General features: G+C 67.1%; 101 protein-coding genes, 1 tRNA gene and 1 riboswitch (2 of these 103 only partly in view). Of the genes, 46 read left to right on the forward strand and 56 right to left on the reverse strand.

Annotated elements, in window-relative coordinates:
* The 5 genes from AC0J42_RS15145 to AC0J42_RS15165 all read right to left on the reverse strand — a co-directional run.
* On the reverse strand, positions 1-283 hold the 5' portion of the coding sequence (locus AC0J42_RS15145) for an ABC transporter ATP-binding protein (protein ID WP_473006792.1). 389 nt of this gene lie to the left of the window's left edge; 283 of the gene's 672 nt are visible here — the first part of the coding sequence; it begins with the start codon at positions 281-283; its stop codon lies off the left edge, out of view.
* A 309-nt stretch (positions 284-592) separates the two neighbouring features.
* Positions 593-1,006: a type II toxin-antitoxin system VapC family toxin gene (locus tag AC0J42_RS15150; protein ID WP_473006793.1), complete on the reverse strand. Its 414-nt coding sequence runs from the start codon at positions 1,004-1,006 to the stop codon at positions 593-595.
* The gene (gene vapB / locus AC0J42_RS15155; RefSeq protein WP_473002254.1) at positions 1,003-1,233 is read right to left on the reverse strand and encodes a type II toxin-antitoxin system VapB family antitoxin; all 231 of its coding nucleotides are present in this window, start codon (positions 1,231-1,233) and stop codon (positions 1,003-1,005) included. Before vapB ends, AC0J42_RS15150 begins: the two co-directional genes overlap by 4 nt.
* 115 nt (positions 1,234-1,348) lie before the next feature.
* On the reverse strand, positions 1,349-1,966 hold the full coding sequence (locus tag AC0J42_RS15160) for a trimeric intracellular cation channel family protein (RefSeq protein ID WP_473002255.1): 618 nt from the start codon (positions 1,964-1,966) through the stop codon (positions 1,349-1,351).
* Complete coding sequence (locus AC0J42_RS15165; RefSeq protein WP_473002256.1) at positions 1,956-2,996, reverse strand: hypothetical protein; 1,041 nt, start codon at positions 2,994-2,996, stop codon at positions 1,956-1,958. Before AC0J42_RS15165 ends, AC0J42_RS15160 begins: the two co-directional genes overlap by 11 nt.
* Before the next feature lie 148 nt (positions 2,997-3,144).
* Between AC0J42_RS15165 and AC0J42_RS15170 the strand changes: the two genes are divergently transcribed.
* From AC0J42_RS15170 to AC0J42_RS15190, 5 genes are all read left to right on the forward strand, one after another.
* On the forward strand, positions 3,145-3,738 hold the full coding sequence (locus AC0J42_RS15170) for a HAMP domain-containing protein (protein ID WP_473002257.1): 594 nt from the start codon (positions 3,145-3,147) through the stop codon (positions 3,736-3,738).
* A gap of 195 nt (positions 3,739-3,933) precedes the next feature.
* On the forward strand, positions 3,934-4,347 hold the full coding sequence (locus AC0J42_RS15175) for a DoxX family protein (RefSeq protein ID WP_473002258.1): 414 nt from the start codon (positions 3,934-3,936) through the stop codon (positions 4,345-4,347).
* A 103-nt stretch (positions 4,348-4,450) separates the two neighbouring features.
* The gene (locus tag AC0J42_RS15180; RefSeq protein WP_473002259.1) at positions 4,451-5,995 is read left to right on the forward strand and encodes an MFS transporter; all 1,545 of its coding nucleotides are present in this window, start codon (positions 4,451-4,453) and stop codon (positions 5,993-5,995) included.
* Between the two features lie 20 nt (positions 5,996-6,015).
* The gene (locus tag AC0J42_RS15185) at positions 6,016-7,071 is read left to right on the forward strand and encodes an HlyD family secretion protein (RefSeq protein WP_473002260.1); all 1,056 of its coding nucleotides are present in this window, start codon (positions 6,016-6,018) and stop codon (positions 7,069-7,071) included.
* On the forward strand, positions 7,068-8,483 hold the full coding sequence (locus AC0J42_RS15190; RefSeq protein WP_473002261.1) for an efflux transporter outer membrane subunit: 1,416 nt from the start codon (positions 7,068-7,070) through the stop codon (positions 8,481-8,483). The genes AC0J42_RS15185 and AC0J42_RS15190 overlap by 4 nt, the downstream gene beginning before the upstream one ends.
* Here AC0J42_RS15190 and AC0J42_RS15195 read toward each other — a convergent pair.
* The 5 genes from AC0J42_RS15195 to AC0J42_RS15215 form a co-directional block, all read right to left on the reverse strand.
* A complete protein-coding gene (locus tag AC0J42_RS15195) occupies positions 8,455-9,360 on the reverse strand; it encodes a LysR family transcriptional regulator (RefSeq protein WP_473002262.1) in 906 nt (301 codons plus the stop codon). The genes AC0J42_RS15190 and AC0J42_RS15195 overlap by 29 nt on opposite strands.
* A gap of 135 nt (positions 9,361-9,495) precedes the next feature.
* Positions 9,496-10,812 (reverse strand): OprD family porin, encoded by a 1,317-nt coding sequence (locus AC0J42_RS15200; protein WP_473002263.1) that lies wholly within the window; start codon positions 10,810-10,812, stop codon positions 9,496-9,498.
* Positions 10,813-11,074: 262 nt separating this feature from the next.
* The gene (locus tag AC0J42_RS15205; protein WP_473002264.1) at positions 11,075-12,034 is read right to left on the reverse strand and encodes an alpha/beta fold hydrolase; all 960 of its coding nucleotides are present in this window, start codon (positions 12,032-12,034) and stop codon (positions 11,075-11,077) included.
* Between the two features lie 60 nt (positions 12,035-12,094).
* Positions 12,095-13,012 (reverse strand): helix-turn-helix transcriptional regulator, encoded by a 918-nt coding sequence (locus AC0J42_RS15210; RefSeq protein ID WP_473002265.1) that lies wholly within the window; start codon positions 13,010-13,012, stop codon positions 12,095-12,097.
* Positions 13,013-13,070: 58 nt separating this feature from the next.
* A complete protein-coding gene (locus AC0J42_RS15215; protein ID WP_416424409.1) occupies positions 13,071-13,766 on the reverse strand; it encodes a fumarylacetoacetate hydrolase family protein in 696 nt (231 codons plus the stop codon).
* 140 nt (positions 13,767-13,906) lie between these two features.
* Between AC0J42_RS15215 and AC0J42_RS15220 the strand changes: the two genes are divergently transcribed.
* Positions 13,907-14,338 carry a hypothetical protein gene (locus tag AC0J42_RS15220; protein WP_473002266.1) on the forward strand — a complete coding sequence of 144 codons (432 nt, stop codon included), beginning with the start codon at positions 13,907-13,909 and terminating at the stop codon, positions 14,336-14,338.
* A 6-nt stretch (positions 14,339-14,344) separates the two neighbouring features.
* On the opposite strand, the gene AC0J42_RS15225 is transcribed toward AC0J42_RS15220, so the two are convergent.
* Positions 14,345-15,334: a DNA-binding protein gene (locus tag AC0J42_RS15225; RefSeq protein WP_473002267.1), complete on the reverse strand. Its 990-nt coding sequence runs from the start codon at positions 15,332-15,334 to the stop codon at positions 14,345-14,347.
* Between the two features lie 212 nt (positions 15,335-15,546).
* A riboswitch (cobalamin riboswitch) is annotated at positions 15,547-15,752 on the forward strand.
* Between the two features lie 108 nt (positions 15,753-15,860).
* On the opposite strand from AC0J42_RS15225, the gene AC0J42_RS15230 reads away from it, so the two are divergent.
* Entirely contained in the window at positions 15,861-17,969 is a 2,109-nt protein-coding gene (locus AC0J42_RS15230; protein ID WP_473002268.1) for a TonB-dependent receptor, read from the forward strand.
* Positions 17,970-18,108: 139 nt separating this feature from the next.
* Here the strand turns inward: AC0J42_RS15230 and AC0J42_RS15235 are convergent, their stop codons facing one another.
* A complete protein-coding gene (locus AC0J42_RS15235) occupies positions 18,109-19,035 on the reverse strand; it encodes a site-specific integrase (protein WP_473002269.1) in 927 nt (308 codons plus the stop codon).
* A gap of 228 nt (positions 19,036-19,263) precedes the next feature.
* On the opposite strand from AC0J42_RS15235, the gene AC0J42_RS15240 reads away from it, so the two are divergent.
* The 7 genes from AC0J42_RS15240 (at position 19,264) to AC0J42_RS15270 (ending at position 27,096) form a co-directional block, all read left to right on the forward strand.
* Positions 19,264-20,334, forward strand: a complete 1,071-nt coding sequence (locus tag AC0J42_RS15240) for an LLM class flavin-dependent oxidoreductase (RefSeq protein WP_416424414.1) — start codon at positions 19,264-19,266, stop codon at positions 20,332-20,334.
* A 26-nt stretch (positions 20,335-20,360) separates the two neighbouring features.
* Complete coding sequence (locus AC0J42_RS15245) at positions 20,361-20,969, forward strand: cysteine dioxygenase family protein (RefSeq protein WP_473002270.1); 609 nt, start codon at positions 20,361-20,363, stop codon at positions 20,967-20,969.
* Positions 20,966-22,549, forward strand: a complete 1,584-nt coding sequence (locus tag AC0J42_RS15250) for a rhodanese-related sulfurtransferase (protein WP_473002271.1) — start codon at positions 20,966-20,968, stop codon at positions 22,547-22,549. Before AC0J42_RS15245 ends, AC0J42_RS15250 begins: the two co-directional genes overlap by 4 nt.
* Before the next feature lie 119 nt (positions 22,550-22,668).
* On the forward strand, positions 22,669-23,625 hold the full coding sequence (locus AC0J42_RS15255; RefSeq protein ID WP_473002272.1) for an ABC transporter substrate-binding protein: 957 nt from the start codon (positions 22,669-22,671) through the stop codon (positions 23,623-23,625).
* Positions 23,626-23,645: 20 nt separating this feature from the next.
* Positions 23,646-24,998, forward strand: a complete 1,353-nt coding sequence (locus AC0J42_RS15260; RefSeq protein WP_473002273.1) for an LLM class flavin-dependent oxidoreductase — start codon at positions 23,646-23,648, stop codon at positions 24,996-24,998.
* Positions 24,995-26,140 carry an acyl-CoA dehydrogenase family protein gene (locus AC0J42_RS15265; RefSeq protein WP_473002274.1) on the forward strand — a complete coding sequence of 382 codons (1,146 nt, stop codon included), beginning with the start codon at positions 24,995-24,997 and terminating at the stop codon, positions 26,138-26,140. Before AC0J42_RS15260 ends, AC0J42_RS15265 begins: the two co-directional genes overlap by 4 nt.
* The gene (locus tag AC0J42_RS15270) at positions 26,137-27,096 is read left to right on the forward strand and encodes a D-isomer specific 2-hydroxyacid dehydrogenase family protein (protein WP_473002275.1); all 960 of its coding nucleotides are present in this window, start codon (positions 26,137-26,139) and stop codon (positions 27,094-27,096) included. Before AC0J42_RS15265 ends, AC0J42_RS15270 begins: the two co-directional genes overlap by 4 nt.
* Before the next feature lie 141 nt (positions 27,097-27,237).
* Here AC0J42_RS15270 and AC0J42_RS15275 read toward each other — a convergent pair.
* From AC0J42_RS15275 to selA, 3 genes are all read right to left on the reverse strand, one after another.
* Positions 27,238-27,333, reverse strand: a tRNA-Sec gene (locus tag AC0J42_RS15275).
* 10 nt (positions 27,334-27,343) lie between these two features.
* Positions 27,344-29,257 (reverse strand): selenocysteine-specific translation elongation factor, encoded by a 1,914-nt coding sequence (gene selB / locus AC0J42_RS15280; protein WP_473002276.1) that lies wholly within the window; start codon positions 29,255-29,257, stop codon positions 27,344-27,346.
* Positions 29,254-30,642 (reverse strand): L-seryl-tRNA(Sec) selenium transferase, encoded by a 1,389-nt coding sequence (gene selA / locus AC0J42_RS15285; protein ID WP_473002277.1) that lies wholly within the window; start codon positions 30,640-30,642, stop codon positions 29,254-29,256. Before selA ends, selB begins: the two co-directional genes overlap by 4 nt.
* A 164-nt stretch (positions 30,643-30,806) precedes the next feature.
* Here selA and AC0J42_RS15290 point away from each other — a divergent pair, with 164 nt between their 5' ends.
* Both AC0J42_RS15290 and AC0J42_RS15295 read left to right on the forward strand, forming a co-directional pair.
* Entirely contained in the window at positions 30,807-31,637 is an 831-nt protein-coding gene (locus AC0J42_RS15290; RefSeq protein ID WP_473002278.1) for a crotonase/enoyl-CoA hydratase family protein, read from the forward strand.
* Between the two features lie 21 nt (positions 31,638-31,658).
* Complete coding sequence (locus AC0J42_RS15295) at positions 31,659-32,474, forward strand: class I SAM-dependent methyltransferase (RefSeq protein ID WP_473002279.1); 816 nt, start codon at positions 31,659-31,661, stop codon at positions 32,472-32,474.
* Positions 32,475-32,684: 210 nt separating this feature from the next.
* Here the strand turns inward: AC0J42_RS15295 and fdhE are convergent, their stop codons facing one another.
* The 8 genes from fdhE to AC0J42_RS15335 form a co-directional block, all read right to left on the reverse strand.
* Positions 32,685-33,611: a formate dehydrogenase accessory protein FdhE gene (gene fdhE / locus AC0J42_RS15300; RefSeq protein ID WP_473002280.1), complete on the reverse strand. Its 927-nt coding sequence runs from the start codon at positions 33,609-33,611 to the stop codon at positions 32,685-32,687.
* A complete protein-coding gene (locus AC0J42_RS15305) occupies positions 33,608-34,261 on the reverse strand; it encodes a formate dehydrogenase subunit gamma (protein ID WP_473002281.1) in 654 nt (217 codons plus the stop codon). The genes fdhE and AC0J42_RS15305 overlap by 4 nt, the downstream gene beginning before the upstream one ends.
* Positions 34,258-35,193 carry a formate dehydrogenase subunit beta gene (gene fdxH / locus AC0J42_RS15310; protein WP_473002282.1) on the reverse strand — a complete coding sequence of 312 codons (936 nt, stop codon included), beginning with the start codon at positions 35,191-35,193 and terminating at the stop codon, positions 34,258-34,260. Before fdxH ends, AC0J42_RS15305 begins: the two co-directional genes overlap by 4 nt.
* The gene (gene fdnG / locus AC0J42_RS15315) at positions 35,194-38,259 is read right to left on the reverse strand and encodes a formate dehydrogenase-N subunit alpha (RefSeq protein WP_473002283.1); all 3,066 of its coding nucleotides are present in this window, start codon (positions 38,257-38,259) and stop codon (positions 35,194-35,196) included.
* A gap of 166 nt (positions 38,260-38,425) precedes the next feature.
* A complete protein-coding gene (locus tag AC0J42_RS15320) occupies positions 38,426-41,941 on the reverse strand; it encodes a hypothetical protein (protein WP_473002284.1) in 3,516 nt (1,171 codons plus the stop codon).
* A gap of 291 nt (positions 41,942-42,232) precedes the next feature.
* The gene (locus AC0J42_RS15325) at positions 42,233-42,709 is read right to left on the reverse strand and encodes a BRO-N domain-containing protein (protein ID WP_473002285.1); all 477 of its coding nucleotides are present in this window, start codon (positions 42,707-42,709) and stop codon (positions 42,233-42,235) included.
* A gap of 363 nt (positions 42,710-43,072) precedes the next feature.
* The gene (locus tag AC0J42_RS15330; RefSeq protein WP_473002286.1) at positions 43,073-43,798 is read right to left on the reverse strand and encodes an anti-sigma factor family protein; all 726 of its coding nucleotides are present in this window, start codon (positions 43,796-43,798) and stop codon (positions 43,073-43,075) included.
* Complete coding sequence (locus AC0J42_RS15335; RefSeq protein WP_473002287.1) at positions 43,795-44,286, reverse strand: sigma-70 family RNA polymerase sigma factor; 492 nt, start codon at positions 44,284-44,286, stop codon at positions 43,795-43,797. The genes AC0J42_RS15330 and AC0J42_RS15335 overlap by 4 nt, the downstream gene beginning before the upstream one ends.
* A 151-nt stretch (positions 44,287-44,437) precedes the next feature.
* Here AC0J42_RS15335 and AC0J42_RS15340 point away from each other — a divergent pair, with 151 nt between their 5' ends.
* The 3 genes from AC0J42_RS15340 to AC0J42_RS15350 all read left to right on the forward strand — a co-directional run bounded on the left by AC0J42_RS15340 (position 44,438) and on the right by AC0J42_RS15350 (position 46,109).
* A complete protein-coding gene (locus tag AC0J42_RS15340) occupies positions 44,438-45,421 on the forward strand; it encodes a metallophosphoesterase family protein (RefSeq protein WP_473002288.1) in 984 nt (327 codons plus the stop codon).
* Positions 45,418-45,726 carry a plastocyanin/azurin family copper-binding protein gene (locus tag AC0J42_RS15345; RefSeq protein ID WP_473002289.1) on the forward strand — a complete coding sequence of 103 codons (309 nt, stop codon included), beginning with the start codon at positions 45,418-45,420 and terminating at the stop codon, positions 45,724-45,726. Before AC0J42_RS15340 ends, AC0J42_RS15345 begins: the two co-directional genes overlap by 4 nt.
* Positions 45,727-45,830: 104 nt before the next feature.
* Positions 45,831-46,109, forward strand: coding sequence for a DUF2790 domain-containing protein (locus tag AC0J42_RS15350; RefSeq protein ID WP_416424434.1), 279 nt, complete (start codon positions 45,831-45,833; stop codon positions 46,107-46,109).
* On the opposite strand, the gene AC0J42_RS15355 is transcribed toward AC0J42_RS15350, so the two are convergent.
* Positions 46,110-47,390, reverse strand: a complete 1,281-nt coding sequence (locus AC0J42_RS15355) for a chloride channel protein (RefSeq protein ID WP_473002290.1) — start codon at positions 47,388-47,390, stop codon at positions 46,110-46,112.
* Positions 47,391-47,655: 265 nt separating this feature from the next.
* Here AC0J42_RS15355 and AC0J42_RS15360 point away from each other — a divergent pair, with 265 nt between their 5' ends.
* Positions 47,656-47,793: a hypothetical protein gene (locus tag AC0J42_RS15360; protein ID WP_416424436.1), complete on the forward strand. Its 138-nt coding sequence runs from the start codon at positions 47,656-47,658 to the stop codon at positions 47,791-47,793.
* Positions 47,794-47,796: 3 nt separating this feature from the next.
* Here AC0J42_RS15360 and AC0J42_RS15365 read toward each other — a convergent pair whose 3' ends face one another.
* Complete coding sequence (locus AC0J42_RS15365) at positions 47,797-48,708, reverse strand: LysR family transcriptional regulator (RefSeq protein ID WP_416424437.1); 912 nt, start codon at positions 48,706-48,708, stop codon at positions 47,797-47,799.
* Between the two features lie 176 nt (positions 48,709-48,884).
* Positions 48,885-49,856: a porphobilinogen synthase gene (gene hemB, locus AC0J42_RS15370; protein WP_416424438.1), complete on the reverse strand. Its 972-nt coding sequence runs from the start codon at positions 49,854-49,856 to the stop codon at positions 48,885-48,887.
* 142 nt (positions 49,857-49,998) lie between these two features.
* Here hemB and ddlA point away from each other — a divergent pair, with 142 nt between their 5' ends.
* Complete coding sequence (gene ddlA, locus AC0J42_RS15375; RefSeq protein WP_473002291.1) at positions 49,999-51,093, forward strand: D-alanine--D-alanine ligase; 1,095 nt, start codon at positions 49,999-50,001, stop codon at positions 51,091-51,093.
* A gap of 60 nt (positions 51,094-51,153) precedes the next feature.
* Here ddlA and AC0J42_RS15380 read toward each other — a convergent pair whose 3' ends face one another.
* Complete coding sequence (locus tag AC0J42_RS15380) at positions 51,154-51,426, reverse strand: hypothetical protein (protein WP_416424441.1); 273 nt, start codon at positions 51,424-51,426, stop codon at positions 51,154-51,156.
* A 278-nt stretch (positions 51,427-51,704) separates the two neighbouring features.
* Here AC0J42_RS15380 and AC0J42_RS15385 point away from each other — a divergent pair, with 278 nt between their 5' ends.
* Positions 51,705-53,564 carry an alkaline phosphatase family protein gene (locus AC0J42_RS15385; protein ID WP_473002292.1) on the forward strand — a complete coding sequence of 620 codons (1,860 nt, stop codon included), beginning with the start codon at positions 51,705-51,707 and terminating at the stop codon, positions 53,562-53,564.
* A 6-nt stretch (positions 53,565-53,570) separates the two neighbouring features.
* Here the strand turns inward: AC0J42_RS15385 and AC0J42_RS15390 are convergent, their stop codons facing one another.
* From AC0J42_RS15390 to AC0J42_RS15400, 3 genes are all read right to left on the reverse strand, one after another.
* Complete coding sequence (locus tag AC0J42_RS15390; RefSeq protein ID WP_473002293.1) at positions 53,571-54,446, reverse strand: NAD(P)-dependent oxidoreductase; 876 nt, start codon at positions 54,444-54,446, stop codon at positions 53,571-53,573.
* On the reverse strand, positions 54,443-55,744 hold the full coding sequence (locus tag AC0J42_RS15395) for a cation:dicarboxylate symporter family transporter (RefSeq protein WP_473002294.1): 1,302 nt from the start codon (positions 55,742-55,744) through the stop codon (positions 54,443-54,445). Before AC0J42_RS15395 ends, AC0J42_RS15390 begins: the two co-directional genes overlap by 4 nt.
* A 132-nt stretch (positions 55,745-55,876) precedes the next feature.
* Positions 55,877-57,361: an NCS1 family nucleobase:cation symporter-1 gene (locus tag AC0J42_RS15400; protein WP_473002295.1), complete on the reverse strand. Its 1,485-nt coding sequence runs from the start codon at positions 57,359-57,361 to the stop codon at positions 55,877-55,879.
* A 297-nt stretch (positions 57,362-57,658) separates the two neighbouring features.
* On the opposite strand from AC0J42_RS15400, the gene dkgB reads away from it, so the two are divergent.
* From dkgB to AC0J42_RS15430, 6 genes are all read left to right on the forward strand, one after another.
* Positions 57,659-58,462, forward strand: coding sequence for a 2,5-didehydrogluconate reductase DkgB (gene dkgB / locus AC0J42_RS15405; RefSeq protein ID WP_473002296.1), 804 nt, complete (start codon positions 57,659-57,661; stop codon positions 58,460-58,462).
* A gap of 331 nt (positions 58,463-58,793) precedes the next feature.
* Positions 58,794-60,233 (forward strand): MocR-like pyridoxine biosynthesis transcription factor PdxR, encoded by a 1,440-nt coding sequence (gene pdxR / locus AC0J42_RS15410; RefSeq protein ID WP_473002297.1) that lies wholly within the window; start codon positions 58,794-58,796, stop codon positions 60,231-60,233.
* Positions 60,234-60,313: 80 nt separating this feature from the next.
* Entirely contained in the window at positions 60,314-60,754 is a 441-nt protein-coding gene (locus tag AC0J42_RS15415) for a carboxymuconolactone decarboxylase family protein (protein WP_416424448.1), read from the forward strand.
* 103 nt (positions 60,755-60,857) lie between these two features.
* Entirely contained in the window at positions 60,858-62,039 is a 1,182-nt protein-coding gene (locus AC0J42_RS15420) for an acetyl-CoA C-acyltransferase family protein (RefSeq protein ID WP_416424449.1), read from the forward strand.
* Positions 62,040-62,054: 15 nt separating this feature from the next.
* Positions 62,055-62,906 (forward strand): 3-hydroxybutyryl-CoA dehydrogenase, encoded by an 852-nt coding sequence (locus tag AC0J42_RS15425; protein WP_473002298.1) that lies wholly within the window; start codon positions 62,055-62,057, stop codon positions 62,904-62,906.
* Between the two features lie 121 nt (positions 62,907-63,027).
* On the forward strand, positions 63,028-64,587 hold the full coding sequence (locus AC0J42_RS15430) for a sensor domain-containing diguanylate cyclase (protein WP_473002299.1): 1,560 nt from the start codon (positions 63,028-63,030) through the stop codon (positions 64,585-64,587).
* A gap of 3 nt (positions 64,588-64,590) precedes the next feature.
* Here the strand turns inward: AC0J42_RS15430 and AC0J42_RS15435 are convergent, their stop codons facing one another.
* From AC0J42_RS15435 to AC0J42_RS15490, 12 genes are all read right to left on the reverse strand, one after another.
* The gene (locus AC0J42_RS15435) at positions 64,591-65,298 is read right to left on the reverse strand and encodes a metallophosphoesterase (protein WP_416424452.1); all 708 of its coding nucleotides are present in this window, start codon (positions 65,296-65,298) and stop codon (positions 64,591-64,593) included.
* An 82-nt stretch (positions 65,299-65,380) separates the two neighbouring features.
* Positions 65,381-65,596: a TOBE domain-containing protein gene (locus AC0J42_RS15440; protein ID WP_008370939.1), complete on the reverse strand. Its 216-nt coding sequence runs from the start codon at positions 65,594-65,596 to the stop codon at positions 65,381-65,383.
* Between the two features lie 121 nt (positions 65,597-65,717).
* Entirely contained in the window at positions 65,718-67,520 is a 1,803-nt protein-coding gene (locus tag AC0J42_RS15445) for an ABC transporter ATP-binding protein (protein ID WP_473002300.1), read from the reverse strand.
* A gap of 189 nt (positions 67,521-67,709) precedes the next feature.
* Positions 67,710-68,882 (reverse strand): acyl-CoA dehydrogenase family protein, encoded by a 1,173-nt coding sequence (locus tag AC0J42_RS15450; protein WP_473002301.1) that lies wholly within the window; start codon positions 68,880-68,882, stop codon positions 67,710-67,712.
* A 17-nt stretch (positions 68,883-68,899) separates the two neighbouring features.
* Positions 68,900-70,567 carry a dipeptide ABC transporter ATP-binding protein gene (locus AC0J42_RS15455; RefSeq protein WP_473002302.1) on the reverse strand — a complete coding sequence of 556 codons (1,668 nt, stop codon included), beginning with the start codon at positions 70,565-70,567 and terminating at the stop codon, positions 68,900-68,902.
* Entirely contained in the window at positions 70,564-71,421 is an 858-nt protein-coding gene (locus AC0J42_RS15460; protein WP_473002303.1) for an ABC transporter permease, read from the reverse strand. The genes AC0J42_RS15455 and AC0J42_RS15460 overlap by 4 nt, the downstream gene beginning before the upstream one ends.
* Positions 71,418-72,401 carry an ABC transporter permease gene (locus AC0J42_RS15465; RefSeq protein ID WP_416424457.1) on the reverse strand — a complete coding sequence of 328 codons (984 nt, stop codon included), beginning with the start codon at positions 72,399-72,401 and terminating at the stop codon, positions 71,418-71,420. Before AC0J42_RS15465 ends, AC0J42_RS15460 begins: the two co-directional genes overlap by 4 nt.
* Positions 72,398-74,056, reverse strand: coding sequence for an ABC transporter substrate-binding protein (locus AC0J42_RS15470; protein WP_473002304.1), 1,659 nt, complete (start codon positions 74,054-74,056; stop codon positions 72,398-72,400). The genes AC0J42_RS15465 and AC0J42_RS15470 overlap by 4 nt, the downstream gene beginning before the upstream one ends.
* A 306-nt stretch (positions 74,057-74,362) precedes the next feature.
* Complete coding sequence (locus AC0J42_RS15475; protein ID WP_473002305.1) at positions 74,363-75,142, reverse strand: ABC transporter ATP-binding protein; 780 nt, start codon at positions 75,140-75,142, stop codon at positions 74,363-74,365.
* The gene (locus AC0J42_RS15480; RefSeq protein WP_473002306.1) at positions 75,136-76,134 is read right to left on the reverse strand and encodes an ABC transporter permease; all 999 of its coding nucleotides are present in this window, start codon (positions 76,132-76,134) and stop codon (positions 75,136-75,138) included. The genes AC0J42_RS15475 and AC0J42_RS15480 overlap by 7 nt, the downstream gene beginning before the upstream one ends.
* A complete protein-coding gene (locus AC0J42_RS15485) occupies positions 76,121-77,182 on the reverse strand; it encodes an ABC transporter substrate-binding protein (protein WP_473002307.1) in 1,062 nt (353 codons plus the stop codon). The genes AC0J42_RS15480 and AC0J42_RS15485 overlap by 14 nt, the downstream gene beginning before the upstream one ends.
* Positions 77,183-77,424: 242 nt before the next feature.
* Complete coding sequence (locus AC0J42_RS15490; protein WP_473002308.1) at positions 77,425-79,800, reverse strand: TonB-dependent receptor plug domain-containing protein; 2,376 nt, start codon at positions 79,798-79,800, stop codon at positions 77,425-77,427.
* 289 nt (positions 79,801-80,089) lie between these two features.
* Between AC0J42_RS15490 and AC0J42_RS15495 the strand changes: the two genes are divergently transcribed.
* From AC0J42_RS15495 to AC0J42_RS15510, 4 genes are read left to right on the forward strand one after another with little or no spacing between them, the layout of a single operon-like run.
* Complete coding sequence (locus AC0J42_RS15495; RefSeq protein ID WP_473002309.1) at positions 80,090-80,788, forward strand: HPP family protein; 699 nt, start codon at positions 80,090-80,092, stop codon at positions 80,786-80,788.
* On the forward strand, positions 80,785-81,189 hold the full coding sequence (locus AC0J42_RS15500) for a MarR family winged helix-turn-helix transcriptional regulator (protein WP_416424461.1): 405 nt from the start codon (positions 80,785-80,787) through the stop codon (positions 81,187-81,189). Before AC0J42_RS15495 ends, AC0J42_RS15500 begins: the two co-directional genes overlap by 4 nt.
* 4 nt (positions 81,190-81,193) lie before the next feature.
* A complete protein-coding gene (locus tag AC0J42_RS15505; protein ID WP_473002310.1) occupies positions 81,194-82,735 on the forward strand; it encodes a chloride channel protein in 1,542 nt (513 codons plus the stop codon).
* Between the two features lie 34 nt (positions 82,736-82,769).
* Complete coding sequence (locus AC0J42_RS15510; protein WP_416424463.1) at positions 82,770-83,093, forward strand: DUF6388 family protein; 324 nt, start codon at positions 82,770-82,772, stop codon at positions 83,091-83,093.
* A 130-nt stretch (positions 83,094-83,223) separates the two neighbouring features.
* On the opposite strand, the gene AC0J42_RS15515 is transcribed toward AC0J42_RS15510, so the two are convergent.
* Positions 83,224-84,654: an NAD-dependent succinate-semialdehyde dehydrogenase gene (locus tag AC0J42_RS15515; RefSeq protein ID WP_416424464.1), complete on the reverse strand. Its 1,431-nt coding sequence runs from the start codon at positions 84,652-84,654 to the stop codon at positions 83,224-83,226.
* Between the two features lie 140 nt (positions 84,655-84,794).
* Complete coding sequence (locus tag AC0J42_RS15520) at positions 84,795-85,721, reverse strand: Gfo/Idh/MocA family protein (RefSeq protein WP_473002311.1); 927 nt, start codon at positions 85,719-85,721, stop codon at positions 84,795-84,797.
* Positions 85,722-85,931: 210 nt separating this feature from the next.
* Between AC0J42_RS15520 and AC0J42_RS15525 the strand changes: the two genes are divergently transcribed.
* Complete coding sequence (locus tag AC0J42_RS15525) at positions 85,932-87,383, forward strand: SulP family inorganic anion transporter (RefSeq protein ID WP_473002312.1); 1,452 nt, start codon at positions 85,932-85,934, stop codon at positions 87,381-87,383.
* Between the two features lie 190 nt (positions 87,384-87,573).
* The gene (locus AC0J42_RS15530) at positions 87,574-88,638 is read left to right on the forward strand and encodes an SDR family oxidoreductase (protein WP_473002313.1); all 1,065 of its coding nucleotides are present in this window, start codon (positions 87,574-87,576) and stop codon (positions 88,636-88,638) included.
* A 76-nt stretch (positions 88,639-88,714) separates the two neighbouring features.
* Here the strand turns inward: AC0J42_RS15530 and AC0J42_RS15535 are convergent, their stop codons facing one another.
* A complete protein-coding gene (locus tag AC0J42_RS15535; protein ID WP_473002314.1) occupies positions 88,715-89,257 on the reverse strand; it encodes a DUF4174 domain-containing protein in 543 nt (180 codons plus the stop codon).
* Positions 89,258-89,580: 323 nt separating this feature from the next.
* On the opposite strand from AC0J42_RS15535, the gene AC0J42_RS15540 reads away from it, so the two are divergent.
* The 4 genes from AC0J42_RS15540 (at position 89,581) to AC0J42_RS15555 (ending at position 93,559) form a co-directional block, all read left to right on the forward strand.
* Positions 89,581-90,744 carry an alpha/beta hydrolase family protein gene (locus AC0J42_RS15540; protein WP_473002315.1) on the forward strand — a complete coding sequence of 388 codons (1,164 nt, stop codon included), beginning with the start codon at positions 89,581-89,583 and terminating at the stop codon, positions 90,742-90,744.
* A gap of 96 nt (positions 90,745-90,840) precedes the next feature.
* Positions 90,841-92,094 carry an MFS transporter gene (locus AC0J42_RS15545; RefSeq protein ID WP_416424470.1) on the forward strand — a complete coding sequence of 418 codons (1,254 nt, stop codon included), beginning with the start codon at positions 90,841-90,843 and terminating at the stop codon, positions 92,092-92,094.
* A 45-nt stretch (positions 92,095-92,139) separates the two neighbouring features.
* Positions 92,140-92,949, forward strand: a complete 810-nt coding sequence (locus AC0J42_RS15550) for an alpha/beta fold hydrolase (protein WP_473002316.1) — start codon at positions 92,140-92,142, stop codon at positions 92,947-92,949.
* A gap of 157 nt (positions 92,950-93,106) precedes the next feature.
* On the forward strand, positions 93,107-93,559 hold the full coding sequence (locus tag AC0J42_RS15555; protein ID WP_416424472.1) for a DUF2214 family protein: 453 nt from the start codon (positions 93,107-93,109) through the stop codon (positions 93,557-93,559).
* A gap of 1 nt (position 93,560) precedes the next feature.
* On the opposite strand, the gene aroA is transcribed toward AC0J42_RS15555, so the two are convergent.
* A complete protein-coding gene (gene aroA, locus AC0J42_RS15560; RefSeq protein WP_473002317.1) occupies positions 93,561-94,820 on the reverse strand; it encodes a 3-phosphoshikimate 1-carboxyvinyltransferase in 1,260 nt (419 codons plus the stop codon).
* Positions 94,821-94,976: 156 nt separating this feature from the next.
* Between aroA and AC0J42_RS15565 the strand changes: the two genes are divergently transcribed.
* From AC0J42_RS15565 to AC0J42_RS15585, 5 genes are all read left to right on the forward strand, one after another.
* Positions 94,977-95,960 carry an aldo/keto reductase gene (locus AC0J42_RS15565; RefSeq protein ID WP_473002318.1) on the forward strand — a complete coding sequence of 328 codons (984 nt, stop codon included), beginning with the start codon at positions 94,977-94,979 and terminating at the stop codon, positions 95,958-95,960.
* A gap of 115 nt (positions 95,961-96,075) precedes the next feature.
* Positions 96,076-97,233, forward strand: coding sequence for a lactonase family protein (locus AC0J42_RS15570; RefSeq protein ID WP_473002319.1), 1,158 nt, complete (start codon positions 96,076-96,078; stop codon positions 97,231-97,233).
* Positions 97,234-97,404: 171 nt separating this feature from the next.
* Positions 97,405-98,559 (forward strand): cysteine desulfurase family protein, encoded by a 1,155-nt coding sequence (locus tag AC0J42_RS15575; protein ID WP_416424476.1) that lies wholly within the window; start codon positions 97,405-97,407, stop codon positions 98,557-98,559.
* 24 nt (positions 98,560-98,583) lie between these two features.
* Positions 98,584-98,832 (forward strand): helix-turn-helix domain-containing protein, encoded by a 249-nt coding sequence (locus AC0J42_RS15580; RefSeq protein WP_473002320.1) that lies wholly within the window; start codon positions 98,584-98,586, stop codon positions 98,830-98,832.
* Positions 98,825-99,148, forward strand: coding sequence for a hypothetical protein (locus AC0J42_RS15585; protein ID WP_473002321.1), 324 nt, complete (start codon positions 98,825-98,827; stop codon positions 99,146-99,148). Before AC0J42_RS15580 ends, AC0J42_RS15585 begins: the two co-directional genes overlap by 8 nt.
* A 68-nt stretch (positions 99,149-99,216) precedes the next feature.
* Here the strand turns inward: AC0J42_RS15585 and AC0J42_RS15590 are convergent, their stop codons facing one another.
* The gene (locus AC0J42_RS15590) at positions 99,217-100,566 is read right to left on the reverse strand and encodes an MFS transporter (RefSeq protein ID WP_473002322.1); all 1,350 of its coding nucleotides are present in this window, start codon (positions 100,564-100,566) and stop codon (positions 99,217-99,219) included.
* A 312-nt stretch (positions 100,567-100,878) separates the two neighbouring features.
* On the opposite strand from AC0J42_RS15590, the gene AC0J42_RS15595 reads away from it, so the two are divergent.
* The gene (locus AC0J42_RS15595) at positions 100,879-102,582 is read left to right on the forward strand and encodes an amidase (RefSeq protein WP_473002323.1); all 1,704 of its coding nucleotides are present in this window, start codon (positions 100,879-100,881) and stop codon (positions 102,580-102,582) included.
* Positions 102,583-102,652: 70 nt separating this feature from the next.
* Here AC0J42_RS15595 and AC0J42_RS15600 read toward each other — a convergent pair whose 3' ends face one another.
* The gene (locus tag AC0J42_RS15600) at positions 102,653-103,708 is read right to left on the reverse strand and encodes a diguanylate cyclase (protein WP_473002324.1); all 1,056 of its coding nucleotides are present in this window, start codon (positions 103,706-103,708) and stop codon (positions 102,653-102,655) included.
* A 213-nt stretch (positions 103,709-103,921) separates the two neighbouring features.
* On the opposite strand from AC0J42_RS15600, the gene AC0J42_RS15605 reads away from it, so the two are divergent.
* Entirely contained in the window at positions 103,922-104,131 is a 210-nt protein-coding gene (locus AC0J42_RS15605) for a hypothetical protein (RefSeq protein ID WP_473002325.1), read from the forward strand.
* A 66-nt stretch (positions 104,132-104,197) separates the two neighbouring features.
* Positions 104,198-105,076, forward strand: coding sequence for an NAD(P)-dependent oxidoreductase (locus tag AC0J42_RS15610; RefSeq protein WP_473002326.1), 879 nt, complete (start codon positions 104,198-104,200; stop codon positions 105,074-105,076).
* Positions 105,077-105,158: 82 nt separating this feature from the next.
* Here AC0J42_RS15610 and AC0J42_RS15615 read toward each other — a convergent pair whose 3' ends face one another.
* The 8 genes in view from AC0J42_RS15615 to AC0J42_RS15650 are tightly spaced (at most 15 nt apart) and all read right to left on the reverse strand, a layout consistent with a single transcriptional unit that may run on beyond the window.
* Entirely contained in the window at positions 105,159-105,893 is a 735-nt protein-coding gene (locus tag AC0J42_RS15615; protein WP_473002327.1) for a glutathione S-transferase family protein, read from the reverse strand.
* A 9-nt stretch (positions 105,894-105,902) separates the two neighbouring features.
* Positions 105,903-106,685 carry a cyclase family protein gene (locus AC0J42_RS15620; RefSeq protein WP_473002328.1) on the reverse strand — a complete coding sequence of 261 codons (783 nt, stop codon included), beginning with the start codon at positions 106,683-106,685 and terminating at the stop codon, positions 105,903-105,905.
* Positions 106,675-107,664: an NAD-dependent epimerase/dehydratase family protein gene (locus AC0J42_RS15625; RefSeq protein WP_473006865.1), complete on the reverse strand. Its 990-nt coding sequence runs from the start codon at positions 107,662-107,664 to the stop codon at positions 106,675-106,677. Before AC0J42_RS15625 ends, AC0J42_RS15620 begins: the two co-directional genes overlap by 11 nt.
* A gap of 10 nt (positions 107,665-107,674) precedes the next feature.
* Positions 107,675-108,658 (reverse strand): fumarylacetoacetate hydrolase family protein, encoded by a 984-nt coding sequence (locus tag AC0J42_RS15630; protein WP_473002329.1) that lies wholly within the window; start codon positions 108,656-108,658, stop codon positions 107,675-107,677.
* Positions 108,655-109,218 (reverse strand): cupin domain-containing protein, encoded by a 564-nt coding sequence (locus AC0J42_RS15635; protein ID WP_473002330.1) that lies wholly within the window; start codon positions 109,216-109,218, stop codon positions 108,655-108,657. The genes AC0J42_RS15630 and AC0J42_RS15635 overlap by 4 nt, the downstream gene beginning before the upstream one ends.
* 15 nt (positions 109,219-109,233) lie before the next feature.
* A complete protein-coding gene (locus AC0J42_RS15640; RefSeq protein WP_473002331.1) occupies positions 109,234-110,004 on the reverse strand; it encodes an SDR family NAD(P)-dependent oxidoreductase in 771 nt (256 codons plus the stop codon).
* The gene (locus AC0J42_RS15645) at positions 110,001-111,185 is read right to left on the reverse strand and encodes an MFS transporter (protein ID WP_473002332.1); all 1,185 of its coding nucleotides are present in this window, start codon (positions 111,183-111,185) and stop codon (positions 110,001-110,003) included. Before AC0J42_RS15645 ends, AC0J42_RS15640 begins: the two co-directional genes overlap by 4 nt.
* Positions 111,175-112,820, reverse strand: partial view of an efflux RND transporter permease subunit gene (locus AC0J42_RS15650; protein WP_473002333.1) — the 3' portion only. The gene runs 820 nt beyond the window's last position; 1,646 of the gene's 2,466 nt are visible here — the last part of the coding sequence; its start codon lies off the right edge, out of view — the gene reads right to left on this strand; its stop codon occupies positions 111,175-111,177. The genes AC0J42_RS15645 and AC0J42_RS15650 overlap by 11 nt, the downstream gene beginning before the upstream one ends.

The following is a 112,820-nucleotide window of genomic DNA, read 5'->3' on the forward strand; positions in this document are numbered from 1 at the left end:
CCGGCTTCTGCGCGATGTAGCACACGTGGCTGCGGTAGGCGGTGATCTGCGTGGCCTTGATGGCCGCGCCCTGCCAGTGCACCTCGCCGCCCTGGGTGGCGTCCAGCAGCGCCAGGGTGCGCAGCAGCACGCTTTTGCCGGAGCCCGACGGCCCGGTTATCGCCACCCGGTCGCCGGCGGACAGGGTAAAGCGCAGCGGCTGCAACAGTGGCGTGCCGGTGCGTGCATCCAGGCGTGAGACGTCGACGGAGGTAATCAAGGAGATGGCAGGTGAAGTATTCAACCGAAGCGCTTCCGGGCAAGAGGTTGAACATGATGCACGAGCCGCGCAACAAACAGCAAGTGCGCAAACTTCAAACAAATAGACTTGCAACTAGCGACAACTATGCCAACTTGCACAAGCCCCGCAGCGCTTGGCCAACAGCCCAGCCACTGGGCCCTGCGACGCCACTTTCGGGGCAAATTCCCCACATAATGGCAAACAGCCCCAACTTAAATTAATTGTTAGAAAGTTGAAAAAGGCGTGCAAAATTCGCCTTGAACTTCGCTATAGCTTCAATCCGGAAAGTTGGCTTTGGGGATTCAGTGAGTGTTAATGAACCCAGTCCTCGTAGATCAGCCCCGGCACGCGCGCAAACTCGCGGGTATTGTTGGTCACAAGGGTGCACTGCTCCGCCAAGGCATGGCCGGCGATCGCCGTATCATTCTGGCCAATTGGGGTACCGGCCTCCGCGAGGTGCACCTTGATCTCGATGGTCCGATCAATAGCCGCTGCTCCCCACGGCAAAATGGCATCCAGCCGTCTGACGAATTCGTCCACCAGGGCTTTATGCCGGGGCGACGCCTTCTTGCCTATCTGGCCATAGCGCATTTCCGCATAGGTGATGGCGGAAATAACGATTCGATCGTTACGCGTGGCGGCTTCGGTGAGACGCTGGAGCACACAAGCAGGACGCTCACGCATGATGAACGAACAAATGCACGTGTCCAGCATGTAGGTCGTCATAAGGTGAACCTGCCATCATCGTCCATGACGTCGGGCCGCTCTTGCAGGAAGTCATCATCGGCATGGGGCAGTTCTGCAAATGACTGCCACGAAGGCCGCACCGGCCGCAGGGTAATGGTGTCGCCCTCACGGCTGATTTCCAGCTCTCCCACGCCGTCGAAGGCCATGTCATTGGGCAGGCGAATAGCCTGATTCTTGCCGTTCTTGAAAATGGACACTGTGCGCATGGAGGAGGCCTCGACCTATGTCAGACCTATGCAGTATGGCCGCAAACCAAGGCATATGCAATGCATAGGCTTTCCGCGTCAGCAGGCGCTGCGATTCTCAAGAAACACCTGCAAATCATTGCACCTTCCTGATCGCCGGCAGGTTCCAGCCATAGCGCAGCGACAGCATCCGCAGCGCCGTGCACAGGCCGATGCCCAGCCAGGCGCTGAGCTGCGGGTCCAGCCAGGTGAGTTCGCCGCACAGTTGCACCAGCGCGCACAGCAGCGCCGCCGAGGCGTAGATGTCCTTGCTGAGGATGACCGGCACGCGGCCCAGCAGCACGTCGCGCAGGATGCCGCCGCCGACGGCGCTGACCACGCCGAGCAGAATCGCCAGTTCGATGTCCGGCACCAGGGTGTAGGCCTTGTGCACGCCGAAGGCGGCGAAGAAACCCAGGCCGATGGCGTCGAAGAACAGCGTGGGCTGGGCCAGGCGCAGCAGTTGGGTCTGCAGGCAGCCGGCCAGGGCCACGGCCAGGCCCACCACGGCCAGGTACGCCAGGTTGGTGAGGCCGGCCGGTGGCAGCGCCCCCAGGCACAGGTCGCGGATCACCCCGCCGCCACAGGCGGTGACGAAGGCGATGACCACCACGCCGAACAGGTCCAGGCGCCGGTCGATGGCGGCCAGCGCGCCGCTCAGGGCGAAGACGAAGGTGCCCAGCAGATCGATGTACCAGAATGCTTCAAAGCCCATGCTCGTTCCTTGAATCGGCGATGGGCGCCATGGTGCCAGAAAACCCGCCGGCTGCCCCTGAGCGATTCTCAAGCCGTTGCGCAACGCTGCGCGCCGCGAGCTGCACTTCCAGGCCATCGGCCAGGCGGTAGACGCCGGCCATGACACCACCACTGGGGTCGTTGAGCACCTTGAACCAGGCCTGGTCGAAGGCTGCGCCGAGGTTCTTGCGCAACTGCGCCTCGGTGTCGGGCCGCTCGCCGGCATGGGCGATGGCGCGAATGCCGGCCATGCCCAGGGAGATCAGCGGCCCGGCGATCTTGCCGGCCACGGCGGCGGCAAAGCTGCCGGCGCCACGGGTGGTCATCTGGCCTTGCAACTTGGTGTTGGTGGCCTTGGCCACGTCGGCCAGTCCCTCGGGCGACGCTTCGGCGCCTGCGCGCAGGCGCTGCAACAGCGCCGCGTAGGCCGGGACCTTGGTGGTGGGCACCACGTGGGTGAGCTGCTGCAGGTTGGCGCCTTCGAGCACGCCGATGCCCTCCAGGTGCTGGGCGAACTGCTGGTTGGGCAGCTTGTACTGCTCGGCGATGGCCAGCACCTGGGTGGTCATCAGCTGCACATAGAAGTCGGTGGCCTGCACGGCGATGGCGTTGGGCTCGATCTCCACCGCCACCGGGGCCAGCACCCGGCGGTGGTACTGGTCCTGCAGGTAGGCTTCCAGGCGCTTGGCCGAGGCGTCCGGGTCGGTCTTGCTGCCGCTGAGGGTGTACCAGCTCACGCGCATGGACAGCCATTCCTGGGTCCAGTAGCTGTCGAACCAGGGAATGAATACCTCCTCGGTCTGCTCGTAGACGCGCTGGCGCCAGTGCTCCATGGAGCCGCGGGCGAACACCCGGGCCTGCTCGCGGGCGTCGCTGGAGCCGCGCAGGATTTGCGCGTCCACCTGCTGCCAGGTGGCCGGGCTGACCGGCGGCCCCTGCAACGCCAGGCGCCCGCCGGCGCAGGCGGTCAGCAGCAGGACAAGGGCAACGACCAGTGCACGCAGGGTCACCACCGCAGCTCCGTATCGGTTCGGGTACAAGGGGTTCTGTTCAGTATAGGGTGGCGCCGGGCCGAACAGGGTCGCCGTTACCATCGGGATACGTCGAAGCGGCCAGACAGTGTTATGGTTTTGAAAAAGTGCCTGCCTGGCCCCTGCAATGATCAAGTCCCGTACCTTGTTTGCCCGCCTGTTCACCGTCTCCCTCGGTGCGATCTTCCTTGCCCACGCCCTGACCTATATCTGGATCGTGCACTACCGCATCCCGCCCCCGCCGCGCCTGGGGGTCACGCCGCAGACCGAGACGCCGGCCCTGGCGCTGGCGGCCAGCTCCCACTACCTGCTGGTGTGGCCCAAGGCGATGCTGGCGTTCCAGGGCCTGGCGCTGGTGGGCATCGCCTGGTACATCAGCCGTTCCCTGACCCGCCCGCTCAAGCGCTTCAGCCAGGCCGCCGAGCGCCTGGGCGACGACCTCGACAGCCAGCCCCTGGCCGAAACCGGCAGCGTCGAGGCCCGCCACGTGGCGGGTTTGCTGAACCGCATGCAACAGGCCATCCGCGACAAGTTCGACGAGCGCCGGCGCATGCTCGGCGCCGTGTCCCACGACCTGCGCACACCGCTGTCGCGGCTCAAGCTGCGCTTGACCCTGGTGGACGACCCTAAGCTTGTGGCCGACATCACCCAGGACATCGACGCCATCGTGAAAGTGCTGGATGCCACCCAGCACTACCTCCACGACAAGCCCCCGTCCTGACACCGTCTCCGTAGCCGCTGCCGCAGGCTGCGCTGGCCCTTTTTCACGCTGCAGAACTTCAGCGCACGCGGGGCCCAGCGCAGCCTGGCGGCAGCGGCTACGCGAAATCCTTTGCACACCGTACCGTCACGGGCGCCGACGCCGCCTGGCGGCAGCTGCTACAGTTAGGGCAACACCTCTTGTGGGGAAAATGCCATGCGTTACAACCTCTTCGCGCGCCAACACAACGAAATCATCCTGACCGCCAGAATTCTGTTGATGATCCTGTTCCTGCTGACCGGCTGGGCCAAGCTCACCGGCTTTGCCGGCACGGTCAGCTACATGGCCTCGCTCGGCGCGCCCGTGCCGGAGGTGGCGGCGGCCATCGCGGTGCTCATGGAGTTCTTCGTCGGCATCCTGTTGGTGCTGGGCTTCTACACCCGCCCGCTGGCCGCGCTGATGGCGCTGTTCGTGCTGGGCACGGCGCTGCTCGGCCACCCGTTCTGGAACATGGAAGGCGCCGAACGCATGGCCAACCAGATCAACTTCTTCAAGAACATCGCCATCATCGGCGGCCTGTTGCTGCTGGTGGTCACCGGCCCTGGCCGCTACTCGGTGGACGGCCACTGACCAGCGTGCAAAAAACGCAGGTTGAAAGTGCCAAAACAGCAATATTGGTAATCGGAAGCGCTGCTTAGACTGCCCGCATCGTCACTGACTGCGGAGCCACCTCATGAGCGCCCTCCTCGCGCCCCTTCCCACCCTACTGCCCGAACCGGTGCGGCCAGCCGCCGCGCCAGGCCCGGCGGCCTTCGGCCTGCGCATCGCCACCGGGCTGGTGGGCGTGCTGCTGGCCGTGCTGGTGTCAGGCTTCAACGACGGCGTCACCAAGTTCGCCATGGCCGACATTCGCGGCGCCATGGGCATCGGCCTGGATGACGCCAGCTGGTTGCTGGCCAGCTACGCGGCGACATCGGTGGCCGCCATGGCCTTCGCACCCTGGTGCGCCGCCACCTTCACCTTGCGCCGCTTCACCCTGTGGGCCATGGGCGCCTTCGTGCTGCTGGGCCTGCTGTGCCCGCTGGCGCCCAACTACCCGAGCCTGTTGCTGCTGCGCGTGCTCCAGGGTTTTGCCGGCGGGGCGCTGCCGCCCATTCTGATGTCGGTAGCCCTGCGCTTCCTGCCGCCGGGCATCAAGCTCTACGGCCTGGGCGGCTACGCCCTGACCGCCACTTTCGGGCCCAGCTTCGGCCTGCCGTTGGCCGCCTGGGCGGTGGAGTACCTGGGCTGGCGCTGGGCATTCTGGCAGGTCATCCCCACCACCCTGCTGGCCATGGCCGCCGTGGCCTGGGGCCTGCCCCAGGACCCGCTGCGCCTGGAACGCCTGCGCCAACTGGACTGGCGCGGCCTGCTGCTGGGCCTGCCCGGGCTGATCCTGCTGGTGCTGGGCCTTGAACAGGGCGAGCGCCTGGCCTGGTTCGCCTCCAGCCTGATCCGCGCCCTGGTGGGCGGTGGCCTGGGCCTGCTGGTGCTGTTCTTCATCAATGAATGGTTCCACCCGCTGCCGTTCTTCAAGGTACAGATGCTGCGCCTGCGCAACCTCAGCCACGCGCTGGTCACCCTGGGCGGCGTGCTGTTCGTGCTGCTGGCGGTGATCATCATCCCGGCCAGCTACCTGGCCGGCGTGCAGGGCTACCGGCCGCTGCAGACCGCGCCGGTGCTGCTGTGGGTGGCGCTGCCGCAACTGGTCTCGCTGCCGCTGGTGGTGGCCTTGCTCAACAACCGCGTGGTGGATTGCCGCTGGGTGCTGGCCGCCGGCCTGGGGCTGATGGCGCTGGTGTGTTTGCTCGGCTCGCAGCTCACGGTGGCCTGGCACCGCGGCGACTTCTATCCCTTGCAGATGATCCAGATCATCGCCCAGCCCATGGCGGTGATCCCGCTGCTGATGCTGGCCACCGGCGGCCTGCAACCGGCGGATGGGCCGTTCGCCTCGGCCTGGTTCAACACGGTCAAGGGCTTCGCCGCGGTGGCCGCCGGCAGCACGCTGGAAACCCTGAGTCTGCACAGCCTGCACCTGCACTCGACGATGCTGGTGGACCGCCTGGGCAACCTGTGGCCGGGCGCCACCGGCAGCGAGCTGGCCGCGCGCCTGCACCGCCAGGCCGAAGTGCTCACCGCCGCCGACCTGTACCGGGCCATGGGCCTGCTGGCGCTGTTGCTGATTGTGCTGATTCCGATCCTGCCGACGCGTGTCTACCCGCCACGCGCCGCTTCCTGAACCTTGTGTGGACATTGCCCATGACTGAAATAACCTCCCGAAAAAGCCTGGCCGCCCTGCTGGCCAGTGGCACCCTGCTGGCCGCCGGCGCCGGCTACCTGCTGTGCGCCCAAGGCCCGGTGCAGCGCACCGATGACGCCTTCGTGCAGGCCGACCTGATGCTGGTGGCGCCCAAGGTGGCTGGCATCGTCGACCGCGTCCTGGTGGACGACAACCAGGCCGTCAGCGCCGGCCAGCCGCTGGTGCACATCGACGACCGCGACTACCGCAACGCCCTGCAAGCAGCGCAGGCAGCCCTGACCGCCGCCCAGGCCCGCGCCGAGGACGCCCGAGCAACGCTGCTGCGCCAGCAGGCCATGGTTGACCAGGCGCGCGCGGTGCTCGACGCCGACAGCGCCCAGGTAGCCTTTGCCGAGCACGAACAGCAGCGCTACCAGGCCCTGGCCGGCCAGGGCGCGGGCACCGTGCAGCGCTTCCAGCAGGCCCAGGCGCGCCTGCGCAGCGTGCGCGCCGTGGCTGCCGAACACCGCGCGGCGGTGGCCGCCGTGCTCAAGCAGACCGACGTGCTGCAGGCCCAGCAGGCCACGGCCCAGGCCCTGGTGCGACAAGCGCAAAGCCAGGTCGAGCGCGCGCAACTGGACCTCAGCTACACCGACCTGCGCGCCCCCCAGGCCGGCGAAGTGGGCCGGCGCAGCGTGCGCGTGGGCAGCTACGTCAAGCCAGGCGACCCGCTGCTGGCCGTGGTGCCGCGCAGCCAGGCCTATGTAGTGGCCAACTTCCAGGAAAACCAGCTCACCGAGGTGGTGCCCGGCCAGCGCGCCGACATTGCCGTGGACACCTTCCCCGGCCACGCCCTGCACGGCCACGTCGACAGTATCGCCCCGGCTACGGGCGTGACCTTTGCCGCCATTGCCCCGGACAACGCCACCGGCAACTTCACCAAGGTGGTGCAGCGCATCCCGGTGAAAATCGTCCTCGATGCCGACCAGCCGCTGGCCCAGCGCCTGCGGGTGGGCATGTCAGTGGAGGCACGCATCGACACCGGCGACACCCAGGCCAAGGTAGGTGCCCGATGAGCCGCCGCTCGCTTGCCCTGCTGGTACTGGTGACAGTGCTGCAAGGCTGCACCCAGGGCCCGGACTTCAAGCGCCCGGCGGCGGATTTGCCGCAACACTGGCGCGCCGCTGGCGGTGAAGTCGACCTGCACTGGTGGGACAGCTTCAACGACCCGCAACTGTCAGCGCTGATCGCCCAGGCCCGGGCCGGCAACCTGGACCTCGCCATCGCCGCCAGCCACGTCCGCCAGAGCCAGGCCCTGCGCGCCACGGTGGCGGCCGGGCGCCTGCCCAGCGTCGATGCCAGCGCCAGTTACCAGCGGGCGCGCAACAGCCAGGATGGCCTGATGGACATTTCCGGCTACGACGGCACGCGCGCCTACAGCGTCTGGAACGCAGGCCTTGCCATCAGCTGGGAGGCCGACCTTTGGGGCCGCGTGCGCCGCAGCGTCGAGGCTGCCGACGCCAGCGTGCAGGCGGTGCAGGAACAGCAGCACGGCGTGCAACTGGCGATCGTGGCCCTGACCGCGCGCGACTACATTGAATTGCGCGGCAGCCAGAGCGCCCTGCAGGTCACCCGCGACAACCTTGCCATTGCTCGCCACAGCCTGGCACTGACCCAGGCCCAACGCGCCCAAGGCGTGGCCACCGACCTGCAGGTGGCCCAGGCCCAGGCCCTGAGCGCGGCCATCGAGGCGCGCTTGCCGGCCCTGGAACAACGCGAAAGCGTGCTGATCAACGCCCTGAGCCTGTTGATCGGCCAGGCCCCGGACACCCTCAAGGCGCAACTCGGTGCACCGGCGCCCGTGCCCCACGGCCCGGCCCAGGTGCCGGCCGGGCTGCCCAGCGAACTGGCCGAGCGGCGCCCGGACATCCGCGAGGCCGAGGCGCAGTTGCACGCCGCCACCGCCGCCATCGGCGTGGCCCAGGCCGACTTTTACCCGCGCATTACCCTGGGCGCCGACGTCGGCCTGCAGGCCATGCAGCTGGCGAACCTGGGCAACTGGGCCTCGCGCAGTTTTGCTGCAGGCCCGGGGGTGAGCCTGCCGGTGTTCGAGGGCGGCCGGTTGCAAGGGGCGCTGCGCCTGAGCGAAGGTCGCCAGCAGGAAGCGGCCATCGTATACCGCAAGACCGTGCTCGGCGCCTGGCATGAGGTGGCCGACGCGCTGTCCGCCTACCAGGCCGAACAACGCCGCCAGGCAAGCCTTGGGCAAGCCGTGGCCGCCAGCCAGCGTGCCCTGCGCAGCGCCCAGCTGCAGTACGCCCAGGGCAGTGTCGATTTCCTCAACGTGTTGACCGTGCAGGCCACGCTGCTGGACAACCAGGCAGCCCAGGTGGCCAGCAGCGCCCAAGTGTCATTGGCGCTGGTGGACCTGTACCGCAGCCTGGGCGGTGGCTGGCAGGCTACGGCGCCGGCTCGGCCAGGTGCTTGAGCGCGCGCCGCAGCCAGCGGTGCGCGGGGTCGTTGTCCAGGCGCGGGTGCCAGGCCTGGACAATCTCCACGCTGGGCAGCGCCACCGGCAGCGCGAAGGCTTGCAACGGCAGGCCCAGGCGTTCCAGTGTAGGTAGCATGTTCACCGGCATGATCGGCAACAGCAGGTCGGATTCGGCCACCGCGAACAGCGCGCTGTGGAAGGTGGGCGTGATGTACGCCACCCGCCGGCTCAGGCCGTGGGCTTGCAACGCGTCGTCCAGCGGCCCGCGCGCCAGGCCGCGGCGCGACACGGTGACGTGGTCGTGGGCGACGAAGCTGTGCAGGTCCAGCCGCTGCTGGAAGATCGGGTGGCCGCGCCGGGCCAGGCCGACAAACTCGGTGTCGAACAGGCGCTGTACCTTGATGTCGGGGCCGAACGCGCGCCGCGAGCCGATCATCAGGTCGATGCTGCCCTGGTTGAGCGGGTCGTGGTCCAGGTCGCTTTCCGGCACGAAGCGCAGCACGCAGCGTGGGCATTGTTCGCGCAGCAACTCGCGCAAGGCGCTGCCGTAGGCGCCGATGTACACGTCGTTGGCACGCAGGCTGAAGGTGCGCTCCAGGGTAGCCAGGTCCAGGCCCTGGCTCTGCTGGAACACCCCGCGGGCCAGTTCCACCGCGCCGCGCACCTGCTGCTGCAGGGCCAGGGCCTTGGGCGTGGGCACCAGGCCGCGCTGGGAGCGGACGAAAATCGGGTCGTCGAAGGCCTCGCGAATCCTTCCAAGGATGCGGCTGGTGGCGGGTGCGCTGAGGTTCAGGCGCCGCGCGGCGCCGGCTACCGAGCCTTCTTCGAGCAGGATATCGAGCGCGTACAACAGGTTCAGGTCAGGATTTTTCATGGCCCGAAGCATAAGAGCAGCAGTGGCCTCCCGGCAATCCGTGGCTGCAACGGTCCTGTGGGAGCTGGCTTGCCAGCGAGCTGTTGAGGCCAGCAAAACTCGCTGGCAAGCCAGCTCCCACAAAAGCAATCGCTGCTACAGCAGTGCGAAGCGGTAGCTGACGATCAGGCGGTTTTCATCCTGGCTGCGCTGGCCGGCAACTTCGGTGCGGAACGCGGCGTTCAGCCAGCTGAAGCCCAGGCCCTTGAACCGGCCCTGGTTCACCACGTAATTCAGCGCAACGTCGCGCTCCCACTCACCGCCGGTGCTGGCCGCCTGCACGTGGTCGCCGTTGAGGTAGACCACCGAGGCGCTCAACCCCGACAGGCCCAGGCCGGCGAAGTCGTAGCTGTACTGGGCCAGCCAGGTGCGCTCGCCGGCGTGCTGGAAGCGGCCAATCTGGCGGCTGGTGATCAGGTACGGGGCGTTGCCGTCGCCCTGGTTGATGAACGGGAAGTCGCTGCTGCCGTTGACGCGCTGGTACCCCGCCGCCAGCGACTGGCTGCCCAGGGTGTAGGTGAACAGCGCGCTCCAGGTGCGGTTGTCGACCTCGCCGTTGCTGCCCACCGCGCCACTGGATTTATAGCCGGCCACCCGCCCCGCCGCGCTGGCGTTCTCGCCCTGGCTGCTGCTGATGAAGCCGCGCAGGTCGGTCTGCAAGGTGCCGCGCGGCAGCTTGGTGCTGTGGGTCAGGCCCACGAAATGCTGGTCGTAGAAGTCGTCGAGGTTGGCGAAGTAGTACTGCGCGGTGGTGTGCGGGTCCAGCCGGTAGTCGGCGCCAGCGTAGTAGAAGGCGTTGCTGCGCTGGCCGGTAAGGCTGTTGGCGCCGGCGATCGACAGCGACGCCTGGTTGCTGGAGTTGCGGCCCTTCACCGAGGTGATCTTGCCGCCAATGAGGGTCAGGTTGTCGAACTCGCGGCTGGTTACCTGGGTGCCCTGGAACGTCTGCGGCAGCAGGCGCCCGTCGTTGATGCCGATCACCGGCAGGTGCGGCTGCAGGGTGCCATGGCGAATCTCAGTCTTCGAGAAGCGTAGCTTGGCGGTCAGGCCCAGGCTGGCGAAGTCGTTCACCGCGCGGCCGTCGCCCTCACTGGGGAAGACAATGCCGCCGCCGCTGCTGCCGCTGTTGTAGGCCTGGCCCTTGCCCGAGTCCAGGCGCAGGCCGAGCATGCCCAGGGCATCGAGGCCCAAGCCCAGCGGGCCGTTGGTGAAGCCCGAGGTGTAATTGAGGATGAAGCCCTGGCCCCACTCCTGCTGCTTGGACGGGGTGGCTGTGCCGCTGCGGTTGTCGTTGTTGATGAAGAAGTTGCGCAGGGTCAGGTCGGCTTTGCTGTCATCGAGGAAACCATCGGCCCACAGGGGCTGGCTGAACAAAGCGGCGCTGAGGGCCAGGGGGAAGGCTTGACGGTACATCGGACGTCCTTGGTGGGGTCAGGGACGGCGGAGTGTAGGAATGTACGTTTTGGTTCAAAAATACGGAGTTGGCCTATGGATATGCCGGGCGGGGTCATAAGTGCCTAGGGAAAAGGCATATGCTGGTGCTGCGTGGCTTTGGGTAAAGCTTTATGGATCAATAGGTTGGAAGGTTAAATTAATCTTCATTGTGGGAGCTGGCTTGCCAGCGAGCTGTTGAGGCTCAAAAGCTCGCTGGCAAGCCAGCTCCCACCTGTGCACGTCACACGGGAAAATGGCTTGCCAGAAAGCGCAGCAAATGCCCGTTGACGATGTCGGGTTGTTCGCTCTGTATCCAGTGCCCGCAGGCCTTGACGATGTGCTGCTCCAGGCGTGGCACGCGCTTGGGCATGCGCAGCAGCGTGTGCGCCTCCAGCACGCCCACCGGGTCCAGGTCGCCCAGCAGGAACAGCGCCGGCTGCTCGACGCAGGCCTCGGCCAGGGGTTCGGTGCGCTGCCAGTTGCGTTCGAAATTGCGGTACCAGTTCAGCGCGCCATGGAAGCCACGGCCGGCGAAGGTTTGCACGTACACCTCGAACGCCTCGGCGCTGCACCAGGGCGGCAGCCGGTCGGGCTGGTTGATGCCGTCGAACAGCGTGGCGCTGGCGGGCTTGTGCTTGAGGATCAGGTCGCCGTTGGCGCCGCCCTGCATGAACATGCGCAGGGTGTGGGCGATGTCGGCGTCCAGCTCGGCCTCGGCCACCCCCGGGTTCTGGAAATACAGGATGTAGTTGAAACGGTCCTTGAAGTGCGCGCGTATCAGCTCTATCGCCGGCTGCTTTGGCCGCCCGGCGTAGGGCACCGACAGGGCCACCACCGCCTGCACCCGCTCAGGTTCCAGCAGCGCCAGGTGCCAGGCCACCGGCGCGCCCCAGTCATGGCCCACCACGCACACCTGGCGCTGGCCCAGCAGGTCCATGGCGCCCTGGATGTCGGCGCACAGGGTCAGCAGGTCGTAGGCCTCCACTGCCTGGGGCGCGGAGCTGGCGCCGTAGCCGCGCATCTCCGGCATCCACACCTGGTAACCTGCGGCCACCAGCGGCGCGATCTGCGCCCGCCACGAGTACCAGCACTCGGGGAAACCGTGCAGCAGCCACACCGGCCGGCCGTGTTCGGGCCCGGCGACGTGCACGCTCAGGGTGATGCCGTTGACCGCCAGGTTGCGTTGTTGTGTGGCCTTCATCGTCCATGCTCGTCTGAACCTTTCACCTACCCTAGCAAAGCCCGGCCACAACGCTAACCATCATTGATGGGCGCTATGCTCGCGCTGCTGCCGGCGGAATTGCCCGGGCGGCAGGCCCTGGGTCTGGCGGAAGCGCCGCGAGAAGTACGCTTCGTCGCTGAAACCGCAGCGCTGGGCCACGTGGCTGATGGGCTCGTCGCTGTTGAGCAGATGGGTGCGCGCCAGGCGCATGCGCCGCTCCAGCACCAGTTCGCTAAAGGTGCTGCCGGTGTCCTTGCGCAGCAGGTGGGTCAGGTAGTTGGGCGACAGGAACGCCGCGGCGGCCGCGTCCTTCAAGGTCAGCTCCGGGTTGGCGATGTGCTCGCGAATATAGGCCGTCACCCGCGCCAGCGCGTCGCGGCGGCCACGCCGTGCGGCCTTGTCGCTGGCCAGTTGCTGCAGCGCCGGGGCGAAGCGCTGGCTGACCAGGCCAATCAGCTGCAACAGCCCGGCCCGCAGCAAGGTGGTGGTGCCGAAGTCACGGGTGCGGTCCAGCTCGCGCAGGCGCAGCAGCAAGGCTTCGACCTCGGCAAAGGCGCCGTCGTCGAGAATGAAGTCCAGGTGTTCCTGGCACTGGAACGGCGCCAGCTCGGGGGCCTGGCCCAGGGGCACGTCCTCCAGGTCCAGCGGGTCGCAGGCCAGGTGCGGCAGCAGGAAACCCTGGGCGAAGTTGATGAGCATGAAGTTGCCGTGCTCGGGGTGCGGGATCAGGTGCAGGCGGTGCGGCAGGATAAAGCTCAGGGCGTTGCGCGGGAACGGCCGCACCGCGCCGCCGATGTGCTGCACGGTGTCGCCGCCCAGGTTGACCTGGATCTGGAAGTATTCGTGGCGGTGCGGCGAGGTCAGCGCCTCGCGCTCCTGCTTGTCGCGGATGTAGAAATCTTCGCGGTTGCTGCGCTGCTGCATGCCATAGGTGGGCACGCGGGACAGGGACGACATGGCAGCAACCTCGAAAGCCGGAAAGACGCCGCCAGTCTAAAGCGCGGCGCGGCGGCTGTCAGCGCTGGCCGATGCGCAATTGGAACTGGGCGACACCGTCGATGCCGGCGCTGACCTGGTCGCCGGGCTGCAAGGCGCCGACGCCGGCCGGGGTGCCGGTGAAGATCAGGTCGCCGGGCTGCAGCGCCACCGATTGCGACAGGTAGGCGATCACGTCAGGCACCGCCCAGATCTGGTCCGCCAGGTCACCGCGCTGGCGCTCCTCGCCGTTCACCGTGAGCCAGATGGCGCCGCTGGCCGGGTGGCCCAGGGTGCTGGCCGGGATCAGCGCGGTGCACGGCGCCGATTCGTCGAAGCCCTTGGCCCAGTCCCACGGCCGGCCCTGCTTCTTGGCCTGGGCCTGCAGGTCGCGGCGGGTCAGGTCCAGGCCCACGCCGTAGCCCCACACATGCGCCAGGGCCTGCTCGGGGGCGATGTCGACGCCGCCCTCGGCGATGGCCACCACCAGTTCCACCTCATGGTGCAGGTCGGCGGTCAGCGGCGGGTAGGCGATCACGCCCTCGGCCGGCACCACGGCGTCGGCGGGCTTGCAGAAGAAGAACGGTGGCTCGCGGTCCGGGTCATGGCCCATTTCCCGCGCGTGCTCGGAATAGTTGCGGCCCACGCAGAACACCCGGCGCACGGGGAAACGGCGGCTGTCGCCGGCAATGGCGACGCTGGCGGCGGGCGGTGGGGCAATCACGTACTCGGTCATGGAGGGGCTCCTGATGGCAAAGGCAGGCCTGCAGTGTGCCCGCCGGCAGCGGTGCCTGGCTTGGACAGCGCCGCGCGGATTATGGACAGCGCAACGCAATGGCGCATACTTTCCCTGTAGCGTCACCACAAGGAGTACCCATGAGCGATCACGACGACAACGTCATTCCCCTGCGCCGCACCAAGGTGTTCGAGGACGACGGCAGCGAACCGGCACTGCTCGACGAGGTCATGCGCCGGCTGATGGTGCAGACCTTCGCCGGCACCGACATCGACTGCGCCGCCATCCACACCCAGGGCCAGTACCGCCAGGCCCTGGCGTACATGATCCAGGGCATCCTCAACGGCCCCAACCCGGGCGACAACCTGCTGGCCTTTGCCCTCAAAACCATTCACATGTCCGGCGAGGAATTCGCCAAGCTCGACGGCTACGGCCCCAAGCTGTGTGCCCAGGCCCTGCTGGACATGGGCAACGGTGTGCCCGGCTCGGTGGAGAAAATGCAGCGGGTGCGGCGCATCCTGCGCAGCGGCCTGCACCCGGTGGGCCCGGACGATACCCCGGCCGAGCCCTGAGCGGCGTTACTCGGCGCTGGCCGCGGCGCGGTCGGCGCGCCACTGCGCCAAGGTGGCGTTGGCCTGCTGCAGCTGTTGCTCCAGGCGCGCCTCGCGCAGCACCTGGGCCTTGCTGGCCTTGGCCTGGGCCGCCTGCTCCTGGCGCAGCACCTCGATCTGCTGGGCCTGCGCCTCGCGCGCGCCCAACGCCTGGGCCAATTGCGTGGCCAGGGCCGTGGCCTCGGCGGCCTTGTCGGCCAGGGCCTGGGTGGCGGTGTCCTGATCCTTGCGCGCCTGGCGTGCCTCCACCAGCATGCGTTCGTTGTCGCGGTTCAGGCGCATCAACTCGTCCTGCTTGACGATCAGGCTCTGCTGCAACTGCCGCACTTCCACCTGCACCTGCTGCACCTGGCTTTCGTGGCGGCGCTGGTCCTGGTCGCGCTGCTCCTTCACCGCCTGGCGGTAGTGCTCCAGGGCGTCGCGGGCGTGCTGGTGCTTGTCTTCCAGCGAGCGGATGTGTTCGTCCTTTTCCTGCACGCGCAGTTGCAGGTCGCTGCATTCCTGGCCCAACCGCGCGTTGCGGGTGTGCTCGGCCTGCAACGAGCTGCGGCAAGTGGCCAGCTGTTCCGACTCACTGGCCAGGGCCTCGGCCTGGATCTCGAACTTTTGCAGCAACGCGGCGTGGGCCTTGGCGGCTTCGGCCAGGTCGGCTTCGAGCACGGCTTTCTGCAGGTCGAAACGCGCCTGGGCCTGCTGCACGTACTCGTCGCCCTCCTCCTTCAGGCGCAAGGCCAGGCGGCCTACCAGCTCGCCCAGCTCCTGGGTCAGGTGCTCGCGGGGGGCCTGGCGGCGCTGGTCGGTTTCTTCCAGCTCCTTGAGGTAGCGGTGGATGGTGGTCTTCGAACCGGTGTTGCCCAACGCCACGCGCACGGCGTCGATGGTGGGGTTCTCGCCCCGGGAAAGCAGCGCCTCACGCGCCTTTTGCACCACTGCCTTGTTGATCCCACCCCGTGCCATGCCTGCTCCTTTGAAGTGTACTGCGGTATGTATTCTGTAATGGCGCGCAATATACCCCATTGGCGCGACGCTGCGTAGCCGCTGCCGCAGGCTGCGCTGGCCTTTTCATGCACTGGAGATATTCAGGGTTTATGCCGGCCAGCGCAGCCTTCGGCAGCGGCTACAGGATTGTATCGAGGCGCAGACATTGACCTGGATCCACATCAGTGGTCGAATGCGCGCCAGTTTCAGGTGCCCTCAGCCGCCGTGCTCAGGGTGAAACGGGAAGCCGGTGCGTCACTTTGGTGATCAGTCCGGCGCTGCCCCCGCAACGGTAAGCGAGCGAACGCGTCAACAGGCCACTGTGCACACCGCATGGGAAGGCGACGCGTTCATGACCCTCGCAAGCCCGGAGACCGGCCTGCAAACGCTTCAATTGGCAACCCGCGGTGGGCGGGCGCAGGCCGGTTTCCGTGGGCGTTTGCGCCCGCGATTTGCCATGCGTGTCCCTCCGGGTTCATCTTTTCCTGACTGTAGTTGGAACAGCATGTCCCGCACTTCCCTGCTTCACCGCCTGGCCCCGTGCCTGGCCTTGTCCTTGCCCGTGTACGCCGCCGATGAGCTGGCACTGCCGGCCACCACCATCAGCGAACACGCCGACACCGCGTTGGCCACCCCCGGCACCGCAGGCTCACGCCTGAACCTGACGCCGCTGCAGACCCCGGCCAGTATCAGCAGCCTCGACGAAGGCGCCATCGACCAGCGCAACAACCTCACGGTGCAGGAAGCCGTCACCCGCGCGCCTGGCATCACCAGCATCGCCGCGCCGGGCAACGGCAACACGGCGCTGTCGGCGCGCGGCTTCAGCGGCCACGAGTCGGTGATGACCCTGTTCGACGGCGCGCGCCTGTACACCGGCGCCGGCACCCAGACCTTCCCGGTGGACCCGTGGATGGTGGAGCGCATCGACGTGATCCGCGGCCCGGCCTCGGTGCTGTACGGCGAAGGCGCCACCGGCGCGGTGATCAACGTGATCCCCAAGAAGCCCTTCGAGGGCGCCATCAGCAACCACCTGCGCGTGGGCTACGGCAGCGACGACCGCCAGCAGACCGCGTTCGACAGCGGCGGCTCGCTGGGCGAGCGCCTCAGCTACCGACTGACCCTGGACCAGCAAAGCAGCAACGGCTGGGTAGACCGTGGCCAGTCCTCAAGCCTGGCCTTCAGCGGCGCCCTGCGCTGGCAGGCCAGCGACGACCTCAGCTTTACCTTGGCCCATGAGCAGGGCGACAGCCGACCCATGAACTACCTGGGCACGCCGCTGATCGACGGCCACTACCACGACAGCCTGCGCGGCAAGAACTACAACGTGCGCAACGCCGTGCAGCACTACGACGACCAATGGACCCGGCTGACCAGCGCCTGGACCCTGAGCGACGCTATCAGCGCCAGCAACGAGCTGTACTACATCAAGAGCCGCCGCCACTGGCGCAACGCCGAAAGCTACAACTGGGACAGCAGCCAGGGGCAATTGCTGCGTGGCAGCTACCTGGAAATCAAGCATCACGAAGAACAGTTGGGCGACCGCCAGACCTTCACCTTCGACCACAGCCTGTTCGGCCTTGCCAGCAAGACCGTGGTGGGCGCCGAGTACAACCGCATCCGCTTCGGCCTGGCCAACAACTCGCCCTACACCGATGTCGGTGGTGACTACGTCGACCCCTGGGCGCCGGCGCCGGGCTGGTTCCACAGCCAGTCGCCGTTCCAGGCGCTGAGCCAGAGCACCACCCAGACCTTCGCGCTGTTCGCCGAGAACCGCCTGCAGCTGTCGGAACGCTGGGCGCTGGTGACCGGCGTGCGCCGCGACCAGAACCACATCCAGCGTGACGACGCGCGCACCGGCACCCGCAGCGACGTCAATCTGGACGGCGGCAACTGGCGCGCCGGGCTGGTGTTCGCGGTCACCGACCAGTTGTCGCTGTACGGCCAGTACAGCACCAGCCAGGACGGCGTCAGCGACCTGGTCACCCTCAACCCCACCCAACAGCAGATGGACCTGGCCCGGGCGAAACAGACCGAGCTGGGCCTCAAGCAGCAGTTCTGGGACGGCCGCGGTGCCTGGACCTTGGCGGCGTACAACATCGTCAAGCGCAAGCTGTTGACCACCGACCCCATCACCCGCGACACCCTGCAGGTGGGCCAGCAGTCCTCGAACGGCCTGGAAGCCAGCCTGGAACTGGCGTTGGCCGACCATTGGCAGCTGTCGGCGAACGCCGCGGTGGTGCGCGCCCGTTACGATGACTTCGATGAAGCGGTGAATGGCCAGGTGCTGTCGCGCGACGGCAACCGACCCACCGATGTGCCACGGCGCACCGCCAACCTGTGGCTGAGCAAGGCCCTCACCGAGCGCATCGACGCCGGGGCCGGCCTGCGCTACGTGGATGGGCGCTACGCCAACACCGCCAACAGCGCGCAGGTGCCGGGGTATACGGTGGTGGATGCCAACCTTGGGTGGCAGGTGCTGCCGGACGTGCGCCTGGGGTTGCAGGTCAACAACCTGCTGGACCGGCGTTATGCGGTGTCGCAGCAGAACGACGGCGCGCAGTGGCAGATGGGGCAGCCGCGATCGTTGTTCGTGACGGCGGATTATCGGTTTTGACGGTGGCGGGGAGGCGGGACGCGGCCTCGTAGCAACAACCGTCCTTGTGGGAGCTGGCTTGCCAGCGAGTTTTTATGGCCCCAACAGCTCGCTGGCAAGCCAGCTCCCACAGGCTACGTCCCGATGCCACGTCGATCCTTCAACTACCCGCCGGCGGCAGGCGGAAATCGGCGCGCGCGTCGACGTAGCGCAACGCCGACTTGCTGTCCTTCCAGCCCACGTAACTCATCAGCGACTTCTGGTCCCAGCCGCTCTGGCTGGCCCAGTTGGCGAAGCCGCGGCGCAGGGAGTGGCTGCTGTAGGCCTCGCCGTCCAGCCCGGCGCCCATCAGCGCCTCGCGCAGCAGGTGCATCACACTGTAAGGGTGCAAGGCGCGGTCGCCCAGCCGGCCCCAGCGGTCGATGCCGCGAAACACCGGGCCGTGGGCAATGCCGGCGGTTTCCAGCCAGTCGCAGTAGGCGTCCACCGGGCACAGGCGTTCCAGGGCCGGCACGCTGTAGGTAATGCCACGGTTGTCGCGGTCGCCCTTGCTCCACGGCAGGAACAGCTGCAGCCCCTCGCCGCGCCGTGCGTGGATGAATTGCACGTCCAGCCGGCACAGCTCTTCGCTGCGGAACGCGCGCCAGAAGCCCACCAGGATCAACGCCTTGTCGCGCCGGCAGCGCAGCAGGCGCTTGGCGTCGGTGGCGGCCAGCGCGTCCTTGATCTGCCCGTCCAGCCAACGCACGCAGCGCTCAAGGCCCAGCAGTTGCAAGGGCTCGGCCTGCTTTTCCTGCTGCGGGTGCAGGGTGCGGATGCCCTTCATCACCTGCTTCACCTGGGGGCTCTTGGTCGGGTCGGGGAAGCCCTGGCTGCTGTGCCACTGGGCCAGGGCGGCCAGGCGCAGGCGCAAGGTGTTGAGCGACAGCTTGCCGGCGAAGGCGGCCAGGTAACGGGCGATGGCGTCACTGGTGGCGGGCAGGAAGCCGCCCCAGGTCACCTCGAAATGCTCGATGGCCGACTGGTAGCTGCGCCGGGTGTTCTCGCGGGTGCCGGCGGCGATGTAGCGGTCTACCTCGGAAACCATGGGGTGCCTGTGAGCAAAGCGGGCCTGCAGTATACCGTAGCCGCCATGGCGGACGTGAATATGCAACTATGTAATATCTAAAAAGCTTTAGATTCCTTAAATTAATAATTACCTTAGAACAAAATCGAATTTCACAGCGCCACATCCTACCTTTATGTTCTTCATCAACGACCGACCCCACGCCAGGCGGAGGCCCTTGATAACGCTCCATTCATAAGGGAAGCACCCATGAGCATCGAGTTCATCGGCTACATTGGCGGTCACCACAGCTCCGAAATCCACCCGGCCAGCGGCCCGGTCCTGCAGGCCGACTACATCGAGACAGTCGCCCGCGCCCACGAGGAAGCCGGCTTCGACCGCGCCCTGGTGGCGTTCCACTCCAACAGCCCCGACAGCACACTGATTGCCAGCCACGCCGCCAGCGTGACCAAAAAGCTGCAATTTCTCATTGCCCACCGCCCCGGCTTCGCCGCCCCTACCCTCGCCGCCCGCCAGTTCGCCACCCTCGACGTGCTCAACGGTGGCCGCACCGCCGTGCACATCATCACCGGCGGTGACGACAAGGAGCTGCGCGCCGACGGCAGCTTCATCGGCAAGGACGAGCGCTACGCGCGCACCGACGAATACCTGACCGTGCTGCGCCAGGAATGGAGCGCCGATCAACCGTTCGACTTCAAGGGTGACTACTATGAATTCGAAGGCGCGCATTCGGCGGTGAAAACCGCGCAGCCGATCCCGCTGTACTTCGGTGGCTCTTCCAAAGCCGCCATCGAAGTGGCCGGCAAGCACGCCGACGTCTACGCCCTGTGGGGCGAAACTTACGAACAGGTGAAGGAAGTGGTGACCCAGGTGCGTGCCGAAGCCGCCAAGCACGGCCGCACCGTGCGCTTCAGCCTGTCGCTGCGGCCCATCCTGGCCGACACCGAAGAGAAGGCCTGGGCCCGCGCCGAGAGCATCCTGGCCAAGGCCACCGCCCTGGCCGAGCAGCGCGGCTTCGTGCGCCGCGAGCCGCCCAACGAAGGCTCGCGCCGCCTGCTGGCCGCCGCCGCCAAGGGCTCGCGCCTGGACAAGCGCCTGTGGACCGGCATCGCCGGCCTGCTGGGCGCCCAGGGTAACTCGACCTCGCTGGTGGGCACCCCGGAACAGGTGGCCGAAGCCCTGCTGGACTACTACGACCTGGGCATCACCACCTTCCTGATCCGTGGCTTCGACCCGCTGGAAGACGCCATCGACTACGGCAAGAAGCTGATCCCGCTGACCCGCCAGCTGGTGGCCCAACGTCAGGCCCGCGTTGCCTGAAAAACCGCCTGAAACAAGGAGTGAAGATGTCCCAGGTTCGTCACCCCGAACGCCTGCGCGCCTTTATCGGCGCCCTGGCCGAGCTGCTCGACAGCGACCCGCGCGAAGGCGACAAGCTGCACCGCGGCGGCCAACTGCTGCAGCAACTGGTGAGCTTCGACGACTGGCTGCCCGAGGAATACGCGCAGCCATCGCCGGAACGCTACCAACAGTTCCTGCTGCACGCCGATTCGCGCCAGCGCTTCTCGGTGGTCAGCTTCGTCTGGGGCCCGGGCCAGCGCACGCCGATTCATGACCACCGCGTATGGGGCCTGATCGGCATGCTGCGCGGCGCCGAAGACTCGCAGAACTACCGGCGCACCGACAGCGGCGCGCTGGTGCCCGACGGCGCGCCTATCCGCCTGCAGCCCGGCGACGTCGAGCCGCTGTCGCCGCGCAGTGGCGACATCCACCAGGTCAGCAACGCGTTTGCCGACCAGGTGTCCATCAGCATTCACGTGTACGGCGCCAACATCGGCGCCGTGCACCGGGCGGTGTACCAGCCCGACGGCACTGAAAAGCTGTTCATCTCCGGCTATTCGAACACCACGCTACCCAACATCTGGGACCTTTCCAAAGAGAACCACAGCCTATGAGCCACCCCCTGACTCGTTCCTTCGCCGACATTCGCCACGCCCTGCTGCAACGCCAGGAAGTGGCGCTGGTGGACGTGCGTGAAGAGGCGCCGTTTGCCCAGGCGCACCCGCTGTTCGCGGCCAATATCCCGCTGTCGAAACTGGAGGTGGAGGTCTACCCGCGCATTCCCCGGCTGGACACCGCCATCACCGTCTACGACGACGGCGAAGGCCTGGCGCAACGGGCCGTGGAACGCCTGGCGCAGCTGGGCTACAGCGACGTGGCGCTGCTGGAAGGCGGCCTGCAGGGCTGGCGCGACGCCGGCGGCGAGCTGTTCATCGACGTCAACGTGCCCAGCAAGGCCTTTGGCGAGCTGGTGGAGCACCAGCGCCACACGCCGTCGCTGGCCGCCGAAGAGGTCAAGGCACTGCTCGACCGCCAGGCCGACGTGGTGGTGCTGGACGCCCGGCGCTTCGACGAATACCAGACCATGAGCATTCCCACCGGCATCAGCGTGCCAGGCGCCGAACTGGTGCTGCGTGCCCGTGAACTGGCGCCGGACCCGGCCACCCGCATCATCGTCAACTGCGCCGGCCGCACGCGCAGCATCATCGGCACCCAGTCGCTGGTCAACGCCGGCCTGCCCAACCCGATCTCGGCCCTGCGCAACGGCACCATCGGCTGGCTGCTGGCCGGGCAAACCCTGGACCACGGCCAGGCGCGCCAGTTCGCCGCCACCAGCGAAGCCACCCGCCAGCTGGCCAGCGCCGACGCCCGCCGCGTGGCCGACCAGGCCGGGGTCAAGCGCGCCTCGCTCAAAGCCTGGCAGCAATGGCAGGCCGAGGCCGGCCGCACCCACTACCTGTTCGACGTGCGCACGCCCCAGGAATTCGAGGCCGGGCACCTGCCTGGCGCCCGCTCTACCCCCGGCGGCCAGCTGGTGCAGGAAACCGACCACTACGCCAGCGTGCGCGGTGCGCGCCTGGTGCTGGTGGACGACGACGGCGTGCGCGCCAACATGAGCGCCTCGTGGCTGGCCCAGCTGGGCTGGGACGTGCACGTGCTGGACGGCGTCGAGGCCAGCGCCTTCACCGAACGCGGTGCCTGGAAGCCGGCCATCCCGGCGGTGCCTTCCTATGAGGTGATCAGCCCGGACACCCTGGCCGACTGGCTGACCCAGGGCGACACCCAGCTGCTGGACTTCACCACCAGCGCCAACCATGTGAAGCAGCACATCCCCGGCGCCTGGTGGGCCCTGCGTGCAGATCTCGCCAACGTGCTGAAGAAGCTCCCGGCCGCCGAGCGCTACGTGCTCACCTGCGGCAGCAGCCTGCTGGCACGTTTTGCCGTCAGCCAGGTGCAGGCGCTGACCGGCAAGCCGGTGTTCGTGCTGCGCGACGGCACCGCCAGCTGGCTGGCGGCGGGCCTGCCCACCGAGAGCGGCGACAGCCACCTGGCCTCGCCGCGCATCGACCGCTACCGCCGCCCATACGAAGGCACCGACGCCCCGCGCGAAGCCATGCAGGCGTACCTGGACTGGGAGTTCGGCCTGGTCGAGCAACTGGCCCGCGACGGCACCCACGGCTTCCACGTGATCTGAAAACCCCTGCAAATAAATGTGGGAGCTGGCTTGCCAGCGAGCTTTTCGGCCTCAACAGCTCGCTGGCAAGCCAGCTCCCACACTGGCGGCCGCTGCTACACGCCCTATGGAGCACCTACATGCCCTTGCCTCGCCTGCTGTCCACCGCCCTGCTATGCCTGGCCGCCACCCTGGCCCACGGCGCCGACCTGCAACCGCTGAAGGTCGCCAACCAGAAGTCCACCATCAAGGCGCTGCTGCAAGTGTCCGGTGAGCTTGAACACGTCCCCTACACCATCGACTTTTCCGAATTCCCGGCCGCCGCCCCCTTGGGCGAGGCGCTGAACGCCGGCGCCGTTGACGTCGGCGCCCTGGGCGATGCGCCCTATGTGTTCGCCCTGGGCGCCGGCGCGCCGCTGAAAGTGGTGAGCATCACCCACATGAACGGCCGCTACACCACCGCCCTGCTGGTGCCCAAGGACTCGCCCATCCAGCAGGTGGGCGACCTCAAGGGCAAGCGCATCGTCACCACCAAGGGCTCCATCGGCCACCTGCTGGTGATCAAGGCCTTGCACGAAGCGGGGCTTAAAACCAGCGACGTGACCTTCGCCTTCCTGCTGCCCAGCGAATCGCGGGTGGTGCTGGAAAACGGCAGCGTCGACGCCTGGTCCACCTGGGAGCCGTACACCACCGTGGCCACCGCCAGCGGCCAGGAGCGGGTGCTGGTCAGCGGCGCCACGCTGCTCACCAACCACCTGTACCTGGCGGCCACCAGCCAGGCCATCGCCGACAAGCGCGTGCAGCTGCAGGACTTCGTCGCCCGCGTCGACCGTGCCTGGCAGTGGGCCAACGGCCACCCGCGTGAATACGCCGCCGCCATGGCCAAGGTCACCGGCCTGCCGCTGGAGATCCAGCTGGCCGCCGCGCAGAACACCCACATGGAACGCGTGCCCATCGACGCCCAGGTCATCAAGGGCCTGCAGCAGACCGCCGACCTCTACCGCAGCGAAGGCATTCTCACCAAAGCGGTTGACGTGTCCCACGGCTTCGACCCCAGTTTCAACGCCAGCACCCCCCTCGCCGCCAGCGCCCAGTGATTGATCAAAGGAGTATGACCATGACCCAGCAACGCCAACTCAAACTCGGAGCCATGATCCACGGCGTCGGCCACGGCTGGGGCGAATGGCGCCACCCCAAGGCGCTGCCCAACGCCAGCACCAGCCTGGCCTTCTACAAGCAGCAGGCGCAGCTGGCGGAAGGGGCCAAGTTCGACTTCGCCTTTATCGCTGACAGCCTGCACATTCACGAAAAGTCCAGCCCGCATTACCTCAACCGCTTCGAGCCGTTGACCATTCTTTCGGCGCTGGCGGCCACCACCGAGCACATCGGCCTGGTGGCCACCGTCACCGTCAGCTACACCGAACCGTTCCAGGTGGCGCGCCAGTTCGCCTCCCTGGACCTGCTCAGCGGCGGCCGCGCCGGCTGGAACGTGGTGACCTCGTGGCTGAGCGGCACCGCCGACAACTTCGGCAAGCCCGAGCACCCGGCCCACGCAACCCGCTACCGCATCGCTCGCGAGCACGTGGACGTGGTCAAGGGCCTGTGGGACAGCTGGGAAGACGACGCCTTCACCTACGACAAGCAGACCGGCCAGTTCTTCGACCCGGCCAAGTTGCACACCCTGGGCCACAAGGGCGAGTTCTTCGCGGTCAAGGGCCCGCTGAACATCGCCCGCTCGCCCCAGGGCCAGCCGCCGATCTTCCAGGCTGGCACCTCGGAAGACGGCCGCCACTTCGCCGCCGGCAACGCCGACGCGATCTTCGTCCACGGCGAGAATTTCGAACAGGCCAGCGCCTACTACCAGGACCTCAAGCGCCGCGCTGCCGAGGCCGGCCGCGACCCGCACAAACTGGCCATCCTGCCTGGCATCCGTCCCATCGTCGGCCGTGACGAGGCCGAGGTGGAAAGCCGCTACCAGCAGGCCGTGGACCTGGTCAGCATCGAGGACGCCATCGTCGCCCTCGGCCGGCCGTTCAACGACCATGACTTCAGCCAATACCCGCTGGACGCGCCCTTCCCCGACGTCGGCCACCTGGGCGCCAACAGCCACAAAGGCAGCAGCGAGCGCATCATCGAACTGGCGCGCGAGAACGACTGGACGCTGCGCGAGGTGGCGCTGTATTTCTCGCGGCCCAAGCGTGACTTCGTCGGCACGCCTGCGCAGGTCGCCGACCACATCGAGCACTGGTTCAAGGCGGGCGCCGCCGATGGTTTCATCATCAACTCGGTGCTGCCGGACGGCCTGCAGTACTTCACCGAACTGGTGGTGCCGGTGCTGGTGCAGCGCGGCCTGTTCCGCAGCGCCTACACCGGCAGCACCCTGCGCGAGCACCTGGGCCTGGCCGTGCCAGCCAACCGCAACGCCGCGCCGGCCGCCGCCAGGGCGCCTGCCGAGGAAGAACTGGCATGAGCGAATTCAGCTACCGCACCCTGCTGCCGACGCTGACCGCGCAACTGGCCGCCAGCGCCGAGCTGCACGACCGCACCGGGCAGTTCCCGGCAGCCAACTTCGCCCTGCTGCACCGCCACGGCCTGCTGGGCTACACCGTGCCCACGGCCTACGGCGGTGGCGGCGCCACCCTGGCCCAGGCGCGCGAGGTGATCGCCGCCGTGGCCCGGGGCGAGCCGTCCACGGCGCTGATCCTGGTGATGCAGTACCTGCAGCACGCGCGGCTGCCGTTCAGCAGCTGGCCCGAGGCGCTGCGCCAACGGGTCAGCGAGGACGCGGTGCGCAACGGCGCGTTGATCAACGCCCTGCGCGTGGAGCCCGACCTGGGCACCCCGGCGCGCGGCGGCCTGCCGGCGACCATCGCCCGGCGCACGCCGGAAGGCTGGCGCCTGAGCGGCACCAAGATCTATTCCACCGGCAGCCACGGCCTGAGCTGGTACAGCGTGTGGGCGCGCAGCGACGACGCCGACCCGCTGGTGGGCGCCTGGCTGGTGCACCGCGACACCCCGGGCATCGCCATCGTCGACACCTGGGACCACCTGGGCATGCGCGCCACCTGCAGCCATGAGATCAGCTTCGATGACGTGCTGGTGCCGCTGGACCACGCCGTCAGCGTCAGCCCGGCCAGCGCCCCGGCGGCTGAACTGGACGCCCAGGGCCTGCTGTGGATGGCGGTGCTGTTGTCTGCCGTGTACGACGGCGTGGCGCAGTCGGCCCGCGACTGGCTGGTGCAGTGGCTCACCGAGCGCACGCCGTCCAACCTCGGCGCGCCGCTGTCGAGCCTGCCGCGCTTCCAGGAGACCGTCGGCCAGATCGACACCCTGCTGTTCAACAACCGCAGCCTGCTGGACGCCGCCGCCCAGGGCCTGACCGCGCCGCAGCACGCGGCGCAGATCAAGTACCTGGTCACCGACAACGCCATCCGCGCGGTGGAGCTGGCCATCCAGGCCTCGGGCAACCCCGGCCTGTCGCGCCACAACCCGCTGCAACGGCATTACCGCGACGTGCTCTGCAGCCGCGTGCATACGCCGCAGAACGACGCCATTTTCACCGGCGTCGGCAAGGCCGCCTTCGCCGCGTTAAGCACAGGAGTCACGCCATGAGCGACCTGGTCATCGCCAGCCAGCTGGACGCGCCGTTCAACCAGGCCCTGCGTGCGCGCCTGGCCACCACCCACCCCGGCGTGAAGGTGATAGAGGTGCCGGTGGGCGTGCCCAGCGACCTGCCGCCCGAGGCGCGCATTCTCATGGGCCGGCCCATCAACGTGCGCGGCTACCAGGCCCCGGACACCCCGCCGCCGGGCTGGCCCTACGGCCTGCGCTGGATTCAGCTGGCGTCCTCGGGCATCGATTTCTACCCGGCGTGGCTGTTCGACGGCCTGCCGGTGACCACCGCGCGCGGCAGTGCCAGCGACCCGATTGCCGAGTTCGCCTTGGCGGCGATCTTCGCCTGCAACAAGCACCTGCCCGACATTTGGGTGAACAACGCCGACTGGCAGTTCACCGCCCTGACGCCGGTGAAGGGCCAGACCTTGGGTATTCTTGGTTTCGGCTCCATTGGCACGGCGCTGGCGCACAAGGCCCAGGCCCTGGGCCTGCGGGTGGTTGCCCTGCGCCAGAGCGACGCGCCGCTGGGCGTGGCTGGCGTGGAGACGGCGCGTGACATTCACCACCTGTTCGCCGAATCAGATCATTTGGTCGTGGCCGCGCCGCTGACGCCGGACACCCGCCACCTGATCAACGCCGAAGTGCTGGCCAGCGCCAAGCCGGGGTTGCACCTGATCAACATCGCCCGTGGCGGATTGCTGGACCAGGACGCGCTGCTGCACGCCCTGGACCATGGGCCGCTGGGCTTCGCCACCCTGGACGTCACCGAGCCCGAACCGCTGCCCGACGGCCACCGCCTGTACAGCCACCCCAAGGTGCGCCTGTCGCCGCACACCTCGGCCATCTCCACCCGCGGCGCCGAGGCGATTGCCGATATCCTGCTGGATAACCTCGACCGTTTCCTCACCGAACAGCCCCTGCACAACCTGGCTGACCGCGTACGCGGGTATTGACCAACACCGCGTTGCCTGCGGACGCGGCCTGCGGCCGCTGCTACGAGAAGCCCCGTAGCAGCGGCCAAAGGCCGCGTCCAAGCCCCACCCAAATCCCCCGTAGCAGCTGCCGAAGTCTGCGTCCCAGGGCCCACACGAAAATGGCGGAAGGCAGCCGGAGTCGAACCTGCCCGGGAACGGCTGCCGTCCCCAACCGGGTTTGAAGCCCGGCCGCGCCACCGGGCGCGATTGCCTTCCTGTAAAGGGTTCAGCCGTCCTGCGCCAAGGGGTTTTCCAGGCGCAGGCGGCGGTGTTCGCCCAGCCTGCGGGTCAGGCCGATGCGGTCGAAGAATTCCAGCACCTGGATGCTGCGCTTGCGGCCCAGGCCCACCCGGTCACGAAACGCGGTGACCTGGATATCCGGCCCCAGCCCGTGCAGTTGCCTCAGCATAGCCGCCATTTGCCGCAACGTAGCGTCGGGGTAAAACAGATCCTTGACCACCTGGTGCACCTGCCCAAGCCTCGCCAGCTTGCGCAGCAGCAGGCGCACGCTAGCGTCGTCGTGACCGCTGGCGCTGGCCAGCTCGCGCACCCAGGGCGGGTCCAGGCCGCCCGCCTCCAGCAACGGCTGCAGGTGCTGCCACAAGGCATCGTCCCCAGCGTTCAATTGCGGCTGGTGGCCGGGCAGGTGCAGCCACGGCCCGCTGGCCAGCAGCGCCCCTTCACCCAGCAATTCCTCCAGCAGGCTGATGTACGCCGGGCGCTCCACCGGCAAGGCGGCGAAGCGCCGTAGCCGGTCACGGTCGGGGCCCATCTGGTCGGCTTCCAGCTCATGAAAGCGCTCGAGGTGTGCCAGCAGCGCCACCTTCAGCGACTGCCAGCGCTGTTCGTTGAACAGCAACGGCCCCTGCCGCGTGGCCACCACCCGCACGCCGGGCGGCAGCCGCCAGGTCTCGCGCGGGCGGTTGAACTGGCGTTCCAGGCGCTGCGGGTCGAGGCCGCTGCCATTGTGGGCCAGCAGCATCGGCAAGGCGCCTTCAAGGCTGGTGGCGCTGGCCAGCACCTGCAACTGCGCCAGCCTTGCCGGGCTGCGGCGCTGGCGTGACGGCGCGAACGGGTCCAGCACGCGGCCGCCGCCCAGGGTGCGCTGGGCGCTCTGGTCGCGCAGCACCAGGCGGTCGCCGCGCACCGCCTGCATGGGTGCATTCACCAGCAGCTGCGCGAGCATGCTGGCGCCGGGGGCCAGGCTGCTGCCCTCCAGCAGTGCCACCCGCGCGGTGACGTCCTGGGTGCCCAGGTGCACATGCACCGGGCTGAAATGCTCGAAGGGCCTGGCTTCGCTGGCCAGCAGTTGCAGTTCGATGTCGATGCGCTGGCTGGGCGCGAACAACCATTCGGGCACCAGCCAGTCGCCGCGGTGGATGTGCGCCAGGGCTAGGCGCTCGCCGGCAAGGTTCAGTGCCACCCGTTGCCCGGCCAGGGCCTGGCTGGCGGCCTGGTTCTGGGCGTGCAGGCCGCGCACTTTCACCGGGCGGCCTTCGGCCCCCAGCAGCAGCGCGTCGCCCACTTGCACCTGGCCGGCGATGGCCGTGCCGGTCACCACGATGCCGGCGCCCGGCACCGTGAACGCGCGGTCGATGGCCAGGCGAAAGCCGCCGCTGTCGCGGGCCTGGCGCATTTCGCGCTGCATCATCACCAGGGTCTTGAGCAGCGTGTCGATGCCGGCGCCGGTGACGCTGGACACGGGAATGCGCCGCGCCGCCGCGTAGGGCCCGTCGGCCAGCAGCCGGTCGACCTGGGCCTGCACTTCGCGCACGCGCTCCGGCGGCACCCGGTCGCACTTGGTGATGGCCACCAGCGCCTGGGGAATGCCCAGCAGCTGGACGATGGCCAGGTGTTCCAGGGTCTGCGGCATGATGCCGTCGTCGGCGGCCACCACCAGCAGCACCAGGTCGATGCCCTGGGCGCCGGCGAGCATGTTGTGGACGAAGCGCTCGTGGCCGGGCACGTCGATGAAGCCGGTCAGCGGGGCGTCACGTTCCAGCGCCGCGTACTGGTAGCCCAGGTCGATGGTGATGCCGCGCTCGCGCTCCTCGCGGCGGCGGTCGCCGGCCTGCCCGGTGAGCGCCGCCAGCAGCGCGGTCTTGCCGTGGTCGATGTGGCCGGCGGTGCCAATGATCACGGTGCGGCCCACCCGGGCAACTGCGCCAGGAACGCCGGTTCATCGTCCAACTGGCGCACGTCCAGCCACAAGGCGTCGTCGTCCAGGCGCCCCAGCACCGGAATCGGCAGGCCGCGCAGGCGCGCCTCCAGGCCAAGCAACTGGCGCCCGCGCAGGCGCTTGGACACCTGCGGGCGCAGGCACAGCGCCGCGCCGGGCAAGCGCGCCACCGGCTGGCTGCCGCTGCCGATCATGCCCAGCGCCGGTTCGGCGGCCACCGTCCAGCCCTCCCCCAGCACCTGCGCCACGGCAGGGCGCAGGCGCTCGGCCTGGGCCTGCAGTTGCTGCGGTGGGCGGGTCAGCAGGCACAGGCTGGGCAGGCGTTCGGCCAGGCGGTCGGGGTCGCGGTACAGGCCCAGCACCGCTTCCAGCGCCGCCAGGGTCAGCTTGTCGACCCGCAGCGCGCGCTTGAGCGGGTTCTTCTTGATCTTCGCGATCAGGTCCTTGCGGCCCACGATCAGCCCCGCCTGCGGGCCGCCCAGCAGCTTGTCGCCGCTGAAGGTGACAATGTCGGCGCCGTCGGCCAGGGCCTGGCGCACCGTGGGCTCGGCGGGCAGGCCCCAGCGCGTCAGGTCCAGCAGGCTGCCGCTCCCCAAGTCCTCCAGTAGCGGCAGGCCGTGCTGGTGGGCCAGCTGCGCCAGCTCGGCGGTGGGCACCTGGGCGGTAAAGCCCTGGATGCTGTAGTTGCTGCTGTGCACGCGCATCACCAGGCCGCTGCGCGGGTTGATGGCGGCCTCATAGTCGCGGGCGTGGGTGCGGTTGGTGGTGCCCACCTCGTGCAGCTTCACCCCGGCGCGGGCCATGATGTCGGGGATGCGGAAGGCGCCGCCAATCTCGATCAGCTCGCCGCGCGAGATAATCCCTTCCTTGCGCGCGCCCAGGCTGTTGAGGGCCAGCAGCACGGCGGCGGCGTTGTTGTTGACCACCGTCACGGCCTCGGCGCCGGTCAGTTCGCGAATCAGGCCCTCGATCAGGTCGTCACGGTCGCCACGCTTGCCGGTGGCCAGGTCGAATTCCAGGTTCAACGGGTAGCGGGCCGCGGCCAGCACCGCCTCGACCGCCACCTCGGGCAACAGCGCCCGCCCCAGGTTGGTGTGCAGCACCGTGCCGGTGAGGTTGAACACCCGGCGCACGCGGCTCTGGTGCTGCACGTGCAGCCGCTCGCTGACGCGGCCCAGCAGCACCTCGGCTGACAGCTCCGCGCTGTGCGAAGCCTCGCCCTGGCGCAGGTCATCGAGCAGCCCACGCAACGCTTCAAGGGTGGCCGGGCGGCCATAGCGGTTGAGCAAAGGCAGGCAGGCAGCGTGGCGCAACAGGCTGTCGACCGAGGGCAGGCGCGGGGGCATCAGGGGGCTCCGGTGTGAATACCCCCACAGCGTAGCCGCTGAACCTCGAACGCGCGTAGCAGCGGACAGGTCGATACTGGCCTGTGGCCTCCTGTCAAACCTACCAGTATCGCGCCCGGCGCCGTTTCTCTACGGTATGGCGAACCCCACACCGAGGGCGCGCCATGCAATATCTTACCCACTACGACGGAGCACGACGTTTGCTGTGGGGGTATTTTGCCCCGCTGGCGGTGCCCAGTTTCACGCCCCAGCTGCTGGACGATGTGCAGGCGCACGAGCAATCGCTGGACACCGCCGAAGGCCCGCTTCGTACCAGTGCCTTTCAGCCCGTGAATTACTATGCCTGGGCCTCGCGAACACCAGGCTACTTCAGCCTGGGTGGCGACCTGGCACATTTCGTCGACTGCATCGAACGGCGCGACCACGGCGTTTTGCTGGCCTACGCGACGCAGTGCGTGGGTATCCTGCACCGGCGGATAATGCACTATCAGGCTTCGCCGCTGATTACCCTGGCACTGGTGCAAGGCCCGGCGCTGGGCGGTGGGCTGGAAGCGGCGCTGGCCAATGATGTGCTGATAGCCGAGGAGCACGCCACCTTCGGCTTTCCGGAAATCCTGTTCAACCTGTTCCCCGGCATGGGCGGCTACAGCCTGCTGCGCCGGCGCATCGGCATGCGTGCCACCGAGGCGATGATGGGTGGCGGCGCCACCTACTCGGCCCAGGCGTGCCTGGCCATGGGGGTTGTCGACCGGGTGGTGCCCACCGGCACGGGCGTGGCCGCGCTACACGCCTTCGTCGACGAAACCCAGGCACGCCACAACGGCCTTGCGGCGATGCCTGCGGCGCGAGAGGTGGCCATGCCCATCAGCCATGAGGAATTGCTGACCATCACCGCCCAGTGGGTGGACGCCGCGTTGCGTCTGTCGCCAGCGAACCTGGTGCACATGAAGCATCTGGTGCAACGGCAACGCACGCGCCTGGCGCCCCAGCCCTGAAACATCGGAGGAGGCATCATCATGGTGGACTATGTATTTGGCCATTCGCCCCAAGAGCTGGAGCGCCTGATGTTTCAGGCCCAAGTGCTGGAACCCTTCACTACGCGCCTGATCGAGCAGATGGGCATCGAGCCCGGCATGCGCGTCCTGGACCTGGGCTGCGGCGCGGGCGACGTGACCCTGCTGGTCAGCGAACGGGTGGGGCGTGGGGGCGCGGTCATGGGCATTGATCGCAGCGCCGAGGCCGTGGCACTGGCCCGCCACCGTGCCAGGCTGGCGGGGTTGACGCAGGCGAGCTTTGTCGTCGACGAAATCGACACATTCACCAGCCGCCAGCCTTTTGATGCAGTGATTGGCCGTTACGTGATGGTGCACCAGGCGAACCCCGTGGCGTTCCTGCGCAAGGCGGCGGGGTTTCTATGGCCGGGGGGCGTGATGGGTTTGCATGAACTGCTGATCATGGAACCGATCGTTGAATCCCACCCCGGCGTTGCACTGTGGGACCAGCTGGGCCGGTGGTTCGTCACGGCCTTGCGCGCGGGGGCGCCAAATTGCGAGGTGGCGGGGCGAATGATCGAGTGTTTTGCCCAAGCCGGGTTGCCGCAACCGGGGCTGCTCTGCGAAAGGCCGGTGGGCGGTGGAGCGCAGTCACCCTTTTATCGTTGGGCAGCGGAGGCCATTCATGGCGTGTTGCCGCACTTGGTGCGCCTGGGGGTGACGTGCGAAGCAGAGGCCGATGTGGCGAGCCTGGAGCACCGCTTGCGCACGGCCTGCGTGCAGGCCCACGCGCAATTGCTGGGCCCCACGCAAATCTGCGCCTGGACCCAGGTGCCGTAGCAGCGGCCGCAGGCTGCGTCCGAAAGCGCCGCGAAATCCTTGAAACACCGGGGGGGGCAGACGCAGCCTTCGGCAGCTGCTACGCGAAATTCTGCGTACACCGCACCTGTAGCAGCGGCCGCAGGCCGCGTCCGAACGCGCCGCGTATTCCTTTAAACACCGGGGGGGGGCCGGACGCAGCCTTCGGCAGCTGCTACGGGAAATGCTGCGTCAGGCCGCGCCGGGGGACAGCAGCAGGTTCGGCGCCTGGCGCTGGTAGCCTTCTTCGTCCAGGCGCAGGTCCAGCGGCAGGCTGGCAAGGTCCGCCGACAACGCTTCGGCGTCGGCGTCGTGCTCCAAGTACAGCAGCTTGAGGTAGCTGCCGCAATGGGGGCAGGTTTCGGCGCGCAGCGGTGCCGTGCCCGGAGCGTGGCGGTCGGTGGCAAGGCTGGTGTATTGCAGGCCCTGGCTTTTCTCGCAGTAGATGCACTTGACCCGCACCGCGTGCCATTCGCAGGCGCACAGCGAGCACACCAGATAGCGCAGGCCGTTGTACGCGCCGCGGTGGCGGATGACCCCGGCCATGGCCGGCGAGCCGCAGGCCGGGCACTGGTTCAGGTGCGGGCCGGGCGTGAGCGCCATGCCCGGCATGTCCAGCAGCCAGTGGGTCCACGCTGCCTGCAGGGCCGCGCCGAGGAACGGCGCCACGGCAGCAGGCACCGCGCTGTATTGCCCGCTCAGCAGGCCCAGGGCCCAGACCTTGCGCTGGTCGGCGCTGGCCCCTTCCAATTGCAGCAACGCCTGCTGCACCGCCGGTTGCGCCGGCGGCGAATAACGCAGCAGCAAGGCGTCCAGCCACGGCTGCCAGGCCCCTTCGCGCACCAGGCTGTCGAACACCAGCGGCGGCAGGCCGTGCTGGTGGCACATCTGCAGGCGCTCGGGCGCAGGCGTCGGCGCTGCCGGAGGGTGGTCGAGCAGGCTCTGCTGCACCTGGCACAAGTCACCCGCCAGGTTCAGGTACTCGCCCAGCGCGTGCCCGGCCGCCAGGCTGTGCAAGCGCGCGGCGCGGTGGCTGAACAGCCCCGCCGGCGGCAGGCTGAACAACGGCGGCGTGCTGCTGGAGGCGGCGATGTGTTGCGGTTCGAGAATCCTGCTCAAGGTTTGCTCCTGGGGGGATGATCGGTGACCTTGTCGCCGGTCACCTCGCGGTACCACAACGCGTGGTGCTTGCGCGCCCACGCCCGGCTGACCCAGCCATGCAGCATGGCGTCCACCGAACCCTTGATCCAGATACCGGCGTAGATGTGTACGATGATGCTGGTCACCAGCACGAAGGCGGCCGCGGCATGGGCCAGCACCGCCAGGCGAAGGGTGGTGATGCCGAACCACTGGCTGAAATACACCCGCCAGATCACCACGCCACTCAACAGTAGCACCAGCATGCAGGCCAGCAAGGTCCAGAACAGCAGCTTCTGCCCGGGGTTGTACTTGCCGATGGGCGGTACGCCCTCCTCCTCGTTGAGCATCACCCGGTCGATGCGCTTGAGCCACAGCTTGTCGTTGTGAATGAAAAAGTTGGCGCGCCAGAAGCGAATCACCAGGCCCATGAACAGCACGAACATGGCCACGCCCATGAACGGGTGCAGGATGCGCGTCCACGGCCCGCCGCCGAACAGGTTGCTGAGCCAGAACAGCGCCGGGTGGAACAGCGCCAGGCCCGACAGCCCGGCCATGAAGAACAGGATCGCCACCAGCCAATGGTTGGTGCGCTGGTTGGCGGTGTAGCGCAGGATCTGCTTGGGCATCATGGCCGGTCCTCCCCGCGGGGGTCGTAGGTGTGCACCGCCGGGTCGACCTGGTGCACGGCCGGGTCGGCATGCGGTTCTTCATCCTCTTCGGTCAGCTGTGGGCCCACGCGCACGTAGTGGAAGAACCCGGCCAGCACCGCAGCCCCCATGGCCAGCAGCGCCAAGGGCTTGGTCACGCCCTTCCACAGCCCCACCAGCGGGCTGATGGTGGGCTGGTTGGGCAGGCCGGCGTACAGCGCGGGCTGGTCGGCGTGGTGCAGCACGTACATCACGTGGGTGCCACCAACGCCGTCCGGGTCGTAGAGACCGGCCTGGTCAAAGCCGCGGCTTTTCAGGTCGACGATGCGCTCGGCGGCGTGCTCCTTCATGTCCGCCTTGGTGCCGAAGACGATGGCGCCCGTGGGGCAGGTCTTCACGCAGGCCGGCTCAAGGCCCACCGACACCCGGTCCGAGCACAGCGTGCACTTGTAGGCCTTGTGGTCCTTCTGCGAGATGCGCGGGATGTTGAACGGGCAGCCGGTGATGCAATAGCCGCAGCCGATGCAGTGGTCCTGGTTGAAATCGACGATGCCGTTGGCGTGCTTGATGATGGCCCCGGGGCTGGGGCAGGCCTTCAGGCAGCCGGGGTCGGCGCAGTGCATGCAGCCGTCCTTGCGGATCAGCCACTCGAGGTTACCGCTGGCAGTGTTTTCGTGTTCGGTGAAGCGCATCACCGTCCAGCTTTCCGCCGTCAGGTCCATGGGGTTGTCGTAGGTGCCGTGGTTGTGCCCCACCTCGTCGCGCAGCTCGTTCCACTCCGAGCACGCCACCTGGCAGGCCTTGCAGCCGATGCACTTGGTGGTGTCGATGAGCTTGGCCACCTCCTCCAACTGGCGCACCGACGAAGGCGGCGTGGTGGTGGCCGACTGCGCGAGAATGTCTTGAATGGCCATCTAGATTTTCTCCACGTTGACCAGGAACGACTTGGATTCCGGGGTCTGCGAATTGCCATCGCCCAGGAACGGCACCAGGGTGTTGGTGAGGAAGCCGTGGCGCGTCACCCCGGTGAAGCCCCAGTGCAGCGGGATGCCGATGTGGTGCACCACCTGGCCGTTCACCTGCAGCGGCCGGATGCGCTTGGTCACCACCGCCACCGCCTCGATGAAGCCGCGCTTGCAACTGACGCGCACGCGGTCGCCGGCCGCAATGCCCTTCTCGCCCGCCAGCACCTCGCCGATCTCAACGAACTGCTCGGGCTGGGCAATGGCGTTGAGGCGGCAGTGCTTGCTCCAGAAGTGGAAGTGCTCGGTGAGCCGGTAGCTGGTGGCCGCATACGGGAAGTCCTTGGCCTGGCCCAGCGAGTCCCACACCGAGTCGAAGATGCGCGCCGCCGGGTTGCTGACCACCTGCTTGTTGCCCGGGTGCAGCGGGTTGATGCCGATGGGCGTCTCGAACGGCTCGTAGTGCTCGGGGAATGGCCCCTCGTTCATCTTGTCCACGGCGAAGAAACGCGCTACGCCCTCGGGGTTCATGATGAACGGGTTCATGCCCGCTTCCGGCGGCACGTCGGCCTTGTAGTCGGGCACGTCGGTGCCGCCCCAGCTCTTGCCGTTCCACCACACCAGGCGTTTTTTCTCATCCCAGGGCTTGCCCGCAGGGTCGGCCGAGGCGCGGTTGTACAGGATGCGCCGGTTCATCGGCCAGGCCCAGGCCCAGCCCAGGTGCTGCTTCATGCCGTAGGGGTCGCTGTTGTCGCGCCGGGCCATCTGGTTGCCCTGCTCGGTCCAGCTGCCGCAGAAAATCCAGCAGCCCGAGGCGGTGCTGCCGTCGTCCTTGAGCTGGGCGAAACCGGCCAGCTGGCTGCCGCCCTTGACGGCCGCGCCGGTGGCGTCGGTGAAGTCCACCACGGCCGCACCGTTGAGCTCCTTGGCAAGCTCTTCGGGCGACGGCTCGTCGGGGACCTTGTACGGCCACGACAGCTTCAGCAGCGGCTCGGCATACGCGCCGCCCTTGGCCTGGTACATCGCCTTCAAACGCATGTACAGCGCGCTCATGATCGACACGTCGGTGCGCACCTCGCCCGGCCCGTCGGCGCCTTTCCAGTGCCATTGCAGCCAGCGGCTGCTGTTGACCAGCGAGCCGTCTTCCTCGGCAAAACAGGTGGTGGGCAGGCGGATGACCTCGGTCTGGATGGCGCCGGTGTCGACATCGTTGAACGGCCCCACCTTCTCCCAGAACTGCGAGGTCTCGGTGGCCAGTGGGTCCATCACCACCAGCCATTTCAGCTTGGCCAGGGCCTTCATCACCCGGTTCTTGTCGGGCAGCGCGGCGATGGGGTTGAAGCCCTGGCAGATGTAGCCGTTGACCTTGCCCTGGCCCATCAGGTCGAACATTTTCAGGATGTCGTAGTTGGGAATGTCCAGCTTCGGCAGCCAGTCGTAGCCCCAGTGGTTGTCGGCCGTGGCGTTGGCGCCGTACCAGGACTTCATCAGGCTGACGTGGAACTTGCTGTAGTTCTGCCAGTAGGACAACTGCCCCGGCCGCAGCGGCTTCTGGGTGCGCTTGGTGATGAAGGCGTCGTAGTCCTGCTCGGCGTCCAGCCCCAGGGTGAGGTAGCCCGGCAGGGAGTTGGACAGCAGCCCCAGGTCGGTCAGCCCCTGGATGTTGGAGTGCCCGCGCAACGCATTGACGCCGCCGCCGGGCATGCCGACATTGCCCAGCAACAGCTGGACCATGGCCGCGCTGCGGATGATCTGCGAGCCGATGGAGTGCTGGGTCCAGCCCAGGGCGTAGAGGATGGTCATGGTCTTGCCGGGCACCGCGCAGGTGGCGATTTCGTCCCAGACCTTGCGCATGGCGTCCATGGGCATGCCGCAGGTCTGGCTGGCCAGCTCCAGGGTGTAGCGGCTGTAGTGCTGCTTCATCAGCTGGTACACGCAGCGCGGGTCCTGCAGCGTCGGGTCGACCTTGGCGAAGCCGTCGTCACCCAGCTCGTAGCCCCAGGTGGACTTGTCGGTGTAGGTGCGCTTGGCCGCGTCGTAGCCGGTGAACAGCCCATCTTCGAAGCCGAAGCCGGCCTTGACGATAAACGACACGTCGGTGTAATTGCGCACGTATTCGTGCTGGATCTTGTCCTCGGTGAGCAGGAAATTGATCAGCCCGCCCATGAAGGCGATGTCGCTGCCGGTGCGAATCGGCGCGTAGTAGTCGGCCACCGAAGCCGTGCGGGTAAAGCGTGGGTCCACCACGATCAGCCGCGCCTGGTTGTGCGCCTTGGCTTCGGTCACCCATTTGAAGCCGCACGGGTGCGCCTCGGCCGCGTTGCCGCCCATCACCAGAATCAAGTTGGCGTTGCCTATGTCGGTCCATGTGTTGGTCATGGCACCGCGGCCGTACGTCGGGGCAAGACTTGCCACCGTCGGGCCGTGTCAGACACGCGCCTGGTTATCGAACCCCAGCATGCCCAGGCTGCGCACCACCTTGTGCGTCAGGTAGCCTGCTTCATTTGAGGCCGCCGAGGCGGCGAGGAAACCCGTGGTAACCCAGCGGTTCACCGTCTGGCCCTTGTCGTTCTTCTCGACGAAATTGGCGTCGCGGTCGGCCTTCATCAGCGCCGCCACGCGGTCCAGCGCCTCGTCCCAGCTCACCCGCGTCCACTCGTTGCTGCCTGGCTTGCGCACCTGCGGGTATTGCAGGCGGTCGGGGCTATGAATGAAGTCCAGCAGGCCGGCGCCTTTGGGGCACAACGTGCCGCGGTTCACCGGGTGGTCGGCGTCGCCTTCGATGTGAATGATGTTCTGCGCAACGTTCTTCGCCGCGTCGCCCTGGCTGTACATGATCAGCCCGCAGCCCACCGAGCAGTACGGGCAGGTGTTGCGGGTTTCTTTGGTGTGGGCCAGCTTGAAATGACGGATCTGCTCGGCAAACGCCGGCGCCGGCGCCATGCCCAGCGCGCCGATGCTGGCGCCGGCCAGGCCAATGCCGGCGACCTTGAAGAACTGACGACGGTTGAGGTCCATCGTGCAACTCCTGGTTTTGAGGGTGTCAGGGTTAACGATAGACCCGGAAGTAGCGGACGGCCACATGTCGCGTAGCAGCTGCCGCCAGGCGGCGTCCTTGGTCCGTGCAACGCTTGAGGACCATGACGCGGCCGGCGGCCGCTGCTACAGATGCCTCCCTATTTGGTCAGGCGTCGGGGTTAGCGTGCCCTCCCAACGGAACCAGATCGGCGGTTAGCAAGTCGCTCTGGGTAAACTGTGACGGGAGCAGAAAGAAAATTGTATAAAGAGTTGAAGCGGGAGCATCTCCAAATGACATGCCTTGCCCTTGCCTCATTATTGCCCCCGTCGAGCTTGACAGTTTTACCCCGGCCCACTCAGTTACCGTAAAGTAATGGACATAAACCCGATTGAAATCCTGCTGAGCCTCAGTACTGTATACCGGAATACCGCCCGCTTCATGCATCCGGCGTATTGCATCATCAGCCGATTGAGGGCGAGTGGTTCCCCACATCCCCCAAGTATTCGAAACAGCTACGGAATAGTTTAAAGAATTATTCTGAGCGTCTGTCACACTGATAGTCGCCACGCCATTTCTGTTCCCGATCACTTTGCCATCTTGGGAGACCGGTGCCACTAAACTGTTACTAGAAACATAGCGGTAGGGAGGCACACCGCCGCTGGCTACTCGGACCGCCGTATTACCGATGGAGTCCAAACCCGTTCTTTGCTTGCCACCCCCAAGGTCTTTGATCGAGAAACCATTGAGCGACAGCGGACTAGTATCCAACGCAAGCGGCGCAAAAGTGGTGAACGACCAGGAGGCTGACACCAATCCGGCTCCATACAGGCCTTTTGCGGTCAACGCGTGGCTTCCTGGAAGCACGTTCGCCAACGAGAATTGCCACGCCCCGTCATAGCTGACATTCGCAACCCCCACTGCCCCCCCGTTATCGAAGACCTGGACTTGCTGATTGGGCGCAGCCATGCCCTTGAGCGTGAATTGAGTGTCATTGGAAGTACTGCCTGCGGGAACCAGCGTGTTGCGTGAGTCACGTACCTCCTGAATAGAGGGCACCACGTCAACGAGCGTACGCACGGTATAACGGTGTATCGGGAAGGTCACAGCCTCACTGGCGTTGCCAGTAAAGGCTACCTTCATCTCCAAGGTAAGGTCGCTGCCGTCCTTGAGCCCCTGCAAGCTAGTCAGCGCCATTAGACGCGATACACCCGCCTCGCTCCCCACAGGCTCATTGCTGGCCAGTTCAATCACTGTGCTGCTGCCATTCGCCAACGTCCCCCGCGCCGCCAACCAATACCGCTGCGCCGTATCAATAAACGGCCAGGCGGCGACCGTGGCCGTGGCATCTGCCGACAGGCTTGATACATCCAGTTCGTCTGTGCCCCCTGCTTCCGTAATTGAGGGGCGCGGCAACGCGCTTTGCGCAATCGCCGACACAGGCAAACTCAACCGTTCCCATCTGCCAATCTCAATCCCTCCACGCCGTACCACATAGGCAATGCCAACCGTCTTGCCAATGCTCGCCGCCAGCAGTTCACGTGGAATAACGGCGCGCGCCTGGCCATTGCTCAATCCGGCAGGCACCGCCTGCTCCTGAGCGCCAGGTACCGTCCACCCCACCGTCAGCGAGTCAGTGGACCGCAAGCGCGTATCGGTCACCTCTACCGTGGCGGTATTTTCCTGATTAGCCGCACCCGGCCTGATCGGGTTCAGCGTGGTGACAACACTGCCTGTCGCATCCACCACCGTTAGTGCCGGCCAAGGCTGGTCAATTTGGTTTTTCACCGTGTACTGCTTCACCGGGAACGTGACCGCCGCCCCCTCCAACGTGGCACCGTCAAACGCCACCTTTAAGGTCACCGTGATCCTGGCATTGTCCGCCAAGCCCGCCAACTGTGCTTTCGCGACCGTTACGCTCAATCCGTTTTGAGCCTCTGCTGCCGTCACCTGGTGCCCTTCAAGCAACTGCAGGCTCAAGTCTGGGCCCGTCAGGGTAAGCCATGCCCGCTGCCCCGCCGCGATAAACGGCCAGCGTCCAACGGTAACGTGCGCATCACCTACCAGGTTGGGGATGTCCAACTCGTCATTGCTGTTGGCTTCGGTAATCCGCGGCACCGGCAACGCCCCTTGCGCAATCGCCGACACCATCAACGTCATCGGCACGGAAGTACCAATCGCCTCCCCGCCGTCATCACCAAACACCACATACTCCACCACCACCTGCTTGCCCACTGCCGCCGCAATTAACTCGAGTGGCACCGGCGCCTCCACCTGGCCATCGGTGGTTACCGTCACCCAGGGCACATACGAGGCCTGTGCACCCGCCACCGTCCACAAGCCGGCCAGCACATTGCCCGCCTTGAGGCGCGCATCGGTCACCGTCAGCGTGGCGGTGTTTTCCTCGTTACTGGTATTTGGCTTGATCGGGTTCAGCGTGGTCACCGACGCCCCCGTCGCATCGCGCACCAGCGGCGCCGGCCACGGCTCGCCAACCGCCTGGCCGATGACGTCAATGCGCAGGTACCTGGACGGCTTGGCCGGCGCGGTCCCTCCCGCGTCCTGCAGCAGGTACGAAACATCCACATGCCCCCCGCCAATGGCCGCCGCCTTGGCGTTGGGCACGGTGAACAGCAACAATCCCGGCACGCTCCCTACCGTCAAGGTCTGTTCGAATGCCTCCGGCTGGCCCGTCGAGGTTTGCCCATCCCAGCGAACCTTTACCTGGTCGCCCTGCACAAAGACTGGCGGGTAGGGAAACACGTGCACGTGCACGTCATTGGTGCCCAACTGGTCCAGCCGCAACACGCCATCGGGGGCTTCCTGTACCTCTGGCGCTGGCAGTGCATTCGGGTTGGCGTGCACGAATACCAGCGTAATCATCGACCACGGTTGGCCCACGCTGTCCTCCGAGACGTTGTTGACCTGGTCGTACACCCGGTAAAAAACCATTAAATCCCGGCCATCGCCTCCCAGCGAGATGACCGCGGCGGTGATGTCGATGTCGATGTTGGTTCCCACCTCGTTTGGGAGCACTGTGCGAGGCGGCAGCGCAACACCGTTCCAGCGCAAATCGATGATGTCGTAGCTGGCCATGTAGGGGTATGGCCTGATGGTCACCTTGAAGCCCGCCTGGGCGTCCGCCTCGCTGACGCCGTTGGCAATGATGTGCGGCGGCAACACGGGGGCCGGGAGGTTCTGGTGTTGCGGGTCTGGGCTGGGGTCGAGGCCGCCGGGGCGGGTCAGCTTGATGCGATAAAAGTGCGGCACCGAGGTTTCCACTGTGCCCCCGACACGGGTCACGGTGTAGTGGATGGAGACGGTCTGGTCGGTACCCGGCGTGAACGCACCGTAGGGAATGTACAAGTTGACCGCGACATTGGGAATGGCCACGGGGTAAATGTGCACCAGGACGTTGTCGAAAAACACCCTGATTTCATCATTGGAGCTCATGATGACGTAGGGATCGACCACTACGTGCAAGCCGCTGATCGAGTTGACCAGGCCCAAGCCGATGCCGCCCAGGGTGGGGCTGATGTCGACCGAGGCGGGAATCCGCAAGTCGGGCACTACCCGGAGGCTATTGGCAGCGGCAGGCAGGGCCGTGCCGACCACGCTTGGTTGGCCAGGGGTTATGGGGTGGATCAAGGGCCGGTTTTTTTGTAGCCGGAGGTTGAGGGGCATGATCTGAGGCTCCGCGAATGGTTGGAGCGATGATTGGGCGCTTTTGGTGGGTGGCGCACAACTGTAAGAACTGACAGGTGCGGCTGAAACCCCGCCCGTAGCAGCTGCCGAAGGCTGCGTCAGCGGTGTATCAGGTGGAACGCGTAGCCCCGGACGCGGCCTGCGGCCGCTGCTACGAGCTAACGGGTGCAACTGGAAAGCCGATTCCGTAGCAGCTGCCGCAGGCTGCGTCAGCGGTGTGACAGGTGGAACGCGTGGCCCCGGACGCGGCCGGCGGCCGCTGCTACGGGATCACCCCCACACCCGCCACCACTGCCCTTTCGCCGGCCGGCTGCGGGGCAATACGGCTGGCATGTCCTTCAGGCGCACCCACGGCTCATCCTGCCAATACAACACCTTCACCTCGCCGCCCTGGGCGTGCATCGCGCCCATGGCCGGTGCGGTGCCGGCGCCTGACTGGCGCAGCGCGGGCACCACCTGCTGGGTCAGCCACTGCCGCAGCGCGCGGTTTTCCGGCATGTGGCTGTGCAGGATCAGCGCCAGTGCGCCGGTTTCGCTCACCAGCAGGTGCTTGGCCCACTGGCCGTCCGCCTTGACCCAGGCTTCCTGGTACTGGTCGTCGTCGAGGCTGCGGGTGCGGCGCTCGATGAAGTGCACGCCCATCAACCGGCCCAGGTCGTGCAGGCACAGCCAGGCCTGGCCTTCGATCATCAGGGCGCGCAAGGGGATTTTGTGGCGGAAGAAGGTGGTGGCGACGAAGGCGTCCATGGCGAAAGCTCCTTGCGGGTGAAGGGCTGCCACGGTTGTCGGGATTAGGGTGGCAGCTGCGTGCAGGTTGACGAACCGGAGGGAACCGGCAGGCCCGAAGGCCTCCCACACGCAACCGCCATAACACTTATCTCAGGCGCCAGGGCCTGAAACAAGCGATATGGTGCTGCGGTTTTCCCTCCAGGTCGTCAAACCTGGTCTTCGAAGGTTCGAAGATGGTGCGCAGGGTAAGGGTGCACCGGGCAAGGTGGCAATCAAAGGAGTGTTAAGGGTTATGTCGAGCCCCGTAGCAGCTGCCGAAGGCTGCGTCAGCGGTGTATCAGTTGACTACGCGTTGGGCCCGGACGCCGCCTGCGGCAGCTGCTACGGGGAGAGCAGTTGCGCCAGGTGCTGCAGTTCGGCAGGTTCAACGTCGGAGACGGCGATGAATTGCATGTGGTTTTGCCGCCAGGTCACCAGGTTGAAGCCACGGCTGCTGAGGGCCTGGCGCGCGTTGTCGGGCTGCGCGCTGGGCATCACGAACAGGTTGATGGTGTGCTGCCCGTGACCATAGGTGAGCGCGGCCGCCGTCTGGTGCTGCAGGTAGTCCAGCCGGCCGCCCAGCAGCGGGAAGCCTTGCGCGGCGAAGTCGGTGACCGGCGGCGCGAAGTCCAGCTTGCCGGTGAACCAGGGCTTGACGGTGTGGCGGTCGGAGGACACCACGTCGTTGAGGTGCTGGCCCATCAGCGACCGCACGTGGCTGGAGACGGCTTCGTCGACAAGGTCGGGCGCGGTGCTGGGCGTGTGGATGTACAGCACCAGTGCCAGGGCCAGCATGGCCGCCGAGGCCAGCGGCGCGAACCACTGCCGCCAGGGTTTGGCGCTGACCGGGGCTTCCATATCGCGCAGCAGCACCCTCAGGTCAGCCGGCACGGCAAAGCGTGGCGCGGTGGTTTGCACGCTGGCCACCCAGCGTGTCAGTTCGGCCATTTGCCGCGCGCAGTCAGGGCATTGCGCCAAGTGCGCCTGCACGCTGTCGCGCTCCAACGGCGCCAGTTCGTCGTCCACGTAGGCATTCAATAACCCCTGGCACGCCCTGTGGTCGATCATGGCTGCAGCCCCTGCAAGTGCACGCGCAACGCTGCCCGCGCGCGGGCCAGGCGCGACATCACGGTGCCGATGGGCACGCCCGTCACCTGGGCGATGTCCTTGTACGGCAGGCCTTCCAGGTCTTTCAACACGATGACCTCCCGGTACCCAGGCGGCAGCGCCTGCAGGGCTTGTTGCAACAAGTGGGCGTGCTCGGCCTGCATGGCCATGCCCTCGGGGTTCAGCGCCACGTCGTCACTGATGTCGTCGTCCATGGCCACCCACGGCGTGTGCGCGGCCAGGCGCAGCCAGCTCATGCTCTCGTTGCGCACGATGCTCAGGAACCAGGCGCGCGGGTTTGCGCCGTCGAAGCTGTCCAGGTACTTGAAGGCGCGGTAGGCGCTTTCCTGCACCACGTCGTGGGCGGCTGCGTCGCTGGCGGTCAGCCAGCGTGCCAGGTTGTAGGCCGCTGGCAGGTGCGGGGCGAACAAGGCTTCGAAGCGCTTCATGGCGGCTTTTGACCTGACCTGTGTGAAGTAACCGCCAAGGGCACGGTTTTATTCCCGCAAAAATAAAAAAAATGTGCGGAATAAAGCCCACCCCTGCCCCGTTTAGATGACTGTCAGCCACCCCGGCTGCAGCCTGCGACGGAGCCTTGCCATGACCACCCGACACCCTACCCGACCCCCCCGCACCGACAGCTTAGCCGCCTACGCCCCCTCGCGCCGCGAGTTGCTCAAATGCTCGGCCTGGGCCGGCGCGGGCGTGGTGTGGGCGCTGAGCGGCGGCATCCCCCGTGCCTTTGCCCTCGACAGCAGCGGCCAGCCTACTAACCCCAAGGCGCTGGCTACGGGCTTTCAGTTCGTGCAACTGAGCGACTCGCACATCGGCTTCAACAAGGAGGCCAATCCCGAGCCGCTGAAAACCCTGCAACTAGCCATCGACAAGGTCATCGCCCTGCCCGTGCGCCCGGCGTTGATTCTGCACACCGGCGACATTACCCACCTGTCGCGGCCGGACGAGTTCGATCTGGCCGACCAGGCTTTCAAGGCCCTGCCCGCCACGGTGCACTACGTGCCCGGCGAGCATGACACCCTGGACGAAGGCGGCGGCAAGTTGTACCTGCAGCGCTACGGCAAAGGCACCCAGGGCAACGGCTGGTACAGCTTCGACGACCACGGCGTGCACTTCATCGCGCTGGTGAACGTGTTCAACTTCCAGGCCGGCCACGAGGCCACCCTGGGCAGCGACCAACTGGCCTGGCTGGCCGACGACCTGCGCGCCGTGAGCAAGAGCACGCCGGTGGTGGTGTACACGCACATCCCGCTGTGGACCATCTACCAGCCCTGGGGCTGGGGCACCGAGGACGGCGCCCAGGCCATCGCCCTGCTGCGCGACTACGGTTCGGTGACCGTGCTCAACGGCCACATCCATCAGGTGATCCAGAAGGTGGAAGGCAACATCACCTTCCACACCGCGCGCGGCACCGCCTACCCGCAACCGGCGCCGGGCGCGGCGCCCAACCCCGGGCCCATGACCGTGGCCGCCGACCAGTTGCGCAACTACCTGGGCCTGACCGAGGTGCGCGCCACCCAGGGCGACCACCCGCTGGCGTTGCTCGACGCCACCCTGGTGACGTCATGAAACCCTGGCTGTTGTTGGCGCTGCTGCTGGCCGGCAGCGCCCAGGCCGCCGAGGTGCGCATCGACATCAAGGGCTTCATGTTCGACCCGCAGCCGCTGCAGATAGCCACCGGCACCACGGTGACCTGGGTCAACCACGACCCCATCCCGCACACGGTGGCAGAGAGTGAGCATCTGTTCAGGTCGGGGGCGCTGGATACCGATGACACCTTTTCCTGGACCTTTACCACGGCGGGTACGTTCCAGTATTTCTGCACGGTGCACCCGCAGATGGTGGGGACGATTCATGTGGTGCCCAGTACGTAGGCGTCGACATCACTTTCACTGATGCCCGATATCGACACCCTCCATTTCAACCCCGGCATGGCGCCTTCGTAGAATGGCGCCATACCCGAATGGAGGGCCTTGATATGAAATACCTGATCGCACTCGCGCTGTCCGTACTGGCCGCGTTCAGCTCCTTCACCCACGCCGCTGAAGCGGCGCCGGTGCAGGCCGCCGTGCAAACCCAGGCCAGCGCTGGCTATGACTACTCCCAGGACCTGGACATTGCCAAGGTGGTGCGCATGAACACCGCGCCCGGCAACCAGTGTGGCCCGGTGCAAGGCCACATGACCTATATCGACAGCAAGGGCGTGCAGCACGAGCTGAACTACACCCGCCTGGGCGACAGCTGCGACAAGGGCTGATCAGCGCGCCACCAGCCGTGCACACAAGCGGCTGACGCACACCGAGCCCACCACCGCCAGGATGATCGGCACCAGGAAGTCGTGCTCGATACGGGTGAATTCCACCACCAGCACGATGGCCGTGAGCGGCATGCTCATGGATGACGATAGAAACGCCGCCGCACCAACAATGGCGAACGCACCCAGCGGCACGCCGGGCCACAGCAGGTTCCAGCCGCCGCCCAGTATCACGGCCAGCAAGGCACCGCAGGCCAGCGCCGGGGTCAGCAGGCCGCCTTCGGCACCGGCACGCAGGCTGCTGCTGGTGACCACTAGTTTGGCCAGCAGCAAGATCGCCGCCAGGCCAATCGTGAGTTGGTCGTCGAAGCCCAGCTGCGCCGGGCCCTTGCCGTTGCCCAGCACCTGCGGCAGGTAGATGGCCAGGCAGCCGATGAGGGTGAAGTTGATCAGCGACAGCAGCGGCAATTGCCAGCCCCGCGCGGCGCGCCCGCGGGCGGTGCCGGTCAAGCGCGTGAAACCGTAGGCCGCCAGGCCGAACAACGGCCCGCACAGTACGGCCCAGGTGATCAAGCCAGGGCTGACGACGAACGCCGGCACCGTGTACTGCGCCTCCGCACCCAGCCCCAACCAGGCCACCGACGCGCCGATGGCCGAGGTGGCCAGGGCGATGGTTGCCTCCCGCCAGGCGAATTTTGCCAACAATACCTCCAGCACAAAAACCGCCCCGCCCAGGGGCACGTTGTACACCGCCGCCAGGCCCGCGCCGGCGCCGCAGGCGATCATCAGCCGGCGGGTGTCACCGTCCAGGCCGCTCCAGCGCGAAAGGCGGTCGGCGATCAGCGAGCCCAGCTCGCGGGGCGCCACTTCGCGGCCCAGGGGCGAGCCCAGGGCCACGGTGACGATCTGCAGCAGCACGTGCACCAGGGTGGCCTTGCCGGGCATGCGCGCCTCGGCGTTGCTGACCGCTTGCTTGATGCTGACCAGGGGTTTGCCAAAGCGGTACAGCAGGTACCAGCCCAGCCCTGCGACCAGGCCGCACAGCGCCAGGGCAGCCACGCGGCGTTCAGGCGCAGCGGCAGTTACGCCGAACAGGAAGCTTTCATGGCCCACCAGGTGGTCCTGGCTGTAGCCGTAGGCCAGGTGCTGGATGCCGTGCAGCAGCAACGCCAGCAGCATGCCGCCCAGGCCGGCGCCAACGCCGGTGAGCAGTACCACGAAGATCAGGGCGACGGTGGCGCGCACCGGGGAACGGGTGGCCAGGGGTGTTTCAGGCAACGACATGCAGGGCTCCAGCCGTGTAGGGATAGCGTTGATGGTAGCGGGCGCGGTGGTGGGCGCCTATGGCTGGGGCGGTTATTGGGAGCTGGGCGGTATGGGTTGTCCTTTGTTCGGCGTCAGGGCTTGGACGCAGCCTGCGGCAGCTGCTACGGGAACGGAGGGCGATTGTTACCTGATTTGGAAAACAGACTTACGACCTGCGACCTAGCGTCGCACCCTAGCCGTTGGTAGAGTAGCGCCGGATTGAAAGAACCTGTAAGGAACGCCCATGCTTCGTCTCGTCGCCTACGCACTGCTGCTGTTGATTTCGTGCGGCATTGCCGTCGATCATCGCCGCGAGTACCGCCGTGGTCAGGCCCGTCGCCGGGCGCTGGTGGCTTCGCAGCACACCCGCGCCCAAGACTGACGCCTACTGCAACGACGCCTGCCCACCCGGCAATACCGCCCGCAGATGGCTGATCAGCACTTTGATCTTGGCATCCAGGTAGCGCCGGTTGGTGTACACCGCATAGACGTTCAGGCACTGCAACCGATACTGCGGCAACACCCGCACCAGGCTGCCATTGTCGATGCCCTTCTGGGCCGAGAACACCGGCAGCGAGCCTATCCCCATCCCTGATTCGATTGCCTCGATCATGGCATCGCCCATGTTCACCTGGAACGCCGACGGCCCCAGGGTGATGCGCTGTACGTCCTCGTCCCCATGAAACTCCCACTGGTTGCTGGCACTGCTGGGGTTCACCAGCCGCAGGCACTCGTGGCGCTGCAACGCCTGGGGCGTGGCCGGCGCGCCATGGCGGGCGATGTAGTCGGGTGAGGCGCACAGCACGCTGTAGGATTGGCCGATGCGCTGGCTGACGTAGCCCGAGTCGGGCAGTTGCGGGGCCAGCACGATGGCGACGTCGATGCCCTCCTCGATCAGGTCCGGCATGCGGTTGGCCATGGTCAGCTCGAAGCTGACGTCGGGGTATTGCTGGCGGTAGTCGGCAATGGCCGGCACCACGTAGTGGCGGCCCACGCCCATCATCGAATGCACCCGCAGGCGGCCGCTGGGGCGCAGCTGGGTGTCACCGGCTTCCACTTCGGCTTCGTCGACGTGGGCGATGATCTGTTCGCAGCGGGCCAGGTAGCGCTGGCCCACTTCGGTGAGGGCGACGTGGCGGGTGCTGCGGTTCAGCAGCCGGGCGCGCAGGTGCGTCTCCAGCGCGGCGACGCTGCGCGAGACGGTGGCCACGGCCACGTTCAGTTGTTTGGCGGCATGGCTGAAACTGCCAGCCTCGGCGACGCAGACGAAGGTGCGCATGTTTTGCAGAGTGTCCATCGAATGCCTCTTGGATGGTGAAGCTGCAATTGTCACACACAGATGCGGAATGATTATTCCGCAGGATGAAAAGGCTATTCGCCCGGAACGCAAAAGCGTGGGAGCTGGCTTGCCAGCGAGCTTTCAAGGGCTGAAAAGCTCGCTGGCAAGCCAGCTCCCACAGGGACCTCAACGGATCAGATGCCGTCGCGGGCGATATCCATGGCGAAGTAGGTGAAGATCAGGTCGGCACCGGCGCGCTTGATGGCGCCCAGGCTTTCACGCACCACGCGGGCTTCGTCGATGGCACCGGCCTGGGCACCGAACTTGATCATCGCGTATTCGCCACTCACCTGGTAGGCGGTTAGCGGCAGGCGCGAGGCTTCGCGGATGTCGCGGATGATGTCCAGGTACGCACCGGCCGGCTTGACCATGATGGCGTCAGCGCCTTCCTGCTCGTCCATCAGCGACTCGCGCACGGCTTCGCGGCGGTTCATCGGGTTCATCTGGTAGGCCTTGCGGTCACCCTTGAGCGCCGAGCCGCCGGCTTCGCGGAACGGGCCGTACAGCGCCGAGGCGAACTTGGTGGAATAGGCCATGATCGAGGTGTCGATGAAGCCAGCCTCGTCCAGGGCGCTGCGGATGGCCTGCACCTGCCCGTCCATGGCCGCCGACGGCGAGATGAAGTCGGCACCGGCGCGGGCGGCGGCCACGGCCTGCTTGCCCAGGTTGCGCAAGGTGGCGTCGTTGTCCACGCCGTGGTCGCACAGCACGCCGCAGTGGCCGTGGGAGGTGTACTCGCAGAAGCAGGTGTCGGCCATCACGATCATTTCCGGCACGGCGTCCTTGCAGATGCGCGCCATGCGCGACACCAGGCCGTTTTCCTGCCAGGTGTCGCTGCCGTCGGCATCCAGCTTGTGCGACACGCCGAAGGTCATCACCGACTTGATGCCGGCGCGGGCGTAGCGCTCGATCTCGCCGGCCAGCTTCGATTCGGGAATACGCATCACGCCCGGCATGCTGGTGATGGGCACGAAGTCATCGATCTCTTCCTCGACGAAAATCGGCAGCACCAGGTCGTCCAGGCTGAACTCGGTTTCCTGGAACAGCGAACGGAGGTTCTCGGAACGCCGCAGGCGCCGTGGACGAGCGATAGGGAACTGGGACATCGGAAATCCTGTGTTGAAGATGACAATTCAGTGCGTCAGATTATGCCTGTCCGGCGTTGAGGACAAATCGGCTTTGACAATGCATTCTTGCAGCTATTGTAACAGTGCCTGCCACGGCCTCGCATTCATCAAGGGAACCATCATGGCCAAGCTGCGCGTAGGGGTAATTTTCGGGGGCCGTTCGGCCGAACATGAAGTGTCGCTGCAGTCGGCGCGCAACATCGTCGAGGCGCTGGACCGCGAGCGCTTCGAGCCAGTGCTGATCGGCATCGACAAGGACGGCCAGTGGCACCTCAACGATGCCTCCAACTACCTGCTGAACCAGGAAGACCCGGCGCTGATCGCCCTCAACCGCTCCAACCGCGAGTTGGCCCTGGTGCCCGGCAAGGCCCAGCACCAGCTGGTGGAAACCGGTGCCTCGGCCTTGGCGCACATCGACGTGATCTTCCCGGTGGTGCACGGCACCCAGGGCGAGGACGGCTGCCTGCAGGGGCTGCTGCGCATGGCCGACCTGCCCTTCGTGGGCTCGGACGTGCTGGGCTCGGCGGTGTGCATGGACAAGGACGTCAGCAAGCGCCTGCTGCGCGACGCGGGCCTGGCCATTACCCCCTTCATCAGCCTCAACCGCGCCACCGCCCGCCGCCGCGACTTTGCCCAGGTGCAGGCCGAGCTGGGCCTGCCGCTGTTCGTCAAGCCGGCAAACCTGGGCTCGTCGGTGGGCGTGAGCAAGGTCGAGGACGAGGCCGGTTACTGGCAGGCCGTGGAACTGGCCCTGGCTTTCGATGAGAAAGTGCTGGTGGAAGCCGCGGTCAAGGGCCGCGAAATCGAATGCGCCGTGCTGGGCAACGACGAGCCGCTGGCCAGCGGCTGCGGCGAGATCGTGGTCAAGGGCGGCTTCTATTCCTACGACAGCAAATACATCGACGGCGATGCCGCCCAGGTGCTGGTGCCGGCGGACATTCCCGCAGCGGCCAGCGAGCGCATCCGCGCGCTGGCGGTGGAAGCGTTCCAGGTGCTGGGCTGCAGCGGCCTGGCGCGGGTGGACGTGTTCCTGACCGACAGCGGCGAGGTGATCATCAACGAGCTCAACACCCTGCCCGGCTTCACCCGCATCAGCATGTACCCGCAGCTGTGGCTGGCGGCGGGCATGACCTATACCGAGCTGGTGAGCCGGTTGATTGAATTGGCGTTGGAGCGGCATGGGCAGCGCAGCCAGCTGCGCACCCACTGCCGTTGACGCGGCCTGGCGGCCACTGCTACAGGCCCGTAGCAGCTGCCGCAGGCGGCGTCCGTGGGCTTACAACACCTGCTGGTCAGTAATCATCGACTGCACAATAAAGTCTTTCTGCGCAGGCGTCAGGGTGTCCCAGATGTGAGTTTTGCCGTACAGCCCCAAGCCGCCAATGATGTACAGCACCAGGGCGCAGATGATGGCGATGGAGGTAGCAGTCCAGCGGCCTTCGTCGTGCTCTTCGTGGGCGCCCTGCAGTTCGGCGCGCGGGCTGACGGAGGTGCCGCTGAACAGGCGGCGGAACGTTTGCAACAGGAAAAGCAGGACCAGGCGCAGCATGGGTTTTCAGTCTCTCTAAAAGGTACAGGGGTGCGCAGTCCGTGCGCGGCTGTGAATCAAAAAGCGGAAACGAAAAAGCCCGTCGCATGGACGGGCTTTTTTATAAGAAGGAAGGAGGCGTGCTCCTGCGGCTCTGTTGGCCGAATGCTGGCGATTTTACATGTACTATTTGGTTAATTCCACATCTGCCTGCCAGTGCACGACAGACGGTCAGTCATCGTACAACCAAGCCTGAACCCCCGTGATCTATGCTGGTTGTTCCACCCGGAGCAGCCGTCATGACGACCCAAGTCTACCTGATCAACAACCTCGATTCGGCGCTGGCCACGACCACAGTGGTCAGCCCCGCGCTCAGCGCTGCCGACTGGGGCGTGAACAACACCCAGCTGCCACCCCTGCTGCACCAGCCGGTGTGGTGGATGAACCGCGACGAAGGGATCACCGACGGCCACACCTGGCTCTTCACCAGCACCCTGACCCTGGGCAGCGTAGCGGTGCAACTGCAGGCGCAATTGACCGGCACCTTTGCCGGCAGCACGATCCTGATCCGCATCGGCGCTGGCGGGAACAGCACCCCATGGTCCGGCGACGCCAACGTCAGCCTCGACTTCGTAGGCCAGGACAACCGCCACTACAGCATCACCGGCACCTACCAGGGCCAGGGCCTGGGCTACGACAACGTGCAATTCTCCATCGGCCAGCGGGCGCTGGCGCAAATCGACCACGTGATCGTGATGATGATGGAAAACCGCTCGTTCGATAACGTGCTGGGCTACCTCTACAGCCCCACACACCCGCCTGCGCTTAACATTCCACCGGCGGCCAACGCCGATTTCCGCGGGCTGGCCTACAGCCCCGCCAGCAATACCGCGCCGGGTGTCAACGGCGGCCAGCCGCTGGCGGCGAGCTGCGGTGCCAGCGGCTGGACGGTGCCCACGCCCGACCCGGGCGAGGAGTTCGACCACGTCAGCGCCCAGGTCGCGAACAACATGGGCGGGTTCCTCAAGGATTACGCCAGCCTGCCCAGCACACCCACCGATACCGGCCAGATCATGCAAAGCTATAGCCCTGCGCAGTTGCCGGTGTTGTCGAAGCTGGCCAGGGCGTTCGCGGTCAGTGACGCCTGGCACGCCTCGGTGCCCAGCCAGACCTGGCCCAACCGCAGTTTCCTGCTGACCGGCTCTTCGTTCGGCCAGGTCAACAATGACCATTGGCCGTGGAAGCTGACCACGGTGTTCGACGTGCTGGGCAGCCAGAATATCGACTGGAAGGTCTATAACGCCGGCACCCTGCCCTCCCTGGTCAAGACGTTGTTCGCCGAGAACTACTTCGACAACACGCACAACTTCGGCAAGCTGGACGAGTTCCAGCACGCCGTGAGCCAAGGCACGTTGCCGCCGCTGACCTTCCTGGAACCCAGCTTCGGCCTCTCGGAAAACCTGGGGCATGACCGCAGCTACCACCCGCCCTACGACGTGCGCCCGGCCGAACTGCTGCTGGCCCAGGTCTACGAGATGATCGCCAGCAGCCCCAAGGTGGATCGCACCTTGTTCGTGCTGCTGTTCGACGAACATGGCGGGACGTTCGACCACGTGCAACCACCTTGCGGTGCGCAGCCGCCACTGCCCTATGCCACGGCGCCAACCGGTGGCCAGCCGTTCGCCTTCGACCGCTTCGGCGTGCGCGTGCCGGCCATCGTGATGTCTTCCTATACGCCCGAAGGCGCCGTGTTCCGCAGCGCCACGGGAGTGCCTTTCGACCACACCTCGGTGCTGGCCACGGTGCGCGACTGGCTGGGCCTGCAAGCCGCGTTCAAGCAACAGCTGCCCAGCCCGCGCATTGCCGCCGCGCCGACCCTGGCGCCGGTGTTGCCGCTCACCCAGCCCAGGCCCTGGCCCTCGCTGAAGGCAGAAATCGCTCAGTTGCAAGCGGCCGTGGCCGGCCTGGCAGCGCAGCCGATGCCTGACGCCACGCCGCTGCACGACCAGCAGCGCGCGGTGCTGATGATGGCCAACATCGAGGCCAGCGGCCGTGCGCCACGGCCCCAGGACTGGCAGGCGGCCAAGGCCCAATTGCGCACCCTGGGGGATGCCCGGCGCCTGCACCCGGCCTTGGCGCCGTTCCTGCCCAAGCAGTGAGCTGCGTCAGTCGATCAGCGCATCCACCAAGCGCGTCCAATCAAACGGCACCGTATCGGCGTAGGTCATGCCCTGCGCTGCCATGCGCTCCACCAACCCACGCTGGGTAGCGACAATGGCCAAACTCATGTTCGGTGCCACGCCCACGTCGGCCGCGGTCTTGGCCACCTCTTCCATCTCCTCGGCACGCCGGCGGCCATGCTCGGCCACGCGGCTGATCAGGTAATGCGGCAGCTCGGCGTCCCAGCCCATGCTGGGGAAGCTTTTGTGCAGCGACGCCAGCACCGCGCCCTCGGCGCCATATTGCCGGGCGGTGGACAGGCACTCGGTGGTCAGCGCCTCCAGGCCCTTGATCATCACGCTGCGGCACATCTTGATGGCGGAGGCCACGCCGACGTCTTCGGCGACCACGCGCACATTGAAATCCAACGGCGCCAACCAGCCGGCCACTTCCTCGGCGCGCTCGCCGCCGAGCAGGATCGGCGTCTGCAGCCGTTGCGGTGGCACCGGCGCCATCACGGCGGCGTCAATGTAGCTGCCGCCGGCAGCCGTGATGGCCGCGCAGGCGCTGCGCTTGGTGTTGGGCGCCACCGAGTTGATGTCCATGAACACCTGCCCCGGCGCGATCAGCGTGGCCACCTGCTCGGCCACGCCCAGGGCGGAGCCGGCGGTGACGGCGCTGATGATCAGGTCGGCACCGGCAATGGCCTCGGCGGCCGTATTACACAGGGCCACGCCACTGGCCGTGGCCTTGGCGCGCAGGGCCTCGCCCAGGCGGTCACAGGCGCGAACGGCCAGGCCCTGGGCCGCCAGGTCGTGGCCAAGAATACCGCCGGCTTCACCGAAACCGATCAGGGCAATGCGAAGGCTGTGGTCTGTCATTTTGAGCTCTCTGGCAAGGTGGCAACGGGCGCCGTGGCGGCGCGTTCAGGGGCAGCGAGGTAGGCGTCGAAGCGCTGGCGGTCGAAGAGTTTTTCCCAGCGGCAGATCACGAACACCGCCACGCTGTTGCCGATGACGTTGGTGGTGGAGGTGGCGATGGCCAGCATCCGGTCGATGCCGAACAGCAAGCCCACGGCGCCCATGGGCAGCACGCGCACGGTCTGCAGGGTGGCGGCCAGCTTGATCACCGCGCCGCCCGCCGAGCCGGCGCCGCCCTTGGAGGTCAGCAGCATCACCGCCAGCAGGCTGAGCTGCTGGCCCCAGGACAACGAGGTGTCGGTGGCCTGGGCCAGGAAGCCCAGGCCGCAAGCCATGTACAGGCAGGCGCCGTCAATGTTGAAGCTGTAGCCGGCGGGCAGCACGAAGCCCACCACTGCCTCGTCGCAGCCGGCCTGCTTGAGCTTGTCCACCAGGCGCGGGAACGCCGCTTCGCTGGAGGCGGTGCCCATGGCGATGATCGCTTCTTCCTTGATCACCCGCAGAATCTTCAGCAGCGAGAACCCCGCCAGTGCCGCGACACTGCCCAAAATCAGGAAGATGAATATCAGCACGCTGGCGTAGTAGGTCAGCACGTAGCGCAGCAGGTACAGCAGGGTCGAATGCCCATAGCTGCCCACGGCCGCCGCCATGGCGCCGAACGCGCCCAAGGGCGACAGGCGCATGATGTAGCCCAGCAGCTTGAAGATCACCACCTGCCCTTCATTGAGCAGGCGCAGGCCCACCCAGTCGGGCTTGGCGCATTGGGCCAGGGCCACGCCCACCAGCACCGAGACGAACAGCACCGGCAGAATCTCGCCATCGACGAAGGCCGCGCCCAGGGTGCGCGGGATGATCGACAGCATGAAGTGGCTGAGGCTGAAACTGTCGGCCGCCAGGGCGGCGGTCTGCCCGGCCGCCTCGCCGGTCAGGGTGTCGGCCATGTGCAGGTGCAGGCCGTCACCGGGCCGCACCAGCGACACCACCACGAAGCCGGTGAGCATGGCCAGGGTGCTGACCACTTCGAAATACACCAGGGTCTTGATGCCAATACGGCCCAGGCGGCGAAAGTCGCCAATGTGGGCGATGCCGTGGACCACGGTGAAGAAGATGATCGGCCCCAGCAGCATCTTCAACAAGGCGATGAACGCCGTGCCCAGGGGCTTCATCTGCACGGCGGTGTCAGGTGCCAGCAGCCCCAGGGCGATGGCCAGGGCCATGGCAATGAGCACCTGGACATATAGCTTGCCAAGCCATTTCATGGGTGTACCTCGTTGTTGTTTTTATGTCTCCCGAGGTTTGCATGGATGGATTTTGTTGGGGAAATGCGTTCGTTTGAGGGGGGCATGCGTTTTGTTTATGCCATTTGACTCCTGGCCGTCTCTGTCGGGAGTTTACGGGGTCGCCACTACCACGGCGGACGGCTCACGAATTTTGCACAAGCCGTAATACAACACGCCACCCAACGCCGAACCGGTGAACCAGCCATAGTCATAAAACCAGCTGAACGCCGAGCTTCCCAGCGACAGCAGTGTCAATACCGCAGGCACCCCGAACGCCACGAACCCGCGCCAATGCCACGCCGGATATACGCCATCCTTGTACAGCCCGGCCAGGTCCAGTTGCTGTTTGCGGATCAGGAAATAGTCCACCACCATGATCCCGGCAATCGGCCCCAGCAGGCTCGAATAGCCCAACAGCCAGTTCGAGAACACTTTCTCAAGGCTGACGTCCGAGACAATCCAGCCAAGTTTCTTCAGCAACTCATGCCCCATCAGCAATAGCCCCACCACGCCGGTCAGCAACACCGCGCGGGTACGGCCGATTAGCTTGGGCGCCAGGTTCTGGAAATCATTGGTGGGCGAGACGATGTTGGCCGCCGTGTTGGTAGACAACGTGGCAACGATGATCAGCGCCATGGCCACCGCCACCCAGGCGGGACTCTTGATATGACCAATCAGGGTGACCGGGTCGGACACCATCTCGCCCACCAGCGACACCGAGGCGGCGGTCATGACCACGCCCAGGGAGGCGAACAGGAACATGGTCAGCGGTAACCCGAGGATCTGGCCGACAACTTGCGCCTTCTGGCTCTTGGCGTAGCGGCTGAAGTCGGGAATATTCAGTGACAGCGTTGCCCAGAAGCCGACCATGGCGGTGAGCCCGGCGCAGAAATAGCTGACAACGCTGGCGCCCTCCGGCCGCTTGGGCGGCTGTGCCAATAGCTCGGTGAGGGATATGTTCGGCAAGGCCCACACCAGCAGGCCGACGCCCACCAACACCAATAGCGGCGCCGACAGGGTCTCCAACCACTTGATGGACTCGGCGCCGCGGATGACCACCCACAGGTTGAGGCACCAGAACAGCAGGAAGCCGATCACCTCGCCAGTGCCGCCCAGGGCCTTCCAGCCTTCGAACACCGAGCCCAGGAACAGGTGAATGGCCAGGCCGCCGAACAGCGTCTGGATGCCGAACCAGCCGCAGGCCACCAGGGCGCGGATCAGGCACGGCACGTTGGAACCCATGACCCCGAACGAGGCGCGCAGCAACACCGGGAAGGGAATGCCATATTTAGTGCCGGCGAAGGCATTGAGGGTCAGGGGCACCAGCACAATGATGTTGGCCAACAGTATGGCAAGCAGCGCCTCCCCTACCGTCAGGCCGAAATAGGCGGTGAGCACCCCGCCAAGGGTATAGGTCGGCACGCAGATGGACATGCCAACCCACAACGCGGTGATGTGCCATTGGTTCCAGGTACGCTCATGAACCTTGGTGGGTGCGATATCGGCGTTGTAGCGGGGGCTGTCCAGCACGTCGGTGCCGGCGTGCAGCTCAAACAGGCCGTCACGCTCGGTGACGGTGGATTGGGTGGGGTGCATGGCCGCGTCCTTGAAAGGTTGTTGTGACGCCATGGGCTATCAATTACCGTGCCGTGCACAGGCACCCTGTCCCACACCCGCTGCAAGCTCCTGATGCCACTGGCATTATTTTCAGAGGTTGGACATGGCACGGTTGCTGTCCGATCGGTCAGGACTCGTATTGGTGCGCCGTCACCGGCGTGCGCACGTATTCGTGACCGCTACGCAAATATCAAATGCCGCAGCCACTCTGTTTCCCTGCCGGGATGGATTCGATACTGGGCGCCTACCCTCTATCACTGTCACAGGAAACGTCCCATGAGCATCCCCGCCTTCGGCCTCGGCACCTTCCGCCTCAAGGACCAGGTTGTCATCGACGTGGTGCGCACCGCGCTGGAACTGGGCTACCGCACCGTCGACACCGCGCAGATCTACGGCAACGAGGCCGAGATCGGCCAGGCCATCGCCGACAGCCAGGTGCCCCGCGACGAGCTGTTCATCACCACCAAGATCTGGGTCGACAACTTCGCCGCCGACAAACTGATTCCCAGCCTGCGCGAGAGCCTGGCCAAGTTGCGCACCGACCATGTGGACCTGACCCTGATCCACTGGCCATCGCCGAAAAACGCCGTGGCCGTGAGCGAGTTCATGACCGCCCTGGCCGAAGCCAAGGCGCTCGGGCTGACCCGCGAGATCGGCGTGTCGAACTTCACCATCGACCTGATGCAACAAGCCATCGCGGTGGTCGGTGCCGGCGAGATCGCCACCAACCAGATCGAGTTGCACCCCTACCTGCAGAACCGCAAGGTTGCCGAGTTCGCCCGCAGCCAGGGCATCCAGGTTACCTCGTACATGACCCTGGCCTACGGTAAGGTCATCAATGACCCGGTAATCGCCGCCATCGCCGCACGCCACCAGGCCACCACCGCCCAGGTCACCCTGGCGTGGGCCATGCAGCTGGGTTACGCGGTGATCCCCTCTTCCACCCGCCGCGACAACCTGGCCAGCAACCTGGCCGCCGTGGACCTGCGCCTGAGCGACGCCGACATGGCCGAGATCGCCGCCCTGGACCGCGGCGAACGCCTGACCAGCCCCGCCAGCGTCGCCCCCCACTGGGATTGAGCCGCTAACGCCCGTAGCAGCGGCCAAAGGCCGCGTCCCGGAGCAACGCACAACCGCCGCCGGACGCAGCCTTCGGCAGCTGCTACGCGAATCTGTAGCCGCTGCCGCAGGCTGCGCAGGCCTTCACCCTCGCTGGAGACCTTCAGTGAACTCAGGGGCCAGCGCAGCCTGGCGGCAGCGGCTACGCGAAGTCCTGCGCACATCGCACCGGTAGCAGCGGCGGGGCGGCCATCCGCCAAAGGCCGCGGCCTGGAGCAACGCAGGACCGCCGCCGGACGCAGCCTGCGGCAGCTGCTACGATGGCGGGATCATCCGCTACCTGCCTGCCCCCATGGAACTGCACATCACCTTCCCCACCCGCAAGGATTTGGGCGAGCAACTCTACCGCCAGCTGTACGACGCCATCGACAGCGGCCTGCTGGCCGCCGGCACGCAGCTGCCGCCCACGCGCCTGCTGGCGACGCAACTGGGCGTGTCGCGCAAGACCGTAGCCGACGCCTATTCACGCCTGACCTACGACAACCTGCTCAGCGGCCGCGTGGGCAGCGGCACCTTCGTCAACGCCCGGCCCATCACCCAGCCAGAAGTACAGCCAGCCTCGCCGCTGGCCAGCGCCGCCGTGCTGGCGCTGTGGCGGGACATGCCCATGCCACTCAGCCACGCCGCCGCCCAGGGCCGCGCCCGCTATGAGTTCATCGGCGGCGCGTCGCTGAAAACCCACTTCCCCTTCGACCAGTGGCGGCGCTGCACCCTCTACGCCCTGCGTCAGTTCAACCGCTCCCGCGCCCTGCACGGCGACCCCCAGGGCCTGCCGGAACTGCGCGAGGCCGTGGCCCGCCACATCGGTTTTGCCCGCGGGGTGCGCGCCAGCGTCGACAGCGTGCTGATCACCAACGGCGCGCAGCAGGCCCTGGATTTGATCGCCCGGGTGCTGATCGAGCCCGGTTGCAAGGTGGCCATGGAAGACCCCGGCTACCCCTTCGCCCGCCAGCTGTTCGCCGCCCAGCGCGCCGAGGTGGTGGACGTGCCGGTGGATGATGAAGGCCTGTGCGTAGAGCTGATCCCCGAGGGCACCCGGCTGATCTACGTCACCCCCTCGCACCAGTTCCCGCTGGGCATGCCCATGAGCCTGGCCCGCCGCCAGGCGCTGCTGGCCCGCGCCGCGCAGCTGGGGGCGATCATCATCGAGGACGACTACGACAGCGAGTTCCGCTACGAAGGGCCACCGACGGATTCCCTGCAGAGCCTCGACCCGTACGGCCTGGTGGCCTACATCGGCACCTTCTCCAAGACCCTGCTGCCCGAGCTGCGCCTGGGCTACGCGGTGCTGCCAGCGGCCATCTTGCAAGCGGTGAAAGTGGCCAAGCAGTTGACCGACTGGCACACCCCCACCCTCAGCCAGTGGGCCTTGGCCAAGTTCATCAGCGAGGGCGAACTGCTCAAGCACGTGCGCCGCTGCTTCGAGGTGTACAGCGCCCGCCGCGAACGCATTCTGCAGCGCCTGGCCGGTGACCTGGCGCCCTGGCTGGCCGCCGTGCCCGCCACCGCTGGCTACCACCTGACTGCCCTGAGCCAGTCGGACGCCGACCTGGGCGTGCTGATCAAGGTGGCGCGCCAGGCCGAGGTAGGCCTGTACCCGATCACCCCGTTCTACAGCCGGCAAACGCCGGTGCCAGGCCTGTTGCTGGGCTTTGGCGCCATCGACCTGCTGGACATCGACCCGGCCCTGGACCGGGTGCGCGACATCTTCCAGCAATTGGCCCCCCGGTAAAGCGCCGCATTGGCTATTCGGCGCGATTGGCCCCGGCGTTAAGGTTGCTCCCACACGACACCTACCCCGGAGACACTGAAATGAACAAGCGCATCGAATGGGCCAAAGCCGCACCCGACGCCTACAAGGCCATGGTTGGCCTGGAAATGGCCCTGGCCAAGTCCGGCCTGGAGAACTCGCTGCTGGAATTGGTGCGCCTGCGCGCCTCGCAGCTCAACGGCTGCGCCTACTGCGTGAACATGCACGCCAACGATGCGCGCAAGGCCGGCGAAACCGAAGCCCGCTTGCAGACCCTGACCGTGTGGGAAGAAACGCCGTTCTTTACCCCGCGCGAGCGTGCGGCGCTGGCGTGGGTGGAAAGCCTGACGCAGTTGTCCATTCATCACGCGCCACAGCATCAATATGAGGCGTTGCTTGAACACTTCGACGAAGCGGAAGTCGCTAACCTGACCCTGGCGATTGCCACGATCAACGCCTGGAACCGCTTCGGCGTGGGCTTCGCCATGGTGCCCCAGGCCTGACTCGCGGTTCGCCCCGGGACCGTTGAGTTCCCGCAAGAGACAAATCCCCCCGGGGCGCTCTAGACTGGGCAAAAAACAACACGCCCAGTCAGGAGCCCTCCCCATGTCCACCCCGGAAATCTTCGTGGTCAGCGCCGCGCGCTCGGCCATCGGCAGTTTTGGCGGTTCGCTCAAGGATGTACCGCCCACCCAGCTGGCCACCGACCTGGCCCGTGCCGCCCTTGAGCGGGCCAAACTAGCCCCCGAGCACATCGGCCACGTGGTGTTCGGCACGGTGATCCCCACCGAGCCGCGCGACGCCTACGTGTCGCGGGTGGCGGCGGTCAACGCCGGCATTCCTCAAGAAACTCCTGCATTCAACGTCAACCGCCTGTGCGGTTCAGGCCTGCAGGCCATCGTTTCGGCGGCGCAGAGCCTGCTGCTGGGCGACGCCGGCGCGGTGTTGGCCGGCGGCGTCGAGTCCATGAGCCGTGGCCCGTACTTCCTGCAGCAGACCCGCTGGGGGGCGCGCATGGGCGATATCCAGGCGCTGGACTACATGCTGGGCGTGCTGCACGACCCGTTCGCTGGCATTCACATGGGCATCACCGCGGAGAACATTGCCGAAAAGTACGGCATTACCCGGCAGATGCAGGACGAGCTGGCGCTGGTCAGCCAGCAGCGCGCCGCCCGCGCCATTGCCGAGGGGCGGTTTGCCTCGCAGATCGTGCCTATCGAGATTGCCACGCGCAAAGGCCCGGTGACCTTCGCCGAGGATGAGAACGTGCGCGCCGTGGACGCCGAGCAGTTGGCGAAGATGAAGCCGGCGTTCAAGAAGGACGGCACGGTGACCCCGGGCAACGCCTCCAGCCTCAACGACGGCGCCGCCGCCCTGGTGCTGGCCACCGCCGAGACCGTGCGCGCCCACAACCTTGTGCCACTGGCGCGGCTGGTGGGTTACGGCCACGCCGGCGTGGAGCCGGCGCTGATGGGCCTGGGGCCAATTCCGGCCACCCGCCAGGTGCTGCTCAAGGCCGGCCTGCGGGTGCAGGATCTGGACGTGATCGAGTCCAACGAAGCCTTCGCCGCCCAGGCCTGCGCCGTGGCCCGCGAGCTGGACTTCGACCCGGCCAAGGTCAACCCCAACGGCTCGGGCATCTCCCTGGGCCACCCGGTGGGCGCCACCGGCGCGATCATCGCCACCAAGGCCATCCACGAACTGCACCGCATCCAGGGCCGCTACGGCCTGGCGACCATGTGCATCGGTGGCGGCCAGGGTATCGCCGTATTGTTCGAACGCGTTTAATTGAAGGAACATGACATGACCGTGCAACACATCGCCGTCATCGGCGCCGGCACCATGGGCAACGGCATCGCCCAGGTGTGCGCCCTCTCCGGCTACAGCGTCACCCTGCTGGACATCAGCGACGCCGCCCTGGAAAAGGGCCTGGCCACCCTGGGCAAGAACCTGCAACGCCAGGTCAGCAAGCAGACGCTGACCCAGGCGCAGGCCGACCAGGCCCTGGTGCGCATCACCACCAGCACCGACTATGCGCGGCTGGCCGAGGCCCAGCTGGTGATCGAGGCGGCCACCGAGAACCTCGGGCTGAAGGTGAAGATTCTCAAGCAGATCGCCGAGCAGGTCAGCGAGCAGTGCATCATCGCCACCAACACCTCGTCGCTGTCGGTGACCCAACTGGCGGCCAGCGTCAACGCGCCGGACCGCTTCATCGGCCTGCACTTCTTCAACCCGGTGCCGATGATGGCCCTGGTTGAGGTGATCCGTGGCCTGCAGACCAGCGACGCCACCCATGCGCTGGCCCTGGACGTGAGCGGGCGCCTGGGCAAGACCGCTATCAGCGCCGGCAACCGTCCAGGCTTTGTGGTCAACCGCATCCTGGTGCCGATGATCAACGAGGCCATCCTGGTGCTCAGCGAAGGCCTGGCCAGCGCCGAGGACATCGACACCGGCATGCGTCTGGGCTGCAACCAGCCCATCGGTCCGCTGGCCCTGGCCGACCTGATCGGCCTGGACACCTTGCTGGCGATCATGGACGCGTTCCTGGAAGGCTTCGGCGACAGCAAATACCGCGCAGCCCCCCTGCTGCGCGAAATGGTCGCTGCCGGCTACCTGGGCCGCAAGGCCGGCCGCGGTTTCCACCACTACCCGTAACACTGCACCCCGTAGCAGCGGCCACCAGGCCGCGTCCGCAGGCTCCGCATATTCCCAGGGATACCGCGCCTCGTGGCCGCTGCTACACTGGGCAGACGCCCATTCGCTCATATGGCCGCCGATGCTGGACAATCTGCAGCAGCGCATCATCCTCAAGGCTCGGCCCTCGGCCCAGCGCCTGGCCATCGGCTTCATGGCGCTGGTGCTGCTGTCGTTGCTGGGCCTGGACACCTGGCAAAGCTGGACCGCCCGCACACAGGCGCTGCGGGTGGCGCAGACCCACACCGCCAACCTCGCCCGTTCGCTGGCCCAGCACGCCGAAAGCACCGTGCAGGAAGCCGACACGGTGCTGGCCGACCTCACCGAACGGGTCCAGGCCGACGGCACCGGCCCGGCGCAACTGGCCCGGCTGCACCGGCTGATGCAGGCGCGCACCCACGAACTCACCCAACTGCACGGCCTGTTCATCTACGACAAGGACGGCCGCTGGCTGGTGACCTCCAACGACGTTGACCCAGCTGGGGTCAACAACGCCGACCGCGAATACTTCCAGTTCCACCGCTTCAACCGCGGCAACGCCGTGCACATCGGCCCGGTGATTCGCAGCCGCACCAACAACCAGCTGATCATCCCCGTGTCACGGCGCATCGAAGGCCCGGACGGCGCCTTTGCCGGCGTGGCCCTGGCGACCCTGGACCTGGAGTTCTTCAACCGCTTCTACCAGTCGTTCGACCTCGACCGCCAGGGCGTGATCGTGCTGGCCCTGGGCAACGGCACAGTGCTGGCCCGGCGGCCCTTCGACGAGCACGTGATCGGCACCAGCCTGGCCAAGGGCCGGGTGTTCAGCGAGCTGCTGCCCAACCAGCCCTCGGGCAGCAGCATGATGCCGTCGCTGATCGACGGCGTGTCGCGGCTGTTCAGCTACAAGTCCCTGGACAAATACCCGCTGGTGGTGGAAGCCGCCCAGTCCAAGGACGCCATCTACGCCACCTGGCACGCCAACCTGCTGCGCTCGGCGGCGTTCATCCTGGTGGTGGGCGCGGCGCTGTCGGTGTTCGGCGTGGCGTTGATTCGCCAGCTGCGCCACGGCCAGCGCACCGAAGCGCAACTGCGCAACGCCCACGCTGCGCTGGAGATCCTGGCCATGCAGGACGCCCTCACGGGCCTGGCCAACCGCCGCCAGCTGGACGCCGCCCTGCCCCACGAGATCGGCCGCGCCCGGCGCAACGGCAAGCCGCTGGGGCTGATCATGCTCGACGTTGACCACTTCAAGCGCTTCAACGACCTGTACGGCCACCCCGCCGGCGACCAGTGCCTGCGCGCCGTGGGCCGCGCGGTGCTGGACTGCGTGGGCCGCAGCAGCGACCTGGTGGTGCGCTACGGCGGCGAGGAACTGCTGGTGGTGTTGCCGGAAAGCGACTGGGCCGGCACCTGGTTGGTGGCCAACAACATCCTTGAACGGGTGCGTGAACTGACCATCCACCATGCCGGCAACGACGGTGGCCTGGTGACCCTGAGCGCCGGCGTGCACGTGTGGGTGCCCGAGGGCGAGGACACCCAGCCGCACCTGCTGATCCAGGCGGCCGACCAGGCCCTGTACCAGGCCAAGCACCACGGCCGCAACCGCCTCTACCCACCGCAACCCCAGCGCCAGGTGCAGCCGGAGCCGCAGCAGGTCTGACGCTTAGCGCGCCACGGGGGCAGGCACGTTCAAAGGCTCCAGGGCACCCAGCTCCATCAAGGTGAAATAGCCTTCGCTCCAGCCTGCCGTGTCGATGTGCCAGACGTTGCCCAGGCGCCGCGGCCGGCGCAACGGCGTGTGGCCGACAATCACCGCGCGCACGTCACGAATGCCGCTGCCGTCGCCGCGCTTGATGCGCGCGCGCGACCACTGGCAACCCTCGTCGGTGTAGGTTTCGCCGGGCCAGCGGTGCTGGAGGAAGTCGCGCAACTGGCGCCAGGTGGGAAACGGGCAATCGGCGTGCACCAGGCCCACCAGGCCGCGGCTGGTCTCCACTTCCAGGGCCACCGGCAGCTGGCTGAAGCGCTGGGCGTAGAGCTGCTGTTTTTCCGCGCTGGCGTCAATGAACCAGGCGCCGCCGCTGGCGCGGTACATGCGCTCGTCGACGCTGATATTGGCCTGGTGCTGGATGGCAAGGGCCTCGTGGTTGCCCTGCACGGCAAAGAACCAGGGGCGGTCCAGCCACTCCAGGCACGCTTCGCTTTGCGGGCCGCGGTCCACCAGGTCGCCGACGCTGAACAGGCGGTCGGTGGCCGGGTCGAAGCCCACGCGGTCGAGGGTGGCTTGCAGGCGGCCGAAGTGGCCATGGATATCGCCCACGGCAAAGTCGCGACCACTGGGGTTGCGCGCGTAATGGGCGAATTTGTTCATGGCCAGCCTCCTTGTGCCTCGCTGCACCACGATCTTCGTCTCGTGGCGCCGCGCGGTCAATGGATAGCTGCCCTGTACAGGCTCAGAGCTTGGCGATGGACACTTCGGTGGACTTCACGAACGCGATCACTTCGCTGCCCACTTTCAGTTCCAGCTCATGGATGGAGCGCGTGGTGATCACCGAGGTAACGATGCCCGAAGCGGTCTGCACGTCGATTTCCGACACCACCGGGCCTTCGATGATTTCCTTGATCACGCCTTTGAACTGGTTGCGTACGTTGATGGCTTTGATGGTCATGGCACGATTCCCTTGTGATGAAAGCTGCGGCCCAGTGCCGCGATGGGTTTACTGTGCCCCAGCCCGGTTAAAATCAAAAGGAATTGATTGTGCTTTTGATATTCCTGTAAGAAATATGCATTCACGAGGTCAATTCCTCCACCGCCTGGGCCTGGCGGCTCCACAACCGGTAGTAGTGCCCGCGTTGGGCCAACAGCTGCTCATGGCTGCCATCCTCCACCAGCCGCCCGTGGTCCAGCACCAGAATGCGGTCCAGGTGCGCCACCGTCGACAGCCGGTGGGCCACCACCAGTACGGTCTTGTCGTCCATGATCTCGTCGAGCTTGTCCTGGATGAAGCGCTCGGTGATGGAGTCCAGGCTCGAGGTGGCCTCGTCCATCACCAGGATCGGCGCGTCCTTGAGGATCACCCGGGCGATGGCGATGCGCTGCCGCTGCCCGCCCGACAGCTTCACCCCGCGCTCGCCCACCAGCGACTCGTAGCCGTGCTCCATCTCGCCGATGAAGCCCTGGGCGCCGGCGCGGTGGATGGCGGCGTCCAGCTCCTCGTGGCTGGCGTCCAGCCGGCCGTAATGGATATTTTCACGGATGGTGCGGTGGAACAGCCCCGGCTCCTGGGGAATCAGGCCGATCTGGCCGTGCAGGGAATGCTGGGTGACCTGGCGCACGTCCTGGCCATCGATCAGCACCGCGCCGCCCTGCACGTCGTACAGGCGCAACAGCAGGCTCAGCAGGGTCGACTTGCCCGAGCCCGACGAGCCCACCAGGCCCACGCGCTGGCCCGCCGGAATGCTCAGGTTGAAGCCCTGGAAAATCGCCTGCCCGGGGCGGTAGCCGAAGGTCACGTCGCGAAACTCGATGTTGCCGCGCTTCACTTGCAGCAGCCCGGCAGTGGCCTGGTCGGTGACCTCGTGGGGGCGCACCAGGGTGCGTACGCCGTTGGCGATGTTGCCGGCGGCCTCGAAGAAATCCAGCAGCCGCCGCGCCAGGTTGCCCACGTCGTTGACGATCAGTAACGACAAGCTGGTGGCCATGACAAAACCGGCCAGGTCCAGGCGCTGGGCGCGCCACAGGTACAGGGCCAGCAGCACCATGCCCAGCTTCAGCGCCACGCCCAGCCCCGACAGCAGCCAGCGGATTTTCTCCATGTAGATGAACGCCCGGTAGGCGGCCTTCATCTCGCGGTTCAGGTAGCCGTTGAGGTAGTCGTATTCATAGGCGTGGCGGGCGAACAGGCGGATGTTGGTGAGGTTGCTGACCGCGTCCACCACCTTGCCGTTGCTCAGGCTGCGCGCCGAGGAAAACTGCTGCGCCAGCGGTTGGCTGCGGCGCGCCAACCAGTAGCTGATACCAGTGAACAGCAGCGCCCACACCAGCATGAACTGGCCCAGCGCCGGGGCGGCCAGGTACAGCAACAGCACCGAGACGCTGAGGGTGACCACCACCGGAATCAGGTCGAACAGGACGATGGCGATGGTCATGTTCACCCCCATCGACACCTCCGACACCTTGTGCGCCAGGGCCCCGGCGAACTCGCTGCTGACGAAGCGGTGGGAGTGCTGCTGCAGGTAGGCGAACAGCGTCTGGGTAACCGCGCGGCGCTGGATGGGCACCACGTGGATGTGGCAGCCGTTGCCGATGCGCAGCATGAGCATTTCCAGCACCAGCAGGCCGGCGAACAGCAGCAGCGGCGTTTGCAGAACGTCGAAGGCCTGGCGGATGTCGGCCAGGTGGCTGATCAGCCCGGTCAGGCGCCCCAGGCCCCAGGGGACCAGGATCGTGCACACGGCTGCGCCAATCTGCAGCAGCAGGATGGCCAGGTACCAGCCCTTGAAACGGCGCAGGAACAACAGGACGAAGCCCAACGGGGTGCCCGGAAGGTGGTCGACCTTCCATGTTTCGGGCGTTGCAGTGCTCTGGGACATGGGATAGCGCTTCCTTGGCAAGTCATCCGCAGGATACGGTGGCGGGCATGACAATCATGAAATGTGCCAGAGTTGGTACAAACGTCCACCAAGCGGACCGCGTCGTCTGCATCGCGACTAAAGTCGGCTCCTACGCTACCCGTGGTAGGAGCCGACTTTAGTCGCGATACAGGCGACGCGGTTTGGGTTTTAGAACAACCCGGAGGTTGGCGGGGGCGTGCCTTTCAGCGCCCAGGCGCCGACCGCCGCGGCTTTCCAGTCGCGCGGGTTGTGGTTGGCCACGGTGCGGGCGTTGCGCCAGTGCCGGTCGAGGTTGTGCTGGCGGCTGGTGGTGGAGGCGCCGCCCACGTCGAACAGGCGCTCGGCGGCCTTCAGCGCGCTGTCGGCGGTGATGAACTGCGCCTGGGCCACGTCCACCGCGGCCTGTTCCACCAGCGCCGGCGCCTGGCCGGCGGCCCAGGCGCGGTCGATGCTGTCGGCGGCGCGCAGCACCACGGCTTCGGCGGCGTAGGCACGAGCGGCGATCTCGCCCACGCTCAGCTCTACATAAGGGTCGTCCACCGAGCGCGTGGCGCTGCTGTGCTTGATGGGCCGCGCATGGTGCTGGGCAAAGCGCACCGCGTCGTTGAAGGCGTTGCGGGCGATGCCGGCCTGCACGGTGGCGAGGAACAGCTGCAGGAACGGCGTGACGATGGTGCGCGTGCCCTCTTCCACCGTGCGCGTGCGCAACTCGTCCGGGTACACGATCACGTCGTCCAGGCGCGTGGTGCCGCTGGCGGTGAGGCGCTGGCCCATGGCGTCGAAGTCGTCCAGCAGCACCAGGCCCTGGCGGTCGCGGGGCAGCACGAAGGAGCGCGGCAGGTCGTCCTCGTCCAGCGCCACCACGCTGATCCAGTCGGCGTACAGCGAGCCGGTGCTGTAGTACTTGCTGCCGTTGACCCGGTAGTGGTCGCCCTGGCGCACGATGCGCGCGCTGATGGCGCCGTTGGCGCCGCCCACCTCCCAACCGGCGTTGCCCAGCACGGCGCCGTCCAGGTAGCGGGCGAACCAACGCTGGCGCTCGGCGTCGGCGTCCTCGGCGCTGCTGGCCAGCAGGCCTTCGACAAAGGCCAGGCCCGGGCGCAGGGCCTGGGCGGTGTTGGAGTCGACGCTGGCCACCGCCAGCAGCACTTCGATGGTGTCGCGCACGCTGGCGCCGGGGCCACCAGCGGCCTGCGGGATGCGCAAGGTATAGAGGCCCGCCTCGGCCAGCTGGCGCACGGCGTCGTAGGGCAACTGGCGGTCACGCTCGCGGGCGGCGGCGCCGGCCTCGATGGCGGGCAGCAAGGCGTTGATGCGGTCTTTCAGGGCCTGAACGGTCATGGGTACTCCTGGGCAGTTCAAATGGCAATCTTCCATAGCCGCGACTCGTCGAAGAGCCACAGCGGGTTTTCGTCTTCCTGGGGCGGTGCCACCCATTCCACGCCAGCGCCGGGCAGGCGCGGCACGGCGGCCAGCAGCCGGCGGGTGTAGTCATGGCGCGGCTGGTCGAACACCTGCGCCACCGGGCCGCTTTCCACCACCTGGCCGTGGCGCATCACCAGTACCTGGTCGCTGACCTGGCGGATCACCCCCAGGTCGTGGGAGATGAACAGGTAGGCCACGCCCAGCTCGGCCTGCAGGTCAGCCAGCAAATCCAGGACCTGGGCCTGCACCGACACGTCCAGCGCCGACACCGGCTCGTCGCAGACAATCACCTTGGGGTTGCTGGCGATGGCCCGGGCAATCGCCACGCGCTGGCGCTGGCCGCCGGACAGTTGCAGCGGCCGGCGGCTGGCCAGGGCGCCGGGCAGGCGCACCTGATCAAGCAGTTTGGCCACCCGCGCGCCCTGCTCCGCCTTGGCCATGCCGGCCACGTCGAGGGCGTCGGCGAGGATCTGGCCGACGCTCCAGCGTGGGTCGAAGGAGCTGAGCGGGTCCTGGTAGATCACGCTGATGTCGCGGCGGCGCAGGCGGCGCTGGGCCTCGCTGACCGTATCGCCAACGGCGTTCCAGGGCTGGCCAGCGAAGCTCACGGTGCCGGCGTCCGGGGTCAGCAGGCCCAGGGCGATGCGCGCGGCGGTGGTCTTGCCCGAGCCCGACTCACCGACAATGCCCAGGGTCTGGCCGGCGCGCAGTTCGAAGCTGACGTCGTTCACCACCTGCCGCACCTGGCGGTCCGGGCCCACGTAGCGCTTGCTCAGGCCCGTGGCGCGCAGCAGCACCTCGCCGGTGGCTGGCCGCGCCGCGCGGCCGTGCTCGCCAGGCACCGCGTCCAGCAGCGCCTGGGTGTAGGGGTGGCTGGGCTGGCGCAGCACCTGGTCGGTGGGCCCCTGCTCCACCACTTCGCCATGGCGCAGCACCAGCACCTCGTCGGCCAGTTGGGCGACCACGGCCAGGTCGTGGCTGATGATCAGCAGCGAGTCGCCCCGCGCCTTGATCGCCTGCAGCACTTCCAGGATCTGCGCCTGCACCGTGGCGTCCAGGGCCGTGGTCGGTTCGTCGGCAATCACCAGGTGCGGGTCCAGGGCCAGGGCGCTGGCGATCAGCGCGCGTTGGCGCAGGCCGCCGGACAACTGGTCGGGGCGCTGGCGCGCACGCAGCGCCGGCTCCGGCACCCCGACGCGTTCCAGCAATTGCTGCACCCGCTGCGGGCGGCTGGCGGCGGTGCCCCACTGGTGGGTAGTGAGCACTTCGAGAATTTCCTTGCCCACCGGCCGCAACGGGTCCAGGGACACCAGCGCGTCCTGCAGCACGAAACCAATGGCCTGGCCGCGCAGTTGGCGCCACTGGCGCTCGGACAGCTTCAGCAGGTCGTGGTCACCGTAGCGCAGGGTGCGCGCGCTGATCTGCGCGCCGGCGCCGGCCAGGCCGATCAGGCTGCGCGCGGTAACGCTCTTGCCCGAACCGGACTCGCCCACCAGCGCCAGGGTCTTGCCCGGTGCCAGGGTGAAGCTCAGGTCACGGACCACGCTGTGCTCGCCAAAGCGAATGGACAGCCCTTCGACAATCAGGGTTTTGCGGCTCATGAGAGGCGGCCCTCCAGGCGTTGTTGCAGGTAGCGGCCCAGCACCGTGGTCGACAGCGTGGTGAGCACGATGAACAGGCCCGGGACGATGGTCAGCCACGGCGCGTTGACCACGAAGTCGCGGCCCATGGACAGCATGGTCCCCCACTCCGGTGCCGGTGGCTTGGCGCCCAGGCCCAGGAAGCTCAGGGCCGAGGCCCAGACAATGGCCTGGCCGACGCCCATGGTCATGGTCACCACCAGCGGCCGCAGGGCGTTGGGTAGCAGCTGCCGGAGGATGATGCGCGCCGGGCGGTGGCCCAGGGCGCGCGCGGCCTCGATGTAGCCGGCGTTGCGCACGCTCAGCACTTGGCCACGGACCATGCGCGCATAGCCCGGCGCACCGCCGATGCCGGTGGCGATGATCAGCGGGCCGATGCCGCTGCCGAACACCGCCACGAACAGCAGCGCCAGCACCAACGATGGGAAGGCGAACAGCACCTCCAGCAGCCAGCCGATGGCGCGGTCGGTCCAGCCGCCCAGCAGGCCGCCCAGCAGCCCCAGGCTGATGGCGATGGACATGGCCAACGCCGTGGCGGCGACGCCGATGAACAGCGACTGGCGCGCGCCGTGGACGATGCGCGCATAAATATCGCGGCCCGACTGGTCGGTGCCGAACCAGTGTGCCCAGCCCGGCGCGTGGAAGGCGTCGCGGGGCACGATGGCCAACGGATCGGCGGGGCTGAACAGGCCGGGCACCAGCGCTGCGGCCAGCAGCCAGGCAATGAACAGGCCGGCCAGCAGCGTGCCCCAGCGGACGGTCAGGCGTGGCCGCGACAGGGTCAGCGCCGGTGCTTCAAGGACTAATTGGCTCATGGGCGTTGCTCCGCCAGGCGTGGGTCGATCCATTCGTACAGCAGGTCGATGAGAATGTTGGCCAGCACGTAGCCGGCGGCCACCACCAGGCTGATGCCGATGGTCAGGGGCAGGTCCTGGGCCTGCACCGCCTGGTACAGCTGGCGGCCCAGGCCCTTGCGGGAAAAGATCACCTCCACCACCACCGCGCCGCTGATCAGCGCGCCGATGGCCCAGCCCGACAGCGACACCCCCGGCAGCACGGCGTGGCGCAGCGCATGCTTGAAGCGCACCGCCAGGTCGCTGAGGCCGCGGGTGCGGGCGGTGAGCACGAAGGGCTGCTCCAGGGTATATTCCAGCGATTCGCGGGTGACCTGGCCGATGAACCCGGCCAGCGGGAACGCCAGGGCAAAGGCCGGCAGCACCAGGGTGGCAAAGCCGTCGCTGCCCGCCGGCGGGAACCACTTCAGGCCAAAGGCGAACACCGCCAGCAGCACGATGCCCAGCCAGAACTGCGGCAAGGCCGCCGCCAGGGTCTCGGCCAGCGAGCCCAGCTGGCTCAGCCACGAGCGGCGCCCGGCGGTAACCAGGGTCCAGGCCAGCACCAACAGCCACGCCAGCACCAGGGCCAGCACCAGCAGCTCCAGGGTTGGCCCGCTCTGCTCGGCCAGCACCTGGGTCACCGGCTGGTGCTGGGAGTAGGACACGCCCAGGTCGCCGTGCAGCAGCTTCCACAGGTACACGCCGTATTGCACGGCTAGCGGCTTGTCCAGGCCAAACTCGCGCGTAGCCTCGGCGATGGTTTCCGCCGTGGGGTTGCCGCTGGGCCCGCCGAGAATGGCCAGCACTGGGTCGCCAGGCATCAGCCGCAGGGCGAAGAACGTCAGGGTGGCCACGGCCCACAGCACCAGCACGGCGCCGCCCAGCCGCCAGGCGGCGCGCTGGCCCAGGTGAACCAGGCGCTGGCGCCGGGGGTTGTCGAGCGTCACGATGGCATTCATGGCTTCACTCCTTTGTTCTGGCCTTTGTCCACCCAGGCGTCATACAGGTAGGTCACCGCCAGGGACGGCTCGATGCGCACCCCCTGGGTGGTCTTGTAGATGCCCAGGCGCGTGCTTTGCGGGTAGGTGGTCAGTTCCAGGTAGGCCTTGCTGGCCTGGGCCTGGGCCTGGTAGTACAGGGCCTGGCGCTGGGCCGGGTCCTGGGTGGCCAGGGCACTTTCGACCAGTTGGTCGAAATGCGCGTCGTTGTAGCCGGCGGTGTTCTGGTGGTACCCGCCTACTCCGGCGGGCGCCAGGAACTGCGAGCTGAAGATGATGCGCAGCACGTCGGCGGTGTTGGTGTTCCAGTAGCCCAGGCGCACGTCGTAGTCCCACTTGGACTGGCGGTCCGTGGCCTGGGTGTCGCTCATCTGGTCGATGATCAGCTCGAAACCGGCGGCGCGCGTGGTGGCCTGCACCTGCTCCCACAGGGTCTGCTCGGACGGCGCGGTGCGGTTGCCCATCACCACGTGCACCTGCAGGCGCTTGCCGTCCCTGGTGCGGTAACCCTCGGCGTCGCGCTGGCTGTAGCCGGCGGCGTCCAGCAGCTGGGCGGCGCGGGCCGGGTCGTAGTCCTGGGCGTGTTCGAAGTCGGGGCTGTAGAAGCGCGTGGCCACGCTCAGCGGCCCGCCGGCGCGGGGGAACTCGCCGAAGTACACGCTTTTCAGCGCGCCGTCGATGTCGGCGCTGCGCACGAAGGCTTCGCGTACACGCACGTCGTTGAAGGGCGCGCGGGTGATGTTCAGGGTGCCGTTGGTGGGGTTGCCGGGGCGCTGGGCAATCAGGATGCTGAGCTCAGGGTTGTGCCGCGCAGCCTCGTGGGACTCGGGCGGCAGCGCCTCGATGACGTCCACCTCGCCGGCCTGCAGCGAGGCGAATCGCACCGACGGCTCCTGGATGAATTTCCACAGGATGCGGTCCAGGTACGCCGGGCCGTTGTGCTTGGCCGTAGGCGGCGCCCAGTGGTAGTCCGGGTTGCGCACCAGCTCTACCTGGCTCTGGCGGTCCCAGCGCACCACCTTGAACGGCCCCGAGCCTACCGGCGACTCGCAGTTCTCATCGCGCGAGCGCAGCAGCGCGGTGGGCGACTCGATGCCCAGGAAACCTTGCGCCAGCACCTCCAGGAACGCCGCATACGGCGTGGCCAGGTGCACCACCGCCGTGTACGGGTCGACCACGTCGGTGCTGCGGTACTGGCGAATATAGCCACCGGCGGTGCTGGACTGGGTCTTGGGGTTGGCCATGTGGTCGAGGTTGGCCTTCACCGCCGCGGCCGTGAACGGCGTGCCATCGGTAAAGTGCACGTCCTTGCGCAGGTGGAAGGTGTAGGTGGTGCCGTCGGCCGACACCTCCCAGCTTTCCGCCAGCCAGGGGCCGATCTTGCCGTTCTCGTCCATGGACACCAGGGAATCCAGGTACTGCTGGCCGATGAACACCTGGGGCATGTCGCCCGCCACGTGGGGGTCCAGGCAGGTGGGCTCGCGGTCGGTGGCGTAGACCAGCGTGCCGCCACTGACCGGCGTGCTGCTGCGCTGCGCCACCTGGGCGCTGCGGTCGCAGGCAGCCAGCGCCACACAGAGCGTGGCCAGGGTGAAAGTCTTGAAGGTTGAATGCACGGACGTCCCTCGGCGAATGATCCTGAGGGAGTGATTGCACAACCCGTGCCGGGTGTGGGAGGCCCGGTTTACAGGGGTTTGCGTGGGATGAGCCGTCGTGATCAGGGCAAAGTGAACAAGTGATGTTGCTGGAGCAACAGCTGAGATCTGCATCGGGCACACGAAATGGCGTCGCCTGCATCGCGACCAAGGTCGGCTCCTACGCTGTTCGTGGTAGGAGCCGGCCTTGGCCGCGATGCAGGCGACGCGACCCATGAGGTATCCGCATTCGCGTAGCAGCTGCCGAAGGCTGCGTCCGGGCGCGCCTCACGCGTCGCCCAGCCCCAGTGATTGCAAAATCTGCGTACGCAGGTTCACCAGGTACGGGTCATCGCGCCGTCGCGGGTAACCACGCTCCACGACAATCTGCGCCTTCACCCGCGCCGGCCGCTCGCTGAAGACGATGATGCGGTTGGCCAGCAACAACGCCTCTTCCACATCATGGGTCACCAGCAGCGCGGTGTAGCCCTGGCGCTGCCACAGTTCGATCAACTCCTTCTGCATGGCGATGCGCGTCAGCGAATCGAGCTTGCCCAGCGGCTCGTCGAGAATCAGCAGGCGCGGTTCGTTGACCAGCGCCCGTGCCAGCGCCACCCGCTGCGCCATGCCGCCGGACAGTTGCCGTGGCCAGGCGCGGGCGAACTCGGCCAGGTGCACCTTGGCCAGGGCTGCGTCCACCCTGCCCCGCTGGCGTTTGAGCACGCCCTGGGCCTCCAGCCCCACAGCAACGTTGTCCCATACCCGCCGCCACGGGTACAGGGTGGGGTCCTGGAACACCACCACGCGGCTCGGGTCGGGGCCGCTGATGGGCTGGCCGTCGCCGTTCAGGGTGCCACGGTCGGCGGGCTCAAGGCCGGCCACCAGGCGCAGCAAGGTGGACTTGCCGCAGCCGGAAGGCCCCAGCAAGGCCACGAATTCGCCGGGGGCCACGTCGAGGCTGACGTTTTCCAGCACCGGCAACGGTTCGCCGTCCAGGTGAAAGGCGTGGCTGAGGCCTTCGATGTGCAAGGCAAGGCCTGCGCCGTGGGGTTTGTGCAGGGCTACCATTTGACCGCTCCTTTCTGCCACGCCAACAAGTGATCTCGCACATGGAACAGCGCCGAGATCAGCCCGGAACAGGCCAGCGCCATCACCAGCAACGCCGCGTACATATTGGCGTACGCCGCCCAGCCCTGGGCCCATTGCAGGTACCAGCCGATGCCGGACTTGACCCCCATCATTTCCGCCACCACCAGGGTCGAGAACGATGCGCCCAGGCCCATGAACAGGCCAACGAATACATGGGGCAATGCAGCGGGAATGGCTACCTTGAAAATCAGGAAAGCGGGCTTGGCGCCCAGGGTGCGGGCCACGTCGTAGTAGGCCTTGTCGACACTGGCCACCCCCGACCACGTCAGCACCGTGACCGGGAACCAGGTGGCCAGGGCAATCAGGAACACGCTGGCGCTCCAGCTGCTGGGGAACAGGAAGAAGCACAGCGGCAGCAGCGCCGTCGACGGCACCGGACCGAGGATTCGCAGCACCGGGTGCAGCCAGTAGCCGATGGCCCGGGACCAGCCGATGGACACCCCGGCGATGAAGCCGAACACCGCCCCCAACGCCACGCCGCTGCCCAGCAGCAGCGCGGAATGCCAGAGGCTGTCGAACAGCCGTGGCCAGTCGCTGAGGTAGACGTTGAGCAAGGCTTGCGGTGGCGCGAAGAACGGCACCGGCAGCAGCGCCAGTTTCGCCGTCGCCAGTTCCCAGAGGCTCAGCAGCAGCGCCAGCGCGATCAGCCACGGCGCCAGGTGGCGCAAGCGTCGAGCCAAACGCACCGAGCGCGGCGCCAGCACCGCCAGCGCGCCGACGATTACCGCCAGGGCCAGTTCGACGTTAGCCAGGCCCTCGGTCAGCGGCCAGTGGCGGGTGGCGTCCGGGTAGCAGCGCGTCAACAGCGCCGCCAGCAGCCAGGCGGCCACCGCCACGGCTGGGCGCCAGCCCACCCGGGCACGCGGTGTGCTGGCGCGGGTGGCGGCATGGCTCAATTCAACTGAAGACATTGGCCGTGATCTCCTCGGCGAAGTCGACGGCGTTGGTGCTGGCATCGAACACCTCCACAGTCTTCAGGTCGTCGACATAGGTGACGATCTCGGTGGCCAGCGCCGCGCCCACGGCGTGGTGGCCGTGGGTGTGGGAATGGAGGATGGCCTGCACCTCGGCTTCGCTGGTGTTGACGGCAAATTTCTGGAAGCCCTTGGCCACGGCTCCCGGGTGCTGCACGGCGTAGTCGTGGGCTTCGAGGATGGCTTGGGTCAAGGCGGCAGCCACGCGCTTGTTGTCGCGCACCAGCTTGCCGGTCACCCCCACCACGCAGCACGACAGGTTGGCGTATTCGTCCACCAGGTTGGTGGACAGCTCGCGCGCCTGGCCGTCCTTGAGCAACCGGTACATGAACGGGTCGGCACCGCTGATGGCTTGCACCTCGCCCTTGGCCAAGGCGGTGCTAAGCAGGTCGGCGGGGTACAGCTTCCACTCCACGTCGCGCACCGGGTCGACGCCATGCTTTTTCAGCAGGATGGAGAAGAAGTTGCGGTCGGGGGCGGCCATGTCGGTGACGCCGATGGCCTTGCCCTTGAGGTCGGTGAGGCTGTTGATGGGGCCGTTGGTAGCGCTCAGCAGGCGCAGGCAACCGCCGTGGGTGCCGGCGGTGAGCTTGACGTCGAAGCCCTGCTCCAGCGCTTTCAGCCAGCGCAGGGCCATGCCGATGCCGGCGTCGGCCTTGCCGGTGGCGATGGCTTCGAGCAGCACTTCGGTGGAGTTGCCGAAGTTGACGAACTCCACGTCCAGGTTGTGCTTAGTGAAGAAGCCTTCGCCGTGGGCGATGACTACCGGCGCCAGGCACACGGCGTTGAGGTTGATGGCCAGCTTGAGCTTGTAGGGCGCGTCCAGCTTGATGAAGTCGCCGGTGCCCGGCGGCTCGGCGCCCATCTGCATGGGGCCGTGGTCTTCGGCCCAGGCGCTGCGCGGCAAGGACAGCAGCAGCGGGCTGGCCAGGGCGGCAGCGCCCAGGCCGAGCAGATGGCGGCGCGACAAAGTGTTGAATGGCATGGGGGATTCCCTGGGCAAGCGTGGGGATGTTCGGGTCCGCGCGCACGGTCGCCGAGGGATTTTTTAGAACCTTAACACTAGACTTTTAATAATTTAAATTCATTTAATTCATAAGTTAATATGCAAATCCGTAGCCGCTGCCGCAGGCTGCGCTGGCCTTCATGAACCGTGAAAATTTCCAGTGAAGTCGAGGGCCAGCGCAGCCTGGCGGCAGCGGCTACGGAGGGTTTGGCCCCCGGGAGCTACCAGCTATAGCCCACCTTCGCGTAGTAGAACGCGCCGCTGTAGCCGTACGGCGAGAAGGTGCTGTAGGCCAGGTTGCCACCGCTGGAGGAATAGGCGTTGAGCTTGGCCGGGTACTGGTCAGTGACGTTGTCGCCGCCCAGGGTGAACAACCAGTTCTTGTAGCGGTAGTCCACGGCCAGGTCCAGCACCCAGGCGGCCTGGAAGTGCTGGTCGTTGACGGCGTCGGCCTGGTAGCTGGTGTATTCGCCATAGCGCACCAGGGTGCTGTGCAGCGCCCAGTTGCCGTAGTTGAAGTCGTTGCCCAGGGTCAGCTTGTGCTCAGGCGTGGTGTCGCCCAGCAGGCCGTCTTTCTCGCGGCGGTCCACGCGCTGCAGGTTCACCCCCAGGGCGTCGAGCACCGCCGGGTTGGCCTTCACGTCGGTGACCCTGGTGTGGTTGTAGTTGTAGCCCAGGGTGCTGTTCCAGCGCACGCCGTTGTCGAACTGGTAGCGGTAGTTGGCCACCAGGTCGATGCCGTCGGTGCTGGTGTCGACGGCGTTGGTGAAGTAGCGGGCGCTGGTGTAGTTGATGTCGCCCACGCCGTTGGCCTGCAGGTAGGCGATGGCGGCGTTGTTGAGCACCAGGTTGGACGACAGGGTGATGCGGTCGTCGATGTCGATGCGGTACACGTCGGCGGTCAGGGTCAGGTTGTCGGTGGGTTGCAGCACCAGGCCCAGGCTGTAGTTGCGCGACTTTTCCGGCTTCAGGTCTTCGGCGCCGAGCAGGCGCGCCACCTGGCTGTTGGCCGGGAAGGTGCCGGCCTCCTGCACGGTATTGCCGATCAGCTGCGACGAGGTGTAGGTGAAGTTCTGCTGCGCCAGGGACGGCGCGCGCAGGCCGGTGGATAGGCTGCCGCGCAGCGCCACCTGCGGGGTGAAGGCATAACGCGCCGACAGCGAGCCGGTGGTGTTGGCGCCAAAGTCGCTGTAGTCCTCGCGGCGCACGGCGGCCGAGCCACTGAGCTTGTCGGTGAAGTCGGTTTCCAGGTCCAGGTACTCAGCCACGTCGTGACGGCTGTAGCTGCCGGCGTCGGCGGCGCGGAAACCACCCAGGCCAGAGCTGCCGCTGCCGAAGTAGGAATCGGGGTCGCCGGCCTTGATCTGGTAGTCCTGGCGCAGGTATTCGGTGCCCACCGACAGCGACACCGGGTTGGCCAGCCAGCCCAGGCGGAACTCGCGGGACAGGTCCAGGCTGAGCTGCTTCTGGTCGTTCTCAAGCGTGCCGTTGTAGAAGTGCGTGGGCGTGGCCAGGCCCAGGGACGTGTTGAGGGTACGAGTGTTGATCTCATAGCTGTTCTGGCCGTAGTTGGCCGACAGGTCGTAATGCCAGTCGTCCAGCCACTGGCCGCGCACGCCCACCACCAGCGAACGGTCCTCGAGCGTGCCTTCTATCAGCGGCAGGTAGCCGTTGGGGTACAGCGCCGGGATGTTGTTGGAGGCGTTGCTGGCCCGGTAGAACGCTGCGGTCTCGCCGCTGCGGTGGCTGTAGCCGCCGAAACTGTAGAGCTGGGCGTTGTCATTGAGGTCGAACTCGCTGTTGAAGAAGACCTTGCCGTCCTTGGTGGCCGGCTCGCCCTGGCGGAACACGTGCTGGCCGTAGGTGGTGGAGCCGATGCTGGCGGTGCGGTAGTCGTCGCCGGCACGGTCGGTGTAGTCGTTGTTGGCGCCCTCGCCGGAAACGTTGAAGAAGCCCCGGTCGCCCAGGGCGAAGCCGGTGTTGCCGTCCAGCTCGCGCTGAAGGCCGTCGCCTTTCTTGTAGCCGCCGTACTTGGCCGACAGCGAGCCGCCGTGGTTGGCGTCCTTGAGGATGATGTTGATCACCCCGGCGATGGCGTCCGAGCCGTAGCGCGCCGAGGCGCCGTCGCGCAGCACCTCGATATGGTCGATGGCCGACAGCGGAATGGCGTTGAGGTCGGCCGGCGATGAACCGCGGCCCACTGCCCCGCCCAGGTTGACGAAGGCGCCGGTGTGGCGGCGCTTGCCGTTCACCAGCACCAACACCTGGTCGGGCGACAGCCCGCGCATCTGCGCCGGCCGCGCCAGTTCGGCACCATCGACCAGGCTGGGGCGCGGGAAATTGATGGACGGAATCAGCCGGGCCAGCACCGTGCCCAGTTCGTCCGAGCCGCTGTTGCGCAGGCTTTCCCCGGAGATCACATCGATAGGCGACAGCGACTGGCTGGCGGTGCGCTCCTGGGCGCGGGTGCCGGTGACGATCACCGTGTCCAGTTTGGCGCCGTCCTCGGGCGTGGCGTCGGCGAAGGCCTCGACGCTGCAGAACAGGCCGGCCGACAGCAGCGCTGCCGCCAGCGGGTGACGTTGGAATCCTTGCATGTACCGCTCCTGGAATCTCTCGTGGCGAGCGATCCGTATGGCGAACGGTGGCGATCATCCTTGTGTCGTGTTTGTAGAATTCGGTGGCCCGATGACATATATCCTATTGCCATTTAAATAAATTTTTAAAGACCTAATGGGTATATGAGGAGTTCTAAGGCCTCGGACGCAGCCTTCGGCAGCTGCTACGGGTTGATCCTTAGCAGCTGCCGCAAGGCGGCGTCTAGCTAGGTAAATACATCACATCGTGATATAAATGCCCGCGTTTTTGGCCAAGGTACCCATCCCCGTGAAGCTCCCCTCCCTTTTGCAACGCCTGCGTCCCGCGCCGTTGCACCTAAGCCCCCGTGAAGTGTTGCGTGCCGCCTTCGGCGCGCTGCTGGGCATCGGCCTTACCGCCGCCCTGTGCACCTGGGCCCTGGGCCTGAGCGCCGATATCCCGCTGCTGATCGCCCCCATGGGAGCGTCGGCCGTGCTGCTATTTGCCGCCCCCGCCAGCCCTCTGGCCCAGCCCTGGTCGCTGATCGGCGGTAACCTGGTGGCTTCTCTGGTGGGCGTCACCTGCGCCGCGTTCATCGGCAACGAAATCATCGCGGCCGCCGTCGCCGTGGCAGTGGCGATCGCGCTGATGCTGGCCCTGCGTTGCCTGCATCCACCCTCGGGCGCGGTGGCGTTGACCGCCGTGCTGGGCGGCCCGAGTATTCATGCCGCCGGCTACGCCTTCGTCCTCGACCCGGTGCTGCTCAATTCGGTGGTGCTGCTGGGCGTGGCCCTGGTGTTCCACAGCTTCAGCCGCCACCGCTACCCCCACGGCCATGTGCCTGCCCCCGCCGCGGCGCGCGCCGTATCACCGGCCAGCAAGCAGTTGCATCAAGCCTTGCAAGCGGTGCTGGACGAGCGCGACGAATTCATCGACGTCGACGCCGACGACCTGGAAGCCATCGTCACCGCCACCCTGGCCCGCCTGCATGCGGAGCCACGCCCATGAGCGACGCCCTGGCCAAGACCGATTTCGAAGCCCTGTCGGAGTTTCGCTACCAGCTGCGGCGCTTCCTGCGTTTTTCCGAGGAAGCCGTGCAGGCCCACGGGGTCACGCCCCAGCAGTACCTGCTGATGCTGCACACCATGGGTTTCGATGGCCGCGACTGGGCCACCGTCGGCGAGTTGGCCGAGCGCCTGCAGATGGTGCCCCACGGCGCCGTGGCGCTGGTCAAGCGCTGCGAGGCGCAAGGCCTGGTGCAGCGCCAGCGCAGCGACGAGGACCGCCGCGAGGTGCGCGTCAGCCTCACCGCCAAGGGCAACGAGGTGCTGGCGAAGCTGGCCTTCCTGCACCGCGAAGAACTGAAAAGTGCCGGCAAGCGCTTGCGCGTGCCGTTCGAGCAGGAGTAAGCCCATGCAGCACAAGGCTGATTTTTCCGTGGACCGGCGGCTGTTCCGCCAAGTGCTGCTGGCCGCCGTGATCGGCGCCCTGGCGGTCGGCGCGGCGGCGGTGCTGCTGGGCCTGATCCACCTGTGCAGCAACCTGTTTTTCTACCAGCGCTTCTCCTTCGCCAACAGCTCGCCGGCGCAGCACCAACTGGGCCTGTGGGTGATTGGCCTGCCGGTGCTGGGCGGGCTGATCGTCGGCCTGATGGCCCGCTACGGCTCCAGCAAGATCCGTGGCCACGGCATTCCCGAGGCCATCGAGGCGATTCTGTTCGGCCAGAGCCGCCTGTCCCTGCGGGTGGCGCTGCTCAAGCCGCTGTCGTCGGCAATCGTGATCGGCAGCGGTGGCCCGTTCGGCGCTGAGGGGCCGATCATCATGACCGGCGGCTCACTGGGTTCGTTGATTGCCCAGCGCTTTCACCTCAGCGCCGCCGAGCGCAAGACCCTGCTGGTGGCCGGCGCCACGGCGGGCATGACCGCGGTATTCGGCACGCCGGTGGCGGCGGTGCTGCTGGCGGTGGAGCTGCTGCTGTTCGAACTGCGCCCGCGCAGCCTGGTGCCGGTGGCTATCGCCTGCGCGGTGGCCGGCTTCCTGCGCCCGCTGCTGATCGCCAGCGAGCCGCTGTTCGCCGTGCAAACCGCGCCGGTGGGCCCCGAGGCGCTGTTCGGTTGCCTGGTGGCGGGCATCGCCAGCGGCCTGCTGTGCACGCTGCTGTCGTGGTCGCTGTACCGCGTGGAAGACCTGTTCGGCAAGCTGCCGCTGCACTGGATGTGGTGGCCGGCCCTGGGTGGCCTGGCCATCGGCATTGGCGGCTATTTCCAGCCACGGGCGCTGGGCATCGGTTTTGATGTGATCGGCGACCTGCTGCACAACCACCTGCTGCTCGGCGCGGCCCTGGCGTTGCTGCTGGTGAAGGCGGTGATCTGGGTGATCGCCCTGGGCTCCGGCACGTCGGGCGGCGTCCTGGCGCCGCTGCTGATGCTCGGCGCCGGCCTGGGCGCGGCGCTGGGCCATGTGCTGCCCGGCGACCACGGCGCGCTGTGGCCGCTGGTGTGCATGGCGGCCACCTTGGCCGGGGTGCTGGGCGCGCCGCTGACGGCGGTGGTGTTCGCCCTGGGCCTGAGCCACGACCTCAATGCGTTGTTGCCATTGCTGCTGACCGTGACCGTGGCGTACACGGTGACCATCGTGATTGCCAAGCGCTCGATCATGACCGAGAAAATCGCCCGGCGCGGCCTGCACATCTACCGCGAGTATTCGGTCGACCCACTGGAGCGCCACGAGGTCAGCGAGGTGATGAGCCACGCGCAGGTGCCGCTGGCGGCCGGCCAGGCGTTCGCCCTGCCCCGGGAAACCTGCCGCGCCGTGGCCGGGCGGATGGTGGCGCTGGGGCTGGAAAGCCTACCGGTGGTGCGTGATGCGCAGAGCCGCGAGGTGATCGGCGTGGTCAGCCGCAGCGACCTGCTCAAGGGCACGCTGGCGGTGCATCAGGAAGAAAGCCTGGCGTAGACTAGGGGCACTGCCACTGCCCATCAGGTACATGATGATCGACCCCGAACAGCGTCACCCCGCCGCCCTGGAACGCTTCCTGGCCGCCCACGACGAGCTCCGCCAGCAGCTGGACCACCTCAACCCGCTGGAAGCCCAGGCCGCCGGCATGACCGCCGCGCAGTACCGCGCCGAGCGCCTGCACGAGGCGTTCGAGCAGGAAGCCGAGGCCCAGGGCCTGTTCGCCTGGGAGCTGACGTTGCAATTGACGGCGGCGACGCCAGAGGAATTCCAGGCGCAGCGCCTGGAGGTTCACAAGGAAGTGGCCGAGATGGCCGGCATGAGCTGGGACGAGTACCGCGAGCTGTACGGGCTGTAAACGCGCCCGTAGCAGCAACTGTTTTTGTGGGAGCTGGCTTGCCAGCGAGTTTTTCGGGCCTCAACAGCTCGCTGGCAAGCCAGCTCCCACAGGACGCAGCCGCCTGCGGCAGCTGCTACGGGGGTGGGGGTCAACCCAGGTGGGTGACCAGCTTGGTCACCAGGTACGCCTCGATCGCCTCGGTGCCGCCTTCCGAACCGTGCCCGGAATCCTTGATGCCGCCGAACGGGATCTCCGGCAGGCCGATGCCCAAGTGGTTGATCGACAGCATGCCCGCTTCCACCCCATCACTCAGGGCCTGGGCGGTTTTCGAGGTGCTGGTGAAGGCGTAGGCCGCCAGGCCGAACGGTAGGCGGTTGGCTTCGGCAATGGCTTCCTCCACCGTGTCGAACGGCACGATCAGCGCCACCGGGCCGAACGGCTCCTCGTTCATCAGGCGCATGCCGGTGTTCAGACCGCTGATCACCGTCGGCGCGAAGAAGTAGCCCGGGCCGTCGATGGCCTTGCCGCCCAGGTGCACGGTAGCGCCGTGGCTGCGTGCGTCGTCCACCAGGGCCTGCAGGGCCGGGGCGCGACGGTCGTTGGCCAGCGGGCCCATCAGCGTGCCCTCTTCCAGGCCGTTGCCGACCTTGATCTTGCCGGCCAGCTCGACGAAGCGGGTCAGGAAGGTCTCGAACACTTCACGCTGCACCAGGAAACGCGTCGGCGACACGCACACCTGCCCGGCGTTGCGGAACTTGGAAGCCACCAGCAGTTGCACGGCCTTTTCCACGTCGGCGTCGGCGAAGACGATGGCCGGCGCGTGGCCGCCCAGTTCCATGGTCGCCGGTTTCATGTGCAGGCCGGCCATGGCCGCCAGTTGCTTGCCCACCGGGGTGGAGCCGGTGAAGGTAACTTTGCGGATCACCGGATGCGGGATCAGGTAGCCGGAAATATCCGCCGGCACGCCATACACCAGGCCAATCACCCCGGCCGGCACACCGGCGTCGGCAAAGGCGCGGATCAGCTCGGCAGGCGACGCCGGGGTTTCTTCCGGGGCCTTGACGATGATCGAGCAGCCGGCGGCCAGGGCCGAGGACAGCTTGCGCACCACCTGGTTGATGGGGAAGTTCCACGGCGTGAAGGCGGCCACTGGGCCCACCGGCTCACTGATCACCCGCTGCTCGATACCCTGGGCGCGCGAGGGCACGATGCGGCCGTAGCTGCGGCGGCCTTCCTCGGCCAGCCAGTCGATGATGTCGGCGGCGGCAAGGGTTTCGGCGCGGGCCTCGGCCACGGGCTTGCCCTGCTCCAGGGTCATCAGCGTGGCGATGTGGTCGGCGCGTTCGCGCAGCAGCTCGCCGGCCTTGCGCATGATCTTGTAGCGGTCGAAGGCGCTGACCTTGCGCCAGGTCTCGAAACCACGCTGGGCGGCGGCCAGGGCCTGATCCAGGTCGGCGATGTCGGCGTGGGCCACGCTGCCGATGGTGTCACCGGTGGCGGGGTTGACCACGGGGATGCTGCGCCCGTCCGCCGCGTTCTGCCATTGACCGTTGATGTAAAGCTGCACTTGCGGGTACATACGGGACTCCCTCGATGTGAACGGATGGTGAGACAACCTGTAGCCGCTGCCGAAGGCTGCGCTGGCCCCTGAGCATACCGAAGATCTCCGGCGTGCGGGACGGCCAGCGCAGCCTGGCGGCAGCGGCTACGAATGCGGCGTTAATCATGAAACTCGTCAACCAGCGTGCGGCTGCCGGCCATGAAGGCGTCGGCCACCAGGCGCAGCGGTTGCAGGTCGGCGTCGCTGGCCTGGCGCTGGATCAGCTGGGCGAAATGCGCGTACAGCGACGGGTATTCGGCCTCCGGCGGCAGCGCCTGGGGCTGGTCATCGATGAACAGCGCCGCACCGGCTTGCTCCAGGCGCAGCACGCCGTCATCGGTCTCGATGACGATGCGCCAGATGTCCGGCTCAGGGTGGTCCCAATCAAAATCGGCGGTCACCGGCAGGCCACGGGCGTCGGCCATCTGCAGCCGCGCGGCGATGGGCGCCTGGTGGTTGGCCGGCACGTCCAGCTGCGCGGCTGTGACGAACAGCGGCTCGGGCAGCAGCGCAGTGACGATGGACAAGGCGTTGATGCCCGGGTCGAACACGCCCTGGCCGCCGGCCTGCCAGATCCACGCCTGGCCGGGGTGCCATTTGCGCACGTCTTCCTTCCAGGTGATGGCCACGCTGCGCAGCACCCGCCCCTCCAGCCACTGGCGCGCCGGCTGCACGGCCGGGGCGAAGCGCGAGTGCCAGGCGAACAGGCAAGTGACGCCATGGGCGCGGGCCAGGTCCACCAGCGCCATGGCCTCGCCGAGGCTGGCGCACGGCGGCTTTTCCACCAGCACGTGCTTGCCGGCCAGCAGCGCCTCGCGCACCTGGGCGTAGCGGCCCTGGGGCGGCGTGCAGAAAGCCACGGCGGCCACGGCCGGGCCGTCGGCCAGCAGCGCGTCGAGGCTGCGGAAATTGGCCACGCCGGGGCACGGCTGGCCCAGGGTGGCCACGGCCTGCAGGCGCCAGGCCGGGTTGCCGAGGATGGCCGGCACGTGCTGGTCCTGGGCGATCTTGCCGTAGCCGACGAGGCCCAGCGAAAGGTGCTCCATGGTGCGACTCCTGTTGCAATCGGGATTTGTTGTTATGGACAGGCAGCAAGGTGGACGGCTGAGTCTAAACCATCCAGGCGGAGGTACGACAACCGCCGACGGTCAAAATAAGTGGTCGGTCCGGTCCATTTCTCTTTAAAATGGCCACCATTCCCTTTTCACGCGCTCGCCTGTCCCCAGGCGGGTTTGGCTGTTCACGCAAGGAAACCCATGTCCCTGTCTTCCATTCGCGGCAACGTCCTGGCCGGGCTGACGTCATCGTTCGCCCTGGTGCCGGAGTGCATCGCCTTCGCCCTGGTGGCGCAACTCAACCCGTTGATGGGCCTGTACGGCGCCTTCATCATCTGCACCCTGACCGCGCTGTTCGGCGGCCGCCCGGCGATGATCTCCGGCGCGGCGGGCTCCATGGCCGTGGTCATCGTGGCGCTGGTGGTGCAGCACGGCGTGCAGTACCTGCTGGCCACGGTGGTGCTGGGCGGGCTGATCATGGTGCTGTTCGGCCTGCTGCGCCTGGGCAAGCTGATCCGCATGGTGCCGCACCCGGTGATGCTGGGCTTCGTCAACGGCCTGGCGATCATCATCGCGCTGTCGCAGCTGGAGCACTTCAAGGTCGGCAGCAGCTGGCTGCAAGGTACGCCGCTGGCAACCATGCTGGGCCTGGTGGCGCTGACCATGGCCATTGTCTACCTGCTGCCGCGGCTGACCCGCGCAGTGCCGCCGGCACTGGTGGCCATCGTCGGCGTCAGCCTGCTGGTGTATGCCCTGGGCCTGCCCACCCGCACCCTCAGCGACATGGCGCACATCGCCGGCGGCCTGCCCAGCCTGCACTGGCCCACCGTGCCAATGAACCTTGAGACGCTGAAGATCATCGCCCCCTATGCGGTGCTGATGGCCATGGTCGGCCTGCTGGAAACCCTGCTGACCTTCAACCTCACCGACGAGCTGACCGAGACCCAGGGCCAGCCCAACCGTGAGTGCGTGGCGCTGGGCATGGCCAACGTGGCGTCGGGGCTGTTCGGCGGCATGGGCGGTTGCGCCATGATCGGCCAGACCGTGATCAACCTCAGCTCCGGCGGCCGTGGGCGGCTGTCGGGGGTGGTGAGCGGCATCATGGTGCTGCTGTTCATTTTGTTCCTGTCGCCGCTGATCGAGCGCATTCCACTGGCCGCCCTGGCCGGGGTGATGTTCGTGGTGGCCCAGCAGACCTTCGCCTGGGGCTCGCTGCGGGTGCTGGGCAAGGTGCCGCGCCAGGACGCGGTGGTGATCGTGGCGGTGACCGTCATCACCGTGTTCACCGACCTGGCCACGGCCGTACTGTGCGGCATCCTCATCGCGGCGCTGGCGTTTGCCTGGCAGCACGCCCGGGAAATCCGCGCCGATGCCGACGCCAGCCAGCCCGGGCGCAAGCGCTACACCCCCCACGGCACGCTGTTCTTCGCCTCGACCACGCACTTCCAGGCGCTGTTCGACCCACGCAACGACCCGGATGAGGTCATCGTCGACTGCCGCCACCTGCACCTGGCCGACCATTCGGCAATTGCCGCGCTGGAAGCGCTGGCGGCGCGGTATGAGAAGGCTGGCAAGGGGTTTGTGCTGGAGCAGTTGTCGGCGCGCAATCAGCAGTTGTTGCAGCGCGCGGGGGCGGCCGTTGCGGTGAATTGAGGGCCCGGACGCGACGTTGTTGTGGGAGCTGGCTTGCCAGCGAGCTGTTGAGGCCCTAAAAACTCGCTGGCAAGCCAGCTCCCACAGAGACAGTTGCTGCTACAGGGCTGCGTCCCAGGGCCGCACGGGTTGGATCGCACGCCATCTGCCGTTAAGGTGTAACAACATTTGTTGTTGCACAGAGGCAGACATGACAGAAATTGCATTGGTAGTGGGTGCCAGTGGCATCGTCGGCCGCGCGGTGACCCGCGTGCTGGCCGAGAACACCAACTGGAAGGTGGCGGGCCTGTCGCGCCACCCGGACCTGGCGCCGGGCATCATCCCCATTGCCGCCGACCTGCAAGACCCCGCCGCCCTGGCCAGTGCCCTCGCCGGCCTGTCACCCACCCACCTGTTCATCACCACTTGGTCGCGCCAGGCCAGCGAGGCGGAAAACATCCGCGTCAACGCCGGCATGGTGCGCAACGTGCTCGACGCCCTGCGCGGCGCCCGCAGCCTGCGCCACGTGGCGCTGGTCACCGGCCTCAAGCACTACCTGGGCCCGTTCGAGGCCTACGGCCAGGGCAGCCTGCCACAGACCCCGTTCCGCGAAAGCCAGGGCCGCCTGGACGTGGAAAACTTCTACTACGCCCAGGAAGACGAGCTGTTCGCCGCCGCCAAGCGCGACCATTTCACCTGGAGCGTGCACCGCCCGCACACCATCACCGGCGTGGCCGTGGGCAACGCCATGAACATGGCCACCACCCTCGCCGTCTACGCCAGCGTGTGCAAGGCCACGGGCCGGCCGTTCGTGTTCCCCGGCTCGCGGGTGCAGTGGGACAGCCTTACCGACATGACCGACGCGCGCATCCTCGCCCGCCAACTGCTGTGGGCCGCCACCACGCCGGCGGCGGCCAACGAGGCCTTCAACGTCACCAACGGCGACGTGTTCCGCTGGAGCTGGATGTGGGGGCGTATTGCCGACTGGTTTGGCCTGGAGGCCGCGCCGTTCCCCGAGCAGCCCATGCCCCTGGCCGCGCAGATGGCCGGCGACCAGGCCACCTGGAGCGCCCTGGCGGCGGAACATGGCTTGCAGGAACGTGATATCGAGCGGCTGATTTCGCCGTGGCACACCGACGCCGACCTGGGCCGGCCGGTGGAAGTGGTGACCGACATGTCCAAGAGCCGGCGGCTGGGCTTCGTCGATTTCCAGGCCAGTGACCAGGCGTTCTTCGATGTGTTCGCGCAGTTGCGGGCGGAGCGGTTGATTCCCTGAACGAGTTGTGGGAGCTGGCTTGCCAGCGAGCCTTTGATTGTCAAAAACTCGCTGGCAAGCCAGCTCCCACATGCCATCAATCGTCCAGCGACTGCGGCTCCGCAGCCTTCGCGGCCTTGCCCGCCTTGGCGCCCTTGGCTGGCTTGCCTGGCTCTGCCGCTGGCGCCGCCGGGGCTGGCGCTGCCGCTTCCTTCTCGGCCATGGGCATGGCGTCCACGGTGTCGAACACCTCCTTGAGCTCAACCGGGCCGCTTTTCTCCAGCTTCTTGGTGCCGTCCTTGCCCACCAGGATGGTCTTGGGCAGCTCGCCGGCGCCCAGGCTCAGGCTGCGGATCAGGGCCATGGTGGCCTGGGGGTCGAGGTTCTTGCCCTCGCGCTGGCCAATCATGTTGACCACGGTGTACAGCACCAGGCTGCGCTGGGCGAAGGCCTGCTTGTTGGCCGGGTCCTTCAGCGCGTCCTGGAAATGCACCAGGGTGGGGTCCACCGAGCTGCGCGCGATGATGATCAAGGGCCGGGTCTTGCCCTGCTCCTGCGCCAACGGCGAGTCGCTGTCGGCGGCCAGCACGGGGCCAGCGAGCGCTACAAGGGCAGCCAGGGCCAGAGACCGAATGAGCATGTACACCTCCATTTCATATTGACGCCCTAATGACTACAGGACTGGGCGAAAGGTCCGACTTATGGCGTTGAATTTGTAAGTTTTTTCAACAGGCTCGGCTGTAGCTTAGGCGAGCCGGGCCGGTGCGCAAGCCAGATTGGCCCATGACGCGGCCTGGCGGCCGCTGCTACGAGGGCCGCGTCCGGCCAAAGCCCGTCCCAATGTATCCACCACCCCGCGTATATGTAGCAAAAATTTACCCAGCTTTTACCCGCCCCGCGCCCTATCTGGCCCGCGGGTTCTGCATAATCGCCGCTTTCGTTTCCTGTTCAAGCAGAGTCGTTATGTCAATGCTGCCTTCTACCCTTGCCCGCTTCCTCCGCCCCCTGGCCGCCGCCGTTGCGCTGGCCGCCCTGGGCGCCTGTTCCAGCCCACCGCCCGCCGATGACGACGGCATGGTGTCGCTGCAGGAATACCTGAAGACCGCCTACAACCCCGGCCAGTCCAACAAGCTCGACGGCTGGGCCACGCGCTGGACCTGGGGCACCCACCAGGTCAACCTGTCGCTGCTGGTGCCCGCCGGCCAGAAAAACGTGCCGCTGGTGGTCTACCTGCCGGGCCTCGGCGAAGACGACAGCGCCGGCCAGCTGTGGCGCCAGAGCTGGGCCAACGCCGGCTACGCCGTGCTGACCGTGCAGCCGACCCGTTACGACTCATCGGTCTATAAATCGGCCGACGCCCAGGCCGGCGCCTTCCGTGGCATCGCCGCCAACAGCTACGGCGACCAGGCCTTGCAGGCGCGGGTCGCCGAGGTGGTGACCGTGCTCGCCGAGGTGCGCCGCCGCGGCCTGGCCGGTGAAGCCGGCTTCAACGCCGTGGACGTGCAGCGCACCGTGGTCGCCGGCTACGACCTGGGCGCGCAGACCGCCGCCGCCCTGGCCGGCGAGCGCGACGCAGGGCAGCCGCGCCTGACCGAGTGGCGGCCGCTGGGTGCCATCGTCCTCAGCCCCTACGTGGCTGCCGGCGCCGACCCTGCGCGCTTCGCCCAGGTCGACACGCCGGTGCTCAGCGTCACCGGCCCGATGGACGAAGATCCCTTCAGCTGGGTGGCCAGCGCCCAGCAGCGCTTTGCCTTCTTCGCCGGCCTGGGCACCCAGGGCGGCTACCAGTTGCGCCTGCAGGACGCCAGCCACAAGGACCTGTCCGGCACCGTGGCGCACGCCGGCGGCGGCAGCAAACCCGGCGACAGCAAGGGTGAGCGCCGCCACGGTGGCGGCCCCGAAGGCGGTGGCCCGGGCGGGCCTGGCGGCGAAGGCCGTGGCGGCGCCAAGCCGGTGGACCTGGGCGTGGACCGTCGCCAGGCCGCCAGCGTGGCCGCCATCAGCACCGCCTGGCTCGACGCCACGGTCAAGCACGCACCCACCGCCCAGCAATGGCTCGACCAGCAGGCCGGCCAATGGCTGGGCCCGGTGGGCCGCCTGGAACACAAGGCCAGCAGCGCGCACTGAGCACGGCGCTTGACAGCCTGACGCCGGGCCACTGAAGATCGAAGATAGGAAGCTAACGGCTTTCTGTCTTCGCTCCAGTCTTCGGGAACCGGTTTTGTGAAAGGCACCTTCCGCTCGCTCCGCATCTACAACTACCGCGTCTGGGCCAGCGGCGCGTTGATCTCCAACATCGGCACCTGGATGCAACGCACGGCGCAGGACTGGCTGGTACTGGTGCAACTGACCCACGAAAGCGCCACCGCCGTGGGCATCGTCATGGCCCTGCAGTTCGGCCCTTACCTGTTGCTGATGCCCTTCACCGGCCTTGCCGCCGACCATTTCGACCGCCGCAAGCTGGTGATGACCACCCAGGCGCTGTCCGGCGCCCTGGCGTTGGCGTTGGGGATACTCACCCTGACTGGCGTCGTGCAGTTGTGGCACGTGTACGTCTTCGCCTTCCTGTTTGGCTGCGTCAGCGCCTTCGACTCCACCGCCCGCCAGACCTTCGTCGCTGAGCTTGTGGGCGACAAGGAGCTGTCCAACGCCGTGGCGCTCAATTCCACCTCCTTCAACGCCGCACGGATGATCGGCCCGGCCGTGGCCGGGGTGCTCATCGCCGCCATCGGCAGCGGCTGGGTATTCCTGCTTAACGCCGCCTCGTTCGGCGCCGTGCTGGTGTCGCTGCGCTGGCTGCGGGTGGCCGACCTGCGCCCGCTGGAACGCACCAAGAGCAGCCGCGCCGGCCTGGCCGAGGGCTTCGCCTACGTGTGGCGGCGGCCCGACCTGCTGGCGATCCTGTGGATGTACTTCCTGATCGGCACCTTCGGCCTGAACTTCCCGATCTTCATTTCCACCATGTCGGTCACGGTGTTCCACCAGGGCGCCAGCGAATACGGCGTGCTCACCTCGTGCATGGCCGTGGGCTCGGTGCTCGGCGCCCTGCTCTCGGCCAGCCGCGCCACGCCGCGCATGGGCGCGCTGCTGGCCGGCGCCCTGTTGTTTGGCCTGGGCACGGGCCTGGCGGCGCTGATGCCCGGCTACTGGTGGTTCGGCCTGACCCTGACGGCCGTGGGTATTTCTGCACAAACCTTCACCACCACCGCCAACAGCGCCGTGCAGCTGTCCACCGAGCCGGCCATGCGCGGGCGGGTGATGGCCATCCTGCTGGCCATCGCCGTGGGCGGTACTCCGTTGGGCGCACCCGTGGTCGGCTGGGTGGCCGACGTCTGCGGCCCTCGCTGGGCCCTGGGCATCGGCGCGGCCTCGGGCCTGCTGGCGGCGGCGGTGGCCCTGGGTTACTTGGTGAAACACAAAGGCCTGCGCGTGCGTTGGGAAAACGGCCGGCTTCGGCATAGGCTGGACATGCCCTGAGCAACCTTGCCGGGGCGCATTATTTTCAGGACGAAGGAATAGCCCATGCCCCACTTCATCATCGACGGCCAGCCGCTGCACTACACCGACCAGGGAACGGGTGAAGTCATCCTGCTGGCCCACAGCTACCTGTGGGACCAGCACATGTGGGCGCCCCAGGTGCAGGCCCTGCAGGACCACTACCGGGTCATCGTGCCCGAGCTCTGGGGCCATGGTGCCTCCGGGCCGCTGCCCGCCAGCACCCGCTCGCTCACCGACCTGGCCCGCCAGGTCATGGCACTGCTAGACCACCTGACCATCGAGCGCTGCAACCTGGTGGGCCTGTCGGTAGGCGGCATGTGGGGCGCGAAGCTGGCCATGGACGCGCCCGAACGCATCGACCGGGTGGTGCTGATGGACACCTACGTGGGCGCCGAGGACGAACCCAAGCGCCAGTATTATTTCTCGCTGCTGCGCCAGCTGGAGGATGAAGACGGCATGAGCCCGGCGCTGCTGGACATCGTCGTGCCCATGTACTTCCACCCCGACGCCGACCTGCAGTCGCCGCTGTGCCGGGCGTTCCGTGCCGCGCTGGCGGCAATGCCCGCCGAGGTGGCACGCCAGAGCATCGCGCCCCTGGGGCGCATCATCTTCGGCCGCGAAGACCTGCGCGACCGCCTGCATGAGCTGGACCCGCGCAAGACCCTGGTGATGTGCGGCGACCGCGACATCCCCCGGCCACCCCACGAAACGGTGGAAATGGCCCGGCTGATTGGCTGCGCGCAGGTGCTGGTGCCCGACGCAGGGCATATCTCCAACCTGGAGAACCCCGGGTTCGTCACCGACACCCTGCTGAGCTTCCTCGCCAGCCGCTGATGACAGCCATACCGCGGCGACGCCGGACGCATGCCCGTAGCAGCGGCCGCCGGCCGCGTCATGGCCTACGCGGTGCAACAGGCATGTCGTGGCGCGGCCGGACGCAGCCTGCGGCAGCTGCTACGGTGAAGGGTGTCCTCGTTGCCGAGTCGCTGCCATGAGCCAAGCCATCGCCGCCTACCTGCATTACCTGTCGATTTTCGCGCTGTTCGCCCTGCTGTCGCTGGAGCATGTGCTGCTCAAGCCCGAGCCGACACTGGCCCAGGCACGCAGCCTGATTCGCGTGGACATGCTGTTCGGGATTGCTGCCGGGCTGGTGCTGCTGACGGGGCTGGCGCGCCTGCTGTGGTTCGCCAAGGGGCCGACGTACTACCTGCACAATGGCTTCTTCCACGCCAAGGTGGCGCTGTTCGTGCTGATCGGCCTGTTGTCGATCCTGCCCACCGTGCGCTTCCTGGGTTGGCGCGCAGCGGTCAAGGCCGGCAGGGCACCGGCCGTGAGCGCGGCCAGTGTGCGGCAGATGACGATGGTCATCCGGCTGGAACTGGCGCTGCTGGTGCTGGTGCCGTTGATGGCCACGCTGATGGCGCGTGGCTTCGGCACCTTCTGACTCAACCGTGGGTGTAGGTCACGCCCAGCGAAGCCAGGGCGTCCCAGTAGCGCGGGTAGGTCTTGCCCACGCACAGCGGGTCCTGGATACAGATACCCGCCACCTTCAAGCCGGCCAGGGCAAAGCACATGGCAATGCGGTGGTCGGAATGGGTGTCGATCAGCGCGTCACAGGTGGTGCCGGCCAGGGCCGGGTCGGCGTGCACCAGCAAGTCGTCGCCTTCCACCGTCGACAGGCCCGGGCGAATGGCGTTCAGGCCGTCGTCCAGCGCCGCCACGCGGTCGCATTCCTTGACGCGCAGGTTGGCCAGTTCCACGAAGCGCACCGGCGTGGCGTTGAACGCCGCCAGCACTGCCAGGGTCGGAATGGCGTCCTGCATCTGCGAGCCGTTGATCACTGCCGGCATGTGCGGGAACTGGGCGATGTAGTCCTGGGCCTTGGCGTCCGGCTGGGTGAAGGCGTCGTCGGCCACGCCCAGGTCGATGCGCCCGCCGGTCAGGGCCTGGGCCGCCCACAGGTAGGTGGCCGCCGAGGCGTCGGGCTCGATGAAGTAGTCACCAGCCACGTAGCCGGTGGGCTGCACGCGCCAAGTGACGTCGTCCAGCTGCTCCACCTGGGCACCGAAGGCGCGCATGCAGGCCAGGGTCAGGTCCACGTAGCCGCGGGCGCCGATGTCCTTGCCGGTCAGGGCCACGTCGATGGGCGCGGTGCCGCAGGCGGCGACCATCAGCAGGGCCGAGACGTACTGGCTGGACAGGCCGCCATCGATCTCGAAACGCTGGGCCTGCAGGCGGCCGGTGCCCTTGACCTGCACCGGCGGGCAGCCGGTGGCGCTGTGCACGTCGACGCCGCCGGCGCGCAACGAAGCCAGCAGCGGGCCAATCGGGCGCTTCTGCATGTAGTGGTCGCCGTCCAGGGTGACGTCGCCGTTGACCGTGGCCACGGCGGCGGTCAGGAAGCGCACGGCGGTGCCGGCGTTGCCCAGGAACAGTGGCTCGGCCGGCACCTGCAGCTGGCCGCTGCTGGTGACCACGAAGGTGGTGTCGTCCGGCTCTTCGATGACCACGCCCATCTGCCGCAGGGCATTGGACATGTGCCGTGTGTCGTCGCTTTTCAGCGCGCCGTCCAGGCGGCTGGTGCCCTTGGCCAGGGCGGCCAGCAGCAGCGCACGGTTGGTGATCGATTTCGACCCGGGTGGCGAAACCTGTCCGTTCAGGGCAAAGCCAGGCGGGATCACCGTGATTGTTTGTTGCGCAGCCATTTGTTCAACACTCCCCACTCGAAAACCTTGCCGACGGTACAACCCCAGCAATAAAGATTCCCATCATGCCATTTATGCGCCGCCAGTTGCACCCCGGCGGGGCCCGGGACTAGGCTGGAGACGCAAAATGGACCATTTCGACCACAGGAGCGCTGCATGAAGACCGTCAACCTGGGCAGCACGGGCCTCAAGGTTTCCCCCCTGGCCCTGGGCTGCATGACCTACGGGGTGCCCAACCGCGGCAAACACCCCTGGACCCTGGACGAACAGGCCAGCCGCCCGCTGATCAAGCAGGCGCTGGAACTGGGCATCAACTTCTTCGACACCGCCAACAGTTACTCCGACGGCACCAGCGAGGAGATCGTCGGCCGCGCCTTGCGCGACTACGCCCGGCGCGACGAGATCGTCATCGCCACCAAGGTGTACTTCCCGATGCGCGCGGCGCCCAACGTCGGCGGCCTGTCGCGCAAGGCCATTTTCACCGAGATCGATAACAGCCTGCGCCGCCTGGGCACCGACTACGTCGACCTGTACCAGATCCACCGCTGGGACTACGACACGCCCATCGAGGAAACCCTGGAAGCGCTGCACGACGTGGTCAAGGCCGGCAAGGCCCTGCACATCGGCGCCTCGTCCATGCACGCCTGGCAGTTCGCCAAGGCCCTGGCCACCTCGGAGCGCCACGGCTGGACGAAGTTTGTATCGATGCAGGACCACCTCAACCTGATCAACCGCGAGGAAGAGCGCGAAATGCTGCCGCTATGCCGCGACGCCGGCATCGCCGTGCTGCCCTGGAGCCCGCTGGCCCGCGGCCGCCTGACCCGCGACTGGCACCAGGGCACCGCGCGCACCGAGACCGACGACTACGGCAAGAGCCTGTACCAGCCCCACACCGAGGACAGCGACCGGCAGATCGTCGAGGCCGTGGCAAGGGTGGCCGCGGCCCGTGGCGTGCCACGCGCGCAGGTGGCGCTGGCGTGGGTGATGCAGACCCCGGGCGTGACCGCGCCGCTGGTGGGCGCCTCGAAGGCCGAGCACCTGACCGACGCCGTGGCAGCATTGGCGCTGAAGCTTGAGCCCGAGGAGATCGACCAACTGCAGGCGCCGTATATTCCCCACACGGTGGTTGGCTTTACGTAAACCCCAGGACGCGGCCTGTAGCAGCGGCCACAGGCCGCGTCCAGGGCAAATGAATATTGACAAATGTCATACGACGTCTGATAACCTCAAGGCACAATAACAAGGAGTCGTGCCCATGCCCTCCCCGCTTCCACGCCTGGCCCGCCGGGCCATCCCCTTCCTTTTCGCCACCCTAGCCAGTCAGGTAACCATGGCCTCTACCTTCGTCTACGTCTCCAACGCCGCCGATGGCACTGTGTCCACCTACCAGCTGGACGCCGCCAACGGCACGCTCACCCCCGGCCAGGTCGCCAAGGCCGGCGCCAACGTCATGCCCATGGCCGTGAGCCCCGACCGCAGCCGCCTGTACGCCGCCGTGCGCTCGCAGCCCTACCGCGTGCAGACCTTCAGCATCGCCCCGGGCGACGGCCACCTGACCCAGGTCAGCGAAAGCCCGGCCCCGGACAGCTACGCCTATATTTCCCTGGACCAGACCGGCCACTACCTGTTTGGCGCCTCCTACGACAACGACATCATGACCGTCACCCGCGTCGACCAGGCCAAGGTCGCCGACGCCCCGCTGCACACCCTCAAGACCGCGCAGAACGCCCACTCGGTGCGCATCGACAAGGCCAACCGCACCCTGCTGGTGGCCAACCTGGGCGGCGAGCGCGTGCTGCAGTACCACTTCGACAGCCATACCGGCGCCGTCACCCCCTACGCCCCCGCCCACCTGGCCGCACCCGAGGGCCTGGGGCCGCGCCACCTGGCGTTCGCGCCGGACAACCGCTTCGTCTACGTGCTGGACGAGCTGCAGGACAAGGTCATCAGCTACGCCCTGGACGCCAATAGCGGCCAGCTCACCCAAGTGGCCGTCAGCAGCAGCCTGCCCGCCGACCACGGCTTGAAGCCGGGCGCGCCGCGTGGCCCGTCGCGGGTAGGCACGCCCGCCATGCAGGCCCACGCCGACAACAGCCAGGACATCTGGGCCGCCGACATCCACGTCACGCCCGACGGCAACTACCTGTACACCAGCGAGCGCACCAGCAGCGTGCTGTCGGCGTTCAAGGTGGACAAGGCCCACGGCACCCTCAGCCTGATCGGCACCTTTGCCACCGAGAAGCAGCCGCGCGGCTTTGCCATCAGCGCCGACAGCCGCCACCTGATCTGCACCGGGGAAAAATCCACGCAACTGTCGGTGTTCGACATCGACCCGGCCACCGGCCGCCTCAGCCTCAACGGCCGCTACCCCACCGGCAACGGCGCCAACTGGGTCGAAATCGTCACCCTCTAACCCGTAGCAGCGGCCGCAAGGCCGCGTCCGCAGCCTTATTCCAACAACCCAGCCAAACAGCGAAAAATATTCTACGCACAGGCAATATTGACGCGCATAAATCAATAATTTTCCCCCTTCCTGCGGGTAAGCTTTCTCCATCACTGACCCGCAGGAAGAAAGGGACGCCCCATGCCCAGCACCCCGTTGTATTTCGACTACGCCGCCACCACCCCCGTCGACGACCGCGTGATCGCCGCCATGGTCGAGTGCCTGGGCCAGGCCGGCAACTTCGGCAACCCAGCCTCCAGCTCCCATGCCTTCGGCCAGCGCGCCAAACTGGCCGTGGAGTCGGCCCGCCGCCAGGTGGGCGAACTGATCGGCGCACCCGCCGACAGCCTGGTCTGGACCAGCGGCGCGACCGAATCCAACAATCTGGCGCTCAAGGGCGTGGCCGCCGCAGCCAGCCCCACGCACCGGCACATCATCACCAGCGTGCTGGAACACAAGGCCATCCTCGACACCGCCAATGAACTGGAACAGCAGGGCTTCGAGATCACCCGCCTGCAGCCCGACGCCCAGGGCCTGATCCAGCCCGAAGCGGTGCGCGCCGCCTTGCGCGACGACACCCTGCTGGTCTCGCTGATGCTGGTGAACAACGAACTGGGCACGCTCACCGACGTCGCCGCCATCGGCCAGCTCGTCCGCGACCACGGCGCGCTGATGCACGTGGACGCCGCCCAGGGCACCGGCAAGGTGGCCATCGACCTCAACCAATGGCCGGTGGACCTGCTGTCCATCTCGGCGCACAAAAGCTACGGCCCCAAGGGCATCGGCGCCCTGTACGTGGGCGAACGCGCCCGCCCTGCCCTGCGCGCGCAGATTCACGGCGGCGGCCACGAACAGGGCCTGCGCTCGGGCACCCTGGCCACCCACCAGATCGTCGGCATGGGCAGCGCCTACGCCTTGGCCAGCGCCCACCTGGAAGAAGAACAGCAACGCATCCAGGCCCTCTCGGCGCGCCTGCGCGACGGCCTGCTGCAACTGCCAGGCGTCAGCCTGAACGGTTGTCCACGCCAACGCATCCCCCACACCCTGAACCTGTGCATCGACGTGCCCGGCTTCAACAGCGCCCGCCTGGCCAACGACCTGGCGCTATCGTCCACCTCCGCCTGCAACTCCGCCAGCGCCGGCCCCTCCCACGTGCTGCTGGCCCTAGGCCTGAGCCCCGAGCAAGCCCTGCGCAGCGTACGCCTGAGCCTAGGCCGCTACACCAGCGAAGCCGACGTGGAGCGTGCCATCGAAGTGATTGGCCAGGCCGTGAGCGCACCGCCGCCGTTGTGGTAGGCGGGTATATGATGCAGGTGGACCATGGATAGCATCGGCGAAATCCTCAAGCAATTGCGCAAAGCCAGCGGCCTCACGCAGGAAACCCTGGGGCGGAAATACGGTATGAGCCGCTCCACCATTTCCGGCCTGGAAAATGGCACCCTCACCGAGATCGGCCTGCGCAAGGTGGAAGCGTTGCTCGCCGGTTTTGGTTACGAACTGCTGGCCGTCCCGAAACGACGCGGCCGCCCTACCCTCGACGACCTCAAGCAAGGCGGCTTCCATGACTGAAAGCAATGCCGTGTTGCATGTGAATGTACTGGCACATCGCGAAGGTGAACGGTGTTGCCGAAACGGTGAGCACTCGGTAATCGCCTATACCCCCGGCACCGGTACGAGCCAGTCGGGTTCCTTGCCCATACCTGCCCGTCTGGAAAGCTATAAATGGGAACGGAGGGTAGCGCCGATTTTCGAGATGAACCATGGAATGGAGCAGGCAATGGATGAGATGCAGCTTTATTTGGCGGAACATGGGCATTTCGAGGCGATTGGCACTGCCATGCTGGATGAGTGGAAAACAGGCATGCGCCGAAGCCTCACAGCCTAACAAATTGCATCAAATACAATGCATATCCGCCTTAATCTACAAAACGCATTGTATTTGATGCAAACCCATCAAAGCTTCAACAACCGCTCCGCCGCCACCGGCTTCAGCCGTGGCGTCAGCACATGAATCACCACGATCGCCACCAAATACGCGCTGCCCGCCACGATGAAGATCGGCTGGTAGGACTTGAACACGTCAAGGATATAGCCGTTGTAGGTGGTCATCAGCATGCCGCCCATGGCGCCGGCGGTGCCGCCGATGCCGATCACCGAGGCCACGGCCTGTTTGGGGAACAGGTCGGATGGCAGGGTCATCAGGTTGGCCGACCAGGCCTGGTGCGCTGCAGCGGCCAGGCCGATGATGGCCACCACCAGCCACAGGTGGGAGACGAACTGCGCGGTGACGATGGGGATGACCGCCAGGGCGCAGATCAGCATGGTGGTCTTGCGCGCGGCGTTGGCGCCGCGGCCGTTCTTCAGCTGCCGCGACGAGCCCCAGCCACCCAGCACCGAACCCACGTCAGCCAACAGGTACACGGCAATCAGCGGTGGGCCGAAGGACTTCAGGTCCAGGCCGTAGGTCTTGCCGAGGAAGTCCGGCAGCCAGAACAGGTACAGCCACCAGATCGGGTCGGTGAGGAACTTGCCGGCGGCGTAGGCCCAGGTTTCGCGGAAGGTCAGCAGCTTGAACCAGGAGAACTTGGCGGGGGTGGCGTCCACTGGCAGCGACGGGTCGGTGTCGGATTGAATGTACTCAAGCTCCGAGGCGCTGACGCGCTTGTGTTCCTGCGGGCTGCGGTACATCAGCAGCCAGGCGATCAGCCACAGGGCGGTGACGATGCCGATGGAAATGAACGCCGCGCGCCAGCCCCAGGCCAGGGTGATGGCCGGCACCAGCAGTGGCGTGACGATGGGCCCGAAGGCGGTGCCGGCGTTGAAGATACCGGTGGCCTGGGCCCGCTCCTTCTGCGGGAACCATTCCGACACGGCCTTGAGGCTGGCCGGGAAGCTGCCTGACTCACCGAAGCCCAGGGCAAAGCGCGCCATGGCGAACTGCGTCACGCCGTTCACCAGGCCGTGGCAGACGCTGGCGATGGTCCACAGGGTGAAGGCCAGGGCGTAGCCGATGCGCACGCCGACCTTGTCGATCACCCGCCCGAACGTCAGGAAGCCGATGGCATAGGCGCACTGGAACCAGAACACGATGGAGGCGTAGTCGCTCTCCGACCACTTCAATTCGGCGGCCAGGGTGGGCTTGAGGATGCCGATCATCTGGCGGTCGATGTAGTTGATGCCGATGGCCACGAACAACAGCGCGCAGATGGTCCAGCGGTAGCGGCTGGTGAGGGTGCGGGGGACGGCGGCGGCTTGCGGGGGAACGGCGCGGCCCCGGGGAGCGGGCCCGATATCGATAGTCATGCTGTGGCTTCCTTTTTGTTTTTATTGAACCCAGTCGACAGCGGCACGATGGATTTGTAGGACATCGTATGACGTGTTTTGGGAGGTGTCAAATGCCCTCCCGGAGGTGGTGTGCGGGCGAATTTCGCTGTGAAGAATGTTTTTCGCACTGTTCAATATAATGCTCACAGGGTAAATTCAGCACCGTCCCCTGAGGCGACGCAACGAGAACCCTATGAACACCTCCACGACGAGAAGTGATACCCCTGGCGCGCCAGGTTACAGTCACCCCATTTCCCTCTCTATTTACCTTCAGCCATTGGCGGTAGCAGCATGATCGAGGTCACCGAAGTTTCCATTGCCCAGCTGCGTGCTGCGCTTGAATCAGGCCAGACCACTGCCGTGGAACTGGTGCAGGCCTACCTGGCGCGCATCGACGCCTACGACGGCCCGGCCACGGCCACCGCGCTCAACGCGGTGGTGGCGCGCAACCCCCAGGCGCTGGAAGAAGCCCGTGCCTCCGACGCCCGTCGCGCCCGTGGTGAAACCCTGGGCCCGCTGGATGGCATCCCCTACACCGCCAAGGACAGCTACCTGGTCAAGGGCCTGACGGCCGCCTCCGGCAGCCCGGCGTTCGCCAAGCTGGTGGCCCAGCGCGACGCCTTCACCATCGAGCGCCTGCGCGCCGGCGGCGCCATCTGCCTGGGCAAGACCAACATGCCGCCCATGGCCAACGGTGGCATGCAGCGCGGCGTCTACGGCCGTGCCGAAAGCCCCTACAACGCCAACTACCTCACCGCGCCGTTCGCCTCGGGCTCGTCCAACGGTGCCGGCACCGCCACCGCTGCCAGCTACTCGGCGTTCGGCCTGGCCGAAGAAACCTGGTCCAGCGGCCGTGGCCCTGCTTCCAACAACGGCCTGTGCGCCTACACGCCGTCGCGCGGGGTGATCTCGGTGCGCGGCAACTGGCCGCTGACACCGACCATGGACGTGGTGGTGCCCTACGCGCGCACCATGGCCGACCTGCTGGAAGTGCTGGACGTGGTGGTGGCCGAAGACCCCGACACCCGCGGCGACCTGTGGCGCCTGCAACCCTGGGTGCCGATCCCCAGCGTCGCCTCGGTGCGCCCGGCCTCCTACCTGGAACTGGCCGCCAGCAGCACCGCCCTGGCCGGCAAGCGCCTGGGCGTGCCGCGCATGTACATCAATGCCGACGACGAAGCCGGCACCGCCGAAGCCCCGGGCATCGGCGGCCCGACCGGCCAGCGTATCAACACCCGTGACAGCGTCATCGAGCTGTGGCAGCAAGCGCGCAAGGCCCTGGAAGCCGCCGGCGCCGAAGTGGTCGAGGTGGACTTCCCGCTGGTGTCCAACTGCGAGGGCGACCGCCCGGGCGCGCCAACGGTGTTCAACCGCGGCCTGGTGTCCAAGGAATTCATGCACCATGAACTGTGGGACCTGAGCGCCTGGGCGTTCGACGACTTCCTGCAGGCCAACGGCGACCCGCAGCTCAACCGCCTGGTGGACGTCGACGGCCCGCAGATCTTCCCCCACGACCCGGGCACCCTGCCTAACCGCGAGGGCGACCTGGCGGCCGGCATGGACGAGTACGTGCGCATGGCCGAGCGCGGCATCACCCCTTGGGACCAGATCAGCACCCTGCCCGATGGCCTGCGCGGCCTGGAGCAGACTCGCCGGCTGGACCTGGAAGACTGGATGGACCGCCTCAAGCTCGACGCCGTGCTGTTCCCCACCGTGGCCGACGTGGGCCCGGCGGACGCCGACGTCAACCCGGCCTCGGCGGACATCGCCTGGAGCAACGGCGTGTGGGTGGCCAACGGCAACCTCGCCATCCGCCACCTGGGCGTGCCGACCGTCACCGTGCCCATGGGCGTGATGGCCGACATCGGCATGCCCGCGGGCCTGACCTTCGCTGGCCGTGCCTATGACGACTCGAGCCTGCTGCAACTGGCGGCGGCGTTCGAGGCCACCGGCAACCTGCGGCAGATCCCGCCGCGCACCCCGCCGTTGAAGTGATCGTGCCCTGACGCGGCCTGCGGCCGCTGCTACCCCCGTAGCAGCGGCCGCAGGCCGCGTCCCACTCACCTCACCCCGCCAACATCACCCGGTCCCGCCCCGCCTGCTTGCCCTGGTACAACAGCTGGTCCGCGCGGTTCAGCGCATCGCGAAACGCCTCGTCCGGGGCAATCACCGTCACCGCCAGCGTGGCCGTCACCACCAACGCCCTGCCCTCTATCAAGCCCGCCTGCGCGCGTATGTGCGCCAGCACCCGGTCCGCCACCTGCTGGGCTTCAACCAACGCAGTGTTGGGCATCAGCACCAGGAACTCCTCGCCACCCCAGCGCGCGGCAATGTCGGTCGCGCGCACGCAGCCGGCAATGCTGTCGGCCACCCGTTGCAGCACCAGGTCGCCCAGGTCGTGGCCGTGCTGGTCGTTGAACAGTTTGAAGTGGTCCACGTCCAGCAGCACGATCGCCGTGGGCTGTTCCTGGCGCGCCGGGCCCATCTGCCGCAGGCGCTGCAGCACCCGGCGGCGGGTGTACAGGCTGGTGAGGCTGTCGCGGTGGGCGGTGTGGAACAGGTGCAGCTGCATCGACAGGGTAAAGCGCACCGACAAGGCCGTGGCGTACATCAGCAACGCCGTGGCCGTCAGGGCGTTGATAATCCCGAACACGTCGATCAGCTCATCGCTGATACCCGGCGCCACCGTGATCAGGTGGCGCAGCGCATAGCCGCCCACCGCCACCACCGCAATCGCCAGGCTCAGGCCCAGGCGCCGCCAGGGTGCGGTCTGGAAGCAGAAGGCGATGATCGGAATCGGGCAGAACAGGTAGAAGTGGAAGTTGCTGTCCCAGCCCAGCATGGAGGTGGCAATGATGGCGTGGGCAATGATCTCCACGCTGAACAACAGCCCGGCCAGGTGGTAGCGCTGGTGGCGAATGGCGAACAGGCAGCCCACGTACATCAGCACGCTCACCGCGTTGGCGGCCCACAGCGCCGGGATGCGCAGGGCCACGAACAGCGCGAACAGCACGATGTGGATACCGAAGGCTATCCAGACAATGGCAATGATATGTCGCCAGAATTGTACGGTTGCGTCCTGCAATACCTGGGCGCGGTCATCCGCAGAAAGGCTGGTCATCAAGGGGGCTCGCAGGGGGTGGGAAATCGGTCTTGTAATGAGACTGATGTCGGCTGCGCCAAGCCACGCTTGATGCTGCCTGTCGGCAAGTTTAATTCGTTGCTCGCTGGCTGAACGAACGCTGTCCGGGCGGCGGATTTTCATCCGTTCTTCATCGCCAGCGCCTAGCATGGGGAGGTTGCTTCCCTGGGTGCACTGTCAAAGGAATCGAACATGAAATCGACCGTCTGCACACTGCTGGTCATCGCCGGCGCGCTGTTGCTGGGCGCCTGCTCCGGGGTGTCGAGCCTGGAAACCGACACCTGCTATTCCGATGCTTGCCAGTCGTACGATGGGCACACCCACAACACCCTCAACCTGGGCAGTGGCAGCGGCCTGGGCAGCAGCTTCAACAGCTACAGCACCAGCCTGCTGCACGATTGACCGCAACCCGGTAGCGCGGTTTTTCGCCCTCGTGCGATGCTTGGTTTTTTGACCGGGAGCATTGCCATGAACATCGCTTTTCTGGGGCTGGGCACCATGGGCCTGCCCATGGCCGCGAATCTGCTGAAGGCCGGTTACACGGTGCGCGGCTGGAACCGTTCGCCGGAGCCGGTGGCCCGGCTTGCCGCCCTGGGCGCCCAGGCCGCCAGCACCCCGCGCGAAGCCGCCGAGGGCGCCGACGTGCTGATTTCCATGCTGGCCGATGACGCCGCCACCCACGCCACGCTGGTCGACGGCCAGGCGCTGGACGCCCTCAAGCCCGGCGCCATCCACATCAACATGGCGACCATCTCGGTGGCCCTGGCCAACCAGCTGCTGGCGTTGCACCAGGCGCGCGGCGTCGGCTACCTGGCGGCGCCGGTGCTGGGCCGGGTGAACGTCGCGGAGGCCGGGCAACTGCAAATCCTGGCCGCCGGCGATGCGCAGGCGCTGGCCACCGTGCAGCCGTTGTTCGACGTGCTGGGGCAGAAAACCTGGCACTTCGGCGACCGGCCCGAGCAGGCCAACGCGGTGAAGCTGTCGGTGAACTTCATGATCGCCAGCGCCATCGGCACCATGGGTGAGGCCGTGGCCCTGGCTCAGGGCTATGGGGTAGACAAGGGCAGCGTGCTCGACCTGGTCACCTCTACCCTGTTCAACGCGCCGGTGTACAAGGGCTACGGCAGTGCCATTGCCGAAGAACGCTTCGAGCCGGCAGGCTTCAAGCTGGCGCTGGGGCTCAAGGACGTGCGCCTGGCCATGGACGCGGCGGAAAAGGTCAACGTGCCGTTGCCCCTGGCCAGCACCCTGCGCGACACCCATATCGAAGCGCTGGCCCACGGCGAAGGCCACCTGGACTGGGCAGCCCTGTCGCGCACCAGCGCCCGTCGCGCCGGGCAGGTGTAGGCCACCTCCCCGTAGCAGCGGCCAAAGGCCGCGTCCGCAGGCCCCGCGGGACGCCATCCCGACCGTGCCGGGGCCGGCCGCCTCAGTTGGCGCACACGCCCAGGCGGGTGCCGGGGCCGTAGGCGGCGGCGAAGGCCGGGCGGTCCTGCAGGCGGGCGTACCACTGGGCGACGTTGGGGCGCTGGTCCCACAGGCGGGCCAGGCCCAGGTCCTCCAGGCGCACGATGCTTGGCATCATGGCAATGTCGGCCAGGGTCAGCTGTTCATGGGCGATCCACGGCGTGTCGGCCAGCGCCTGTTCCATGCGGTCCAGGGACTGCACGATACGCTCCATGGCGGCGTCCAGCTTCTCCTGGGCAAAACCGTCAGGCCCCACTTCCAGGGCAAAATGCTTGCGCAGCGGCAGGCGGTTGGCGAAGCCCTGGCGCTGCTCGGCGCTCATGTTGCGCAAGCCACCGCCAAAGAACTGCTGGAACGAGGGGTAGCGAATGGCCGGGGTCATCACCTCGTCCAGGTACTGCACCCAGGCGCGCATGTGCGCCCGTTGCAGCGGGTTGGCGGGCACCAGCCGCGGCGCGGGAAACACCTCGTCGAGGTATTCGTTGATCACGCTGGAGTCCACCACCACCTGGCCGTCGTGGGTCAGCGCCGGCAGCAGGCCGTTGGGGTTGATGGCCAGGTATTCAGGGGTCAGGTGCTGGCCCTGGTCCAGGCGCAGGCGCTGGTCGGTGTAGGCCAGGCCCTTCTCCGCCAGCACGAAGCGCACGCGCTGGCTGCAGGTGGACACGCCGGCGTTGAACAGTACGAGTTCAGTCATGGGAAATACTCAGTCAGTGATAATGGCCACGGCGCGGACGAAACCGGCCGAAGCGTGTTTGATCTTGTAGGGGAAGCACGACACCTCGAAGCCGCTGGCCGGCAGCTGCTCAAGGTTCGCCAGCTTTTCCATCTGCCCGTAGCCGATGTCGCGGCCCGCCTTGTGCCCTTCCCAGATCAGCGCCGCATCGCCGGTGGCGGCGAAGCGCTCGCGGGTGTACTTGAACGGCGCGTCCCAGCTCCAGGCATCGGTGCCTACCACGCGCACGCCGCGGTCCAGCAGGTACAGGGTGGCCTCGCGGCCCATGCCCACGCCGGCGTCCAGGTAGCCGGGCTGGCCGAACAGGCTGCCGGCGCGGGTGTTCACCAGCACGATGTCCAGCGGTTGCAGCACATGGCCGATGCGCGCCAGCTCGGCCTCGACCTCGGCGGCGGTGATCACGTGGCCGTCAGCAAAACCGCGAAAGTCCAGCTTCACCCCCGGCCGCAGGCACCATTCCAGCGGCAGCTCGTCAATGCCCCACGCCGGCTTGCCGCCGTCGGTGGTGGAGGCGTAGTGCCAGGGCGCGTCCATGTGCGTGCCGCTGTGGGTGGTGATAAACAGCCGCTCGGCGGCCCAGGCCTCCTGGCCGGGCATGTCCTCAAGCGTCAGCCCCGGGAACATCGCGGCCATTTCCGGCCAGCCCTGCTGGTGGTCGGTGTATTCGATGCGCGGCAGCAACGGCGGCGGGTCGGAGTAGGGGTTGTTTTCCAGGGTCACGGACAGGTCGATCAGCCGACGTTCAAGCTTCATGGCAAGGGCTTCCTTGTGCGGGGCGGCGCACCGCAGTGGTCAGTTCGAGGGCGTTGCGCACCAGGGCGGTGGCGCTGCCGTCATGGCGCAGGCCCAGGGCCCGCGCCTGTGGGGTTTTAAGCGGTGGCTGGCGGCCGAACTGGGCCTCCAACTGAGGGTCGGGGTGGTAGCTGACCAGCGCGCGGCTGGCTTCGCCGAAGCGCTCGGCCAGGGCATCCACCACCTGGCCGATGGACAGGTGCAGCACCGGCAGCTGCCACACCCGCGGCGCGTCAGGGGCCAGCGGCAGCTCGGCGGCGCGCAGCAGGTTGTTGACGCAGCAGCGCGCCGACATCCACCAGGCCGTGGCCGCCGCCGACACCGGGCATTGGTACGGCTGGCCGGCCGCCACGCAGCGCATCAGCTCGCTCATGAACGCCGAGCGCAGGCCCTGGCCCGCCTGGGGCCGGGCGACAATGCCGGGCAGGCGCAGCGCGCGGCCGTCCACCTCGCCACGGCGGGCCAGGTCGCTCAGGGCAATCTCGACCATGCGCTTGTGCGCGCCGTAGGACAGCTGCGGCTGCGCGGGCGCCTGCTCGTCCAGCCGCGGCGGCAGGTCCGCGCCGTACACCGCCACGCTGCTGGCGAACACCAGCACCGGCGGCCGCGCGCGGTTGCGCAGTTGCTGCAACAATTCCAGGCTGGCTTGCAGGTTCACCTCGTAGCCCAGCTCGTATTGGCGCTCGGCGGCGCCCCCGGCGATGCTCACCAGGTGGAACACCACGTCGATGCCATCGGCCAGCACCCGCCGCAGCAGCGCCGGGTCAGTGACACTGCCGGGGTGCAGGCGCAGGCGCGGATCCGCGGCGATGCCCTCCAGGTTCATGTCCAGCAACAGCAAGGTGCCGATGGCCTGCCCGCGCAGGCTACCCGCCGCCAGCAGGCGCTTGACCAGCAGTTGCCCCAGGAAGCCATTGGCGCCGGTGACCAGCACGCGCAGGCCGTTGCCGTCACTCATGGGCCGCTACCACGCGCTGGTCGATGGCGCCGAACACCGAGTGGCCATCCAGGCCGACGACGTCCATGCGCACCCGCTCACCAAAGTGCAGGAAACCGGTGCGGGGGCTGCCGTGCTCGATCATCTCGATGGCCCGGCGCTCGGCGATGCAGGCCGAACCGACCGATCGGTCTTTATTCGACACGGTGCCCGAGCCCACCAGGGTGCCCGCCCCCAGCCGGCGGGTCAGCGCAGCATGGGCGACCAATTGGCCGAAGCTGAAATTCATCTCGCCGCCGTGGGGGTGGCCGAACCACTCGCCGTTGCGCTGCACCTGCAACGGCAGCTGCACCCGCCCCTCGGCCCAGGCGTCACCCAGTTCATCGGGGGTGACCGCCACCGGGGCGAAGCTGGAGGATGGCTTGGCCTGCAGGAAACCAAAACCGGTGAGCATCTCCCGTGGCGCCAACGCCCGCAGGCTGACGTCGTTGACCTGCAGCACCAGCTTGATGTGCGCGTCTGCCTGCTCGGCCGGGCAGCCCAGCGGCACGTCGTCCACCAGCACCACGAACTCGCCTTCGAAGTCGATGCCCTGGGCTTCAGTGGGCAGGCGCAGGTCATCGCGCGCGCCGTGGAAGTCGTCCCCGGAACCTTGGTACATCAAGGGGATATGCTCCACACCTTCGATGGGGTCGAGGTTGAACGCTTTCTGCATCAGCGTGCCGTGGTTGAGGAACGCCGAGGCGTCGCACCACTGATACGCACGTGGCAACGGCGCCATGGCCTGGCCCGGGTCGAACGGCTGCGCGCCAGGCGCGCGGCCTTCCTCCAGCAGCCAGGCCAGCGCTTGCAGCTGCGGCGCGCAGCTGGCCCAGGCGTCCACCGCCTGTTGCAGGGTGGCGGCAATGGCGCTGGCGCACACATAGCGGCGCAGGTCGCGGGACACCACCACCAGGCGGCCGTCGCGGCTGCCATCTTTCAGGGTTGCCAGCTTCATGGGGCGATTCCTTGTGCAAATTGCCCGTCCAACAGGATGAAGACCATGCGCGCCATCTGCTCGGTGCGGTTGCTCCAGGCGTGGTTCGTGCCGCGCTGCACCACCACGTCGCCGCGGCTCAAGCGCACGTCCTGGTCATCGAGCACCAGCCACACCTCGCCCTCGGTGACGATGCCGTAGTCGACGGTTTCAGTGCGGTGCATCAGCCGGTGGCGGCTGTCGCCGTTGCCGGTACCCGCGTGGGCCTGGCCGATCTCGGCGAAGGCCTGGGCGGCGGCTTCGGCCGTCACGGCGTTCTGCACGCTGTCGGGCGGGATATCCACCACCCGGATCAGGCTGCCCAGGGCGCGGGGGCTCAGCTGCAGGGGTTTGAGCGTGGCGTCGTCGCCGTTGTCGATCGGCGCGGGCGCAGCGCCGGTGTTCCAGATCTCATGGAACACCGTGCCGGGCACCGCCTGCAGCGCGAACACACTGGGCGTAGGGCCGCTGATGGCCACGGTGGCCTTGCCGCTGGCGTCGTGGCCGGTGACCACGCGCTTGAAGCTGGGAAGCGTCTGCATGCACAAATTCCTTGTTCAGTTGCCGTCGCCGATGGTGGTGCCACCGTCGACAATCAGGTTCTGGCCGGTGATAAAGGCGCCGCCGGGGGCGGCCAGCAGCAGCGCCACGGCGGCAATTTCCTCGGGCCGGCCCACGCGGCGCAGGGGCGTCAGCGCCAGGCGCTTGTCCATCACCGCCGGTTGGTCAGTGAGCGGGCGGGCAAACGCGGTCTGCACCACCCCGGGGCTAATGGCGTTGACCCGCACGTTGCTTGGCCCCCACTCCACCGCCAGGTTGCGCGCCAGCTGCGCCAGCGCTGCCTTCGACAGGCCATACAGGCCCAGGCCACGGTTGCCGCGCACGCCGGCGATGCTGGCCATCAGCACCACGCTGCCACCGCCACGGGCCACCAGCGCCGGGATCAGCGCCGAGGTGAGCCACACGGCGCTCTGCAGGTTCACCGTCAGGGTGGCCTGCCATTGGGCTTCGCTGGCACTGGCCAGCGGCCCCATGTGCGGGGCGATGCCGGCGTTGCACACGAGGATGTCCAACTGGCCGAAATGCTCCAGCACCCCCTCGGCCAACGCCTGCACTTGGGCCTGTTGGCCCATGTCGGCGGGCAGGGGCCAGGCGTCGATGCCCTCCTCGGCCAGTTGCGCCGCCACCTGGCGGCAGTCCTCGGGGTTTTCACTGCTGATGGCCAGCCGCGCGCCCGCCTGCCCATAGGCGCGGGCAATGGCCAGGCCAATGCCACGGGTGGCGCCGGTGATCAGGGCCACCTGGCCGCTGAGGTCAAACAACTTCATGCATGTTCTCCTTGCAAACACGCGCCACTGAACCGCGGCACCGCCAGGCAGCCCAACGCCACCAATCCCTGTAACACCCCCACCAGCAACACCGCATGGGGCACCGCCGCCAGGTTGCCGCCACTGATGGCCAGCACCAGCAAGGGGCTGACGAACTCGCCGGCGAAGATCGCCGCCGTGAACAAGCCGGTCGCCCGCCCGCGTTGGCTGAAGCCCACCTGGGCCATGATCCAGGTGATCAGGGTGGGCAGCATCAGGCCGATGCCCAGGCCATTAATGACCACCGCCACCACCACGTGCAGGTGGCTGTTGGCGCTGCCCATCAACACGCCGCCGCAGCCGGCCAGCACGAACGCCAGCAGCAACAGCCGCGCCGGGGCAATACGACCGATCAGTCGGAAACTCAAGGCGCCGGCCACCACGCCCAGCTGGTTGCCGCCCATGGTCAGGCCGATCTGCTGCGGCGCGTCGATGCCCAGCAGGCTGAGGATGAAGCCGGCCTGCACCGGCACGATGAACAGGCTGGCGCCGGCCAGCAGCGCCAGCAGGTACAGCGGGCCCAGGGCGCGCCACGGCAGGCGCGCGGCGGTGCGCTGGGCCTGCGCCGGGGCCACGGGCTCCCAGAGCTGCTGGGCCATCAGCGGCAGGAACACCAGCCCCACCGCGTACAGGGCGAACGGCGCGCGCCAGTTGTCCTGGCCCAACTGCCCGCCCAGGCCCATGAACAGCGCTGCGGACAGCGAGGTGGCGACCATCTGCAGGGCAAACAGCCGCTCGCGGCGGGCGCCGCTGTAGTAGTCGCCCATCAGCGTGGTGCAGCCGGTCATGATCGCCGCCTCGGCGAGGCCGATGCCGGCGCGGCTGGCGACGATGGCCGGCAGCGACTGCAGCCACAGCGGCAGCGTGCCGCACAGCGTGTACAGGGCCATGGCCCACAGCAGCAGCGGCTTGCGCCCTACCCGGTCGGCAATAATGCCGGCGAACGGCGCCAGCAGCGCCACCACCAGCGCCGGCAGGGTCAAGGCGATGGGCACCAGCACCGCAACCCCCGGGGTGTTGACGAAATGCGCCTGCATGCGCGGCAGCACCGGCGCCAGCAGCACCGCGCCCAGCACCGGCAGGCAACTGCCCAGCAGCAACAACAACGACTGCGGCAAACGCGGTTGGCGATCAGCGTTCATGCACCACCTCCAGGCTCAACGGGCGAGGTTTCTCGGCGCTTTCCGCCACCGGGCGGGCCGCGACCAGGGCTTGTGGCTGGCGCTTGTGGGGCAACAGGAAGTAGGCCAGCGCCGGCAGCAAAATCAACGCACCGACCATGTTCCAGACGAACATGAACGCCAGCAGCACGCCCATATCGGCCTGGAACTTGATGGGCGAGAACATCCAGGTACCCACGCCAATGGCCAGGGTCACGCCCGTGAGCATCACCACCTTGCCGGTGAACTGCAGGGCCTGGTAATAGGCCTGGGACAGGCTGGCGCCGGCGCGCATCTGCGCCAGCACGATGCTCATCACGTACAGCGCGTAGTCGACGCCGATGCCCACGCCCAGGGCAATCACCGGCAAGGTCGCGACCTTGACGCCGATGCCCAGGGCCACCATCAGCGCCTCGCACAGGATCGAGGTCAGCATCAGCGGCAGCACCGCACAGAGCACCGCGCGCCAGGAACGGAAGGTGATCAGGCACAACAGCACCACGGCGCCGTACACCCACCAGAGCATTTCATGGCTGGCCTGCTTGACGACGATGTTGGTGGCCGCCTCGATACCGGCGCTGCCGGCCGCCAGCAGGAACTGCGCCTGGTCGCTGTCGTTGGCCTTGGCGAAGGCCTGCACGCTGTCCACCACGCGGCCCAGGGTGTCGGCCTTGTGGTCGGTGAGGTAGGCGTACACGGTCAGCAGGCTGCAGTCTTCGTTATACAGCCCGCGCGGCGCGCCGGCGGTGACCATGTTCAGGGTGGCCTGGTTGTGCAGCAGCTCGTACCAGCGCGGGTTGCCTTCCGACAGACCCACCAGCACCCGGCGGTTGAGCAACGCCAGCGAGTTGGTCGAGTCCACGCCCGCCAGGCCGCGCAGCTGCCAGTCGAGGTTGTCCACGCGGTGCAAGGTGTCGTAGCTGGAGCAGCCGCCCGGCGGGGTCTTGACCATTACCGCGAACACGTCGCTGCTGGCGCCGTAGTGCGCCGTCAGGTAGGCGTTGTCCTGGTTGTAGCGCGAGTCGGCGCGCAGCTCCGGCGCGCCGGCATCCAGGTCGCCGACCTTCAGGTGCAGGCTGACCAGGTAGCCGCCCACCGCCAGCACTGCGGCCACCAGCACGCAGGCGCTGGCCCAGCGGCGCTGGGTGAACAAATCGAGGAAACGCCAGGCCGGGTGGCGCACCGCCCCCGCCGCATCGGCGGCTTCACCGCGCAGGCTGCGCGTGGCCGCCGTAGCGCTGACGCCGACGTACGAGAGCAGCACCGGCAACAGGATCAGGTTGGTGAAGATCAGCACCGCCACGCCCAGGCTGGCGATCAGCGCCAGGTCCTGGATGACCTGGATCTTGATGATCATCAGCACCGCAAAGCCCACCGCGTCGCACAGCAGCGCCGTCAGCCCGGCCATGAACAGCCGGCGGAAGGTGAAGCGCGCCGCCACCAGGCGGTGCATGCCGCGGCCGATGTCCTGCATGATGCCGTTCATCTTCTGCGCGCCGTGGCTCATGCCGATGGCGAACACCAGGAACGGCACCAGCACCGAGTACGGGTCCAGCTCGAAGCCCAGCAGCGGCAGCAGCCCCAGCTGCCACACCACCGCCACCAGCGAACAGCTCA

The organism is Pseudomonas sp. Tav-5-1A, assembly GCF_055755055.1.

Excerpts from the sequence above, each read along its gene's own strand:
- AC0J42_RS15150 (WP_473006793.1), bottom strand. The coding sequence starts at position 1,006 with ATGACGACCTACATGCTGGACACGTGCATTTGTTCGTTCATCATGCGT.
- vapB (WP_473002254.1), bottom strand. The coding sequence starts at position 1,233 with ATGCGCACAGTGTCCATTTTCAAGAACGGCAAGAATCAGGCTATTCGC.
- AC0J42_RS15160 (WP_473002255.1), bottom strand. The coding sequence starts at position 1,966 with ATGGGCTTTGAAGCATTCTGGTACATCGATCTGCTGGGCACCTTCGTC.
- AC0J42_RS15170 (WP_473002257.1), top strand. The coding sequence starts at position 3,145 with ATGATCAAGTCCCGTACCTTGTTTGCCCGCCTGTTCACCGTCTCCCTC.
- AC0J42_RS15175 (WP_473002258.1), top strand. The coding sequence starts at position 3,934 with ATGCGTTACAACCTCTTCGCGCGCCAACACAACGAAATCATCCTGACC.
- AC0J42_RS15180 (WP_473002259.1), top strand. The coding sequence starts at position 4,451 with ATGAGCGCCCTCCTCGCGCCCCTTCCCACCCTACTGCCCGAACCGGTG.
- AC0J42_RS15185 (WP_473002260.1), top strand. The coding sequence starts at position 6,016 with ATGACTGAAATAACCTCCCGAAAAAGCCTGGCCGCCCTGCTGGCCAGT.
- AC0J42_RS15190 (WP_473002261.1), top strand. The coding sequence starts at position 7,068 with ATGAGCCGCCGCTCGCTTGCCCTGCTGGTACTGGTGACAGTGCTGCAA.
- AC0J42_RS15195 (WP_473002262.1), bottom strand. The coding sequence starts at position 9,360 with ATGAAAAATCCTGACCTGAACCTGTTGTACGCGCTCGATATCCTGCTC.
- AC0J42_RS15200 (WP_473002263.1), bottom strand. The coding sequence starts at position 10,812 with ATGTACCGTCAAGCCTTCCCCCTGGCCCTCAGCGCCGCTTTGTTCAGC.
- AC0J42_RS15205 (WP_473002264.1), bottom strand. The coding sequence starts at position 12,034 with ATGAAGGCCACACAACAACGCAACCTGGCGGTCAACGGCATCACCCTG.
- AC0J42_RS15210 (WP_473002265.1), bottom strand. The coding sequence starts at position 13,012 with ATGTCGTCCCTGTCCCGCGTGCCCACCTATGGCATGCAGCAGCGCAGC.
- AC0J42_RS15215 (WP_416424409.1), bottom strand. The coding sequence starts at position 13,766 with ATGACCGAGTACGTGATTGCCCCACCGCCCGCCGCCAGCGTCGCCATT.
- AC0J42_RS15220 (WP_473002266.1), top strand. The coding sequence starts at position 13,907 with ATGAGCGATCACGACGACAACGTCATTCCCCTGCGCCGCACCAAGGTG.
- AC0J42_RS15225 (WP_473002267.1), bottom strand. The coding sequence starts at position 15,334 with ATGGCACGGGGTGGGATCAACAAGGCAGTGGTGCAAAAGGCGCGTGAG.
- AC0J42_RS15230 (WP_473002268.1), top strand. The coding sequence starts at position 15,861 with ATGTCCCGCACTTCCCTGCTTCACCGCCTGGCCCCGTGCCTGGCCTTG.
- AC0J42_RS15235 (WP_473002269.1), bottom strand. The coding sequence starts at position 19,035 with ATGGTTTCCGAGGTAGACCGCTACATCGCCGCCGGCACCCGCGAGAAC.
- AC0J42_RS15240 (WP_416424414.1), top strand. The coding sequence starts at position 19,264 with ATGAGCATCGAGTTCATCGGCTACATTGGCGGTCACCACAGCTCCGAA.
- AC0J42_RS15245 (WP_473002270.1), top strand. The coding sequence starts at position 20,361 with ATGTCCCAGGTTCGTCACCCCGAACGCCTGCGCGCCTTTATCGGCGCC.
- AC0J42_RS15250 (WP_473002271.1), top strand. The coding sequence starts at position 20,966 with ATGAGCCACCCCCTGACTCGTTCCTTCGCCGACATTCGCCACGCCCTG.
- AC0J42_RS15255 (WP_473002272.1), top strand. The coding sequence starts at position 22,669 with ATGCCCTTGCCTCGCCTGCTGTCCACCGCCCTGCTATGCCTGGCCGCC.
- AC0J42_RS15260 (WP_473002273.1), top strand. The coding sequence starts at position 23,646 with ATGACCCAGCAACGCCAACTCAAACTCGGAGCCATGATCCACGGCGTC.
- AC0J42_RS15265 (WP_473002274.1), top strand. The coding sequence starts at position 24,995 with ATGAGCGAATTCAGCTACCGCACCCTGCTGCCGACGCTGACCGCGCAA.
- AC0J42_RS15270 (WP_473002275.1), top strand. The coding sequence starts at position 26,137 with ATGAGCGACCTGGTCATCGCCAGCCAGCTGGACGCGCCGTTCAACCAG.
- selA (WP_473002277.1), bottom strand. The coding sequence starts at position 30,642 with ATGCCCCCGCGCCTGCCCTCGGTCGACAGCCTGTTGCGCCACGCTGCC.
- AC0J42_RS15290 (WP_473002278.1), top strand. The coding sequence starts at position 30,807 with ATGCAATATCTTACCCACTACGACGGAGCACGACGTTTGCTGTGGGGG.
- AC0J42_RS15295 (WP_473002279.1), top strand. The coding sequence starts at position 31,659 with ATGGTGGACTATGTATTTGGCCATTCGCCCCAAGAGCTGGAGCGCCTG.
- AC0J42_RS15305 (WP_473002281.1), bottom strand. The coding sequence starts at position 34,261 with ATGATGCCCAAGCAGATCCTGCGCTACACCGCCAACCAGCGCACCAAC.
- fdxH (WP_473002282.1), bottom strand. The coding sequence starts at position 35,193 with ATGGCCATTCAAGACATTCTCGCGCAGTCGGCCACCACCACGCCGCCT.
- AC0J42_RS15320 (WP_473002284.1), bottom strand. The coding sequence starts at position 41,941 with ATGCCCCTCAACCTCCGGCTACAAAAAAACCGGCCCTTGATCCACCCC.
- AC0J42_RS15325 (WP_473002285.1), bottom strand. The coding sequence starts at position 42,709 with ATGGACGCCTTCGTCGCCACCACCTTCTTCCGCCACAAAATCCCCTTG.
- AC0J42_RS15330 (WP_473002286.1), bottom strand. The coding sequence starts at position 43,798 with ATGATCGACCACAGGGCGTGCCAGGGGTTATTGAATGCCTACGTGGAC.
- AC0J42_RS15335 (WP_473002287.1), bottom strand. The coding sequence starts at position 44,286 with ATGAAGCGCTTCGAAGCCTTGTTCGCCCCGCACCTGCCAGCGGCCTAC.
- AC0J42_RS15340 (WP_473002288.1), top strand. The coding sequence starts at position 44,438 with ATGACCACCCGACACCCTACCCGACCCCCCCGCACCGACAGCTTAGCC.
- AC0J42_RS15345 (WP_473002289.1), top strand. The coding sequence starts at position 45,418 with ATGAAACCCTGGCTGTTGTTGGCGCTGCTGCTGGCCGGCAGCGCCCAG.
- AC0J42_RS15350 (WP_416424434.1), top strand. The coding sequence starts at position 45,831 with ATGAAATACCTGATCGCACTCGCGCTGTCCGTACTGGCCGCGTTCAGC.
- AC0J42_RS15355 (WP_473002290.1), bottom strand. The coding sequence starts at position 47,390 with ATGTCGTTGCCTGAAACACCCCTGGCCACCCGTTCCCCGGTGCGCGCC.
- AC0J42_RS15360 (WP_416424436.1), top strand. The coding sequence starts at position 47,656 with ATGCTTCGTCTCGTCGCCTACGCACTGCTGCTGTTGATTTCGTGCGGC.
- AC0J42_RS15365 (WP_416424437.1), bottom strand. The coding sequence starts at position 48,708 with ATGGACACTCTGCAAAACATGCGCACCTTCGTCTGCGTCGCCGAGGCT.
- hemB (WP_416424438.1), bottom strand. The coding sequence starts at position 49,856 with ATGTCCCAGTTCCCTATCGCTCGTCCACGGCGCCTGCGGCGTTCCGAG.
- ddlA (WP_473002291.1), top strand. The coding sequence starts at position 49,999 with ATGGCCAAGCTGCGCGTAGGGGTAATTTTCGGGGGCCGTTCGGCCGAA.
- AC0J42_RS15380 (WP_416424441.1), bottom strand. The coding sequence starts at position 51,426 with ATGCTGCGCCTGGTCCTGCTTTTCCTGTTGCAAACGTTCCGCCGCCTG.
- AC0J42_RS15385 (WP_473002292.1), top strand. The coding sequence starts at position 51,705 with ATGACGACCCAAGTCTACCTGATCAACAACCTCGATTCGGCGCTGGCC.
- AC0J42_RS15390 (WP_473002293.1), bottom strand. The coding sequence starts at position 54,446 with ATGACAGACCACAGCCTTCGCATTGCCCTGATCGGTTTCGGTGAAGCC.
- AC0J42_RS15395 (WP_473002294.1), bottom strand. The coding sequence starts at position 55,744 with ATGAAATGGCTTGGCAAGCTATATGTCCAGGTGCTCATTGCCATGGCC.
- AC0J42_RS15400 (WP_473002295.1), bottom strand. The coding sequence starts at position 57,361 with ATGCACCCCACCCAATCCACCGTCACCGAGCGTGACGGCCTGTTTGAG.
- dkgB (WP_473002296.1), top strand. The coding sequence starts at position 57,659 with ATGAGCATCCCCGCCTTCGGCCTCGGCACCTTCCGCCTCAAGGACCAG.
- pdxR (WP_473002297.1), top strand. The coding sequence starts at position 58,794 with ATGGAACTGCACATCACCTTCCCCACCCGCAAGGATTTGGGCGAGCAA.
- AC0J42_RS15415 (WP_416424448.1), top strand. The coding sequence starts at position 60,314 with ATGAACAAGCGCATCGAATGGGCCAAAGCCGCACCCGACGCCTACAAG.
- AC0J42_RS15420 (WP_416424449.1), top strand. The coding sequence starts at position 60,858 with ATGTCCACCCCGGAAATCTTCGTGGTCAGCGCCGCGCGCTCGGCCATC.
- AC0J42_RS15425 (WP_473002298.1), top strand. The coding sequence starts at position 62,055 with ATGACCGTGCAACACATCGCCGTCATCGGCGCCGGCACCATGGGCAAC.
- AC0J42_RS15430 (WP_473002299.1), top strand. The coding sequence starts at position 63,028 with ATGCTGGACAATCTGCAGCAGCGCATCATCCTCAAGGCTCGGCCCTCG.
- AC0J42_RS15435 (WP_416424452.1), bottom strand. The coding sequence starts at position 65,298 with ATGAACAAATTCGCCCATTACGCGCGCAACCCCAGTGGTCGCGACTTT.
- AC0J42_RS15440 (WP_008370939.1), bottom strand. The coding sequence starts at position 65,596 with ATGACCATCAAAGCCATCAACGTACGCAACCAGTTCAAAGGCGTGATC.
- AC0J42_RS15445 (WP_473002300.1), bottom strand. The coding sequence starts at position 67,520 with ATGTCCCAGAGCACTGCAACGCCCGAAACATGGAAGGTCGACCACCTT.
- AC0J42_RS15450 (WP_473002301.1), bottom strand. The coding sequence starts at position 68,882 with ATGACCGTTCAGGCCCTGAAAGACCGCATCAACGCCTTGCTGCCCGCC.
- AC0J42_RS15455 (WP_473002302.1), bottom strand. The coding sequence starts at position 70,567 with ATGAGCCGCAAAACCCTGATTGTCGAAGGGCTGTCCATTCGCTTTGGC.
- AC0J42_RS15460 (WP_473002303.1), bottom strand. The coding sequence starts at position 71,421 with ATGAGCCAATTAGTCCTTGAAGCACCGGCGCTGACCCTGTCGCGGCCA.
- AC0J42_RS15465 (WP_416424457.1), bottom strand. The coding sequence starts at position 72,401 with ATGAATGCCATCGTGACGCTCGACAACCCCCGGCGCCAGCGCCTGGTT.
- AC0J42_RS15475 (WP_473002305.1), bottom strand. The coding sequence starts at position 75,142 with ATGGTAGCCCTGCACAAACCCCACGGCGCAGGCCTTGCCTTGCACATC.
- AC0J42_RS15480 (WP_473002306.1), bottom strand. The coding sequence starts at position 76,134 with ATGTCTTCAGTTGAATTGAGCCATGCCGCCACCCGCGCCAGCACACCG.
- AC0J42_RS15485 (WP_473002307.1), bottom strand. The coding sequence starts at position 77,182 with ATGCCATTCAACACTTTGTCGCGCCGCCATCTGCTCGGCCTGGGCGCT.
- AC0J42_RS15490 (WP_473002308.1), bottom strand. The coding sequence starts at position 79,800 with ATGCAAGGATTCCAACGTCACCCGCTGGCGGCAGCGCTGCTGTCGGCC.
- AC0J42_RS15500 (WP_416424461.1), top strand. The coding sequence starts at position 80,785 with ATGAGCGACGCCCTGGCCAAGACCGATTTCGAAGCCCTGTCGGAGTTT.
- AC0J42_RS15505 (WP_473002310.1), top strand. The coding sequence starts at position 81,194 with ATGCAGCACAAGGCTGATTTTTCCGTGGACCGGCGGCTGTTCCGCCAA.
- AC0J42_RS15510 (WP_416424463.1), top strand. The coding sequence starts at position 82,770 with ATGATCGACCCCGAACAGCGTCACCCCGCCGCCCTGGAACGCTTCCTG.
- AC0J42_RS15515 (WP_416424464.1), bottom strand. The coding sequence starts at position 84,654 with ATGTACCCGCAAGTGCAGCTTTACATCAACGGTCAATGGCAGAACGCG.
- AC0J42_RS15520 (WP_473002311.1), bottom strand. The coding sequence starts at position 85,721 with ATGGAGCACCTTTCGCTGGGCCTCGTCGGCTACGGCAAGATCGCCCAG.
- AC0J42_RS15525 (WP_473002312.1), top strand. The coding sequence starts at position 85,932 with ATGTCCCTGTCTTCCATTCGCGGCAACGTCCTGGCCGGGCTGACGTCA.
- AC0J42_RS15530 (WP_473002313.1), top strand. The coding sequence starts at position 87,574 with ATGACAGAAATTGCATTGGTAGTGGGTGCCAGTGGCATCGTCGGCCGC.
- AC0J42_RS15535 (WP_473002314.1), bottom strand. The coding sequence starts at position 89,257 with ATGCTCATTCGGTCTCTGGCCCTGGCTGCCCTTGTAGCGCTCGCTGGC.
- AC0J42_RS15540 (WP_473002315.1), top strand. The coding sequence starts at position 89,581 with ATGTCAATGCTGCCTTCTACCCTTGCCCGCTTCCTCCGCCCCCTGGCC.
- AC0J42_RS15550 (WP_473002316.1), top strand. The coding sequence starts at position 92,140 with ATGCCCCACTTCATCATCGACGGCCAGCCGCTGCACTACACCGACCAG.
- AC0J42_RS15555 (WP_416424472.1), top strand. The coding sequence starts at position 93,107 with ATGAGCCAAGCCATCGCCGCCTACCTGCATTACCTGTCGATTTTCGCG.
- aroA (WP_473002317.1), bottom strand. The coding sequence starts at position 94,820 with ATGGCTGCGCAACAAACAATCACGGTGATCCCGCCTGGCTTTGCCCTG.
- AC0J42_RS15565 (WP_473002318.1), top strand. The coding sequence starts at position 94,977 with ATGAAGACCGTCAACCTGGGCAGCACGGGCCTCAAGGTTTCCCCCCTG.
- AC0J42_RS15570 (WP_473002319.1), top strand. The coding sequence starts at position 96,076 with ATGCCCTCCCCGCTTCCACGCCTGGCCCGCCGGGCCATCCCCTTCCTT.
- AC0J42_RS15575 (WP_416424476.1), top strand. The coding sequence starts at position 97,405 with ATGCCCAGCACCCCGTTGTATTTCGACTACGCCGCCACCACCCCCGTC.
- AC0J42_RS15580 (WP_473002320.1), top strand. The coding sequence starts at position 98,584 with ATGGATAGCATCGGCGAAATCCTCAAGCAATTGCGCAAAGCCAGCGGC.
- AC0J42_RS15585 (WP_473002321.1), top strand. The coding sequence starts at position 98,825 with ATGACTGAAAGCAATGCCGTGTTGCATGTGAATGTACTGGCACATCGC.
- AC0J42_RS15590 (WP_473002322.1), bottom strand. The coding sequence starts at position 100,566 with ATGACTATCGATATCGGGCCCGCTCCCCGGGGCCGCGCCGTTCCCCCG.
- AC0J42_RS15595 (WP_473002323.1), top strand. The coding sequence starts at position 100,879 with ATGATCGAGGTCACCGAAGTTTCCATTGCCCAGCTGCGTGCTGCGCTT.
- AC0J42_RS15600 (WP_473002324.1), bottom strand. The coding sequence starts at position 103,708 with ATGACCAGCCTTTCTGCGGATGACCGCGCCCAGGTATTGCAGGACGCA.
- AC0J42_RS15605 (WP_473002325.1), top strand. The coding sequence starts at position 103,922 with ATGAAATCGACCGTCTGCACACTGCTGGTCATCGCCGGCGCGCTGTTG.
- AC0J42_RS15610 (WP_473002326.1), top strand. The coding sequence starts at position 104,198 with ATGAACATCGCTTTTCTGGGGCTGGGCACCATGGGCCTGCCCATGGCC.
- AC0J42_RS15615 (WP_473002327.1), bottom strand. The coding sequence starts at position 105,893 with ATGACTGAACTCGTACTGTTCAACGCCGGCGTGTCCACCTGCAGCCAG.
- AC0J42_RS15620 (WP_473002328.1), bottom strand. The coding sequence starts at position 106,685 with ATGAAGCTTGAACGTCGGCTGATCGACCTGTCCGTGACCCTGGAAAAC.
- AC0J42_RS15630 (WP_473002329.1), bottom strand. The coding sequence starts at position 108,658 with ATGAAGCTGGCAACCCTGAAAGATGGCAGCCGCGACGGCCGCCTGGTG.
- AC0J42_RS15635 (WP_473002330.1), bottom strand. The coding sequence starts at position 109,218 with ATGCAGACGCTTCCCAGCTTCAAGCGCGTGGTCACCGGCCACGACGCC.
- AC0J42_RS15640 (WP_473002331.1), bottom strand. The coding sequence starts at position 110,004 with ATGAAGTTGTTTGACCTCAGCGGCCAGGTGGCCCTGATCACCGGCGCC.
- AC0J42_RS15645 (WP_473002332.1), bottom strand. The coding sequence starts at position 111,185 with ATGAACGCTGATCGCCAACCGCGTTTGCCGCAGTCGTTGTTGTTGCTG.